This is a genomic window from Comamonas serinivorans (genome assembly GCF_002158865.1).
GTDB classification, from domain to species: Bacteria; Pseudomonadota; Gammaproteobacteria; order Burkholderiales; family Burkholderiaceae_C; genus Comamonas_E; species Comamonas_E serinivorans.
In genome coordinates, this window is record NZ_CP021455.1 from 1,026,948 (window position 1) to 1,140,924 (window position 113,977).

89 protein-coding genes, 3 tRNA genes and 1 riboswitch (1 of these 93 running past the window's edge) are annotated in these 113,977 nt (G+C 67.9%); of the genes, 44 read left to right on the forward strand and 48 right to left on the reverse strand.

The features are described from left to right. Positions 1 to 1,097, forward strand: the end of a protein-coding gene (locus CCO03_RS04320) for a S8 family peptidase (protein WP_058129606.1). Its footprint begins 1,393 nt before the window's first position; only the last 1,097 of its 2,490 coding nucleotides appear in the window; its start codon lies beyond the left edge, outside the window; it ends in the stop codon at positions 1,095 to 1,097. A gap of 41 nt (positions 1,098 to 1,138) precedes the next feature. On the opposite strand, the gene CCO03_RS04325 is transcribed toward CCO03_RS04320, so the two are convergent. From CCO03_RS04325 to CCO03_RS04375, 11 genes are all read right to left on the reverse strand, one after another. Continuing rightward, positions 1,139 to 1,963: an abortive infection family protein gene (locus CCO03_RS04325; RefSeq protein WP_033989007.1), complete on the reverse strand. Its 825-nt coding sequence runs from the start codon at positions 1,961 to 1,963 to the stop codon at positions 1,139 to 1,141. An 8-nt stretch (positions 1,964 to 1,971) separates the two neighbouring features. Beyond that, on the reverse strand, positions 1,972 to 2,799 hold the full coding sequence (locus CCO03_RS04330) for a hypothetical protein (protein ID WP_012077397.1): 828 nt from the start codon (positions 2,797 to 2,799) through the stop codon (positions 1,972 to 1,974). A gap of 34 nt (positions 2,800 to 2,833) precedes the next feature. After that, on the reverse strand, positions 2,834 to 4,003 hold the full coding sequence (locus tag CCO03_RS04335; protein ID WP_087277709.1) for a GIY-YIG nuclease family protein: 1,170 nt from the start codon (positions 4,001 to 4,003) through the stop codon (positions 2,834 to 2,836). Continuing rightward, positions 3,996 to 6,059, reverse strand: a complete 2,064-nt coding sequence (locus CCO03_RS04340; RefSeq protein WP_087277712.1) for a DEAD/DEAH box helicase — start codon at positions 6,057 to 6,059, stop codon at positions 3,996 to 3,998. Before CCO03_RS04340 ends, CCO03_RS04335 begins: the two co-directional genes overlap by 8 nt. After that, entirely contained in the window at positions 6,056 to 6,838 is a 783-nt protein-coding gene (locus CCO03_RS04345) for a BAR domain-containing protein (RefSeq protein ID WP_033989004.1), read from the reverse strand. Before CCO03_RS04345 ends, CCO03_RS04340 begins: the two co-directional genes overlap by 4 nt. Then, positions 6,835 to 9,609 carry a class I SAM-dependent DNA methyltransferase gene (locus CCO03_RS04350; RefSeq protein ID WP_033989003.1) on the reverse strand — a complete coding sequence of 925 codons (2,775 nt, stop codon included), beginning with the start codon at positions 9,607 to 9,609 and terminating at the stop codon, positions 6,835 to 6,837. Before CCO03_RS04350 ends, CCO03_RS04345 begins: the two co-directional genes overlap by 4 nt. Then, on the reverse strand, positions 9,606 to 10,229 hold the full coding sequence (locus CCO03_RS04355) for a recombinase family protein (protein WP_033989002.1): 624 nt from the start codon (positions 10,227 to 10,229) through the stop codon (positions 9,606 to 9,608). Before CCO03_RS04355 ends, CCO03_RS04350 begins: the two co-directional genes overlap by 4 nt. Before the next feature lie 167 nt (positions 10,230 to 10,396). Then, positions 10,397 to 10,723 (reverse strand): hypothetical protein, encoded by a 327-nt coding sequence (locus tag CCO03_RS04360; RefSeq protein WP_157667493.1) that lies wholly within the window; start codon positions 10,721 to 10,723, stop codon positions 10,397 to 10,399. A 142-nt stretch (positions 10,724 to 10,865) separates the two neighbouring features. Beyond that, positions 10,866 to 11,507 (reverse strand): DNA-binding protein, encoded by a 642-nt coding sequence (locus CCO03_RS04365; RefSeq protein WP_012077417.1) that lies wholly within the window; start codon positions 11,505 to 11,507, stop codon positions 10,866 to 10,868. A gap of 1,091 nt (positions 11,508 to 12,598) precedes the next feature. Next, positions 12,599 to 13,498: a plasmid replication initiator TrfA gene (trfA, locus tag CCO03_RS04370; RefSeq protein WP_012077418.1), complete on the reverse strand. Its 900-nt coding sequence runs from the start codon at positions 13,496 to 13,498 to the stop codon at positions 12,599 to 12,601. A gap of 41 nt (positions 13,499 to 13,539) precedes the next feature. Then, positions 13,540 to 13,752: a helix-turn-helix transcriptional regulator gene (locus CCO03_RS04375; protein ID WP_012077419.1), complete on the reverse strand. Its 213-nt coding sequence runs from the start codon at positions 13,750 to 13,752 to the stop codon at positions 13,540 to 13,542. 507 nt (positions 13,753 to 14,259) lie between these two features. On the opposite strand from CCO03_RS04375, the gene CCO03_RS19500 reads away from it, so the two are divergent. Continuing rightward, positions 14,260 to 14,553, forward strand: a complete 294-nt coding sequence (locus tag CCO03_RS19500; RefSeq protein ID WP_157667494.1) for a TonB family protein — start codon at positions 14,260 to 14,262, stop codon at positions 14,551 to 14,553. Between the two features lie 371 nt (positions 14,554 to 14,924). On the opposite strand, the gene dnaJ is transcribed toward CCO03_RS19500, so the two are convergent. The 3 genes from dnaJ to grpE all read right to left on the reverse strand — a co-directional run bounded on the left by dnaJ (position 14,925) and on the right by grpE (position 18,888). Further along, complete coding sequence (dnaJ, locus tag CCO03_RS04385) at positions 14,925 to 16,052, reverse strand: molecular chaperone DnaJ (protein WP_087277721.1); 1,128 nt, start codon at positions 16,050 to 16,052, stop codon at positions 14,925 to 14,927. Positions 16,053 to 16,286: 234 nt separating this feature from the next. Then, complete coding sequence (dnaK, locus tag CCO03_RS04390; RefSeq protein WP_087277725.1) at positions 16,287 to 18,209, reverse strand: molecular chaperone DnaK; 1,923 nt, start codon at positions 18,207 to 18,209, stop codon at positions 16,287 to 16,289. A gap of 121 nt (positions 18,210 to 18,330) precedes the next feature. Then, positions 18,331 to 18,888 carry a nucleotide exchange factor GrpE gene (grpE, locus tag CCO03_RS04395; RefSeq protein WP_087277728.1) on the reverse strand — a complete coding sequence of 186 codons (558 nt, stop codon included), beginning with the start codon at positions 18,886 to 18,888 and terminating at the stop codon, positions 18,331 to 18,333. Between the two features lie 400 nt (positions 18,889 to 19,288). On the opposite strand from grpE, the gene CCO03_RS04400 reads away from it, so the two are divergent. Further along, the gene (locus tag CCO03_RS04400; protein WP_157667495.1) at positions 19,289 to 19,639 is read left to right on the forward strand and encodes a hypothetical protein; all 351 of its coding nucleotides are present in this window, start codon (positions 19,289 to 19,291) and stop codon (positions 19,637 to 19,639) included. Between the two features lie 170 nt (positions 19,640 to 19,809). Here the strand turns inward: CCO03_RS04400 and CCO03_RS04405 are convergent, their stop codons facing one another. The 4 genes from CCO03_RS04405 to CCO03_RS04420 form a co-directional block, all read right to left on the reverse strand. Further along, positions 19,810 to 20,151, reverse strand: a complete 342-nt coding sequence (locus tag CCO03_RS04405) for an FKBP-type peptidyl-prolyl cis-trans isomerase (RefSeq protein WP_087277734.1) — start codon at positions 20,149 to 20,151, stop codon at positions 19,810 to 19,812. A 1-nt stretch (position 20,152) separates the two neighbouring features. Then, positions 20,153 to 20,479, reverse strand: coding sequence for a winged helix-turn-helix transcriptional regulator (locus CCO03_RS04410; protein ID WP_087277737.1), 327 nt, complete (start codon positions 20,477 to 20,479; stop codon positions 20,153 to 20,155). Between the two features lie 579 nt (positions 20,480 to 21,058). Further along, positions 21,059 to 23,101, reverse strand: a complete 2,043-nt coding sequence (locus CCO03_RS04415; RefSeq protein ID WP_087277740.1) for a M3 family metallopeptidase — start codon at positions 23,099 to 23,101, stop codon at positions 21,059 to 21,061. 112 nt (positions 23,102 to 23,213) lie between these two features. After that, the gene (locus tag CCO03_RS04420; RefSeq protein WP_087284163.1) at positions 23,214 to 24,212 is read right to left on the reverse strand and encodes an AraC family transcriptional regulator; all 999 of its coding nucleotides are present in this window, start codon (positions 24,210 to 24,212) and stop codon (positions 23,214 to 23,216) included. 162 nt (positions 24,213 to 24,374) lie between these two features. Here CCO03_RS04420 and CCO03_RS04425 point away from each other — a divergent pair, with 162 nt between their 5' ends. The 7 genes from CCO03_RS04425 to CCO03_RS04455 all read left to right on the forward strand — a co-directional run bounded on the left by CCO03_RS04425 (position 24,375) and on the right by CCO03_RS04455 (position 31,739). Beyond that, a complete protein-coding gene (locus CCO03_RS04425) occupies positions 24,375 to 25,559 on the forward strand; it encodes a lipid-transfer protein (RefSeq protein ID WP_087277743.1) in 1,185 nt (394 codons plus the stop codon). A 13-nt stretch (positions 25,560 to 25,572) separates the two neighbouring features. Continuing rightward, the gene (locus CCO03_RS04430) at positions 25,573 to 26,013 is read left to right on the forward strand and encodes a MaoC family dehydratase N-terminal domain-containing protein (RefSeq protein ID WP_087277746.1); all 441 of its coding nucleotides are present in this window, start codon (positions 25,573 to 25,575) and stop codon (positions 26,011 to 26,013) included. Positions 26,014 to 26,026: 13 nt separating this feature from the next. Then, complete coding sequence (locus CCO03_RS04435; protein WP_087277749.1) at positions 26,027 to 26,440, forward strand: MaoC family dehydratase; 414 nt, start codon at positions 26,027 to 26,029, stop codon at positions 26,438 to 26,440. 81 nt (positions 26,441 to 26,521) lie between these two features. Further along, a complete protein-coding gene (locus CCO03_RS04440) occupies positions 26,522 to 27,352 on the forward strand; it encodes an SDR family NAD(P)-dependent oxidoreductase (RefSeq protein ID WP_087277751.1) in 831 nt (276 codons plus the stop codon). Positions 27,353 to 27,719: 367 nt separating this feature from the next. Beyond that, positions 27,720 to 29,288 (forward strand): class I adenylate-forming enzyme family protein, encoded by a 1,569-nt coding sequence (locus CCO03_RS04445; protein ID WP_087277754.1) that lies wholly within the window; start codon positions 27,720 to 27,722, stop codon positions 29,286 to 29,288. Between the two features lie 86 nt (positions 29,289 to 29,374). After that, positions 29,375 to 30,931 carry an acyl-CoA synthetase gene (locus CCO03_RS04450; RefSeq protein WP_087277757.1) on the forward strand — a complete coding sequence of 519 codons (1,557 nt, stop codon included), beginning with the start codon at positions 29,375 to 29,377 and terminating at the stop codon, positions 30,929 to 30,931. 1 nt (position 30,932) lies between these two features. After that, positions 30,933 to 31,739 (forward strand): enoyl-CoA hydratase/isomerase family protein, encoded by an 807-nt coding sequence (locus CCO03_RS04455; protein ID WP_087277760.1) that lies wholly within the window; start codon positions 30,933 to 30,935, stop codon positions 31,737 to 31,739. A gap of 434 nt (positions 31,740 to 32,173) precedes the next feature. Here the strand turns inward: CCO03_RS04455 and folD are convergent, their stop codons facing one another. The 3 genes from folD to CCO03_RS04470 all read right to left on the reverse strand — a co-directional run bounded on the left by folD (position 32,174) and on the right by CCO03_RS04470 (position 36,352). Then, positions 32,174 to 33,031 carry a bifunctional methylenetetrahydrofolate dehydrogenase/methenyltetrahydrofolate cyclohydrolase FolD gene (folD, locus tag CCO03_RS04460; RefSeq protein WP_087277763.1) on the reverse strand — a complete coding sequence of 286 codons (858 nt, stop codon included), beginning with the start codon at positions 33,029 to 33,031 and terminating at the stop codon, positions 32,174 to 32,176. Positions 33,032 to 33,164: 133 nt separating this feature from the next. After that, positions 33,165 to 33,794, reverse strand: a complete 630-nt coding sequence (locus tag CCO03_RS04465) for a response regulator transcription factor (protein WP_087277765.1) — start codon at positions 33,792 to 33,794, stop codon at positions 33,165 to 33,167. Positions 33,795 to 33,883: 89 nt separating this feature from the next. After that, positions 33,884 to 36,352: a PAS domain-containing sensor histidine kinase gene (locus tag CCO03_RS04470; RefSeq protein WP_087277768.1), complete on the reverse strand. Its 2,469-nt coding sequence runs from the start codon at positions 36,350 to 36,352 to the stop codon at positions 33,884 to 33,886. 143 nt (positions 36,353 to 36,495) lie between these two features. On the opposite strand from CCO03_RS04470, the gene CCO03_RS04475 reads away from it, so the two are divergent. Then, a tRNA-Asn gene (locus CCO03_RS04475) sits at positions 36,496 to 36,571 on the forward strand. A gap of 170 nt (positions 36,572 to 36,741) precedes the next feature. Here the strand turns inward: CCO03_RS04475 and CCO03_RS04480 are convergent. Beyond that, positions 36,742 to 37,050, reverse strand: coding sequence for a hypothetical protein (locus tag CCO03_RS04480; protein ID WP_087277771.1), 309 nt, complete (start codon positions 37,048 to 37,050; stop codon positions 36,742 to 36,744). Positions 37,051 to 37,427: 377 nt separating this feature from the next. Here CCO03_RS04480 and CCO03_RS04485 point away from each other — a divergent pair. After that, a tRNA-Asn gene (locus tag CCO03_RS04485) sits at positions 37,428 to 37,503 on the forward strand. A gap of 497 nt (positions 37,504 to 38,000) precedes the next feature. On the opposite strand, the gene hglS is transcribed toward CCO03_RS04485, so the two are convergent. Further along, on the reverse strand, positions 38,001 to 39,404 hold the full coding sequence (gene hglS, locus CCO03_RS04490) for a 2-oxoadipate dioxygenase/decarboxylase HglS (RefSeq protein WP_087277774.1): 1,404 nt from the start codon (positions 39,402 to 39,404) through the stop codon (positions 38,001 to 38,003). 326 nt (positions 39,405 to 39,730) lie between these two features. On the opposite strand from hglS, the gene CCO03_RS04495 reads away from it, so the two are divergent. Continuing rightward, on the forward strand, positions 39,731 to 40,609 hold the full coding sequence (locus CCO03_RS04495) for a LysR family transcriptional regulator (RefSeq protein ID WP_418236048.1): 879 nt from the start codon (positions 39,731 to 39,733) through the stop codon (positions 40,607 to 40,609). 145 nt (positions 40,610 to 40,754) lie between these two features. On the opposite strand, the gene CCO03_RS04500 is transcribed toward CCO03_RS04495, so the two are convergent. The 4 genes from CCO03_RS04500 to CCO03_RS04515 form a co-directional block, all read right to left on the reverse strand. Continuing rightward, positions 40,755 to 43,421, reverse strand: coding sequence for a [protein-PII] uridylyltransferase (locus tag CCO03_RS04500; RefSeq protein WP_087277781.1), 2,667 nt, complete (start codon positions 43,419 to 43,421; stop codon positions 40,755 to 40,757). Positions 43,422 to 44,115: 694 nt separating this feature from the next. Next, entirely contained in the window at positions 44,116 to 44,937 is an 822-nt protein-coding gene (gene map / locus CCO03_RS04505; protein WP_087277784.1) for a type I methionyl aminopeptidase, read from the reverse strand. Between the two features lie 219 nt (positions 44,938 to 45,156). Continuing rightward, positions 45,157 to 45,666, reverse strand: a complete 510-nt coding sequence (locus CCO03_RS04510) for a hypothetical protein (protein ID WP_087277788.1) — start codon at positions 45,664 to 45,666, stop codon at positions 45,157 to 45,159. A 200-nt stretch (positions 45,667 to 45,866) separates the two neighbouring features. Beyond that, the gene (locus tag CCO03_RS04515) at positions 45,867 to 47,030 is read right to left on the reverse strand and encodes a hypothetical protein (protein WP_205690361.1); all 1,164 of its coding nucleotides are present in this window, start codon (positions 47,028 to 47,030) and stop codon (positions 45,867 to 45,869) included. 264 nt (positions 47,031 to 47,294) lie between these two features. Here CCO03_RS04515 and purL point away from each other — a divergent pair, with 264 nt between their 5' ends. Beyond that, positions 47,295 to 51,353, forward strand: a complete 4,059-nt coding sequence (gene purL / locus CCO03_RS04520) for a phosphoribosylformylglycinamidine synthase (protein ID WP_087284169.1) — start codon at positions 47,295 to 47,297, stop codon at positions 51,351 to 51,353. Positions 51,354 to 51,693: 340 nt separating this feature from the next. On the opposite strand, the gene CCO03_RS04525 is transcribed toward purL, so the two are convergent. The 3 genes from CCO03_RS04525 to mnmC2 all read right to left on the reverse strand — a co-directional run bounded on the left by CCO03_RS04525 (position 51,694) and on the right by mnmC2 (position 56,071). After that, positions 51,694 to 52,167 carry a YybH family protein gene (locus tag CCO03_RS04525; RefSeq protein ID WP_087277791.1) on the reverse strand — a complete coding sequence of 158 codons (474 nt, stop codon included), beginning with the start codon at positions 52,165 to 52,167 and terminating at the stop codon, positions 51,694 to 51,696. A gap of 23 nt (positions 52,168 to 52,190) precedes the next feature. Then, positions 52,191 to 53,297: a mandelate racemase/muconate lactonizing enzyme family protein gene (locus CCO03_RS04530; protein ID WP_087277794.1), complete on the reverse strand. Its 1,107-nt coding sequence runs from the start codon at positions 53,295 to 53,297 to the stop codon at positions 52,191 to 52,193. Positions 53,298 to 53,566: 269 nt separating this feature from the next. Next, the gene (gene mnmC2 / locus CCO03_RS04535; RefSeq protein ID WP_157667496.1) at positions 53,567 to 56,071 is read right to left on the reverse strand and encodes a tRNA (5-methylaminomethyl-2-thiouridine)(34)-methyltransferase MnmC2; all 2,505 of its coding nucleotides are present in this window, start codon (positions 56,069 to 56,071) and stop codon (positions 53,567 to 53,569) included. A gap of 300 nt (positions 56,072 to 56,371) precedes the next feature. Here mnmC2 and CCO03_RS04540 point away from each other — a divergent pair, with 300 nt between their 5' ends. The 3 genes from CCO03_RS04540 to CCO03_RS04550 all read left to right on the forward strand — a co-directional run bounded on the left by CCO03_RS04540 (position 56,372) and on the right by CCO03_RS04550 (position 60,633). Next, on the forward strand, positions 56,372 to 56,731 hold the full coding sequence (locus CCO03_RS04540) for a DUF2946 family protein (protein ID WP_087277800.1): 360 nt from the start codon (positions 56,372 to 56,374) through the stop codon (positions 56,729 to 56,731). Positions 56,732 to 56,836: 105 nt separating this feature from the next. Next, positions 56,837 to 59,032, forward strand: a complete 2,196-nt coding sequence (locus tag CCO03_RS04545; RefSeq protein WP_087277803.1) for a TonB-dependent receptor — start codon at positions 56,837 to 56,839, stop codon at positions 59,030 to 59,032. Positions 59,033 to 59,034: 2 nt separating this feature from the next. Further along, positions 59,035 to 60,633, forward strand: a complete 1,599-nt coding sequence (locus CCO03_RS04550) for a PepSY domain-containing protein (protein ID WP_087277805.1) — start codon at positions 59,035 to 59,037, stop codon at positions 60,631 to 60,633. 278 nt (positions 60,634 to 60,911) lie between these two features. Here CCO03_RS04550 and CCO03_RS04555 read toward each other — a convergent pair whose 3' ends face one another. Continuing rightward, positions 60,912 to 61,619, reverse strand: coding sequence for a DUF4336 domain-containing protein (locus CCO03_RS04555; RefSeq protein WP_087277808.1), 708 nt, complete (start codon positions 61,617 to 61,619; stop codon positions 60,912 to 60,914). A 224-nt stretch (positions 61,620 to 61,843) separates the two neighbouring features. Next, positions 61,844 to 63,568 (reverse strand): acyl-CoA dehydrogenase family protein, encoded by a 1,725-nt coding sequence (locus CCO03_RS04560; protein ID WP_087284173.1) that lies wholly within the window; start codon positions 63,566 to 63,568, stop codon positions 61,844 to 61,846. Positions 63,569 to 63,884: 316 nt separating this feature from the next. Here CCO03_RS04560 and CCO03_RS04565 point away from each other — a divergent pair, with 316 nt between their 5' ends. Together CCO03_RS04565 and CCO03_RS04570 are read left to right on the forward strand one after the other, a co-directional pair. Continuing rightward, complete coding sequence (locus CCO03_RS04565; protein WP_236904028.1) at positions 63,885 to 64,331, forward strand: PACE efflux transporter; 447 nt, start codon at positions 63,885 to 63,887, stop codon at positions 64,329 to 64,331. A 270-nt stretch (positions 64,332 to 64,601) separates the two neighbouring features. Next, positions 64,602 to 65,459: an acid phosphatase gene (locus tag CCO03_RS04570; RefSeq protein ID WP_087277815.1), complete on the forward strand. Its 858-nt coding sequence runs from the start codon at positions 64,602 to 64,604 to the stop codon at positions 65,457 to 65,459. A 100-nt stretch (positions 65,460 to 65,559) separates the two neighbouring features. Here CCO03_RS04570 and thiL read toward each other — a convergent pair whose 3' ends face one another. The 3 genes from thiL to CCO03_RS04585 all read right to left on the reverse strand — a co-directional run bounded on the left by thiL (position 65,560) and on the right by CCO03_RS04585 (position 68,249). Then, positions 65,560 to 66,651 carry a thiamine-phosphate kinase gene (gene thiL, locus CCO03_RS04575; protein WP_087277818.1) on the reverse strand — a complete coding sequence of 364 codons (1,092 nt, stop codon included), beginning with the start codon at positions 66,649 to 66,651 and terminating at the stop codon, positions 65,560 to 65,562. A gap of 410 nt (positions 66,652 to 67,061) precedes the next feature. Continuing rightward, positions 67,062 to 67,571: a DUF2059 domain-containing protein gene (locus CCO03_RS04580; RefSeq protein WP_157667497.1), complete on the reverse strand. Its 510-nt coding sequence runs from the start codon at positions 67,569 to 67,571 to the stop codon at positions 67,062 to 67,064. Positions 67,572 to 67,661: 90 nt separating this feature from the next. After that, positions 67,662 to 68,249: a chalcone isomerase family protein gene (locus CCO03_RS04585; RefSeq protein WP_157667498.1), complete on the reverse strand. Its 588-nt coding sequence runs from the start codon at positions 68,247 to 68,249 to the stop codon at positions 67,662 to 67,664. A gap of 132 nt (positions 68,250 to 68,381) precedes the next feature. Here CCO03_RS04585 and CCO03_RS04590 point away from each other — a divergent pair, with 132 nt between their 5' ends. From CCO03_RS04590 to CCO03_RS04600, 3 genes are read left to right on the forward strand one after another with little or no spacing between them, the layout of a single operon-like run. Then, positions 68,382 to 70,424, forward strand: coding sequence for an ATP-dependent helicase (locus tag CCO03_RS04590; RefSeq protein WP_087277827.1), 2,043 nt, complete (start codon positions 68,382 to 68,384; stop codon positions 70,422 to 70,424). A gap of 57 nt (positions 70,425 to 70,481) precedes the next feature. Beyond that, the gene (locus CCO03_RS04595; protein WP_087277830.1) at positions 70,482 to 70,982 is read left to right on the forward strand and encodes a GIY-YIG nuclease family protein; all 501 of its coding nucleotides are present in this window, start codon (positions 70,482 to 70,484) and stop codon (positions 70,980 to 70,982) included. Positions 70,983 to 70,999: 17 nt separating this feature from the next. Continuing rightward, a complete protein-coding gene (locus tag CCO03_RS04600; protein ID WP_087277833.1) occupies positions 71,000 to 71,647 on the forward strand; it encodes a hypothetical protein in 648 nt (215 codons plus the stop codon). Between the two features lie 69 nt (positions 71,648 to 71,716). On the opposite strand, the gene CCO03_RS04605 is transcribed toward CCO03_RS04600, so the two are convergent. Then, on the reverse strand, positions 71,717 to 72,793 hold the full coding sequence (locus CCO03_RS04605; protein ID WP_087277836.1) for a M48 family metalloprotease: 1,077 nt from the start codon (positions 72,791 to 72,793) through the stop codon (positions 71,717 to 71,719). Between the two features lie 216 nt (positions 72,794 to 73,009). Further along, positions 73,010 to 73,597: a LemA family protein gene (locus CCO03_RS04610; protein ID WP_087277841.1), complete on the reverse strand. Its 588-nt coding sequence runs from the start codon at positions 73,595 to 73,597 to the stop codon at positions 73,010 to 73,012. A gap of 351 nt (positions 73,598 to 73,948) precedes the next feature. On the opposite strand from CCO03_RS04610, the gene CCO03_RS04615 reads away from it, so the two are divergent. Next, positions 73,949 to 74,263, forward strand: a complete 315-nt coding sequence (locus CCO03_RS04615; RefSeq protein WP_087277844.1) for a DUF2322 family protein — start codon at positions 73,949 to 73,951, stop codon at positions 74,261 to 74,263. A 241-nt stretch (positions 74,264 to 74,504) separates the two neighbouring features. Here CCO03_RS04615 and CCO03_RS04620 read toward each other — a convergent pair whose 3' ends face one another. Both CCO03_RS04620 and CCO03_RS04625 read right to left on the reverse strand, forming a co-directional pair. Further along, positions 74,505 to 76,490, reverse strand: coding sequence for an MFS transporter (locus tag CCO03_RS04620; RefSeq protein ID WP_087277848.1), 1,986 nt, complete (start codon positions 76,488 to 76,490; stop codon positions 74,505 to 74,507). 298 nt (positions 76,491 to 76,788) lie between these two features. After that, a complete protein-coding gene (locus CCO03_RS04625; RefSeq protein WP_087277851.1) occupies positions 76,789 to 77,550 on the reverse strand; it encodes a hypothetical protein in 762 nt (253 codons plus the stop codon). A gap of 238 nt (positions 77,551 to 77,788) precedes the next feature. Between CCO03_RS04625 and CCO03_RS04630 the strand changes: the two genes are divergently transcribed. The 4 genes from CCO03_RS04630 (at position 77,789) to CCO03_RS04645 (ending at position 81,324) form a co-directional block, all read left to right on the forward strand. Continuing rightward, on the forward strand, positions 77,789 to 78,520 hold the full coding sequence (locus tag CCO03_RS04630; RefSeq protein ID WP_087277854.1) for a helix-turn-helix domain-containing protein: 732 nt from the start codon (positions 77,789 to 77,791) through the stop codon (positions 78,518 to 78,520). Between the two features lie 630 nt (positions 78,521 to 79,150). Then, positions 79,151 to 79,879, forward strand: coding sequence for an SDR family oxidoreductase (locus tag CCO03_RS04635; RefSeq protein ID WP_087277857.1), 729 nt, complete (start codon positions 79,151 to 79,153; stop codon positions 79,877 to 79,879). A 301-nt stretch (positions 79,880 to 80,180) separates the two neighbouring features. Next, a complete protein-coding gene (locus tag CCO03_RS04640; protein WP_087277861.1) occupies positions 80,181 to 80,783 on the forward strand; it encodes a 2-hydroxychromene-2-carboxylate isomerase in 603 nt (200 codons plus the stop codon). A 127-nt stretch (positions 80,784 to 80,910) separates the two neighbouring features. Then, positions 80,911 to 81,324 carry a RidA family protein gene (locus CCO03_RS04645; protein WP_087277864.1) on the forward strand — a complete coding sequence of 138 codons (414 nt, stop codon included), beginning with the start codon at positions 80,911 to 80,913 and terminating at the stop codon, positions 81,322 to 81,324. A gap of 492 nt (positions 81,325 to 81,816) precedes the next feature. Here the strand turns inward: CCO03_RS04645 and CCO03_RS04650 are convergent, their stop codons facing one another. Next, the gene (locus CCO03_RS04650) at positions 81,817 to 82,878 is read right to left on the reverse strand and encodes a glycosyltransferase family 2 protein (protein ID WP_087277867.1); all 1,062 of its coding nucleotides are present in this window, start codon (positions 82,876 to 82,878) and stop codon (positions 81,817 to 81,819) included. A gap of 168 nt (positions 82,879 to 83,046) precedes the next feature. Here CCO03_RS04650 and CCO03_RS04655 point away from each other — a divergent pair, with 168 nt between their 5' ends. The 4 genes from CCO03_RS04655 to CCO03_RS04670 all read left to right on the forward strand — a co-directional run bounded on the left by CCO03_RS04655 (position 83,047) and on the right by CCO03_RS04670 (position 88,036). Further along, positions 83,047 to 84,639, forward strand: a complete 1,593-nt coding sequence (locus CCO03_RS04655; RefSeq protein WP_236904029.1) for an ArnT family glycosyltransferase — start codon at positions 83,047 to 83,049, stop codon at positions 84,637 to 84,639. Further along, complete coding sequence (locus tag CCO03_RS04660; protein ID WP_087284179.1) at positions 84,636 to 85,655, forward strand: NAD-dependent epimerase; 1,020 nt, start codon at positions 84,636 to 84,638, stop codon at positions 85,653 to 85,655. The genes CCO03_RS04655 and CCO03_RS04660 overlap by 4 nt, the downstream gene beginning before the upstream one ends. Beyond that, positions 85,652 to 87,022 (forward strand): UDP-glucose dehydrogenase family protein, encoded by a 1,371-nt coding sequence (locus tag CCO03_RS04665; RefSeq protein ID WP_087277870.1) that lies wholly within the window; start codon positions 85,652 to 85,654, stop codon positions 87,020 to 87,022. The genes CCO03_RS04660 and CCO03_RS04665 overlap by 4 nt, the downstream gene beginning before the upstream one ends. A gap of 84 nt (positions 87,023 to 87,106) precedes the next feature. Continuing rightward, on the forward strand, positions 87,107 to 88,036 hold the full coding sequence (locus CCO03_RS04670; protein ID WP_087277872.1) for a GIY-YIG nuclease family protein: 930 nt from the start codon (positions 87,107 to 87,109) through the stop codon (positions 88,034 to 88,036). 369 nt (positions 88,037 to 88,405) lie between these two features. Here CCO03_RS04670 and CCO03_RS04675 read toward each other — a convergent pair whose 3' ends face one another. After that, positions 88,406 to 89,293, reverse strand: a complete 888-nt coding sequence (locus tag CCO03_RS04675; protein ID WP_087277875.1) for an SAM-dependent methyltransferase — start codon at positions 89,291 to 89,293, stop codon at positions 88,406 to 88,408. A gap of 20 nt (positions 89,294 to 89,313) precedes the next feature. Next, positions 89,314 to 89,934 carry a Maf family nucleotide pyrophosphatase gene (locus tag CCO03_RS04680; protein WP_087277877.1) on the reverse strand — a complete coding sequence of 207 codons (621 nt, stop codon included), beginning with the start codon at positions 89,932 to 89,934 and terminating at the stop codon, positions 89,314 to 89,316. 182 nt (positions 89,935 to 90,116) lie between these two features. Here CCO03_RS04680 and CCO03_RS04685 point away from each other — a divergent pair, with 182 nt between their 5' ends. Continuing rightward, the gene (locus CCO03_RS04685) at positions 90,117 to 90,749 is read left to right on the forward strand and encodes a LysE family translocator (RefSeq protein WP_087277880.1); all 633 of its coding nucleotides are present in this window, start codon (positions 90,117 to 90,119) and stop codon (positions 90,747 to 90,749) included. Between the two features lie 403 nt (positions 90,750 to 91,152). On the opposite strand, the gene CCO03_RS04690 is transcribed toward CCO03_RS04685, so the two are convergent. Next, a complete protein-coding gene (locus tag CCO03_RS04690) occupies positions 91,153 to 91,785 on the reverse strand; it encodes a pseudouridine synthase (RefSeq protein ID WP_087284182.1) in 633 nt (210 codons plus the stop codon). 337 nt (positions 91,786 to 92,122) lie between these two features. Here CCO03_RS04690 and hisD point away from each other — a divergent pair, with 337 nt between their 5' ends. The 3 genes from hisD (at position 92,123) to CCO03_RS04705 (ending at position 94,769) form a co-directional block, all read left to right on the forward strand. Continuing rightward, the gene (gene hisD, locus CCO03_RS04695; RefSeq protein ID WP_087284184.1) at positions 92,123 to 93,499 is read left to right on the forward strand and encodes a histidinol dehydrogenase; all 1,377 of its coding nucleotides are present in this window, start codon (positions 92,123 to 92,125) and stop codon (positions 93,497 to 93,499) included. Positions 93,500 to 93,851: 352 nt separating this feature from the next. Continuing rightward, positions 93,852 to 94,247 carry a DUF6152 family protein gene (locus CCO03_RS04700; RefSeq protein ID WP_087277883.1) on the forward strand — a complete coding sequence of 132 codons (396 nt, stop codon included), beginning with the start codon at positions 93,852 to 93,854 and terminating at the stop codon, positions 94,245 to 94,247. A gap of 27 nt (positions 94,248 to 94,274) precedes the next feature. Next, positions 94,275 to 94,769, forward strand: a complete 495-nt coding sequence (locus CCO03_RS04705; protein WP_087277886.1) for a hypothetical protein — start codon at positions 94,275 to 94,277, stop codon at positions 94,767 to 94,769. Positions 94,770 to 95,504: 735 nt separating this feature from the next. On the opposite strand, the gene CCO03_RS04710 is transcribed toward CCO03_RS04705, so the two are convergent. Both CCO03_RS04710 and CCO03_RS04715 read right to left on the reverse strand, forming a co-directional pair. Continuing rightward, complete coding sequence (locus tag CCO03_RS04710; protein WP_157667499.1) at positions 95,505 to 96,272, reverse strand: DUF4136 domain-containing protein; 768 nt, start codon at positions 96,270 to 96,272, stop codon at positions 95,505 to 95,507. 161 nt (positions 96,273 to 96,433) lie between these two features. After that, positions 96,434 to 97,399, reverse strand: coding sequence for a tripartite tricarboxylate transporter substrate binding protein (locus CCO03_RS04715; protein ID WP_157667500.1), 966 nt, complete (start codon positions 97,397 to 97,399; stop codon positions 96,434 to 96,436). A 216-nt stretch (positions 97,400 to 97,615) separates the two neighbouring features. Then, positions 97,616 to 97,737: riboswitch (S-adenosyl-L-homocysteine riboswitch) on the forward strand. Positions 97,738 to 97,770: 33 nt separating this feature from the next. On the opposite strand from CCO03_RS04715, the gene metH reads away from it, so the two are divergent. Continuing rightward, positions 97,771 to 100,539, forward strand: coding sequence for a methionine synthase (gene metH, locus CCO03_RS04720; protein WP_087277893.1), 2,769 nt, complete (start codon positions 97,771 to 97,773; stop codon positions 100,537 to 100,539). A 70-nt stretch (positions 100,540 to 100,609) separates the two neighbouring features. Here the strand turns inward: metH and CCO03_RS04725 are convergent, their stop codons facing one another. Further along, positions 100,610 to 101,224 carry a hypothetical protein gene (locus tag CCO03_RS04725; RefSeq protein WP_087277896.1) on the reverse strand — a complete coding sequence of 205 codons (615 nt, stop codon included), beginning with the start codon at positions 101,222 to 101,224 and terminating at the stop codon, positions 100,610 to 100,612. Between the two features lie 83 nt (positions 101,225 to 101,307). After that, a complete protein-coding gene (locus tag CCO03_RS04730) occupies positions 101,308 to 102,468 on the reverse strand; it encodes a slipin family protein (RefSeq protein ID WP_087277899.1) in 1,161 nt (386 codons plus the stop codon). A 731-nt stretch (positions 102,469 to 103,199) separates the two neighbouring features. On the opposite strand from CCO03_RS04730, the gene rtcR reads away from it, so the two are divergent. From rtcR to purU, 8 genes are all read left to right on the forward strand, one after another. Continuing rightward, positions 103,200 to 104,852 (forward strand): RNA repair transcriptional activator RtcR, encoded by a 1,653-nt coding sequence (gene rtcR, locus CCO03_RS04735; RefSeq protein WP_087277902.1) that lies wholly within the window; start codon positions 103,200 to 103,202, stop codon positions 104,850 to 104,852. A gap of 168 nt (positions 104,853 to 105,020) precedes the next feature. Beyond that, positions 105,021 to 105,689 (forward strand): SIMPL domain-containing protein, encoded by a 669-nt coding sequence (locus CCO03_RS04740; protein WP_157667501.1) that lies wholly within the window; start codon positions 105,021 to 105,023, stop codon positions 105,687 to 105,689. Between the two features lie 265 nt (positions 105,690 to 105,954). Beyond that, positions 105,955 to 106,025, forward strand: a tRNA-OTHER gene (locus CCO03_RS04745). A gap of 284 nt (positions 106,026 to 106,309) precedes the next feature. Continuing rightward, positions 106,310 to 109,207 (forward strand): hypothetical protein, encoded by a 2,898-nt coding sequence (locus tag CCO03_RS04750; RefSeq protein ID WP_157667502.1) that lies wholly within the window; start codon positions 106,310 to 106,312, stop codon positions 109,205 to 109,207. 390 nt (positions 109,208 to 109,597) lie between these two features. After that, positions 109,598 to 110,341: a hypothetical protein gene (locus CCO03_RS04755; RefSeq protein WP_087277911.1), complete on the forward strand. Its 744-nt coding sequence runs from the start codon at positions 109,598 to 109,600 to the stop codon at positions 110,339 to 110,341. Positions 110,342 to 110,487: 146 nt separating this feature from the next. Further along, positions 110,488 to 110,736: a hypothetical protein gene (locus CCO03_RS04760; RefSeq protein ID WP_087277914.1), complete on the forward strand. Its 249-nt coding sequence runs from the start codon at positions 110,488 to 110,490 to the stop codon at positions 110,734 to 110,736. A 138-nt stretch (positions 110,737 to 110,874) separates the two neighbouring features. Continuing rightward, positions 110,875 to 112,080 carry an RNA 3'-terminal phosphate cyclase gene (gene rtcA / locus CCO03_RS04765; protein WP_087277917.1) on the forward strand — a complete coding sequence of 402 codons (1,206 nt, stop codon included), beginning with the start codon at positions 110,875 to 110,877 and terminating at the stop codon, positions 112,078 to 112,080. Positions 112,081 to 112,252: 172 nt separating this feature from the next. After that, entirely contained in the window at positions 112,253 to 113,137 is an 885-nt protein-coding gene (purU, locus tag CCO03_RS04770; protein WP_087277920.1) for a formyltetrahydrofolate deformylase, read from the forward strand. A 349-nt stretch (positions 113,138 to 113,486) separates the two neighbouring features. On the opposite strand, the gene CCO03_RS04775 is transcribed toward purU, so the two are convergent. Continuing rightward, positions 113,487 to 113,954, reverse strand: a complete 468-nt coding sequence (locus CCO03_RS04775) for a hypothetical protein (RefSeq protein ID WP_157667503.1) — start codon at positions 113,952 to 113,954, stop codon at positions 113,487 to 113,489. Between the last annotated feature and the right edge of the window lie 23 nt (positions 113,955 to 113,977).

Below are 113,977 nucleotides of genomic sequence, written 5' to 3' on the forward strand. Positions count from 1 at the left end.
ATGATGACCCGAGCTTTGATGGGTGGTCGCCCTTTGCCCGAGCTGGAGATGCAGCTCCTGCCTCTAGGTCGTCTGTCAATTGGAGTTGGAAGAAGCAGGCACCCTATAAACCTGATGTTGTAGCGGAGGGCGGCAATCGTTTGTTGTCTCCCGATGGGACGACTGTATCCGATGCTGACTCAGTTTCTCTTCTGACAACATCCGGAAAGACGGCCGGTCAACTCTTTGAGGTATCCGCCGATACAAGCGCCGCCTGTGCATTGGTTTCACGCCAAGCGGCTATTCTCATGGATGAATACCCGGACTATTGGCCGGAGACAGTTCGTGGCCTCCTGGCACACTCGGCAGAGTGGACTGAGCGCATGTGGGAACGTTTCGGAGTTCTCAGTGGCCACCACAGCCCCAAGGTCGCCAAAGAGACGATGCTTAGGAGCGTTGGATACGGCGTTACCAACCTTGAGCGTGCGCGCTATAGCGCCGGTCATGAATTGACGCTGGTCGCACAAGATCATCTTCAGCCATTCACCAAGAACGCAGATGCCTCTGGCTCTACCGATCCCAAGCTTAACGAGATGCAGCTGTATGAGCTGCCGTGGCCGGCGGATATTTTGCGCCAGCTCGCCCCAGAGCTAGAGGTGAAGCTGAGGGTAACGCTCTCGTACTTCATTGAGCCCAATCCTGGCCGGAGAGGCTATAGGCAACGATATAGTTACCAGTCTCATGGCCTGCGTTTCGAGGTCATCCGGCCGGGCCAGTCGCTTGAGAATTTCCGAGCGTTTATCAATGCGCTTGCAGATGCAGAAGACTACATCGGTCCGGAAGGTGATGCAGATGGTTGGCAATTTGGCCCTCAGCTTCGGACGCGAGGCTCGCTGCACTCCGATGTCTGGACTGGTTCTGCCGCCGCCTTGGCGGACATGCAAACAATCGCCGTTTACCCTGTGGGAGGCTGGTGGAAATACCGCGCAGCACAAGATCGCTGGCAGAACAGTGTTCGCTATAGCCTGATCGTCAGCATCGAGGTGCCAGATGAGACGGTCGATATCTATTCCGTGGTTGAGAATATCGTTCAGGCTCAAGTTGAAATCGCTGTCTGATATGCCCCGCTGGGCGTCCGTCGTGCTGGGGGGGGCAATGCCTAGAACGGGATGTCGTCAGCCCACGGAAGTCGTGATGCGTGTTGCTCTGCCGCCTTGGCCTTTGTCTTGATCTTTGTCTCCAGCGCCTTGATGAAGCGGATCGACGCCGCGACGTGATTGAAGATCAGCAGGCTTTCTTCGTAGTTGAGGATAGGGTTGTCGTGCGCGAGGCTCTTGTTGTTGCGCACGTCATTGAAGGCTTCGAGCACCGAGATACTGGACTTCAAGATGCGCTCGGTCATGGCCGACTCAAGATGTCCGCCATCTCGTAGCGCCTTGACGTACTCGCCGAAGACACTGTGCAGCGGCTTGTCACGAGTGATCGTGATGCCGTGTGGCTCGCACGTCACGCGGATGAACTTGTTGACGAAAGTATGCAGTCGATCCAGCCCGCCCTCGGGCTGGTTCTTCTCGATGACTTCGCGAACATGCTCTGCCACCACCTCGAAATCCCGTTCATCAGCGATGGCGGTCAGCGCATCCAATTCGGCCACTGGCTGGTCACTGAGAAGCCGCTGGGCGATCTTCCGACAGTCGTCGATGAGTAGAGGGTTGCTGTCGCCAAAGCACTGCTCATCGGTCGCATAGTCGATCAACCCGCCAATGACACGCCCCACGACATGATTGCCATCCGCATCCCAGAACGTGCGCATCCTGTTGGCCTTGGAAGTGCCCCGTGCCTTGTACCTCTCGGCATCGATCTCGACTCGGTACTCATCGAAGAAATCGCCAAAGGTGCGGTCGGAAAAGTTCAGGACGTACCCGCCGCCCATGCCAAGCAGCTTTTCCAGCTTTCGACGCTCGCTCCCAGTCAGATCGGACATGCGCTCCCTTACGCCTTCATCTTGACCCACACTATGCCGACCGCGATGGTCAGGACGAGCCCGGCGAACACCGTGTTGGCATAGCGGTAGTACAGTTGTCTCAACGCCCAGCGCAAGGGCCGGGCCTCTGCCTTCTTCTGTTCAGCGATCAACTGGGTACACGCTCGTTCGCGCGCCTGTAACTCCGATGTGGCACGCTCCTCGGCATAGAGGACAGCCGCCAGATAATCGAGCATCCGGTGCTCGACGATGTTCTGCTTCCACGTTTCGACTGTGGCCAATGCCCCGGCCTGCATGGGGCGGGATCGCCCTTCGCGATGTTCGGGGTCGGTGTAGTCGAAGACCAGCCCGAACTGCTCATAAAACCAGTTGCGGCGCGCCTTGTTGTCACCGTGAGCCTGCCCGGCCAGCAGCTCGATGCTGTTGACGGTCGCCTCGGGCCACTGTTGCACCCACTGGACAATCTCATTCATCAGGTAGGTGCCGATCCGCTGGCCATCCAGCCCTGGCAGATCAAGAAACACCGCCCCCTTCGACATCGAGGGCGATGTCAGCGAGACAGAGTTGAAGTTGCACGAGTAGCTGCCATCAAACCGCCCTTTTCCGCCGTCCCGGTGCGAAAACTTGGCGGTGATGCGCTGATACGAGAGGCGGATCGACGCCTCGTAGATCGTCCCGTCACGAGGATCGCGCCGATAGGTTTCCTCCCGCTCGACCAACACCCAGCCCAGTGCCTCGGCCTCCGGGCGCTCCTTGTCCTTGACCTCCAACACCAGAATGCGCGGTTTCACGCTCTGGCTGTCTCGCCACGAGTTATCGAAGGATGGGAGTGCCATGTCCACCTCTTTGGTTAGCAGGGCGTTGCACGAGCTAACCTACCAACCGGGCAGTCTTCGGGTCATAGACCACATCGCTGATTGAGCCATCCAGAATGCGCCGCACCGCTTCGTCGATCACATGGAGCGGTGCAAGGAACCATTCCCTCGGCCTGACGGGGTGGCCGAAACGGTCTTGAATGGTGAGGTCGAGCTGCGCCGGCGCGAAGATGCGGTGGAAGATGCCTTCCAGCTTTGTGCGGTTGACACCCGCCAGCTTGTAGCTGGCGACAACCTCCACCTCCGCCAGCAGGTAGGTAGCATCGTGCGCCGCGTTGGCTATGCGGCTTTCGACCTTGCCGCCCGTGACTCCAATCTTATGAATCAGCTCCCGGTGTTCCGCAACGAAGGGATGACTGGACAAGCTGCGCAGCACGTAGATGGTGCCGCTCGCAATGTCATCCTCTTCCCAGGTCTCGCTGAACAGTGGCCCAGCGTTCGGGTCTGTCAATCTGCGCCCGGCCTGATCTTTGTATAAGGCGCGTTGCAGAGACCTGAGCAGGAGATTGCTTTCAGTGCCATTCGAGTAGATGACCCTGAGCCGCGCGTCCGGCTCACCATTCGGTGTTCGGAACACATCCCCCATTTCAGCGACGTAGACAAGCTGTCCACCGAGAATGAAGAAGTTACCTGTCGTGACGCTTGCATCTCTGCCGAAGGGGCGCGTCTGCCTGATGCCCGACTTGAGTTCGCTCTCCGCCTGCTGAAACAGAGGCTGGAAGCGGTCGAAATCCTCGCATCTCTCGCGGTTTGCGATTTCCTCTGCCGCCCGTATCTCGGCCCTGGAGCGAACATGGCGCAGTTCGGTGATATCGGATGGGCCTGCCGCGCCTTCGAGTTCGGCGAGCAGCTCTTCATCATCCATCGATTCCACTGAATCTGCCTGAGCGATTTCAGCCCCGCTTAGGAGCCCTTGATGATCGAGTGGAGCAAGGAGGGCTCGGCACTCATCCATCGCACGCAGACGATCCAAGCGAACAGCGTACAACCGTTCGAATATGTCCTTGTCTTCGCCGTGCTGCGGAGTGCGCCCGTGCCCCTCAACAAACCGCTGAATTTCCTCGAATCCCGCGATGATGCGCTCCTCGCGCACCGAGCGCCCGCCTTCCCTTTTGGGTACTGCGTACTCGGCCAGTTCTTCTCGCAGCTCGTTCAGATCAATCATAGCGCCCCTCGTCTTTGAATCGAACGAAGGCGGCGGCCCCTTCAGCCATTCGCTTCTCCCAGGCGTCAGTTGAACTGATCGACGGCAAACGGCCACGCTCTTTTTTGAACTTGACTGCCCGGACAGCGAGTTCCTTTGCCTCGTCGGGCGTCAATCCGGTGCGTTTGGCCGCAATCGCTGCTGCGACCTGTTTCAGGCTCTCCTCGCTCATCGTTTTGGCGAGAATCGCGTAGGCTTCGCTGAACGGATTAATGCGGTCGATAAGGTCGATGTCCAACTCCCGCACGTCCATCGCAAACTTGCGCACCCCATCAATGAGGGCTGTGTTGACGGCAGGCTCGCCATTGCCTTGGCCACCAAGTGCAAGTTGCTTGGCCTGCTGCGTCAGGTTGAGGGCGGCGATAGCATGTTGACGCACTGCTTCCTGATCCTCTTCATCAAGGTCCGGATACCTCTCCTTGATGATCTTGCCCATCCGAACCTGAGTCAGCTCCTCCGGGACCAGCTCTTCATCAAACAGGCCGCGCTCAATGGTGGTCTTGTCTTGAACGAAGGTTGCAATAACTTCGTTCAGGTCTTCCCGACAGATGCGGGCAGCTTCGTCGCTCTTGGGCTCGGACAGTCCCTTGATCTCGATCTGGAACTGCCCGGTGTCGTGATTGAAGCCCACATTACACTTGTCCGGGTCATATCCCCCGTCGCCATAGTCGAACCCCGGTGCGGGCTCGTTGGTCGGATGTTTCGGCTTGAACTCGAAGCGAGGCGCAAGCACCTGCTCCATGAGTAAGCTAGCGGCGATGGCCTTAAGCGTATCGTTCACCGCTTCGGTTACGGCCTGCTCCGAAGCGTCGGGCTCGGCGATCAGATTGGTAAAGCGGGCGCGAGTCTTACCCGGCGCATCGCGGGTCGCGCGACCGATGATCTGCACGATTTCAGTGAGGCTGGACCGATAGCCAACTGTCAGCGCGTGTTCGCACCAAATCCAGTCGAAGCCTTCTTTCGCCATGCCGAGGGCGACGATGATGTCTACGTGATCGCGGTTGTTCTTCTGTGCCGGGTCTTTCAACGCAGCGGCCACCACGTCGCGCTTGGCTGAGTCGTCATCCACCAGGTCAGCGATCCGAAGAAGCCGCCCATTAGGGGTCATGACCAATTGGAAGCCAGTCGCTGGATCGGTCCCTTGCCATTCACCCAGTTCCTCGATGATGTGCTCGACCTCCCTGATCTTGTCCTTCGTGCTTTCGCGAGAGTTGACGTTCGGGATGTGGATGATGGTTTTCTCGGCTGGGTCGAGCACCTTGAGGATGTCATCGGCGTAGGAGCCCGAGTAGAAGAAGTAGCCGATGTCGAGCTGCTTCAGGTACTCGTAGCCATTGAGTTGCTCATAGTAGGTATAGGTGACGGTATCGAACTTCGACTCGTCCTGTGGTGCCAGCACGGCCTCGGCGTCACCCCGAAAGTACGAACCGGTCATCGCGATGATGTGCACCCGGTCGCGAGCGATAAATTGCCCAAGATGCAAGCCAAGCTTGTTGTCCGGGTTGGCCGAAACATGATGGAACTCATCCACCGCAATTAGCCGCCCGTCGAACGCCTCCACCCCAAAGTGATCGACCGCGAAGCGGAATGTGGCATGGGTGCAGACCAATACTTGGTCATTGCTCTCAAGGAATGCGCCAAGTGACTTGACCTTGCCGCCGTTGTCCGAGCCGGGCGCATTGCACAGGTTCCATTTCGGCTCCACGCACCAATCGGTCCAGAAGCCGAACTTACTCAGAGGTTCATCGCAAAAACTGGAACCAATGGACTTTTCCGGCACAACGATGATCGCCTGCCTCAACCCTTGGTTGTGGAGCTTATCGAGAGCAATGAACATCAACGCCCGGCTCTTGCCAGAGGCTGGCGGCGACTTGATGAGCAAATACTGCTCACCGCGTCGCTCATATGCGCGCTCCTGCATCGGGCGCATACCGAGCGCGTTTGCTTTTGATGAACTTCCGTTGCGGGCATAAGAAACCGAGACGGATGGAACGGCATTCTTGAAAATTTCAGTCATTTCTGGCTCGCCTGTTTTCGTTTGGCGTTGTCATTCAAAATGGCTTTCTCAAGCCAGCCGGGCACGTCGGTGGTTTGGGAAGCAAATACGTTTTCTGGAACGTCCTGCCAGAACGCCACAATAGCGTCCGAGAATGCCTGAAATTGCGCATCACTCACCTTCAGGTGTGTGTGATCACGATATTCAACGCCAGATATGACGCCACCAGCACCTTGGAATGGGTCATCAAGATATTCGGGGTAATCTTGTTTCAAATCGACGAGAGACTTCCCCTCGCCATGCTTGTAGACATTCACCACCAGACGGCACGCATCAAGCGTGGGGAAATAGCGAGCGCCGCGAATTTTCCAGCCGAGGCAGTCCAACAAGTCGACGATCTGGCCGAAATCCGCAGACCAGACCTTCAAGGTCGTATTGTCTCCACGATGCCAGTGCCCTATTTCCCGCACGAGCCAGTCGCGCAACTGCTTATCCCATTCATGGAACATCCCGGCCACAACGCTTAGACGAGTTTGATCCCGCATGTCGCTCAGGAGACTATAGAACTCAATTCCCACGTCATTGGCAGCCTCATAGAAGGACGCGGGGTCATGTCGGTCAGGATCAAAGTTGTGGCGGCTTCTTTCCAGCCACTCTTCGGCTGCCTTGTCAGCCTCCGATTCAATGTCGTCAAACTGGGAGAGCAGGCGCTTGCGCGCCTGTTCAACGTAGAAGAGGTGGCCATCGATCAGAGACTGCCGAAACGGCCCCCACATTTGGAACAACACATAATCACTCATGCCGTTGCCGCCTTCTTCGCCTTCGGAGTTTTGCCAGAAACGGCGATCATCTTTGTGTAAAGCTCAAACAGCTTTTCTAGCCTCTCGGTGTCATTCTTGAAGCGACGGCCAATGTAGATGCGCTCCAGAACCTCATCGTTGCGCTCGTGAGCCGCACGCAGGTTGTCCGGCATTTTTTCCGGATCGTAGAGTTCGGCAATAGTGGCTGGAAAATGCGCCTCTCGGGCAAGAAGAATTTCTTCAGCGCAACGAGTTAGGTCGCCTTTGTTTTTTTCGGTGAGGGTAGGAATGGGAAATGTATTCCAACCCAAGGTATTGGAATAACGAAAATCAGTCTTCAGCTTGCCGCAAACAGTTGCAATCCAGACAAGGTGCAAGCGGGAGGCAATCAGCGCCAGATTCCAGAGCGGGGCATCGTAGAGAGCAAAAGCGAGGTTGGAAACGATAGTTCCGGCAGGCTCATAACTACAGGGCAGATATTTGCGGGATTCGGAGGAAACGCTGGGTACAATAATCGTTGAATGCTTGCCAAAAAACATTCTTTGGAATTGGTGTGATTTTTCAGCGATGTCTCTTGCCGTTTTTCCGCCATTGAGCCGCAAACTGCGCACATTATGAATGCGTTGAGCTATAGGACGGATAGCCAGTGCTTCAGCCAAATTTTTGTCTTCGATCCACAGGCAGTAACGCTCTAGGCCGCGGATAAGTTCGGCCGAACCATAAATTCTACGAACGAAGAGGTTATTCTGCGCAGGCGTGAGTTGCAAAGCGTCACGCTCGTCTCGTGAGAGCAGCAGATGACCGCCATCTATTGGCGTGTTTCCAAAGGTCATTACGCTCTGCACGCCTAGAGGTTGGCTAGCCTTGTCTACAATGGCGCTCTCGCCTGCTGCCAGATAAGCGTTGATATGCGAGCATTGGCGCTCGATGGTTTGCCCCGAATCATCCAGAGAGAACAAGCGCCTCGGGTTGCGCGGCTGCCTTGTGATGCCAATGATGACTACGGTCACACCTGCGTTGTTACTGGCAAGGTTGGCCCATCGAAAGGATGTGTGAGCAAACTCAATCTGGCAACCGCTGGCAAAGATTTCTGGCCACAGAATCGGGACTTGCAAGCCTTGGCAGATAGAGTTGGTGGACACGAAAGCGGCGGTAGACTGGGTGTTAATGCCGTAGTCAGCCGCCTTCATGAACCAGGCGGCAACATAATCGAGAGATTTCCAGTTCTGAACTCGTTTCTCGAAAATAGCCTGTAATTCAGCCTTATGCTCGTCCTTCTGATCACGTGAGCCAAGATACGGCGGGTTGCCGCAGATATAGGTTTCACCGCCCTCATTCTCAAAATCAATTTGAGCCTGATTCAGCGGGGTTTCAAACAAGTCATCGGCATGCAGTTTTACACCAGTGCCGGTGGGGGGACAGACACTAAGCCAATCCAACTGCAGAGCGTTGCCGCAGGTGATCCAGTTCTGATTGCTGAGAGGCAAAAATTCCAGCAAGGCTTCCTTCTGCCCCCGATACAGCACATCACACTGGTACTCAGCAATGATGAGCGCGAGACGTGCAATCTCAGCCGAGAAATCCCGTAGCTCAATGCCCCTGAAGTTGGTCAGCGGAATGTCACTCTTGCGCCCACGTTCGCCACGCCGTTCGTTGATCGTGTTTTCGATCTCCCGCATCTGCTTGTAGGCGATGACCAAAAAATTACCTGACCCGCATGCCGGGTCGAAAACTCTGATCCGCGCGAGACGTTTGCGGAGGTTAAGTAACGTGCGAGGGTTGTCACCGGCCTCTTCAAGCTTCATCCGTAGGTCGTCAAGGAACAGCGGATTGAGTACCTTCAAGATGTTCGGCACGCTGGTGTAGTGCATGCCGAGCTCCCCACGCTCTTCGTCATCCGCAACCGCTTGGATCATCGAGCCGAAGATATCTGGATTGATCTTTGTCCAGTCCAGACTGCCGATATGGAGAAGGTAGGAGCGCGCGATCTTGCTGAATCTCGGCACATCCACGCTGCCCGAGAACAGTCCGCCGTTCACATAGGGAAACCCATCGGCCCAGCGGGGCAGCTTCGCGTTCGCCCGGTCCGCGATCTTCGTGTTCATGGCGCGGAAGATTTCGCTGATCACCTCGTGCGTGTTCGAGGAGTCCCGCGCGCTCATCTGCTCGATGGTCGCAGTGAACAGACCTTCACCATTGAAGATGTCGGTGTCCTCCGCGAAGAAGCAGAAGATCAACCGCGCCATGAAGTGGTTCATCTCATGGCGCTGTGCAGCGGCTCCCCAGTCCGGATTGTCTTTCAGCAACTCGACGTACAGTCGGTTCAAGCGACTTGTTGCCCGGATGTCGAAAGAGCTATCGCGGACCTGCTTGACTGTCGTGATTCCGGCGAGCGGCAGGAAAAAGCCGAAGTGATCCGGAAATTGCTGGTAGGTACATGCGACCGTCTCCCCGGTCTCCATGTCCTCGGCTTCGAACCCCTCGCCATCGGTAGCTAGAATGAAGCGTGCTTTCGCCCTGGTCGTTGCCGAGCTGGCCTTCAGTGCAGCCAGCGTCTTCGTCACCTCTCCCGGCTGTGCAACCGCGATGTGAATGTTGTTCGTTTGAAGCACGCCGCCCAAGTCGGACTTGTTCGATGCGCCCGAACGCAGGCGCTTGATCGTCGTCTCCTTGTTTCCGAAGGCTTGTAGGAATGCAAACGGGAACTCCGTCCCATCGAAGGGCTGGAGCGCCAAGTCCGAGACGGCTGATTCAATTTCTACTGCGTTCATGAGGCATCTCGCCGGTGTGGCTCGGCTCCGCTTCCATCCGCCTGCGTGTCAGCAGCGAATGCGGGGCTGCGGGGGGCCACCTTGTATATGGTTGTGCGTGAGACCTTGTAGCGTTCCGCGATCTGACTGACCGGGATGGTCGGGTCAGACATCAGCCGCTTAATCTCCCGAATTTGTCGTGTATCCAGCTTCGGCTTGCGGCCACCGGCCCGGCCTCGTGCACGAGCGGCAGCCAAGCCTGCCCGAGTGCGTTCCCGGATCAGGTTGCGCTCGAACTCCGCCAACGCAGCGAAGACATGAAAGACCAACTTCCCGGCTGCGCTCGTTGTCTCGATCTTCTCGGCGATGCTCTCGAAGCCGATTCCCTTTTCTTCCAACTCGGCGACGATGTGCACGAGGTCGGGCAAACTGCGGCCAAGCCGATCCAGCCGCCACACCACCAGAGTGTCACCCGCTCGCAATGCCTTCAGGCAATGGTCCAGCTCTGGGCGGCCAGCAGTCTTACCGCTCGCGGTCTCTTCGTAGATGGACTGAACTCCCGCGAGGTGCAGCGCGTCGCGTTGCAAGTCCAGGTTTTGGTCATCTGTCGAAACTCGGGCGTAGCCAATCCGTTGATTCATGGACAATTGCCGGACGATGAAAAAATGACGGGAATTTTAACAGGTCGGCGACCTTTCCGACAGCTATTCGGCATGTGCGCTGCCGATGTTCAGAAAATCACCGTTTTCTGAACAGTCGGCAGGGCTACGATGAAACACAAACAAATGCCCGCAGACGGGCGACAGGATCACGCCTTGCCCTCGGAGTCGCCCAGCTTCCCCGCCCAGCCTGCCGCCGCTATCTCGTTCATGTCCTCGATGGACAGCGGTGTTTTTGTAACCCAGATCGGTAGCTCCAGCGGCAGGCTGACTTCGCTACGGTCTCGGGCCTGCAACTGCGCCCGCGCCCACTGCCCGTCTTGTTCCATCTCTGCCCGCAAAGGCAGGGTATGCACATCCTCGAACTGCTCCCGATCGAATGGCACCCCAGCCACGGTCAGCCGCTCAGGGCTTTCACGATGGCGGCGGCTGCAATAGCCGCCGCTTCGTTGTCTGCGGCTTCTCGTGCCCACCATGCAGGCCGGGCAGCGGCACTCGACAGTGCTCCGACAGCCCATAGGGCAAGTTCCTGATCGCCCAAGTTCGCGGCTTGGGTGAATACAGCGCCAATCTGCCGCAGCTCGTCGGCAAGCGCCTGATACTCCGCTGCGTTCGGCATCACTCACCCTTGCCTTTCGCTTTAGTGCCCTTCGGAGCTACCCCAGCCGCCGCTAGACGCTCTTCGAGGCTGGCAAGCTGCTGCTGGACATCGCCAGCCTTGGCTAGCTGGGCTTGCAGGTCGATCACCTGCTGCTCGGCCTTAGCCAGGGCGGCACGGGCCTCGCGAAGCTCGACCTCCATACGCGTCGCATGCTCGGCACGCTCTTCCAGACGGCCAACCTTCAACTCCAGCGCCCGGTTCGCCTCTCGCAATGCGGCCAGCTCATCGGCACAAGCGGCATCCTGCGCTTCCAGCCGGGCGATTTCCTCGGTCGCCTCGCTCAGTTCGCCTTTCATCGCACCCACACGGACCTCGGCATCCTTGCGCACCGCCTCAGATTCCACTCGCGCTTGCTGGGCCACCTCGGCGTATATGGTACGCACGAGGTCAGCGCCGCGAGCGAGCAGGGCGTCCGGCACCTCCACGGCGGCCTCTTCGCCTTTCTCGCGCCGAGCCTCCCAGTAGGCCAGCATCGGCTTGAGCGTGGTGAACGATCCGCCGACGCGCTGCTGGATCAGCCGGAAGGTGGGCTTGCCGCCAGCGGCGACGATGGCATCAGCGGCGGCATCGACCGCCTGCTGCGTGACGACCTGCTGCATGGCTTCTTCCTTTCATCGTAACTTGTTACGTTATGATAACGTAACGACACAGTCAATCAAGGGCGCGACCGGGAGGAGAGGGGGCACCCCGCGAAGGTTTCTCCGCGCCGTTCCGGCGCTGCGCGTCCGCCCGTGGACAACCTGCCCGCCCACAGCACAAGGCTATGGACGGCCCGCCGTTGGCGGGTACGCAGGTCTGCCCACCGGCTACCTTGCCGGGCTACTCGTCATTTCAAAAATGACGGGGCTACTTGAAAAGCGGCTTTCCGGCTCCTCTCTGGGAGTGGATGGCGGGTCAAGAAAAATCACGGAGGGTCACGCGAAGCGGGAAACCGTTATTTTTCTTGATGCGACAGAAGCGACCCTAGCCTATCGGCAAGGGGGCAGGGACGAAGGGCGCAGCCCGCCCCCCTGCCCCCTGAGCCTCACGGCGGCGAGTGGCCCCCGGCAGGGCCGCCGGAGGCATCTGAAAACAGCGACAACCAAGTAGCCCCTGCATTTTTCAAAATGCGAGTAGCCAGCAAGGAAGGCGGTGGGTAACGGCTTGCCGTTACCCACGGTCTGACGCGCAGCGCCGAAGGCGCGAAGGCCTCTTTGGTTAAAGAAAGGTTAAAAAGATGGTTAGCGTCTTGTAGCTCATGACAAATAAACAATATAAATCAATTGGTTGAGCGAGTTTATGACCCGTGAGTTGCGGGTCATCTGTCACGAAAACCCGGATCATCTGTCACGGTTTTCTGGGTCATCAGTCACCAGATTTGCCCCAAAACCCGGTTCCTCTGTCACCGATACGGGGTCATCTGTCACGGAAATGGCCGGTTTTACAGACCTCTCGATGTCGGCAGGTCAGGTTATCCACAAGCGGGCCTGCGAGGCAGGCAAAATCTCTTAGGATTCAGCCCCAAACCGTGACACTTGACCCATGAAATGCAAAACTGCCATGGGCCATCTGTCACGCCTCCCGGGTCATCTGTCACGCGAAAACAACCCTATCTGTGGATAAGTCGCGCATCGAGCGTGGACGGTGTTGCCAAAAAGCACAAAAGGGCGCGTGCGCGCCCTTTTGTACTATCGCTCGACAGGCTATCGACCTAGTCGTTTGCGCAGCGGATATGGTCATCGTTGGAGAGAAAGGCCAGCTTGGCGATCTTCACGGCCTGCACCTCCGCGCACGCCTTCTTGACCGTCCGCCGCCAGTCGGCAACGTCCTTGTTGTGCGAGCCGCACATGGCGCGGAACTTCGCCAATGCCAAGGGATAGGGATGCCTGTGGCTCTCGATGTAATCAGCCAAGCGACGGGCCACTGGCGACAGGCTGCGGTAGGTTTCCCATGAATGACTGGTGAAGGTGTTACCCGCGAACAGCACAATCAGGTTGGGGTCGATCCACGCACGGTAATGTGTCGGCTTGCCATCCGCGCCGTTGATCGCAGTGTAGTTCTGAATGAGCGAGATAGCGCCGCTCTTTCCGTAAGCCTTGGTGTTGAGAGCCAGCACTTCATTTGCTTTCAAGCGGCTGATGCATTCACGGGCCTTGTCGTAGTAGCGACCGTTCTTGTGCCATCCCACGTCGGCCACCAAGTCCTTGACCGAAAACTCGAACGGCTCGCCGAGCGTCACGCGCTGGGCGTAATTGAGGATTTGCAGCCACACGATTTCGTCATCTTCGGCGCGAAGCTCGATGCCGGTATAGAGGATTGAAACGTGATCGTTATAGTGGAACAGCTTTTCGTGCATGAGCGTCCGGCGCGGCATACTCTTGTTGCCCACCGTGAAGAGGGACGACCTTGCGTAGTCATTTGGAATGTGCCGCAGGTCTTCTCGGTCACCGATGGTGTCTGGAAAAAGTAGATCAAGCTGGAACTGCTCGGTCGGTTTAATTCCCTTGGTCTTGAGATAGGCTGATCGCTGCAACTTGTCGATGCGGCCAGTCCCAGCCATGTTGACGAGTTCGTTCCCGTCCAGGGCTGCGGCTTTGTCCAAGCTGCGCATTGGCTGCAATTCCCGAGCCGTAGTCTGCAAGGGAGCAGGGTTTAGGGGTAGACAGCCGTCGTGCTGGCAGCACGGGCAGCAGCGGCCTTCTGTCCGAGCCACGCATCAATCTCGTGCTCCAGCCATCCGACAACCCGCTTGTTGATCTGGATGGACGCAGGAAATGTCGGATCGTCGCGAGTGATCCGCCAGAGCGTTACGTCGTTGATGCCGCCGAGCTTTTCGCAGACGGCCTTGCGGCGTAAAATTTGCATTGTCCTTACCTCCTGCATATTTAAAGTCAATGCAGGAAGTTTCAGACGGCGACCCGGTAGCGGTCACGGATTCCCAAAAGGGAATTTTTGCAGCCAAAAATCCGTGCGAATCCGGGCGGTGCAGGTAGGCCAAAAGCCTGTCTGCGGTCAGGCAGCGTTTCGGAAAGTGTATATAGAAGTGACTACAAGATGACTAACCATACCAATGAATCCGCTTATGTAGCCACTTTTCGACACCACTTCCCGTTTAACGTCTGAGGGTATGCGGCCACTCCCGTTCAATGCTGAACGGGAGTGCGCGCATACTGCTGTTTTCTGAATGCCACCCGCCTGACGATGCACACACGGAACCCGCCACTGAGCCGCCGATTCAACCCGTTGCCAGGGCTCGCCCCGTGTGCGTGGGGTGGCGGGTGGGGGCTGGGGATCGTGGCCCTGCTGTCGGCCTGCACCACGCTGGAGCCGGCCAAGCCGCGGCCATTGCAGAGTGAGGCGCGCAAGTGCCCCATGCCCAGCTACCCCGCGCAGGCGCAACGGCTTGAGGTGGAGGGCCGGGTGATGGTGCGTGCTACGGTGGCGCTGGACGGCAGCGTGACACAGGCTGAGGTGGTGGCCTCGGCGGCCAATGCCGCAGCGCGCGCCGCGGTGGGCGAGCTGCCCTTGCACGGGGCCGAGGCGCGAGCGGCCCAAGCGCTCGATGCCGAAGCCCTGCGCATGGTGCGGGCCTGCCGGTTTGGCGCGGTGACGGGCAACTACACGCCCGCGCAGGTGCAGATTCCCGTGCGCTTTCGCATGGAGTGATGATGGCCGGTGTCGCCCGTGGCGACGTGGGCGGGCGGGCCCTGCCCGCTGAGGCTGGGCTCGCGAAGTGCGATGCATCACAAGAGATCACTTGAAAGGCAGTATGGGTTCATGCCCGTTCGAAATGGAACGGGCATGAGCCCATACTGCTGTCAGTCAAGTGCCTGCAGTTGAATGGCCGAGTAGCAAACGACGCGGCAGTGGTGTTCACGCCGCTTGCGCCATGGCTGGCTCGCCGGCCACACGCCTCATCGCCGGACCGCCACTGTGGACCACTGGCCTGGACAGCGCCGATGGTCGTTCGGCGCGCCGGACCAGCGGGTGGCATGCGACCGGGCCTCGCGCCAGGCGCGCGGGCCCGGCCGGAGGCCTCACGCGCCGAAGAAGGCCTTCAGCTTGTCGCGCCAGGTGTCGCCGCTCGGGGTGTGCTTGCCGCCGCCTTTTTTCAGCGACTCGTCCAGCTCCTTGAGCAGCTTGCGCTGGTGCTCGGTCAGCTTGACCGGGGTTTCCACCGCCACGTGGCAATAGAGGTCGCCGGGGTAGCTGCCGCGCAGGCCTTTGATGCCTTTGCCGCGCAGGCGGAACTGCTTGCCGGTCTGGGTTCCGTCGGGGATGTCGATCACGGCCTTGCCACCCAGGGTGGGGACTTCGATCTCGCCGCCCAGCGCCGCGGCGGTGAAGCTGATCGGCACCTCGCAGTGCAGGTCGTCGCCGTCGCGCTCGAAGATGTCGTGCTTCTTGACGCGCACCTCGATGTAGAGGTCGCCCGGGGGCCCGCCGTTGGGGCTGGGCTCGCCGTTGCCGGTGCTGCGGATGCGCATGCCGTCGTCGATGCCGGCAGGGATCTTCACCTCCAGCGTCTTGTGGCTCTTGATCTTGCCCTGGCCACGGCAGTCGGTGCAGGGGTCGGGGATGATCTTGCCGGTGCCGCGGCAGTGCGGGCAGGTCTGCTGCACGCTGAAGAAGCCCTGGCGCATTTGCACCACGCCCTGGCCATGGCAGGTGTCGCAGGTCTTGGCGCTGGTGCCGGCCTTGGCGCCCGAACCATGGCAGGTCGCGCACTCATCCCAGCTCGGGATGCGGATTTCGGCGTTCTTGCCGGCGGCCGCTTCTTCCAGCGTGATCTCCATGCCGTAGTTCAGGTCGGCGCCGGCATAGACCTGGCGGCCGCCGCCACCGCGGCGGGACTGGCCGAAGATGTCGCCGAAGATGTCGCCGAAGGCGTCGGCAAAGCCGCCGAAGCCGTCGGCGCCCGCGCCGCCGCGCATGTTGGGGTCGACGCCGGCATGGCCGTACTGGTCGTAGGCTGCGCGTTTGTTGCTGTCCGACAGGATCTCGTAGGCTTCCTTGATTTCCTTGAACTTGACCTCGGCCTGCGGGTTGTCCTGGTTGCGGTCGGGGTGGTATTTCATGGCCGCCTTGCGGTAGGCCTTCTTGATGTCCTCATCGCTGGCGTTCTTGGGCACGCCGAGGACTTCGTAAAAATCAGCTTTGGACATGGGTGGGCGTCATGGGGTGTGTGGGCAGGTGAGGGGCAGAGCCCCCAACCGCAGGGCGTGACCGGCACGGGCAGTCGGTCGGGATGTGGCAAAGCCGAGACACCTTGTCAGGCGCCCCGGCTTTGCGGCTGCGTGTCCGGCACCGGTCACGGTGCCCGGTCCGGCGCTGGTCTGCTGTGAGCGCGGACCTGCAGCAGGCGACCGGCGGTCCACGCCGGTCACGGGCCGAGCCACTCAGTCTTTCTTGACTTCCTTGACCTCGGCGTCCACCACATCGTCGGCGGCGGCGCCACCGTTGGGGGCGGCCTGCGCGCCAGCCTGACCGGCGGCAGCCTGCTGGTCGGCGTACATCTTTTCGCCCAGCTTCTGGCTCGAGGCCATCAGCGCTTCGGTCTTGGCCTCGATGGCGGCCTTGTCGTCGCCCTTGATGGCTTCTTCCAGCGCCTTGATCGCGGCTTCGATGGCGTCCTTCTCGCCGGCGTCCAGCTTGTCGCCGTACTCGGTCAAGGATTTGCGCACCGAGTGCACCAGCGCATCGCCCTGGTTGCGGGCCTGCACCAGTTCGACCTTCTTGTGGTCTTCTGCGGCGTTCAGCTCGGCATCTTTCACCATCTGGTCGATTTCAGCGTCGGACAGACCCGAGTTCGCCTTGATGGTGATCTTGTTTTCCTTGCCCGTGCCCTTGTCCTTGGCGCCCACGTGCAGGATGCCGTTGGCATCGATGTCGAAGGACACCTCGATCTGCGGCATGCCCTTGGGGGCCGGTGCAATGCCCTCCAGGTTGAACTCGCCCAGCAGCTTGTTGCCCGAGGCGATTTCGCGCTCGCCCTGGAACACCTTGATGGTCACCGCAGGCTGGTTGTCCTCGGCCGTCGAGAAGGTCTGTGCGAACTTCGTCGGGATGGTCGTGTTCTTGGTGATCATCTTGGTCATGACGCCACCCATGGTCTCGATGCCCAGCGACAGCGGCGTCACGTCCAGCAGCAGCACGTCCTTGCGGTCGCCCGACAGCACCTGGCCCTGAATGGCGGCACCCACGGCCACGGCTTCATCGGGGTTCACGTCCTTGCGCGGCTCTTTGCCGAAGAACTCCTTGACCTTCTCCTGCACCTTGGGCATGCGGGTCATGCCGCCGACCAGGATCACGTCGTGGATGTCCGACACCGAGATGCCCGCGTCCTTGATGGCGGTGCGGCAGGGCTCGATGGAGCGCTCGATCAGCTCTTCGACCAGGCTTTCGAACTTGGCGCGCGTGAGCTTGATGTTCAGGTGCTTGGGACCCGAGGCATCGGCCGTGATGTAGGGCAGGTTGACGTCGGTGGCGCTCGCGCTCGACAGCTCGATCTTGGCCTTTTCAGCGGCTTCCTTCAGGCGCTGCAGGGCCAACACGTCCTTGGACAGGTCCACGCCTTGTTCCTTTTTGAACTCGGCGATGATGTAGTCGATGATGCGCTGGTCGAAGTCTTCACCGCCCAGGAAGGTGTCGCCGTTGGTGGCCAGCACCTCGAACTGCTTCTCGCCGTCGACGTCGGCGATCTCGATGATGGACACGTCGAAGGTGCCGCCGCCCAGGTCATAGACGGCGATCTTGCGGTCGCCCTTTTCCTGCTTGTCCAGGCCGAAGGCCAGGGCCGCTGCGGTGGGCTCGTTGATGATGCGCTTGACTTCCAGGCCGGCGATGCGGCCGGCGTCCTTGGTGGCCTGGCGCTGGCTGTCGTTGAAGTAGGCCGGCACCGTGATCACGGCTTCGGTCACGGGCTCGCCCAGGTAGTCCTCGGCGGTCTTCTTCATCTTGCGCAGCACTTCGGCGCTGATCTGGGGCGGCGCCAGCTGCTTGTCGCGGGCCTGCACCCAGGCGTCGCCGTTTTCAGCCTTGACGATGGTGAAGGGCATCAGGTCGATGTCCTTTTGAACTTCTTTTTCGTCGAATTTGCGGCCAATGAGGCGCTTTGCCGCGTAAATGGTGTTTTTGGGGTTGGTGACGGCCTGGCGCTTGGCCGAGGCGCCGACCAGGACCTCGCCATCGTCCTGATACGCGACGATGGACGGCGTGGTGCGTGCACCCTCGGCGTTTTCGATCACGCGCGTGGTGTTGCCTTCCATGACGGCCACGCACGAGTTCGTGGTGCCCAGGTCAATGCCGATGATTTTTCCCATGTTGTGAAACTCCGAAAGATGTTTGATTGAGGCCCATGTCCGGCTGTGCCCGGGGTTTTTCAAGGGCAAAACAGCGGGATTGGCGCAAAAAACTGCTGATTTTGACGCGTTCGGGGCGTGTTCAGCCCTGTGCGACCGTCACCAGGGCCGGGCGCAGTACGCGATCGGCGATCTGGTAGCCGCGCTGCAGCACGCTGACCACGGTGTTGGCAGGCTGGCCGGTGCCCGGCACCATGCTGATGGCCTGGTGCAGGGCGGGGTCGAACTTGTCGCCGGCGGCGGGGTTGACCTCGGCCACCTGGTGCTTGTTCAAGGCGCTGATGACCTGGCGCAGCGTGGCTTCGCTGCCTTCGCGCAGCTGCTCGGCCGTGGCGTTTTCCACGGCCAGGGCCGAGTGCAGGCTGTCCAGCACGGGCAGCAGGCTTTCGGCAAAACCCTCCACGGCGAACTTGCGGATCTTGGCGATGTCGTCGTCGGCACGGCGGCGCGCGTTCTGCGCATCGGCCAAGGCGCGCAGCGCCTGGTCCTGCGACTCGGTCAATGCTGCCTGGGCGGCCTTCAGTTCGCTGCCCAGCTGTTCCAGCTGCGCCGTGAGATCGGCCTCATTGGCCGCGGCGGCAGCCTCGATCTCTTCCGGACTCATGGGGGGGGTGGACAAGGGTTGATTGGGCTCAGACATGCGGACGTGGATGAAATGCGTTGATTGAAAAGGGTTGTTGTGCCATCTGGATGCCATTGCCACGCTTTCAAGGGTGGCGGATCTGGGGCCCTGCGGCGCCCGGCAGCGGCGATGGATGAGGGCGGAATCATAGGGGCATGGGCAGGGGCTTCTGCGCGGGCTGCCGGGCGGCTGGTCCCGCACGTGAACCGGCGGCCTGCCCCAACGTGGGGCTGGGAGCGTTCTGGGATGGAAGCCGGCCCCGTTGTGGCCCGCACCGGGCGCGGCCAGACGGCCTTGCTGCACCGGCAGACCTGGCACGTCGGCCAGCTCAAAAGCCGCTGCCAGGGTGAGGGTGGTTGTTCGGACTCTGAGCAGGCGCGGAACCACGCCGTTGAGTTGGGAGATGTTCTGCGGTTTGATGACGCTCATTTTCAGAGCAGTCAGCTGGGACCCGAGCGCCATGCACCGCGCCGAATCGGCCAAGCCGGCGGGGGCGCGCTACCCGGCCAATCAGGACGCCATCGGCATCGAGATCGTGGGACTGGTCCATGGGGTGACGCGTCCGGCCGGGCCGGATCTGGCCGAGCCGGGTCTGGCCGAGCTGGGTCTGGCCGAGCTGGTCTGCGAAGCCGTGACGCCGGAGCAGAGCGCCGCTGGCGTACGGGTGCGGCAGTTGAAGGCCAAGTTTCAGGTGTCCGACACCGGGGCCGTCCGCCATCCCGTCGTGTCGTGGAGGAACCTCACCTACGCGAGCATGGCGCAGGGGTGAGAGGCCGATGCGAGTGACCGATGGAGGCGGCAGATCGGTGAAGATCAAATCGATCAAAGTAGTATGGGCTAGTTACCGTTGAATGATCAACGATAACCAGCCCATACTCCAGGAGAAACTCGCCCGCCTCAACAGGCAGGGCGGCACGGCCGCGGCGTTGCCGCGAGCGCTCAGCGCACGCCCAGCAGTTCGACGTCGAACACCAGCGTGGCGTTGGGCGGAATCACGCCGCCTGCGCCCTGGGCGCCATAGCCCAGTTCGGGCGGGATGGTCAGCGTGCGCTGGCCACCCACCTTCATGCCGGCGACGCCTTGGTCCCAGCCCCGGATGACCATGCCCTGGCCCAGGCCGAATGCGAACGGCTGGTTGCGGTCACGGCTGGAGTCGAACTTGCGGCCCTTGGCGCCGTTTTCCAGCAGCCAGCCGGTGTAGTGCACGCTGACCTGCTGGCCAGCCTCGGCGGTGGCGCCGGTGCCCACCACGGTGTCTTCGATCTTCAATGCGTCTGTCATGTCATTCCTGGGGAGGGGGGGATTTCTTCTTGCCCTGGGCCGACGCCCATTTGGTGGCAAAGGCCTGCAGATCAGCCAGGCGTTTGAGCAGGTCCATGCCGCTGGGCGTCAGGCAATAGCCTTCGCCGCCATGGCCGACGAGGTTGGCGGCGCGCAATTCCTTCAGGCGCGTGTTCAGGGTGTTGGGCGTGATGTTGCCCACGCTGTCCTGCAGCAGCCGGAAGGTCTGGGGATGGCCATCGCGCAGCGCCCACAGCACACGCATGGCATACCGCGCCTCCAACAAGCCAAGCAGCTCGTTGGTGGCGGCGCTTTCCTTGGTGCTCATGGGCTCTCCTGCATACGTTCTGACTCCGGCACCCTGGGCACTCCAGCATCATGCGCTTGGCAGCAAGGGTGCAACAAGGTGTCTAGCTCGCCAAACTATAGCGGAATTTTCTCTCTGCTACGAGTTTCATAGCTTCCCGGCAATCTGGGCGCCGATTTTCGATGCGTATTTACAACGGCTTACAGGCGGCCGCGGAGGGGCGTCGTCCCCCTTGGGTTGTGGGAAACCGGGCCGATCCGGCCAGTCCGGTGGGCAGCCGATGAGGCGGCGTTGCAGCTCGCTGCCGCTCATCGCGTGGACTGGTTGGTGCCCCAGGCCATGGGCGGATGGCGTTGCCGTTGATCATGCCCAACAGCACGAGGGCTCAGGCGGCCAGCATCAGCCGGTATCTGCATCCGGGGGGGGCGTGGGGCGCATCAGGCTCAGGTGCGGTTCGGCTTCACCCAATCAGTGCCATCCCGCCTCCTCGGCAACAGGGTTCGAGGTTGCCCAGGCCATCTTTTCGTGCCGCAAGACCCCGGCCGCTGACGCCTGATGCGGGGCGCGCCCAAGCGGGGCGCGCCACCACCCCTGGCGCGTTCAGACCGTCTCGGCCATGCCCTGGTGGCGCAACAGGGCGTCCAGGCTGGGTTCGCGCCCCCGGAAGGCCTTGAACGACTCGATGGCCGGGCGGCTGCCACCCGCTTCCAGGATGGACTGGCGGTAGCGGCGGCCGGTCTCCACGCTGTGGCGGCCCTCGGCGTCCATGGTCTCTTCAAAGGCGGCGTAGGCATCGGCAGACAGCACCTCGGCCCACTTGTAGCTGTAGTAGCCGGCGGAATAGCCGCCCGCGAAGATGTGGCTGAAGGTGTGGGCCGAGCGGTTGTAGGGCGCCGTGGGCAGCACGGCGGCTTCGGCGCGCACGCGCGCCAGCACCTCGGCCACGTCGGGCTGGGCGGTGGCCGCATGCAGTTCCATGTCGAACAGCGCGAACTCGATCTGGCGCACCGTCTGCATGCCGGCCTGGTAGTTCTTGGCCGCGGTCATCTTGTCGAACAGCGCGCGGGGCAGCGGCTCGCCGGTCTCCACATGGGCCGTCATGTGCGAGAGCACGTTCCACTCCCAGCAGAAGTTCTCCATGAACTGGCTGGGCAGCTCCACCGCATCCCACTCGACGCCGCTGATGCCCGACACGTCGTGGTCGTTCACCTGCGTGAGCATGTGGTGGATGCCGTGTCCGAACTCGTGGAACAGCGTGGTGACGTCGTCGTGGGTGAGCAGCGGTGGCTTGCCGCCCACGCCGGCGGCGAAGTTGCACACCAGCTGTGCAATCGGCGTCTGCAGCGTGCCCGTGTCGGGGCGCAGCCAGCGCGAGCGCACGTCGTCCATCCAGGCACCACCGCGCTTGCCGGCGCGTGCGTCGGGGTCGAGGTAGAACTGGCCCAGCAGCTGGCCATCGCGTTCGATGCGGTAGAACTCCACCGTGGGGGCCCACACCGGGGCCAGGTCGCGGCGAATGGCGACCTCGAACAGCGTCTCGACGATCTTGAACAGGCCTTGCAGCACCTTGGGCGCCTGGAAGTACTGCTTCACCTCCTGTTCGCTGAAGGCGTAGCGCGCTTCCTTGAGCTGCTCGCCGATGTAGCTCCAATCCCAGGGCTGGGGGTCGGCGATGCCGAGCTGGTCGCGGGCGAAGGCGCGCAGGTCGGCCACATCGCGCTCGGCGTAGGGCTTGGCCTTGGCGGCCAACTCGCGCAAGAACGCCATCACTTGCTCGGGGGTGTCGGCCATCTTGGGCACCAGCGAAACCTGGGCGAAGTTGTCGTAGCCCAGCAGCTGGGCTTCTTCGCGGCGCTTGGCCAGCAGGGCGTCGATGATGGCGGTGTTGTCGTAGGCGCGCGCATCGCCCTCGGCCTGGTCCGAGGCCCGGGTGACGTAGGCGCGGTACAGGCGCTCGCGCAGGGCGCTGGAGCGCGCGAACTGCATCACGGGCAGGTAGCTCGGCAGCTTCAGCGTCAGCTTGTAGCCGTCGCGGCCGTCGGCCTGGGCGGCCTCGCGCGCCGCCTGCTTCACGTCGTCGGGCACTCCGGCCAGCTCGTCTTCGCTGGCGTAGTCGGCAAAGGCGTCGGTCGCATCCAGCACGTTCTCGCTGAACTTCTGCGCCAGGGCGGCCTGTTCTTCCTGCAGCTCGGCAAAGCGGGCCTTGGCCTCGCCCTGCAGCTCGGCGCCGCCCAGCACAAAGCCGCGCAGCGCGTTTTTCAGGGCCTGCTGCTGGGCCGCATCCAGCGTGGCCGGGTCGATCTGCTTGTACTTGGCGTACAGGCGCTCGTCCGCACCCAGGCGGGTCCAGAACTCGGTGACCTGGGGCAGGGCGGCGTTGTAGGCCGCGCGCAGCTCGGGCGTGTCGGCCACGGCGTTCAGGTGGCCCACCATGCCCCAGGCCCGTCCCAGCCGCTCCGTGGCGACGTCCAGCACCCGCGCCATGGCCGTCCACTCGGCCGGAAAGTCGGCTTGCACCACGGTGTCCAGCGCCGCGCCGGCGTCGGCGATGAGGCGCGCGATGGCCGGGGCCACATCGGTGGGCTGCACGGCGTCGAAACGGGGCAGGCCGGAGAAATCGAGCAAGGGGTTGGGCGTTGTCATGTCAGGCGAGGTGGGGGCGGTTGGGCGGGGATCAAGCCAGGCGGCTTGGCATGGATCAGCGGTGCAGGCAGTATGGCAGAGCTGGCGTTAGTGGTTGAATGGGGAGGGCGCATTACCCCTGCTCGCTGAGCAGGCGGGCCCGATAGGCGCCCGGCGGGCTGCCGGTCCAGGTCTTGAAGGCGCGCTGAAACGCCGCCGCGCTGGAAAAGCCCAGTTCGTCGGCCAGCGTGGCGAAATGGGTGAGGCCGGTGGCCAGGCGCGCGATGGCCATGTCGCGCCGCAGCTCGTCTTTCAGGGCCTGCCAGGACGTGCCCGAGGCCGCCAGCTGGCGCTGCAGCGTGGCGGCGGACACGTGCAGGCTCTGCGCGATGTCGGCCAGGCCGGGCCAGCGTTCGTCGGCCTGCAGGTGGTGTTGCAACTGTGCCCGCACGCGCGCGTCCATGCCCTCGCGCTCGCGCTTGGGCGCGATGACCGAGGCCGGCCAGCTGGCGATGAAGCTGCGCACCGCGGCCTCGTCGCGGCTGAAGGCACGCGGCAGCCGCTTGGCGTCGAACCAGAAGGCGGTGTGGGCCTGGCCGAACCGCAGGCTGGCCGGAAACACCAGGCCGTAGTCGTTGACGTGAGCGGGCTGCTCGAAGGCGAACTCGAAGCGCTGCACCTTCAGCGAACCGCCGGCCAGCCAGGCGGCCAGGCGCCACATCACGCGCAGCAGGAATTCGTGCAGGAAGCGGGCGGGCCGCGTCCCTGGGTGCGCGGTGATCACCAGCCCGGCCAGTGCGCCCTCGCGCACCAGCTCGGTGTGCACGTCGTCTTGCAGCACGGTGAAGCCCAGGCAGACGCGGCGCAAGGCCGCCTCCAGGTCGCGTGAGCCCAGCGCCGAGCGCGTGAGCAGCTCCAGGCCGCCGCGCTTGATGGGCCGGCTCAGCAGCCCCAGGGCCTCGTCGTTCAGCGCCATCATCAGGGCGCGGAACAGCGCGATGTACTGCGCCGAGGTCACGCGGGCGCTGTCAACGGCCAGCAGTTCCGGCGCGATGCCGGCGGCGCGCAGCAGGGGCTCGGGCGCGCGGCCCTGGGCCCGCGCGCCTTCCAGCATGCCGCGGACCAGGTGCATGGACGCCGTGTGGGGAGCGAGTGCCTTGGCCAGCACAGGTTGAGGTGTTTTGCGAGGGGAATGAGGTGATTTGGCATGGGCCAAAACGCGCGTCGATTCTACGATTTGGGCCACATGCAGCGCGAAGGTGCGCTGCCTTCCGCACAGCGTCCAGGAGCAGCCATGAGTCGTGATGTCGTCGTCGCCGGTGTCGGCATGATCCCGTTTGCCAAGCCGGGCAAGCACGATCCCTACTTCCAGATGGCCGCCACGGCCACGCGGGCCGCGCTGGGCGACGCCGGCGTGGCCTACGGTCAGATCCAGCAGGCCTACGTGGGCTATGTGTACGGCGACTCGACCTCGGGCCAGCGTGCACTGTACGAAGTCGGCATGACGGGGATTCCCGTCGTCAACGTCAACAACAACTGCTCGACCGGCTCGACCGCGCTGTTCCTGGCGCGCCAGGCCATCGCCTCGGGCGCCGCCGACTGTGTGCTGGCGCTGGGGTTCGAGCAGATGAACCCCGGCGCGCTGGGCTCGGTGTTCGCCGATCGACCCAGCCCGTTCGACCGTTTCGATCAGGCCACCGACGAGCTGGTGGGCCATGGCGAGATCCCGCTTGCGCTGCGCTACTTTGGCGGCGCCGGCAAGGCGCACATGGACGAATTCGGCACCCAGCTGTCCACCTTTGCCAAGATCCGTGCCAAGGCCAGCCGCCATGCCGCCCGCAACCCCCTGGCGCTGTTCCGCACCGAGGTGACCGAGGACGAGGTGATGGCCGCCCCCGTGATGTGGGAGGGCGTGATGACGCGGCTCATGGCCTGTCCGCCCACCTGCGGCGCGGCGGCGGCCGTGCTGTGCTCCGACGCCTTTGCGCAAAAGCATGGCCTGAGCCGCGGCGTGCGCATCAAGGCCCAGGCCATGACGACGGACACGCCCGCTGCCTTCGAGGCGCGCGACATGCGCGAGGTGGTCGGGTTCAGCATGGCGCGCGCCGCCGCCCAGCAGGTGTACGAGGCCGCTGGCGTCGGGCCGGCCGACCTCGACGTGGTGGAACTGCACGACTGCTTCGCCCACAACGAGCTGCTGAGCTACGAGGCCCTGGGCCTGTGCCCCGTGGGCGGGGCCGAGCAATTCGTGCTGGATGGCGACAACACCTATGGCGGCCGCGTCGTCACCAACCCCTCGGGTGGGCTGCTGTCCAAAGGGCACCCGCTGGGCGCCACGGGGCTGGCGCAGTGCACCGAGCTGGTCCAGCAGCTGCGCGGCACGGCCGAGGCGCGACAGGTCGAGGGCGCGCGCCTGGCGCTGCAGCACAACCTCGGGCTGGGCGGCGCCTGCGTGGTGACCCTGTACGAACGCGTCTGACCCCGGAGCCCCCATGATCGACAAACGCTGGATCGGGCACGAGCTGCCCGCCTCCGAACTCTGCATCGACCGCACCCGCCTGCAGTTCTTCGCCAAAGCCATCGGTGAAACCGGGCCGCTGTTCACCGATGCGGCCGCCGCGCGCGCCGCCGGCCATGCCGATGTGCTGGCGCCGCCCACCTTCCTGTTTGCGGCCGAGATGGATTCGGGCGCCATGGACCGGCTGCTGGCCGACCTGCAGGTGCCCATCGCCAAGATCCTGCATGGCGAGCAGGGCTTTGCGTACCACCGGCCCGTGGTGGCCGGCGACACCATCACCGTGCGCTCGCGCATCGCCGACATCTACGACAAGAAGCAGGGCGCGCTGGAGTTCGTGGTGAAAACCTCGCGCGCCACCAACCAGCGGGGCGAGCACGTGGCCGACCTGCGCTCGGTGATCGTGGTGCGCCACTGATGGAGGCCCTGACATGACGCATCCCACCTTCGACCGCGTGCAGGTCGGCGACGAGCTGCCCCCGCTGCAGCTGGCGCCCATCAACCGGACCACGCTGGCGCTGTTTGCGGGCGCTTCGGGCGACCACAACCCCATCCACATCGACACCGACTTCGCGCGCGCCGCCGGCATGCCCGACGTCTTTGCGCACGGCATGCTGGGCATGGCCTGGGTTGGCCGGCTGGTGACGGGCTGGGCGCCGCAGGGCGAGTTGCGCGCGTTCAACGTGCGGTTTGCCGGCATCACCCACCTGGGCAATGCCGTGCGCTGCACCGGCCGCGTGGCCGAAAAGCTGGACGACCGCTGCGTGCGCCTGACGCTGCAGAGCGAGAACCAGTTCGGCCAGATCAAGATCGCGGGCGACGCCCTGGTGACGCTACCTGCTTGAATTTAAGGCAGTATTGCCCGATTGCCGTTGATCAAGAAACGGCAGTCTGTGCATACCTATTCAATCGATCAAAGGAACATCATGACAAGCAAACTCGACGGCAAAGTGGCCCTGGTGTCGGGCTCGGGCCGCGGCATCGGCCGCGCCATCGCCCTGAAGCTGGCCAGCGAAGGCGCGCGCGTGGTCGTCAACGACCTGGACGCGGCGCCGGCCGAAGACACCGTGGCGGCCATCCGCGCCGCCGGGGGCGAGGCCACGGCCTGCGTGGGCAGCGTCACCGCCACGGATTTCGCCGAGCGCTTCGTCGGCACGGCTGTCGAGACCTACCAGGGCCTGGACATCATCGTCAACAACGCCGGCTACACCTGGGACACGGTGATCCAGAAGATGACCGACGAGCAGTGGTACGCCATCATCGACTGCCACCTGACGGCGCCGTTCCGCATCCTGCGCGCGGCCCAGCCCGTCATCAAGGGCCTGCACAAGGCCGACCTGGAAGCCGGCCGGGTCACGACGCGCAAGGTGGTCAACATCTCGTCGGTTGCGGGCCTGTTCGGCAACGCGGGGCAGACCAACTACGCGGCGGCCAAGGCCGGCATCGTCGGCATGACCCAGACGCTGGCCAAGGAGTGGGGCCGCATGAACACCACCGTGAACTGCGTGGCCTTCGGCCTCATCCAGACGCGGCTGACGGCGGCCACCTCCGACAACTCGACGGCCAACATCGAAGGCCGCGAGATCAAGCTGGGTGTGAACCCCGGCCTGATGGCCGCCATGGAGCAGACCATTCCGCTGGGCCGTGCCGGCACCCCCGAAGACGCGGCCGGTGCGGTCTACCTGTTCTGCCAGCCCGAATCCGACTACGTCAGCGGCCAGACGCTGATGTGCACGGGCGGTCTGACGGGCATCTGAGCCCGGAACCGCTGCGTGCCCGCGTTCGGGGCGCGGCCTGGGGTTTGGCCGCCACGGGCGCCGCTGGTGTGGCATGGTGACCAGGCTGGGGCCGAAAACCGTGCCGTGGGCCAGCGGGCAGTTCCGCGGGCATCGACCCGAGGCACGCGCAGCGACCCATGCCTTCACCGGCCGGGTGACCAGGCCCGCCGCAGGCCGCAGCGCCTGTTGCCGCGCTGCCCAGCGGACGGGATCGCGCGATGCCGATGGCGCCCCATCGCTGAGACGCTGATTGCCGAGAACGAGAACGAGAACGAGACCGAGACCGAGCGCGGGCCTGGCCGCCGATGCCGCATGCCCTTGCCCCTACACCAACCGGAGACCCCCCATGGCCAACGACACGCAACGCACGCACAGCGCCCTGGGCGAACACGTGGTGGGCAACCTGCTGACCACGGCCGCGCGGCGGTTTGGCGACGCCGAGGCCTTCTTCTGCTCGGCCACCGGCCGGCGCATAGGCTTTCGCGACCTGAACACGCGCTGCAACCGCCTGGTGCATGCGCTGCAGGCCCAGGGCCTGCGCCAGGGCGATTGCGTGGCCTTCCTGAGCAGCAACCGCACCGAGATCGTCGAGATCTACTTTGCGCTGGCCAAGGGCGGTTACGTGGGCATGCCGCTGAACTACCGCCTGGCGCCGGCCGAGATGCGGGCGCTGATGCAGGACGTGGACGCGGCGGCCCTGCTGTTCGAAGACCGCTTTGCCGAGGCCGCGCACGCCGCGTGCACCGACCTGTCCAGCCTGCGGGTGCGCGTGGCCTTTGGCGAGGCCGGTCAGCCTTTGGAAGGGGTACTGCGCTACGAAGACCTGCTGAACAACGGCGAAGTCCATGAACCCCAGGTGGTGGTGCATGAGCACGACCCGTATTACTACAACCTGACCTCGGGCACCACGGGCCTGCCCAAGTGCTACGTCATCAGCCACTACAACAACGCCACCATCGGCAACGTGTGCATGGCGCTGGACATGTCCAACCGCGACGTGGTGCTGACCCTCATCCCCATGTACGGGCGCATCGGCTTTTTGTGGCTGGCCACCTCGGTGATGTACGGCATCCGCAACGTGCTGATGAACTTTGCGCCCGACGAGGCGCTGGCGCTGATCGCGCAGGAGCGCGTGACCATCAGCAACCTCGTGCCCACCATGGGGGCCATGCTGCTGGCGTCGCCCCGGCTGGCGCAGACCGACCTGTCCTCGCTGCGGGGGCTGATCTTCGCCGGCTCGCTGCTGCCCGCGCCCGTGCGCGAAGGCGTGATGGCCAGGCTCTGCCCCCACCTCTACGAGTACTACGGCATGCAGGAGTCGAGTGCCCTGGTGGTCAGCACGCCGGCCGATCGCCGCCTGCGGGCCGATTCGGTGGGGCGGCCCATCCTGTTCTGCGAGGTGCGCGTGGTGGACGAGCAGGGCCGCGATGTGCCTGCCGGCGAGACTGGCGCCATCATCGGCCGGGCGGCGGGCTCGGTCACGGCCTACCACCGCAACCCGGCCAAGACGGCCGAAACCTTTGTGGATGGCTGGCTGCACACCGGGGACCTCGGCCGCCTGGACGAGGACGGTTTCCTCTTCATCAACGGGCGGCTCAAGGATTTGATCGTCACCGGCGGGCAGAACGTGCACGCGGGCGAGGTCGAGGAAGCCATCCTGCGCGTGCCCGGCGTGGCCGACTGCGCCGTGATCGGCCTGCCTGACCCGCTGTGGGGCGAGGCCGTGACGGCCGTGGTGGTGCCAGCGCCCGGTGCGCAGGTGGACGAGGCCGCCGTCATCGCCCAATGCCGCCAGAGCCTGGCGGGCTTCAAGGCGCCCAAGCGCGTGATCGCGCAGGGCGAGGCCTTGCCCCGCACGCCCACCGGCAAGGTGCAGAAGTTCCTGCTCGTCGAACGCTACCAGGCGTCTGCCTGAGCCCACGCAGGCCGCAGCCCGGCGCCGCCGCATGCGGTGCCGGGCCGGCCATTCCCTCGTCTCCGTTGCTCTGCCAAGGCCCCGCCATGTACCTGACCCAGTCTCTGCACCGCGCGATCCAGCAAACGCCCGACCGGCCCATCACCGTGTTCCAGGGGCGCCGCCGCACCTTTGCCGAATTTGGCGCGCGCATCGCGCGCTATGCCGGCGCGCTGCACCGGCTGGGCTTGGCTCAGGGGGATCGCGTGGGCATCCTGAGCCTCAACTCCGACTGGTACCTCGAGTACTACCTGGGCACCTACTGGGCCGGGGGCGCGGTCAACCCCATCAACATCCGCTGGAGCGCGGCCGAGATCGCCTACTCGCTGGACGACTGCCAGACGCGCATCCTGCTCGTGGACGACAGCTTTCTGCCGCTGCTGGGCGAGATCCGCCAGCTCAGTCGCGAACTCCAGACCGTCATCCACGTGGGCGACGGCCCGGCGCCTGCGGGCTTGCTGTCGTACGAGCAGCTGGTAGCCGACACGGCCCCGGTGGCCGATGCCCGGCGCGGCGGTGACGAGCTCGCGGGCGTGTTCTACACGGGCGGCACCACCGGCTCGCCCAAAGGCGTGATGCTGTCGCACCGCAACCTGTACGTGAATGCCATGGCCATGGTGGCCGAGGGCGCCGTGCCGCACGGCTGCGTCGGGCTGCACGCCGCGCCCATGTTCCACCTGGCCGATGGCGCCTTCATGAACGCCATGCTGCATGGCGGCGGCACGCACGTCATGGTGCCGCGCTTCGAGCCCGTGGCGGTCATGCAGGCCATCGCCACCGAGCGCGTGACCGATGCGCTGCTGGTGCCCACCATGGTGCAGATGCTGGTGGACCACCCGGCGCTGACGCAGCACGACGTGAGCAGCGTCACCGGCATCCTCTACGGCGCCTCGCCGATCGGCGAAGGGCTGCTGGACCGCGCGATGCAGGCCTTCCCGTCGGTCGGCTTCACGCAGCTGTACGGCATGACCGAGCTGTCGCCCGTGGCCACCATCCTGACGCGCGAGATGCACGGCGAGGCCGGCCGCAGCCGCGGGCGGCACCGCGGTGCAGGCCGCGCGGCCCTGGGCAGCGAGGTGCGCATCGTCGACCTCGATGACCGCGAAGTGCCGCGGGGGGAGGTGGGCGAAGTCGCCGTTCGCGGGCCGGGCGTGATGATGGGGTACTGGAACAAGCCGGCGGAAACCGCGGCCGCTGTGCGCGAAGGCTGGATGCACACCGGCGACGGTGGCCGCATGGACGAGGACGGCTACATCTACATCGTGGACCGCATGAAAGACATGATCGTCACCGGGGGCGAGAACGTCTACAGCGTGGAATCCGAAAGCGCGCTGGCCACGCACCCGGCCGTGGCCGTGTGCGCCATCATCGGCGTGCCGAGCGAGCAGTGGGGCGAGGCCGTGCACGCCTTCGTCGTGCTCAAGCCCGGCCAGCAGGCCACGCCCGACGAGCTGATCGCGCACTGCCGCACGCGCATTGCTGCCTACAAGTGCCCGCGCAGCGTCGACTTCATCGAGGCCATGCCGCTGTCGGGCGCCGGCAAGGTGCTCAAGACCACGCTGCGGGCCCCGTTCTGGGCCGGCCGCGACCGCCAGGTGGCCTGACATGGGCGACCGCACTTCAGGCACCGTGCACTGGGACGTGCGGGCCGGCGTCGGCCACATCGTGCTGGACCACCCGGCCGGGGCCAACGCCCTGTCCACGCCGCTGGCGCGCCAGTTTGCCGCGGCCATCACCCAGGCCAGCCAGGCCGACATCGGTGCCGTGCTGTTGTCGGCCACGGGCCCGCAGTTCTGCGCCGGGGGCGACATCCGCGAATTCGTGGCCAACCGGGACCGGCTCGACCAGCTGGTGGCCGGCATCCTCGACGTCGTTCACCCGGCCATCCACCAGCTGGCCACCTTGCCGCTGCCCGTGATCAGCGCGGTGCAGGGGCCCATCGGCGGGGCCGGCATCGCGGTGGCCCTGTGTGCCGACCTGGTGCTGGCCTCCAGCGCCATGTTCGTGCGCGGCGGGTACTCGGCCATCGGGCTCAGTCCCGACCTGGGCGCGTCCTACTTCCTGGCGCGGCGCAGCAGCGCGGCGCGCGCCAAGTACGTGCTGATGACCAACCGGCCGATTCCGGCCGAGGCGTGCTTGCGCTGGGGCCTGATCGATGAGCTGCATGCCCCCGAGGCCCTGCTGCCCGCGGCCACCGCGCTCGCCGAGCGCCTGGCGGCCGGCGCCACGGGCTCGCTGGGCGGCATCAAGCAGCTGTGCGACGCCGCAGGCCAGCACGACTTGCGCACCCACCTGGACCACGAGCGGGCCGCCTTGTTGCGTTGCGCCGGTTCGGCCGATGGGCGAGAAGGCGTGTCGGCCTTCATCGACAAGCGCAGCCCGCGCTTTGGCGGGGGGCGCCTGGACCGCTGAGGCCCTGTCGTGGTGAGGGGGACTGGATCGGCGGGGGCATCTGATCTGGCGGGCCTTCGGCATCGCGCAGTGCCGTGGGACGGGGCGATGCGCCAACGCCGGCCGCCAAGCTTGCTGAGAGCCGCTTGTCGACGAGATCAGGGAACGCCGGGTGCTTGGCCGAGGCACCCCATTGACCCGGTGCAGCGCGGCCTGCGCATCTGGCCGCGTCGCAGCGCTGCTGGCGCGCGCAGGTTGCTGGTGTTGACATCCTGGGCACACCAGCAAGGCGCCGGTCACGCTGGAGCTGGACCGATTCACCGCTCGGTACCCGCCCAGGTCGTGCAGGTGGCGCGCAGCTTGCGCGCCCACACGGCTCGTTGAATTCATAGGGCAGTATGAAGTGATTTCCGTTCATGAATAAACGGAAATGGCCTCATACTGCCTAAAATGTGTCAGGCGACCAGCTGGCGCTGGGCAGCTTCCAGCGTGTTCTGCAGCAGCATGGTGATGGTCATGGGGCCGACACCGCCGGGCACGGGGGTGATGTAGCCGGCCACCTGTTTCACGCCCTCGAAGTCCACGTCGCCGCAGAGCTTGCCCTCGTCGTTGCGGTTCATGCCCACGTCGATGACCACGGCACCGGGCTTGACCATGTCGGCCGTCAGCACGTTGCGCTTGCCCACGGCAGCGACCACGATGTCGGCCTGGCGCGTCATCGCGGCCAGGTCGGCTGTGCCGCTGTGGCAGATGGTGACGGTGGCGTTGGCCGCCAGCAGCATCATGGCCATGGGCTTGCCCACGATGTTGGAGCGGCCGATGACGACCGCGTGCTTGCCGCGCAGGTCTTTCAGGCCGATGGACTCGAGCATCTTCATGCAGCCGTAGGGCGTGCAGGCCTTGAAGCCGACTTCGCCGACCATCAGCGCGCCGGCGCTGGCGACGTGGAAACCGTCCACGTCCTTGGCGGGCGAGATGGTCTCGATCACCTGGTGGTCGTCGATGTGCTCGGGCAGCGGCAGCTGCACCAGGATGCCGTGGATGGCGGGGTCGTTGTTCAGCGCCTCGACGCGGGCCAGCAGCTCGGCCTCGGTCATGCTGGCATCGTATTTCTCGAGCACCGAATGGAAGCCCACGGCCTCGCAGGCCTTGACCTTGTTGCGCACGTAGACCTGGCTGGCCGGGTTGTCGCCGACGAGGACCACGGCCAGGCCGGGGGTGATGCCGTGGGCCTTGAGGATCTCGGTTTGGGAGGCGATCTGTTCGCGCGTTGTCTGGGCCAGCGCGTTGCCGTCGATGAGTTGGGCTGTCATGGCGAAGGTGGGTGGTGGTATGAAGCAGTATGCGCCAATTGGCGTTGAGGATTCAACGGCAATCGGCGCATACTGTGGGTATTGTTGACGAGGGTGACGGGCTGGGTGCCGGCGGACCTGTCAACCGAAACGGTCAGGCCTTGGCTGGCGCAGAGGCTCCCAGGGCAATCTTGAGCAGGTCGGCCACGGTGTTCGCGCCCAGCTTTTCCATGATGTTGGCGCGGTGCGCTTCCACGGTCTTGATGCTGATGCCGAGGTCGTCGGCGATCTGCTTGTTGAGGCGGCCGGCCACGATGCGCTCGAGCACTTGCGATTCGCGGCCTGTGAGCTTGGCCATCAAGGCCTCGCGCGTGGCGGCGCTTTGCTGCTGGGCAAACTTGCCCACGGCCTCGGCCTGCATGCGCTCGACCAGGGCCAGCAGCTGGGCTTCGTCGAAGGGCTTCTGGATGAAGTCCATGGCGCCTTTTTTCATGGTGTCCACGGCCATGGGCACGTCGCCGTGGCCGGTGATGAACACGATGGGCAGGGGAGACGAGCGCTCGATCAGCTGGTCCTGCAGCTCCAGGCCGCTCATGCCGTCCATGCGGATGTCGACCAGCAGGCAACCGACGTCGCGCACGTCGAAACGGGCGAGGAAGGATTCGGCCGAGTCGTAGCAGTGCACGCGGTAGCCTTTGCCTTCGAGCAGCCATTGCAGCGAATCGCGCACGGCCTCGTCGTCATCGACCACGTAAACGGTTCCCTTTTTGTCAGGCAAATTCATGCGTCTCCTTGTCGAGGTATTTACAGCAGGGCCTCGGGGATGCGCGTCACAGGTGGCTGTGCGGCACACGCGCTGCGCGTGTGCGTCCTCTAAATGGGAATCCAGAAGGTGAACCGGCAGCCCTCGGGCAACGAATCATTGTAGAGGTTCTGGGCCTGGATCCGGCCATGATGCGATTCGACGATGGAGCGGCACAGGTTCAGGCCGATGCCCATGCCTTCCTGCTTGGTGCTGAAGAAGGCTTCGAACAGGCGCTCGAGGACCTCGGGCGGCAAGCCGCTGCCGGTGTCGGTGATCTGAAAGCGCACGCAGTCCTGGCCTTCGATGCTGGCGCGGGTCACGTTCAGGTCGACCTTGCGCTTGCCCAGGGGGCGTGCCGCGGCATCGACGGACTCGGCGGCGTTCTTCATCAGGTTGATCAGCACCTGCTCGATCAGGATGGGGTCGACGTGGATGGGGGGCAGGTGCGGCTGCACGTAGCGCGTGAGTTGCACGCGGCGGCGGCGTGCTTCGATCTCGACCAGCTCCAGCGCTTCCTCGACCAGCTCGTGCACGTTGCACCAGCTGCGGTTGGGCTCGCTGCGTTTCACGAAGGCGCGGATGCGCTGGATGATCTGGCCCGCGCGTTGGGCCTGTTTGGCCGTTTTCTGCAAGGCGGTCTGCAGGTCTTCGGTGCTGATCTGGCCGGACTCGATGCGGCTGAGCATGCCGCTGCAGTAGTTGGAGATGGCGGTGAGCGGCTGGTTGAGCTCGTGGGCCACGCTGGAGGCCATCTCGCCCATGGTGATGAGGCGGCTGGCGGTCTGCGCCCGCTCGGCCTGCGAGGCCGCCAGGTCTTCGGCGTGCTTGCGCGCCGTGATGTCGGTGGCGATCACCATCTGCGCGATGCGGCCGTCCACCCAGTTGAGGTAGCGCGAGCGGATCTCCAGCCACTTGTCGAGGTTGGGCACGTACAGCTCGGCCTGATCGCCCACGCTGTCGGCCAGGGAGTCGGTGGGCAGGCCGGCAAAGCCGTCCACGGTGTCGAGCGAGTCGTCCGAATACTGCGTCCCCAGGGTCGCACCCCGCTCGACCAGGGTCAGGTGGCCGCGCGTGTCGTCGCCAAACCATTGCCGGTACAGGCGGTTGGCAAACAGCAGCTCGGTGCTGCCCAGTGGCGCCACCGACACCGAGGCGTCCAGCGCCTGCAGCACGGTGGTGAACCGCTCTTGCGCGGCCGAGAGCTGGCGCCGGATGCGGTTGGGTTCGGTGATGTCCGTCATGGCCGCCATCCAGCCCGATTGCTTGCCGGTGGTGTCGACCAGCGGCGTGACGTAGAGGCGGGCGTCGAACAGCGTGCCGTCCTTGCGCTTGACGCGCATCTGGTGGCCCATGTGGGTGGCGTTGCCGCCCAGCTCGTCCTGCAGGTACAGGTTCAGGTCGGCCCGGTCGTCGTCGGGCCAGTAAGGGAAGGGCGCCGTGGTGCCCACCAGCTCGGATTCGCTCCAGCCCGTCATCTGGCAGAAGGCCGGGTTCACGTAAATGATGCGGCCCTGCAGGTCGAGCGCGCGCATGCCGGTGGCCATGGAGTTCTCCATGGCCTGGCGAAAGGTGATCTCGGCCTGCAGCAGGGCCTGGGCCTGCTGGCGCCGCCGCAGGTGACGCCAGTTGGCGATCAGGGTCCAGGCGGCGAGCAGGCTCAGTGCGGCCACCAGCCAGAACAGCATGTTGCCCAACAGGCCGGGCGACACGCGCCAGGCCTGGGCACGCAGCAGCAGCCCGTTGCCGACCGGCGACACGGGCACCTGGTATTCCTCGAGGCCGTTGGTCCAGGGCAGCAACTGCCCGGCGCTGTTGCGCTCCGGGATGCTCTGGCCGGCCAGCACCTGCTGGTTGGCGTCCAGCAGCGCGATGGCGTAGCGCGCGCTCACTTCGTTCGGGATGGCGTGGCGGATCAGGCCGTCGAGCGAGAACTCAGCCAGCAGCACGCCCGCAAAGCCGTTGCTGTCCGACAGCGGCAGGTACAGCTCCAGCATGGCGTCGCGGCCCAAGGCATTGGCGGCCGGCTGCACGTAGACCGGCTGCATCAGGTCCCGCGTCAAGGCAAAGCCGCTTTCGGTGTCGCCGGGCGACAACTGTTCGCCGGGGCGGCGCTGCAGCGAATTGGGCAGCAAGGGCGCGGCGGCGGCCGCCACGATGGCGCGCCCGTCGTCGATCCACGTCAGCGAAGCCAGGTCCGGGCTTTGCGCCAGCACGCTTTCGGCGCGCGGCTGGAACAGGCTGGCGTCGCTGTCGTCGTTGGAGATGGTGCGGGCCAGCCGCATCAGCACCTCCTGGCGCTCAAGCAGGCGCAGGCGAACGCGTTGTTGGGCGTACTCTACGTTGCGCTTGAGCGAATCGCGTTCGCGCGCCAGCTCCTCGCTGTGCAAGTACCACAGGGCGGCCGTGATGGCGAGCAGGAACAAGGCCACCGACAGGATGGGGGCCAGCACCGAAAACCGGTCGTTGAAGCGTGCGAGTCGTTCGCGCCAGTGGTTGGCTTTGGCGAGGAGAAAGGGCGAGTTCGGCACGCTGGACATGGGAGGCGAGTGTAGGGGTGAAGCGCTTGTGCCGGGTTGCCTGACGCGCGGCTTGCGGTCCGTTGTTTGGACGGTTGCTCAGCGAAAAGACACCGCGTCCGCTGCAAAGCAGGCTGAAAACGTGCTACACTGCCAGCTTCTGTTCCCTGATAGCTCAGTCGGTAGAGCGACGGACTGTTAATCCGCAGGTCCCTGGTTCGAGCCCAGGTCGGGGAGCCACATACAAGCCCTTTGGGCCCGAAAAGCCGCATCCATGTTCATGGTTGCGGCTTTTTTCTTGGGACGTGCGGGCGGCTCGGCGTTGGCTCCAGCGCTGTTGCCCATCTCGGCCTGCGGGCGCGAGCACCAAAAAGCCCGCCAGCGCGGGCTCGTCGGTTCAGCGCTCGGCTTCAGCTGAACTGTTCGCGCCAGGTGCGCGTCGCTCGGGGCTGGGCCCGCAGCCAGATGAAGTAGAGCACCGGGCCCCAGCACATCACGCCGATGAAGACCGACAACAGCATCGACCGCCATTCATAGGGTATCGGCTCGGCGCCGACGCCCAAGGCGACAAACATGGAGCCAAGGATGCAGGCCAGGAATGCCGTCACCCATCCGCCGATTCGATACACCCACGACTTCACGCCACGCACGCAAGACGTTGCGGCAACCAGTCCAGCAAGGGCGCCCACTGTCCAGATCGTCACACCGGTTTCGTTCATCGTTCCTCCAATTTGAAGTGGCCTCCCTGGTGGTGAAGGGCCGTGCAGCCCTCGCGGGACAGGATACGGCCGCCGGATGACGGTGGCTGTAGTCGAATGTCCAACATCCGCTGCGGCACCTGCCCGACATCTGCCGTGCGGGTAGGTTGGGCTCCAGAGTTGCCAGGCGGCTGTGGCGGCTGCGCAGGACACGGCTGTGCCTGGGTCATCGGTTGGACCAAACTCTTGCGTCGTAGCCCTGTGGCAGCCGAACGCGGGAGCCGCAACCGGCGTTCTGTCGAACGGGGCTTTTCAACGGTGGACTTTGGCGGGCAGCGCGTTCAGGGCGCCGCACAGACCGTGACCGGGCTGCAAAACCTGCTATACTGCTAGCTTCTTCCCCGATAGCTCAGTCGGTAGAGCGACGGACTGTTAATCCGCAGGTCCCTGGTTCGAGCCCAGGTCGGGGAGCCACATTTGAAAAGCACCGGTTGCGCAAGCAGCCGGTGCTTTTTTTCTGGCCTGAACACCGCGTTTGTGTGGGCCCTGAGCGCGTCGTCAGTCTGGCCACGCGTGGCGCGGTCAGACCCGCGCCTCGGTCGAACGCCACATCGATGACCGCTGCAGGCGTTTCCCCGGATGTTGACCTCACGGCGGGCCGTGGCCAGCTCCTCATGCCATCCGTTATAGATGCCTGGTGCAACCAGCGCGGTGCCGCCGAGGCGCTCAAGAGCTCGTTGAGCAACAGCTCCTGGGTGAATCGTTTCGCCTCGTCCGCCTTCAGCGCTTCCCACCCGCCGTCGGAGTTCGCGGGGTCCAAGCGCTGGCACACCGGCGAATGTGGGTGGGCATCGGGCAGATGCGTTGTACCCTGCAGGAGGCGTGCAGTATCCGGCCCTTGTCGTTTCTCGTGAAACGGGAATCGGCAGATACTGCGCCACCTGAACGCCGGTGCCAGGCGCCCGTCGCCGTCAGGCTGCCACGGTCTTGCCGTGTGCGAACTGCGCCTGCAGTGCCTGCAGCGAGCGCTGCTGCATGCCGGCGTAGATCTCGAATTCGTCCAGCACGGGGCGGCCCAGCGCTTGCTCGAAGGCGAGCTGGGCCGATTGCGCGGCGTAGCTCCGCGCTTCCTGTCCGCCCAGGTTGGACTGGAAGATGCCGGCGGCGCTGACGGGCAAAAAATCCTCGTAGACGATGGGTTGCAGGCCGACGACGTTTGCCCGCAGCAGCGCAGGCAGATCGAGGTCATCTGCCGCATGCGCGTGTCGCGAGAAGGCGGCGGGGTCGAGGACGGTGTAGCGGTAAAAGGCCAGGCCTTGCGCATGCAGGCTGGGGGCGTCGTCGGGGAAGGCCTGGAAGGCGGCCGTCAGCCGTTCGGCGTAGTCGTGGGCCGTGCTGCCGGCCCCGTCGATGTTGCGGACCTGGGCCAGCAGCTGGTCGTACAGCGCGCGGCCCTTGCGGGTCAGGGCGACGCCGCGTTGCTCGATTTCGCCGAAGCGGGCCGTGTGCGTGTCCGCGTGCGTGCCGGTGCCCGATGCCTGGGGAAACGCGATGACTTCTTGCAAGGCCTTGAAGCTGGTCTGGCGCAGCAGGATGGGGCAGCGCCGGCGGGGTGGGCCCTCCACCACCGCCTTGGCCTCGATGCCCCGGCGCGGCATCTCGGCCTGCGCGGCGTCGATGTCCAGCGTGCGCGGGGTCAGGTGGTTGATGTGCGGCCCGCGGAAGCACACCACGTCGGCCACCAGGCGGTGGGCGTTCAGCAGCTGGCGGTAGGTGGCGGCATCCACCGTGGCCGTGGGGTGCCAGCGGAAGGTGGGCAGCAGGGCGGCCACGAACCGGGCCGCGTGGTCGGCGTCCAGGCCGCCGTCGCGCTCGCACTGGTGCAGCAAGGCCAGTACCTCGTCGGTGAAGATCGCGCGCCGGGCCAGGATCTGCCGCGCCTGCTCGCGCAGTGCCGGGTCGTCGATCAGCTCGAGCCGCAGCAGCGAGGTGAAGACGCGGAAGGGGTTGATGCGCAGGGCCTCGTCGTCCACGGGCCGGAAGGCGGTGGCGTGCACCGGCACGCCGGCGACCGACAGGTCGTAGTAGCTCACGGGCTGCATGCCCATGACGCGGAACAGGCGGCTGAGGGTGGCCAGCTCGTGCGCCGTACCCAGCCGGATCGCGCCATGGCGCTCGACGTCGATGCGGTCCATGTCGCCAGCTTGGGCCAGGGCCTCGCGCAGCGCGGGGTTGTGCGCCAGGGTGTGCTGGTTGATGTCCGCCACCAGGTTCAGCAGGGTGCCGTACTGGGGCACTTCGGTCCGGTACATGTCGGACATGGCCTGGGAAAACAGGCTGCGGATGGCGTCGGGGGAAACGAATGCGGCGGTCATGGTGATGGGCAGAGGAGGTTCTTCTCGCACGCAGCCGCAGACGAACGGCGGCGCATGGGGCATGCCGGGGATTGTCGAAGTGGCACGGGTCAGGCGCAAACGACATTTCGGACCCATGTCATGCGCAGTGGGAATGACCCGGGCAATGTGCTGGCGCGTCACCGTGGTGATCGGTAGGTCGACAACGGCGAGCAGCTCGGGGTCTCGTTCTCGCGCTGGCAGCTCATCTCGGCCTCGAACGGGGCGGTTTGTCTTCTTGGTATGGTTCCGAACCCGCATGACCCAGGATTGCCCGCGTGACCAGCTTGAGACCCTATCTGCCGCCCATGAGCTTGCTGTGTGCGTTCGAGGCCTGTGCCCGCCTGGGGCGGTTCACGGCGGCCGCGCACGAGTTGCACCTCACGCAAAGCGCGGTCAGCCGCCAGATCAAGGCCCTGGAGGATTTCCTGGGCGTGGCGCTGTTCATCCGCGAGCGCCAGACCGTTCGCCTGTCGCCCGAAGGCGAGCGCTACGCGCACGAGGTGCGCGAGGCCCTGCGGCTGCTGGCTGGCGCCAGCCTGGGGTTTCGGGCCAACCCGCAGGGCGGCAGCCTCACCCTGGCCATCTTGCCCACCTTTGGCACGCGCTGGCTGGCGCCGCGCCTGCCGCGTTTCCTCGAGGCGCATCCGGGCGTGACCCTGCACCTGGTCACGCGCCTGGCGCCGTTCGACTTTCGCCAGCTGCACCCCGATCACGGCCAGATCGACGCCGCGATCCACTACGGCGAGGCGGACTGGCCAGGGGCCGAGCTCGACTTCCTGCTGACGGAAGAGGTGGTGCCGGCCTGCAGTCCGGCGTTCCTGGCCAAACACGGCGTGCAGCAACCGGCTGATCTGCAGCGCGTGCCGCTGCTGCATCTGGCGTCGCGGCCTGATGCTTGGCGCCAGTGGCTGGCGTTGTACGGTGTGGCGGCCCAGCCTGCGGGCGGCATGGTGATCGATCAGTTTGCCGTGGTGACGCAGGCCGCCATGGCCGGGCTGGGGGTGGCCTTGCTGCCGCGGTTCCTGTTTCAGCCCGAGCTGGACCGCGGCGACCTGGTGGCGGCGGTGCCTGCGATCTGCGAGAGCGTGGGCGCCTACCACCTGGCCTGCGCGGCCCACCGCCTGCGGCATCCGCCCTTGCAGGCGTTCAGGGCCTGGCTGCAGGGCGAGGTTGGGCGCGGGTGAGTGGCTGGGGGCCTGGCGCGGTCTTCATGCGGCCGTTGATGTTGAAGATGGAGTATCTGCCAGTTACCGTTCATGAATGAACGGTAACTGGCAGATACTCCATTCAACATCAAGCTGAGGCGGCCGTGAATCGCCTGCGTTGGCCTCAGGGCTGCCCCAGCACCTTCAGCAGGTCGCGCTCCAGCGCGAGCTGCGTGCGGCTGTCCTGCAGCGCCGCGCCTTCGATGAGGAAGCTGTCTTCGGCGCGCTCGCCCAGCGTCAGGATCTTGGCCAGTTGCACGTTGATGCCATAGCTCGCGAACACGCGCGCAATCGCATACAGCAAGCCCACGCGGTCGCTGGCCGACACGGTGAGCAGCCAGCGCTGGGCCTTCTCGTCGGGGCGCAGGTCCAGCCGCGGCAGGATGGGAAACGAGCGCACGCGGCGCGAAACCCGGCCCGTGCGCGGCTCGGGCAGCGCCGGGGTGGACAAGGCCTTGGCCAGGCCATTTTCCACCAGGTTGATGAGTTCGCGGTAGTGCTCGGGCTGCTCTTCGGTGATGACCTGGAAGGTGTCCAGCGCGTGGCCATCGCGCGTGGTGTAGATGCGCGCATCCACGATGGACAGGCTGGAGCGGTCGAAGTACCCGCAGGCGCGCGCAAACAGGTCAATGCGGTCAGGCGTGTACAGCAGCACCTGCAGGCCCTCGCCGATGGGGGACAGGCGGGCGCGCACCAGCACGCGGGTCGCTGCATCCTGGGGGTCGGGCTGGTGGTTCAGGTAGCGCGAAATCTGCCGCGTGTGCCAGGCGATCTCGCCCGGGTCGTGGCGCATGAAGTAGCTCACGTCCAGCGTGCTCCACAACGCGCGCTCGGCCTGATGGGGCTGTGAGCCGCGCGCCAGCAGCACCAGGGCTTCGCGCTTGGTGGCCTCGACCAGCGCGCTGGCGTCGGGCACGTTGCCGCCCAGCACGCGGGCTGTGGCGCGGTAGAGGTCCTCGAGCAGCTTGCCGCGCCAGGCATTCCAGACCTTGGGGCTGGTGCCGCGGATGTCGGCCACGGTGAGCAGGTACAGCGCCGTCAGGCGCCGCTCGTTGCCCACGCGCTCGGCAAAGGTGGTGATGACCTCGGGGTCGCTCAGGTCCTGCTTCTGCGCGGTCTGGCTCATGGTCAGGTGCTCGCGCACCAGGAACTCCAGCAACTCGGTGTCGGCTTCGGCCACGCCATGCGCGCGGCAGAAGCGCCGCACCTCCATGGCGCCGAGCTCGGAGTGGTCGCCGCCGCGGCCCTTGGCGATGTCGTGGAACAGCGCCGCCGTGTACAGCAGCCAGGGCTTGTCCCAGCCCGCCGCCAGCTGCGAGCAGAACGGGTACTCGTGCGCGTGCTCGGCCATGAAGAAGCGCCGCATGTTGCGCAGCACCATGAGGATGTGCTGGTCCACCGTGTAGACGTGGAACAGGTCGTGCTGCATCTGGCCGACGATGCGGCGGAATACCCACAGGTAGCGGCCCAGCACCGAGGTCTGGTTCATCAGCCGCATGGCGTGCGTGATGCCCTGCGGCTGCTGCAGGATGGCCAGGAAGGTGGCGCGGTTGACCGGGTCGCAGCGGAATGCGCTGTTCATCTGCGTGCGCGCGTTGAACAGCGCCCGCAGCACGCGCGCCGACAGGCCGCTGACGCCCACGGCTTGCTCGAAGGTGAGGAAGGTGTCCAGGATGGCGTGCGGGTCGCGCTGGTACAGCTCGTCGTCGACCAGGTCGAGCAGGCCCGCGCGTTCGACGAAGCGTGCGTTGATCGGGTTGGGCTGAGGCTCGGGCAGGCCCTTGGCCACGCGCAGGCGCTCTTCAATGCCCTGCAGCAGGATCTGGTTGAGCTGCGCCACGGCCTTGGCGCTCCAGTAGTAACGCCGCATCAGCGTTTCGCTGGCGCGCAGGGCCAGGCGGCCCTCGGCATTGAAGCTGTTGGCGTAGCCGAAGGTTTCGGCCAGCGGCGTCTGCATGTCGAATACCAGGCGGTCTTCGCGGCGTTTGGCCAGCAGGTGCAGGCGCGCCCGGATCAGGCCCAGCAGGCGTTCGTGGCGCTGCAGCAGCGTGGACTCGCGCACGGTGGCGACGCCGTTCGCGGCCAGGGCTTCCCAGCTGTCGCCCAGGCCGGCGGCGCCCGCCACCCAGCGGATGACCTGGAGGTCGCGCAGGCCGCCGGGCGACTCCTTCACGTTGGGCTCCAGCGCGTAGGGCGTGTCCTCGTACTTCTGGTGGCGCTGGCGCATCTCCAGCACCTTGGCGACGAAAAAGGCCGCAGGGTCGGTGGCGCCGCGCACCCCGTGCGTGAAGGCCTCGAACAGCGCCGGGTTGCCGACGATCAGGCGCGCTTCCAGCATCGCGGTCTGGATGGTCAGATCCTCGTTCGCCAGGCTCACGCATTGCGCCACCGTGCGCACGCTGGAGCCGATCTCCAGCCCCGTGTCCCAGCAGCCCGAGATGAAGTGCTCGAGCTGGGCCTGCTGCGCCGCATCGGGGTGGTCCACGTCGTCGGGCAGCAGGATCAGCACGTCCACGTCGGAATGCGGGAACAGCTCGCCGCGTCCAAAGCCGCCCACGGCCAGCAAGGTCCAGTTGCCAGGCAGATCGGCCCAGTGCCAGAGCTGGCGCAGCGCATCGTCGGTCAGGCCGCTGAGGGCCTGCAGGCTGGCTTGCAGGCCGCGCGTGCTGGCGCCGGCCTTGAGCACCTGCTCGAACAGGGCTTGCTTGCGGCTCAGGTACTGTTCGCGCGCCTGGGGCGGCGGCGGGGGCGAGACCGCGGGAGGGGCAGCAGGGCCAGAAGAAGAAGCCATGTCCGGTGGGGGTGAGCGCTCAGGTAAGGTGAATTCTAATTGAGTATGCCGTAGCCAGCGTTCGCCATGCCTGAAGCCTTGCAAGATACTTCACCTCTGTCAAGGCTCGATTCGCCCCATGTCGGTGCATGGTGCGCGGTGCCCGGGCAGTTGGGCAGCAGGGCGCGTGAGGGGCGCTGCGGCCCGGCAATGGCGGGGCGTGACCTGGGTGAGCGGGTGTGGCCAGGGGCGTGGGGCGGGCGCCGTGGCCGTGTGTCTGCTTGCCGATGGCGAACGGGTAGGGTGGCGCGCCGGCGCTCGGCCTGTGTCTTGCCGCGCGGGAGGAGCAGTTGCCGCACGCATCTGGCTCGCGGATGCGCTGCAGTTCGAAGCGGACATCTGTCTCGTCGAGGCAGGCCCGCGTGGCCCATGAACCCTCCCAGGCAAGTCAGGTGGGTATGGTGAAACTGCCGTTCAAGCACCAACGGCCATCAAGGCATACCCACTTGATCGGGGTGAATGCCGATCAGATCGGCGGTGAGCGGGGAGCCCTTGGGCGCTGCTGGTCACCCGCGCATGCCGCACGACCTGGGCGGCGAGCACACCGCCACCACGGGCCCGGGCTGCATGGACATGCCCCACGCCACCTCGCTGCGCATGGGCTACGACAGCCCGGAAGGCGCCGCGGCGTGGGAAGTGCCGCGGGCTCTGGCGATCAGGCCTGGGCAGGGCTTGGGCGCTGGCCCACGAAGTCGGGTGTGGCGGGGCTGCCGGCCGACAGGGTCAGCACCTCGTAGCCGGTCTCGGTCACCAGCACCGAATGCTCCCATTGGGCCGAGAGCGACCGGTCGCGGGTGACGATGGTCCAGCCGTCGTTCAGCTCCTTCACCTCGCGCCGGCCCAGGTTCAGCATGGGCTCGATGGTGAAGATCATGCCGGGCTTCATTTCTTCGAGGGTGCCGCGCCGGCCGTAGTGCAGCACCTGCGGCTCTTCGTGGAATTTCTGGCCCACGCCGTGGCCGCAGAACTCGCGCACCACCGACAGGTTGTGTTGCTCCGCAAAGGTCTGGATCGCGTGGCCGATGTCGCCGAAGCGGCCGCCCGGGCGCACCTGCTCGATGCCGATCCACATGGCTTCGAACGTCAGCTGGCACAGGCGCTTGGCCGCGATGGAGCACTCGCCGACGAGGAACATGCGGCTGTTGTCGCCGTACCAGCCGTCCTTGATGACGGTGACGTCCATGTTCAGGATGTCGCCCTTCTTGAGTGGCTTGTCGTTCGGGATGCCGTGGCAGACCACGTGGTTCAGCGAAGTGCACATGTTGCCGGGATAGGGCGGGTAGCCCGGTGGCTGGTAGCCCAGCGTGGCCGACACCGACCCGCGCTTGGCCATTTCCTCGGCGCAGATGCGGTCCAGCTCGGCCGTGGTGATGCCGGGCTGAACGTGGGGGGTGAGGGCATCCAGCACTTCTGACGCAATGCGGCAGGCCTCACGCATGGCGGCGATGCCCGCCGCGTCTTTGATCACGATGCTCATGGTGCAATTATCCGCTGCTGCCAATGACACCGTCGGCCGAGGTGGCCTTGCGCGGGTGCGAGCGCGCCGCGCAAGGCCGGCGCAAACCGTCTGCGGGCGTCCCTGCGTGGCCGCGCCAAGCGCTGCCGTGGCGGGCCTGGCGCCTGATGCAGAGGCAGCTCGAAGACCCACCCGCCTGAAGCCAGGGTGCCGCCAGTGGCGATGAGCCGTGGGGTGGGATCAGGCCGGCTGCGCCGCGCCGGTGTGGCGCAGCCAGTGCCCGTCCACGTAGTCGGCCTGGGTGTCCTGGCCATCGCAGGCCAGCACCTGGTACACGCTGCCTGCATCGGCGGCGTCTCCAGGCAGGTGCGACGGCTCGTGGTCGTACAGCTCGAAAAAGCGCATGAACAGGTCGGCGATCTCCTGCTGGAAATGCGCGTCGTTGTTCAGGTGGTCGACGATGGAGCAGATGTTGACCTGCTGGTGGCGCTGCGCGTCGTGCTCCAGCGTGGGCTGGGTCTGGATGACGTCGCCGATCTTCAGGGCCGCGGCCATCAGACGCGCCTGGTCGGCGCAGGCCGGAAAGCCGGGTTGGCTGTCGCTGGCCGTGGCCGTCAGCAGCTGCCACTCGGGCGCCTTGCCGACGACCTTCAGGTAGGCGACGTTGCCGCGTGCGACCACGTAGCGTTCGTTGCGGGTGGGCTTGCGCGGGGCGCGGGGTTTGGGTTGCGGGGCGGGCTGGTCCGACATGGAATCTGGTGCGCTGGCGCGGCGGGCTGAGCGGGGAGGGGCGAAGGCGGGTATTTTAGGTTTCGTCGGCGCCGGCTTTGGCACCGTCCAAGCGCTGGCCGACCTGTGGGGCGTGCAGCGGGCGGGCCATTCAAGGCCCGCGTCGCTGCTGCGGCTCATGTCCGGGTGTGGATGCATTCACCTGCGGTGACTCAGCCCGGTCAGACCCAACCGCGGGATGCCAGCTGCGCCCAGCGCTCGGGCGTCAGCCTGGCCTTCAAGGCCTTCAGTGGATCGATGTCGCCCGTGTTGTCGGCCATCAGCGTGACAAAGTCCGCCGTCAAAAGCAGGCCGGTCTGCCGGGCCAGGACTTCCAACTCGGGCACCACGGCTTTGAGCACGCGCATGGCCGACGCATCGCTGTGCCGCATGCCCATCAGCTGGCTGTGCAGCAGGCAGGCTTCGCGCAGGGCCTGGTGCTCGGGGCCGTCGAACCACAGTTCGTGGTCCGCCCCATCGCCGCGAATCTCGTCGGGCGCCCACAGGTCATGGGGGACGTCCTCGCCAGCTGCCACGATCCGCTGGCGGTAGGACTCGGTGCCCCAGACCAGGAACGGCGGCCAGGCGGCTGGCACGTCCTCGTGGGTGAAGCAGAGGAACAGCGCATAGAGCGGCACATCGCGCGGGATGCGCCCGAGCGCGGCCGGCAGGGCCTGTAGCAGCAAGGCCTGAACGCGGGCCTCCACGGTCTTCAGGGTGTCGCCCTTGGGCAGGCGCAGGTACATCAGGCGGTCGTGGCCGGGCTTGGGCTGGCCATGCACATCGAGGTATTGCAGGTCGATGCGCGAGAGCCTGCCGTCGGCGTCGTAGCCGTAGGCGTACTGGTTGGACCACGTGGGCTCGCCGTCGCGCCAGTTGCGGCTCACGCTGCGCAACAGCTGCCGCCCCTCGGCATCCCAGACGTGCTCGGTGTCCATGCCGCGTTGGCCCGCGTGGAGGTGGTCGGCCACCAGGCGCCCGCCGGCGTAGCGGTTCAGGCGCACGTTGTCGATGCCGTGGCCGTACCAGCCGATGGTCGTGCAGTGTCCCGCTTCGTGCAGCAGCACCTGTTCGCGCCGCTGACCTTCCAGCTCCAACACGATGCGGCCTTGCGCATCCAGCCCATGGTGCACGTGCTCGGCCGGCCTGGCCTGGTCATCGGCCAGCCAGCGCGGCGCGGGGCCGCCATACAGCTCGCGTGCGAATGGCGCGTCAAAGCTCATCGACGCCGTTGCCCAACGCCAGCTGACGACCTGTTGGTGCGTCTGGGCCAGCAAGGCCTGAAAGCGGGCCCTGTCGGCATAGGCCGCGTAGAGCCGGTTGATCGGATCGTTGTGGCTGCCCACGCGGCCCTCCCTGAAGTCTGTTTCGCGCCCATTGTGCGGGCGCGGGGTCGGGGACGGCCTGCCCCGCTTAAAATACGGGCTTACCCCAATTGGCTGACTTGCCGCGCAGCATGATGTGTGGGCAGTATCCGGTGTGTGTCGTTGAATTTCAGACGGCAGGCGCGGCATAGTCCACATGAATGGCCAGTTGGGAGGCAGCTGACAACCCCAGACCTGTGAACAGCGGTGTGCGCCCGGCCCACGCCGCCCAACCGACGGCCCACCGTGTCCAACACCATTCACCACTTCGCGGGCGGCAACGCCCTGAGCGCGTTCCGCATCCAGCAACTGCTGCCCAAGCTGCAGGCGATTGCGCCGACCATCACGGGGCTGTCGGCCCGTTTTGAGCACCTGGTGCGCTTTGCCGGCGCGCCTTCGGCCGAGCAGCTGCAGCAGGTGCAGGCGCTGCTGACCTACGGCCCGGCCCATGCCGTGCCGGAGGGGCAGAAGGCCAGCGCCGAGCTGGTGGTGGCGCCGCGCTTGGGCACGGTGTCGCCCTGGGCTTCGAAAGCGACCGACATCGCGCGCAACTGCGGGCTGCCGGTGCAGCGCGTGGAGCGCGTGACGCGCTACGTGCTGGGCCTGAAGACCGGCTTGCTGGGCAAGGCCGCGCAACTGGGCGAGGACCAGCTGGCGCAGGTCGCCGCCTTGCTGCACGACCGCATGACGGAAAGCGTGCTGCCCAGCGTGCAGGCGGCCGAGGCGCTGTTCACCGAGTTGGTGGCCGAGCCCATGCAGCAGGTTGATGTGCTGGGCGGCGGCCAGGCCGCGCTGGAGCGCGCCAACACCGAGTGGGGCCTGGCGCTGGCCGCCGACGAGATCGACTACCTGGTGACCAACTTCACCAAGCTGGGTCGCAACCCCACCGACGTGGAGCTCATGATGTTCGCGCAGGCGAACTCGGAGCACTGCCGCCACAAGATCTTCAACGCGCAGTTCACCATCGACGGCGTGGCGCAGGACAAGAGCCTGTTCGGCATGATCCGCCACACCGAGCAGCAAAGCCCGCAGCACACCGTCATCGCCTATGCCGACAACGCCTCGGTGATGGAAGGCCACACGGTGGAGGTGTTCGACGCCAAGACGCCGGTGGCCGCCGGTGCCACGGGCGAGGCCAGCTACCAGAAGGCCAGCGAGCTGCGCCACGTGCTGATGAAGGTCGAGACGCACAACCACCCGACGGCGATCTCGCCGTTCCCGGGGGCCTCGACCGGCGCGGGCGGTGAGATCCGCGACGAAGGCGCGACCGGCCGCGGCTCGCGTCCCAAGGCCGGGCTGACGGGGTTCACCGTGTCCAAGCTGTGGCCCACCGAGGCCGACATCGGCAAGCCCGATCACCTCGCCAGTGCGCTGCAGATCATGACCGAGGGCCCGCTGGGCGGGGCCGCGTTCAACAACGAATTCGGCCGGCCCAACCTGCTGGGCTACTTCCGCGAGTACGAGCTGCCGGTGGGCGCGGGTGACGACGCCGTCGTGCGCGGCTACCACAAGCCCATCATGATCGCGGGCGGCCTGGGCCACATCGACGCGCGCCTGACGAAGAAGATCGAGTTCGGCCCCGGCGCGCTGCTGATCCAGCTGGGCGGCCCCGGCATGCGCATCGGCATGGGCGGCGGTGCGGCCTCGTCGCTGGCCAGCGGTGCCAATGCGGCGCACCTCGATTTCGATTCGGTGCAGCGCGGCAACCCCGAGATCGAGCGCCGTGCGCAAGAGGTCATCACCGCCTGCCAGGCCATGGCCGACGCCAACCCCATCCTGGCCATCCATGACGTGGGCGCGGGCGGCCTGTCCAACGCCTTCCCCGAGCTGACCAACGACGCCGGCCGGGGCGCCACCTTCGACCTGCGCGCCGTGCCGCTCGAGGAATCCGGCCTGGCCCCCAAGGAGATCTGGAGCAACGAAAGCCAGGAACGCTATGTGCTGGCGATCGCGCCCGAATCGCTGCCGCTGTTCGAAGCGATCTGCGCGCGCGAGCGCTGCCCCTTTGCCGTCATCGGTCAGGCCACCGAGGCACGCGAACTCAAGCTGGTCGATTCGGCTGACCAAGCAGCAGTACCGCAGCCTGTCGACGTGCCCATGGACGTGTTGCTGGGTAAACCCCCCAAGATGCACCGCGACGTGGCGACCGTGCAGCGCCGCTTCACGCCGCTCAAGCTCGACGACGTGAAGCTGCAGGACGCGGTGATCGCCGTGCTGTCGCACCCCACGGTGGCCAGCAAGCGCTTCCTCATCACCATTGGCGATCGCGCCGTGGGCGGCCTGACGCACCGCGACCAGATGGTGGGCCCCTGGCAGGTGCCGGTGGCCGATTGCGCCGTGACGCTGGCCGACTTCGCCGGCTTTGCGGGCGAGGCCATGAGCATGGGCGAGCGCACGCCGCTGGCCGCGCTCGATGCGCCGGCGTCGGGCCGCATGGCCGTGGCCGAGGCCATCACCAACCTGCTGGCCGCGCCCATCGAGCTGCCGCGCGTCAAGCTGTCGGCCAACTGGATGGCCGCCTGTGGCGAGCCCGGCGAGGACGCCGCGCTGTACGCCACCGTGCAGGCCGTGGGCATGGAGCTGTGCCCGCAGCTGGGCGTGTCCATCCCCGTGGGCAAGGACAGCCTGTCCATGCGCACGCAATGGACCGGCGCCGACGGCCAGCCCAGGAAGGTGACGTCACCGGTCAGCCTGATCGCGACCGCGTTCGCCAGCGTGGGTGACGTGCGCGGCACGCTGACGCCGCAGCTGGCCCGCGATGGCGAGACCACGCTGGTGCTGATCGACCTGGGCCGTGGCCAGCACCGGCTGGCGGGCTCGGTGTTCGCACAGACGCTGGGCCAGTCCGGCTGTCCCGAGGCCGACGGCGTGCCCGACCTGGACAACGCCCAGGACCTGGTCAAGCTCGTCGCCGCCATCAACGAGCTGCGCGCGCAAGGCCAGATCCTGGCCTACCACGACCGCAGCGACGGTGGCCTGCTGGCCGCCGCCGCCGAAATGGCCTTTGCGGGCCAGGTCGGCGTGGCGCTGAACATCGACATGCTGGTGACCGAGAGCGACGGCATCCACGACAGCCGCGCCGAATATGGCGATGCCAAGAACTGGGCGCAGCAGGTCAGCGCGCGGCGCGAGGAGCTGACGCTCAAGGCGCTGTTCGCCGAAGAGCTGGGCGTGCTGATCCAGGTGCCCACGGCCACGCGCAACCAGGTCATGCAGACGCTGCGCGCGCACGGGTTGTCGGCCTTCAGCCACTTCGTGGGCACCACGCGGCCGGCCAACGCCACCATCGACAAGAACAAGGGCGAGCTGGCCGTCTGGCGCGACACCAAAGAGGTGTTCTCGGCCAAGCTGCACGACCTCATGCAGGTCTGGGACACCGTGAGCTGGCAGATCGCGCGTGAGCGCGACAACCCGGCCTGCGCCGATCAGGAACACGCCAGCGTGGGCGAGCCGGGCGACCCTGGCCTGCAGTTCAAGCCCAGCTTCAACCTGGCCGAGGACGTGGCGGCGCCCTTCATCGCCACCGGCGTGCGGCCCAAGGTGGCCGTGCTGCGCGAGCAGGGCGTGAACTCGCACGTCGAAATGGCCTACGCCTTCCACGAAGCCGGCTTCCAGGCCGTGGACGTGCACATGACCGACCTGCAGACCGGCCGCGTCAACCTGGCGTCGTACCAGGGCCTGGTGGCCTGCGGCGGCTTCAGCTATGGCGACACGCTGGGCGCGGGCATCGGCTGGGCGCGCTCCATCACCTTCAACGCGCAGCTGGCCGACCAGTTCAAGGCCTTCTTCGGCCGCGGTGACACCTTTGGCCTGGGCGTGTGCAACGGCTGCCAGATGTTTGCCGAGCTGGCCGAGATCATTCCCGGTGCCGAGCACTGGCCGCGCTTCACCACCAACCAGAGCGAGCGTTTCGAGGCCCGCCTGTCGCAGGTCGAGGTGCTGGCGTCACCCAGCCTGTTCTTCGCCGGCATGGCCGGCACGCAGCTGCCAATCGCCGTGGCCCACGGCGAGGGCTTTGCCAACTTCTCGCAGCGCGGCAACGCGGCGCAGATCGACGCCGGCGGCCTGGCCGCCATGCGCTACGTGGACCACCAGGGCCAGCCCACCGAGGCCTACCCGCTGAACCCCAACGGCAGCCCCGGCGGCCTGACGGCGGTGACCACGGCCGACGGCCGCTTCACGGCCATGATGCCGCACCCCGAGCGCGTGTTCCGCAACGTGCAGATGAGCTGGACGGCCGGCGACCCGAGCGCCCGCAGCCCCTGGATGCGCATCTGGCAGAACGCCCGCAAGTGGGTGGGTTGAGGCGTTGAATGGGGGTATGCATCGATTGCCGTGTTCAGGGTAACGGCGAGGGGTGCATACTGCCTTGATCGCGAGATGCCGGTTGCCCCTGTGCGTGGCCGACATGCGTGAGCAAGTTGGGCTCCAGCCTATGCCCTGTGGCCGCCAGCCTGGGTCAAGCGTGGCGGCATCACCGACGCGGCCGCGGCATCGCCTGAACCGCGAGGTATGGCATGACATCAGGACCTTTGACGGGCGTTCGCGTCGACGCAACGCAGGCCACAAGCCGGGGACGCTGGGCTGAGGGGCCGTGGAACGGGAAACTGGCCGCCTCAGCCCATGCGCTGCGGTCGATCCGCCGTCACGGGCCGATGGCAGTCGTCGGCAGGGCGCGCATGGACCAGATGACCCAGCTGCCCGCCCGGCGGACCAGCAGGTAGCTGTTAAGGCCCTCCACCAGCGGCAGCACGCCTGCGGCGGTGTGCACCCCCGTCATCGCGAACGAGGCCTCGGCCACCGCCACCTCGTCGGTGACGAAGCGGATGCGCTGCACCACGGTGGCGGTGATGGCGGCCGTGCGGTAGACGCCCTGCCGCTGCGCCAGGTAGAGGCGCAGGATCTCGTCCCGGCCCTGGGCGGTCTTGCCTGTGGCGCTGGTCAGCTCGGCCTCGACCGCGAGCAGCCGGCTGTAGCCGGCCACATCCTGGGCATTCCAGGCCAATCGACGGGCCTCGATCAGGTCACGGATCTGGGCTTCTGCGTGCTGCAAGGCGTCGGGGGGCGATGCCGCCGCGGCAGCAGTGCGGTCGGCATGCTGTGCGTTCGGGCATGTCATGGAGGCCACTCCGGCAGGCTGTGTCACAGGTCGATGCGGTAGGCATCGACCGCGTCCCAGTTGAAGCGAAACCCCACGCCCGGGCCTTGTGGCAGATCGACCAGGCCGTCGCTGCCCAGCGTCATGCGTTCGTGGAACAGGGGCTCGAACCAGGGCATGTGTTCGGCATAGAGGGCATGGGGGGCCGAGGCCACGAGGTGCAGGCTGTGCTCGGTGAAGATGTGGGGCGCGACCGGGATGTCGAGCGTGGCCAGGTACGCCATGGCTTTGCGCATCTCGGTGTAGCCGCCCATGCGCTGCAGGTCCGGCATCATGATGTCGGCCGCGCCCGCTTCCACCATGGCGCGTACGCCGTATCGCGTGTATTCGGTTTCACCGTTGGCGATGGGGGTGTCCAGGGCCTTGGCCAATGCGGCGGTTTCCTGGTGGCACCAGGTGGGCATCGGCTCTTCGAACCAGGCCAGGTCGAAGGGCTCCAGCGCCCGGGCCAGGCGCAAGGCGGCGGTGGCCGACAGGCTTTGGTTGGCGTCGGCCATGAGCGTGAAGTCGGGGCCGATGACGTCGCGCACGGCCTCGACCCGGGCGACATCGTCTTGCCAGCGCGCCGAGCCCAGGCGCATCTTCATCGCTTTGAACCCCTGGGCCACGAATCCCGCGGCTTCGCGGCGCAGCTCATCCACATCGGCCGACAGCCACAGCCCCGCGCTGGCATACACCGGCACCCGGTCCCGGCAGGCACCGAACAGCTTGTACAGCGGCCGCTCGGCCGATTGGCCGATCAGGTCCCAGCACGCGATGTCCAGCGGGTTCATCGCCAGCACCGCCACACCGGCCTGGCCATAGAAGTTGAGCGACCGCAGCATCTCCGCCCACAGGGCTTCCACGTCGTGCGGGTCGCGGCCGATGAGGTGGCCCTTGAGGCTGGCGCACATCTGCGCGATGGCCCGCAGCTTGGCCGGGTCGAAGCAAAAGCCATAGCCCTCGCCGGTCAAGCCCGCGTCGGTGTCGACGCTGACCATCAAGGTTGCCGCGCTGGCGATCTCGTGAATGGCGGTTCGAAGCGGCTTGGGCAGGGGCAGTTCGATGGCGGCGATGCGCACGTCGGTGATGCGCAGGGGTGCAGGGCTCATGGATGTGACGTCCTCAACAGGAATTCCCGCGAGCAAGTGCCATGGGAGGTGCCCGACTTGTACCCCAAGCCCCCAAGCGCGCAGTTCATGCAGGTGACTTGCACGCACGCCGACCGGTCGGGTGCCTGGTGACGAGGTGCACAGGTGATGGATGCCGCAGGCGCCACCGCCACGGGCCATGGCCAGCGGGGCACCTGACCGGTTGTGCTGGGCGTGGCCCTGCCGGTCCACCGCGCCAGCGCGGCGCTGGCGTGGACACACACCGGGCTTCAGTCGCCGGCCATGAAGCGATGCGCCGCCAACTGCTGGGCCAGGCTGCGGGCGATGGGCAGGGGCTCGCCATGCAACCAGGCCGCCAGCAGCTCGCCCGACAGCACCGCCAGCGTGAGGCCGCGCGCGCCCATGGCGGTGCACACCCAGGGGGCTTGCAGGCTGAGCGCTTGCACCTCGTCGCCGGGCGAGTCCGATGCCGCATGTCCGGCCTGGGCGCTGCTCAGCGGCGTCGCTGCCGCTGAGCGTCGCGGGGTGCGCGTGGTGTGTTCAGGCGCTTGCAACGGTCCCACCAGGGGCACACGGTCCGCCACGGTGCAGCGCGCGCCGTGCCAGTGCCAGACCTGACCGGCGCGCCACAGGCGCCGGGCGCGCTGGGCGGTGACGGGCAGCAACTCGTCCAGCCGATCCAAGTTGACCTGGTGCTCGGCGGCGATGGTGGCGGCGTCGAAGCCACGGGGCAGTTCGCGCAGGAACGAGGCCCCCGTGCACCAGAACGCGCCCTGGTCGCCGGGAATGGCGCGCAGCAGGCTGCCGTGGCCGTTCACGGGCGGCGTGGGGGCCGCGTTGGCCGCTGCCGGCTGAGGATCGGCGGGGTCGGAGGCCGTGCCGGGCGCGTCGAGCTCGCTGTCCCGTCCCAGGGTGACCAGGCCTTGCACCCGGTGCGTGGGGAACTCGGCCGGGGCGCACCAGGGCTGCACCAGGGCTGCGGTGGCGGGCCCGGCCGCCAGCACCACCAGGTCGGCGGACGCGAGGTGCTGCCCCTGCTCGTTGAACAGCGACCAGGGTGGCCGGCGTGGCGCGGTGGCGGGCGAACCGGCAGGCGCGGCCAGACCTGGCCCCGTGCCTTGTGGGGCGGCAGCGGATGCGGCATGAGCGGCATGCGCGGCGGCCGGCTGCGGTGCAGGGGCCGTGGTGCCCGGCGCTGCAGCAGGGGGCGAGGCGGGGTCGTGCCAGCTGAGGCGCGTGACCTGGCAGCCCCCGCGCCACTGCACGCCCGGCAGTGCGAGCTGGGCGCGCACCAGCTGGGCCGGCCGCACCCAGCCGGCCTGGACATGCCACAGCGGCTCGCTGGCCAGCAGGCGCTGCCGGGCCACGTCGGCCTGCCACTGCGGGGCATCGTCGGGCTGGGCGGGGCGGCTGCTGTCCAGGCCCGGATGGGCCGCGTGTGCCAGGGCGGCTTCGCGCCAGGCGGCGGGCAGGCGGCGTTCGCGGCCCACGGGCAGCTCCAGCACGCCGGTGTCGGCCCAGTCCTGGCCGGGCACCAGCAGGTCGGCGCAACGGCGGCGCATGGCCCGCACCCCCGCGCGGGTGAGCTGGGCCAGGCGGCCGTCGTCGGGCGAGACATGCGGGGCGAAGATGCCGGCCGGCAGGCCGGAGGCGCCCGCTGCCGGCGTGGCGGCGGCGTCGAGCACGGTGACGCGCCAGCCGCGCGCGGCCAGGCTGGCGGCCACGCTGGCGCCGCTGATGCCGGCGCCCACCACCACCGCATGGCGGTCGGCTGCCTGGCATGCGGACAGCGGCTGGCGCAGCTGTGCAAGGTGGCGCGGCACCCAGCTGGGGGCGTAGCGGGCGGCCAGGCAATCGCGCTTGGGCGGCAGGCCGGGGCGGCGTTCCAGCACGAAGCCGCATTGCTGCAGGTGGTCGCGCAGCGCGCGCGCCACGGTCCAGGTGGCGACGCGGGTGCCGGGGCGGGCCAGGCGCGCCACGCCCTTGATGACGGGCAGGTCCCACATCTCGGGGTTGAGCCGGGGCGAAAAACCGTCGAGAAAGACCGAATCGACGGCCACATCGATCTCGCGCAGCAGGGGCCGCACGTCGCCCACGCAGAGCGTGAGCTGCACCGCGCCGCCCTCGAACACCAGCCGGTGCACACCCGGCAGCATGGCCTGCCACTGGGCGGCCAGCTGGGCGGCCAGGTCGTGCAGCTCCGGGAAGGGCTGGGCGCTGCGCAGCAGGTCGGCGGCGCCCACGGGATGGGCTTCGATGCTGGTGAAGAACAGGCGCGCGGGCCGTTGCGGATCGGCGCGCCAGGCGGCCCAGGTGGCGAGGAAGTTCAGCCCCAGGCCGAAGCCGGTTTCCAGCACATGCCAGTGGGGGTGGTCGGACCATGCAGTATGGGTTGATTCTCGTTTTTCAGACAACGAGGTTAGGGGTGTACTGCCTTCCACATTTGACGAATGGGTGGCCTCTCGCGGGTCGGCCGCATCGGGTGTCTGGCTGATCGGGCCGGGCGCGGGTCGACTGGCCGCGAGGGGGCTCGGCTCCGGTGAGGGGGCTGGGGATGGTGCGGCAGGGCTGGGCTGAGCGGGCGTGAACCGGGAGGCAGAGGTGGCGGGCGCAGCCTGGACCGTGTCCGGCGGCCACAGGCCACAGCCCGCGAGGAACACGTGGCGGGCCTGCGCCAGCCCGCCCTGGCCATCGGCACCGACGCTGCGGTAGATGTCGCCAAACAACGGGGAATGCGGCGTGCCATCGGGCCGCCATGCAACGGGGGAGGTCATTCGAGGGAGAAAGGGCGGGGCCAAAGGGGCGCGGCGCACACGCCGCGGCAACATCGGCAAGCCTAACGCGGGATGGCGACGGTGCGGGGCCGGTTGGCTTACCGGTTGCAGGGCGTGGCACGCGTTGGGTCGCACCCACACGCGGCGCCACAGGCTGCCCAACCGCCCAACCGCCCAACCGCCCAACCGCCCAACCGCCCAGGGTGCAGGGCCGTGGGCCGCGTGACGCGCCTGGCGGGGTGGACGCTGCTGCCCATGGGCGTCAGTGCCGCCAAGGGGGCTTGGTCATAATGCGCGGTTATGCATGCCCTGCGCAACGCCCGCTCACTGACCCGCCTCGTGCTGGCGTGGTTCGTGCTGACCTTGGGGTTGGCGGTGGCGTCGCCCGTGGTGCACCCGCAATCCATGCAGGTGTTGTGCACGGGCACGGGCAGCATGCAGGTGGTCATGGTCGATGACGATGGCCAGGTGGTGCCGGGTCACCACCATGTGCTGGACTGCCCGCTGTGCCTGGTGGTCACCACGCCGCCGGTGTACCCCCTGGCCCAGGTCGCGTTGCCGCAGCCGCTGGCGATTGCCCTGCAGCCCGTGGTCGCGGCGCGCATCGCCGCCCGGGTGGGGGCGCCGCTGCCGCCCCGGGGACCGCCCGCGCGCGCGTGAGAGCCTGGCGCCAGCGGCAGCCCTGAGCAGGCGCCGTGGTCGCGCCGTGTCGCCGCCACGCGCCTGCTGGGCGTGGCCGATGTCACCTGCACGCATTCCCTTTCCATGAACCGTCCCTTTGTTGTTGCGACGCCCCCTGGCGTTGCCCTTCGTCCCTGGCCGCCGGCCAGGCCTTTGTGGTGCTTTGCGGCGCACGTCGCCCGGCTGTCCTGGCTCGTGCCCCTGGTGGGCGTGGCCGGCCCGGCCTGGGCGCAGGCTGAGGCGGCCACGGCCACCCTGGAGGCCGTGACCGTGGAGGCCCAGACCGAGGGCCGTTTGACACGCACCCCCCAAACCGGCAGCAAGCTGGCGTTGAGCGCGCTGGAGACGCCCGCCAGCGTCGAAACCCTCACGCGCGAGCAATTGGAAGCGCGCGGCGATGCCTCGCTGGTCGACGCCATCACCCGGGCCACGGGGTTCACCAGCCTGGCCCACCCCGGCAACAGCGGCAGCTCGCTGGCGGTGCGCGGCTTCACCGACACCACCTCGGTCATGCGCCTGTACGACGGCACGCGCCAGTACGGCGGTGTGGGCGTGAGTTACCCCTTCGACACCTGGGGGGTGGACCGCATCGAGGTGCTGCGGGGGCCGGCCTCCGTCATCCATGGCGACGGCGCCATCGGCGGCGTGGTCAACGTGATCCCCAAGAAGCCGCAGCGCGGGGCCCTCAGCCACGAGCTGCAGACCCGGCTGGGCAGCCATGGCCGACAGGCCCTGGCGTTTGGCAGCGGCGGGGCGCTGAGCGAGCAGCTCTCGTACCGCCTGGATGTGGGCGGCGACCGCGACAACGGCTGGGTGGCACGCGGCCAGTCGCGCAAGCTCAGCGTCTCGGGCGCTTTGCAGCTCAACGCCACACCCGATCTGCAAATCAAGCTCAGCCATGCCCAAGGCCGGCAGCACCCCATGCGCTACTTCGGCATGCCCCTGGTGAATGGCGCGCCCTGGCCCGCCCTGGCCGGGCAGAACTACAACGTGGCCGACAGCCACATCCGCTACCGCGATGCCTGGACCGAGCTGTCGGCGCTGTGGACGCCCAGCGCCCAGGTGGTGGTGCGCAGCAAGCTCTACCGCATCACCAGCCAGCGCGACTGGCGCAATGCCGAGGGCTATGCCTACAACGCGGGCACGGGACTCATCGACCGTTCGGACAACACCCAGATCGCCCACGATCAGGCGCAGCTTGGCGCCAGCGTCGATGCGAGCTTCACGGGCCGGCTGCTGGGGCTGGACAACACGGCGTCCATCGGCGTTGACCTGAGCCGCAGCCGCTTTCAGCACAGCAACAACACCTACGCGGGCAGTTCGGGCTCGGTCGATCCGTTCGACCCCGAGCCCGGTCTGTTTGCCAGCGCGGCGCCCTTCATCCCGCGCTACCGCAACCGGGCCAGCCAGTACGCGGTGTTTGCCGAGGACCGGCTGGCCCTGACCGACCGGCTGTCGGTCGTGGGTGGGCTGCGCTACGACCACACGCGCCTGCAGCGGCAAGACCTGGTTGCCGCCACCCAGGCCTTTGACAAGGCCTACGCGAGCTGGAGCGGCCGGCTGGGTGTGGTGCTGCAGCTGCGGCCGGACCTGTCGCTGTACGCCCAGCACGCCCGGGCGGCCGATCCGATTGCCGGCCTGCTGATGCTGTCGCCGGCCAACAGCGCGTTTGGCCTGGCCAAGGGCCGGCAGTGGGAGGTCGGGATCAAGCAGGTCTTTCAAGAGGGCACCGGCGAATGGACCCTGGCGGCCTACCGCATCCAGAAGAACAACCTGCTGACGCGTGACCCCACCGATCCGGCCCGAAGCGTGCAGGTGGGCCAGCGGTCGTCACGCGGTCTGGAGGGCACGCTGGCCCTGGCGCTGACGCCGACGCTGCGGCTGGACGCGAACGCGGCGCTGCTGCGCGCCCGCTACGACGACTTCACCGAGGTGGTGGGCGGCGTGCCGGTCTCGCGCAACGGCCAGGTCCCCACCGACGTGCCCCAGCGCGTGGCCAACCTGTGGCTGAGCTGGCAGGTGGCGCCGGCCTGGACGCTGGCGGGCGGCGCGCGCCACGTGGGCAAGCGCTACGCCAACAGCGCCAACACGCTGGTGCTGCCCAGCTACACCACGACCGACCTGAGCCTGCAGTGGCGCGTGCAGCCCGGCACCACGCTGACCCTGCGCGGCACCAACGTCTTCAACAAGCGCTACTACACCACGGCCTACTACACGGCCACCCAGTGGTTCGTGGGCGAGCCGCGCCGCGTCGAGCTGGCATTCCACCACCGGTTCTGACCATGCGGGGGTCTGTCAAACGCTGGCTGTTCCTGACGCACCGCTGGCTGGGCATCGTGCTGTGCCTGTTGTTCGTGATGTGGTTCGTCTCGGGCATGGTGATGATGTACGTGGGCTACCCCAAGCTCACGCCCGACGAGCGTCGGCTGCACCTGCCCGTGCTGGCCGCCGATGCCGAGCTGCTGTCGCCGGCTCAGGCGTTGCGGCAGGCCGGGGTGTCGGGCCCGCTGGCCGACCTGCGGCTGGCGGCCGCCAGCGGCGGCCAGGCGGTCTACCTGGTGCGACCGCTGCGGGCCGAGCCGACCGGCAGCGGCCACGGCATGGGCAGCCATGGCGCCAGCGCGGGTGGCACGCTGGTCATCGACGCCCGCCGCGGCGAGCGCCTAATGGACGTGGCCCCCGAGCGGGCCCTGGCCAGTGCGGCGGCCTACATGGCGCCTGACGGGGCGGCGCGTGGCGCTGCGGCTCCCTCAGCGGGGTCGGACCACGGACTGCGTTACCTGGGCCAGGTCGACGGCGAAGACGCCTTCACGCACGCACGCAGCCTGGATGCGCACCGCCCGCTGCACCGCGTGCAGCTGCCCGATGCGGCCGACACTTGGCTCTACGTGTCGGGCCGCACGGGCGAGGTGGTGCTGGATGCCGCGCGCACCGAGCGGCTGTGGAGCTATGTGGGCACCTGGATCCACTGGCTGTACCCGTTTCGCGGCACGGCGCTGGACCGCTACTGGAGCGACATCGTGATCTGGCTGTCCATCGCCGGCGTGGTGGTCACCCTGGTGGGCAGCTACGTCGGGATCCAGCGCTGGCGCTTCCGGCAGGCCTACCGCAGCGGCTCGCACTCGCCCTACCAGCCCGGCATGATGCGCTGGCACCACATCGTCGGGCTGCTGTTCGCGCTCACCACCTTCACCTGGATCTTCAGCGGGCTGATGTCCATGAACCCCTGGCGCATCTTCGATGCCGGCGCCGCGCCGCTGCAGACACGGGCCCTGCAGGGCGAACCGCTGGCCGTGCCCCGCGACGGACCCGCGGGCGCCCTGGATCAACCTCCCCAGGCGCTGTTGCGCGCGGCCGGCGCGCCCGTGCGCGAGCTGCGCTGGGTGCCGGTGCTCGGGCGCGTCACGGCCCTGGCCCACGGCGCATCGCCCCGTCCGCAGGTGCTCGATGGCCAGACGGCGCAAGCCCTGAGCCTGGACGCCGACGCATTGCGCACGGCTGCCCAAGGATTGATGCAGTATCCCATTGCTCGCGTCGATGTGATGAACGAGTACGACCTGTACTACTACGCCAGGGCGGCGCACACCATGACCGGTGGCAACGAACGGCCGCTGCCCGTCTGGCGCGTGGTGTTCGACGATCCGCAGGCCACCTGGGTGCACCTGGACCCGCACACCGGGGCCATCCTCGGTCAGCTGGACACGCGCCGCCGGGTCAGCCGCTGGCTGTTCACCCTGCTGCACAGCTGGGACTGGCTGCCGCTGCTGACGCGGCGGCCGCTGTGGGATGGCCTCATGCTGGCCCTCAGCCTGGGCGGGGTGCTGCTGAGCGCGACTGGCGTGGTCATCGGCTGGCGGCGCTTGCGGCTCAAGCTGCGTTGAGCGGCGTGCGTCAGGGTGCACAGCTGGACGGCGGGGTCAGCGCCAGGGGCCGGCTGGGCGGCGGTTTCTGTCGCTGTGTCGGGATGGTCGGCGGTCGGTGGCCGAGCTGTTTGTTTGGGCTGAACGACGCACGAGGCCGCTTCGTCGAGACAGGCCAAGCCGGGTTGGCCGCATTCACGCCCTTCAGGCGGGTGTGCGCCGGCCTGCCAGCCTTCAAACCGGGTCGTCACCGCGCGCCAGGCTTGCGGCCACGGGGCCGTGCAGCAGGGCATGGCGGGTCAGTCCCAGACCGAGAACGCTTGCGCCAGCGCGGCGCGAGGCGTGTGGGTGATGACGCTGTTGTGCAGCAACACGATGCGCTGCAGGGGCCAGGCCAGCACGGCCTGGGCGCTGGCGCGCGCGGCCGCCTTGTCGCGGGTCATGAGGCGGGCGCTGCGCGGCACGGTGAGGTGGTCGCGCCCGCCCATCAGGCCCAGGTACAGGCGCACGGGCGCCGCCAGCGGCCCCGTCCAGCACTGGCAGATGTCGCTGATGAACAGTGTGCCGCTGGGGTGGTGAAACCACTCCGCTTCGTCGAAGGCCGGCAGGCCGGCCATCACCTGGTGCGACACGGCCGGGCCCCAGGGCGCCGCTGCCGCGTCGGGCCAGTCCTGCAGTGTGGTCAGGTCGGGCCGCTTGGCGCGCAGGCTGGGCGGGCCGTACACCGCGGCCTGCGGATAGTGCTGCAGCAGGTCGCCGATGAACAGGTGGTGCACGGCGTTGGGCGCGACGATGACGCGCAGCGGGCCGAAGCGGTCCAGTTGCTGGCGCTGGTGCCCCGTCAGCGGCACGGCCGAGTGCGCGAGCAGGCTGCCGTCGGCCAGGCGCATCACGCTCATGCGGGTGGTGACGGGCATGCCCAGGTTGCGGAAGTGGTGCGTCAGGCTCCACACGCCCTCGGCGATGGGCTCCCAGTGGGCGTGTTCTGAAGGGGTGTGTTGGGGCATGGCGGAGGACCGATTGCGGGCGCTGGATCAATATAGCCGGGCCCGGTGGGCGTCAGCGAAAGCAGGTCATCGGCTGATGAACTGTGGGGTGGTATGGATCGGTTGCCGATGAACGGGAAACGACCAGGTCTTCATACTGCATCGATGGACACATGGAGGCAGCCCGGAACCGGATTTTTTGCGCCGGCCCTGCGCGGGCTGCACGGCGTGGGGGCAGCATCCGGTCAGGCCTCGATCAGGGCGCGCGTCAACACGGCTTGCTGGGCCGCCGCATCGACCCGGTCGTTGGCCCATTGGCCGAACACGCTGCCGCTGTGCGGGGTGCACAGGCGTGTGGCGATGAAGGCGTCGGCCACGGCTGCGGGGCTGTGGCGGCGCAGCAAACCGGCCTGCGCCAGCAGCACGAGCTGGGTGGTGACCCAGCGGGCTTCGCGCTCGCCGGCTTGCGGGTCGTCGGCCAGGGCGCGCCAGTGGCGCTCGACGCGGCCGGCCACCTCGAGCAAGGCGGCATCGCCCGCGGCGGCATCCTGCAGGTCCTGCAGCAGCAGGAAGGCGGCTTCGGGGTCGCGGCCCACGGCGCGCAGCACGTCCAGGCACATGACGTTGCCCGAGCCTTCCCAGATCGAGTTGACCGGCGCTTCGCGGAACAGGCGCGCGACGATGCCGGTGTCGACGTAGCCGTTGCCGCCCAGCACCTCCATGCATTCGCCGGTGAAGGCCACGCTGCGCTTGCACAGCCAGAACTTCGCCGCCGGCGTCAGCACGCGCTGCCAGGACCGGGCCAGCGGGTCGCTGCCGACGTGCTCGTAAGCCTGCGCCAGGTGCATGGCCAGCACGGTGGCGGCCTCGCTCTCCAGCGCCAGGTCGGTCAGCACGCTGCGCATCAGGGGCTGCTCGATCAGGGTCTTGCCAAACGCCTGGCGACGCCGCGCGAAGTAGAGCGCCTGCACCAGCGCCTGGCGCATGATGGCGGTGGCGCCCAGCACGCAGTTCAGGCGCGTGTGGGTGGCCATCTCGATGATGGTCGGGATGCCGCGGCCCGGCTCGCCCAGCAGCAGGCCCCACGCCCCGTCGAAGCGCACCTCGGCGCTGGCATTGCTCTGGTTGCCGACCTTGTCCTTCAGGCGCTCGATGTGCACGGCATTGCGCGTGCCGTCAAAGCGCCAGCGCGGCACGAAGAAGCAGGCCCAGCCACCGGCTTCGTGCGTGCGCGCGACGACCAGGTGGGCATCGCACATGGGGGCCGAGTAGAACCACTTGTGCCCGGTGAGGGCGTAGGGCTGGCCCCGGCCTTCGGCGCCCAGCGGGGTGGCCAGCGTGGTGTTGGCGCGCACGTCCGAGCCGCCTTGCTTTTCGGTCATGCCCATGCCGATCCAGATCGAGCGCTTGTGGGCGATGGGCGCGTCCTGCGGGTCGTAGACCGGGCTCATCAGCTTGGGCTGCAGGCTCTGCCACAGCTCGGGCTCGTGCTGCAGCACCGGGATGGCCGCCGTGGTCATGGTGGCCGGGCACAGCGTGCCCTGTTCGATCTGGCCATGCAGCATGAAGCCCGCGGCCCAGGCCGACCAGCGCCCCGGGCGGCTGCCGTCGAAGGGCAGGCCGATGAGGCCTTGCGCCCGGTACTGCGCCATGAGCGCGTGCCAGGCGGGGTGGAACTCCACCCGGTCGATGGCGCGGCCTCGGGCATCAAAGCGCTGCAGCTCGGGCGTGTGGCGGTTGGCCAGCTCGGCCAGCGCCCAGATCTCGGGCTGGCCCAGGCCTTCGCCCTGGGTGTGCAGCTGTGCCTGGGCCCAGTCGGCGTCCTGGCGCTGGACGGCCTCGCGCAAGGCGGCATCGCCCGCGAAGGGGTTGAGCCGGGTGGCTTCGTCCACCACGTTGGCAAAGGGGTCGTTGGCGTTCGCAGCCGGCAGGTCGGCCTGCGGGGGCGAGGCGATGGGGGTGGGTGTCATGGCGGCGCGGTCGTGGGGCATGCAGGTGGCAGCGGCCTTGGGCGTGCTGCTGCCTTGTGCAGCCATTGTTGGCCCAACGCAGCCGCGCCGCAAAAGGACTGACCCCAAGGTGGGCTTTCGCATGGCCCGCTTGCCAGCGGCGCGGGCCGCGTTCCAGGCGGGGTGTCGGGGTGCATCGACATGCTGAACTTCCGCCGCCGTCGCTGCGCCAGCGAGGCAGGCGGCAGGCGGCAGGCGGCAGGCGGTGTACAGTCCGGCCATTTTTTGACGCGCCAGGCCCGGCTCGCGGGCGGCGCGGTGTGCGATGGATGTGAACGTGTCTTCTCAGGCCCTGGTGGCCGATTTGCAGGGCCCCTGGCGGCGGGTGTTGTTCGTGGCGGTGTACGAGGCCCTGGCGATTGCCGTGACGACGCTGGGCCTGGATGCGGCCACCGGCCAGGGGGCGGCGCATGCGGGTGCCATGGCGGTGACCACGTCGGCCATCGCGATCGCTTGGAACCTGCTGTTCAACGGGCTGTTTGAGCGCTGGGAGGCGCGGCAGACGGTCAAGGGGCGGTCGCTGGCGCGCCGTGTGGCCCACGCCATCGGGTTCGAGGGCGGCCTGGTGCTGGTCTTCGTGCCGCTGTTCGCCTGGTGGTTCCAGGTCGGCTGGGCCAAGGCGGCGGCCATGCAGGCCGGTCTGCTGGTGTTCTTCATGGCCTACACCTTTGTCTACAACTGGTGCTTCGACCGCCTGTTTGGCTTGCCCGCTTCGGCGCGTTGAGAAAGAGCATCGCCAAGCAGTATGACCTTGTTCTCGTTGTTCAATGATCGAGCATCGATGGATACTGCATGTACTGGCCCGATGATGGTTCAGTCGCGTTGACTGAACCGACTGCTGCACCGTTGACCAGGGGCAGCACCGGCGGCGACCCGCCGCTGCTGGTGAGTCCGGCGGCCGCCTCAGGGCAAACCACGGTGCGTGCCGGGGGCTGCAGGCGGCCTGTGCGCCGTATGCTGGCCGGTGCTTGCAACCGCACCTTCGGAGACCCCCATGCGCTCAGCTGTTCAGACCCTCACCTGGCTCGCGACCTGCGGCCTGCTCGGTGCCTGTGCCACCTCGCCGCTGCGCACGCCGCCGCCCACCACACTGGCCGAGGTGGGCGAGATCCGCGCCGGATCGGGCTACGCCAACGGCTACCTGCCGCGCGGCCAGGCCCCCGACAGCCTGGCGCTGTTGCCGCCACCGCCCGCCCCGGGTTCGGCCGAGCAGGCCGCCGATGAGGCGGCCTACCAGGCGTTGAAGGCCTGGCGCCAGGGCCCGCGTGGCGCGCTGGCCGTGCACGACGCCAACCTCAAGTTCCCGGCGGCCGCGTCGGTCTTCTCGTGTGCGCTGGGCGTGCAGATCACCGAGCAGACCACGCCGCACCTGCACATGCTGCTGCGCCGCACCCTGGTGGACGCGGGCGGTGCCACCTACAAGGCCAAGGACCATTACAACCGGGTGCGCCCGTTCGTGGCCTTCAACGAGCCGAGCTGCACGCCGGCCGAGGAGCCGCAGCTGCGCAAGGACGGCTCGTACCCCTCGGGCCATTCGGCCCTGGGCTGGGCCTGGGCGCTGGTGCTGACCGAGCTGGCGCCCGAGCGGGCAGATGCCTTGCTGCAGCGCGGGCGCGCCTTCGCGCAAAGCCGCGGCATCTGTGGCGTGCACTGGAAGAGCGACATCGAAGCGGGTCGCCTGGTGGGCGCCGCGGCCGTGGCCCGGGTGCACAGCAACCCCGTGTTTCAGGCCCAGCTGGCGGCCGCCCAAGGCGAGATCGCGCGGGCCCGTGCGGCGGGGCAGGTGCCCTCGGCCCAGGCGTGTGCCGATGAGGCGGCAGCGGTGTCGTCGTCTGCCGCGCTGGCACCGTGAGCCGTTGATGGTGCCCAGGTGCAGTATGCGGTGCTTACCGTTTCAGAGAAAACGGAGTTGGCACCATACCCCTGTAGGTTAACGTTCTGACGGCCAAGACTCACGCGAAGTGGTCAAAGCCCGCAAAGCCGTGCGTCAGCACCTGGCCCTGGGCGTCGCGCACGCGCAGACCGACCTCGGCGGTGATGCGGCCGATGCGCGTCAGCGGCAGGCCCAGGCGGTGCGAGAGGGTCTGCAGCACGCCGGCCTGTGCGGGGGCGGCGGTGAAGACCAGCTCGTAATCGTCTCCCCCGGCCAGCACGCCCTGGTGGGCCTGCTCGGCCGTGACCAGCCCCTGCGCCAGCAGCACGCCCCAGGTGGCCGACGGCTGCAGCACCGCGTCCGCGTGCACCTCGGCCCCCACGCCGCTGGCGGCCAGGATGTGGCCGAGGTCGGCCAGCAGCCCGTCGCTGACGTCGGCCGCGCTGTGCGCCAGGCCTTGGGCCATGGGTGGCCGTGACGGGCTGGGGACGGCTGGGTCGACGTCGGCATCGGCGCCCGAGCTGGCGCGGGACGCCGGCAGCGTTCCGCTCAGCGCCAGGCCCAGCGCCAGGCGTGGCGTCGGGCGGTCCATGCGCGCACAGGCCAGGTCGGCCAGGGCCTGGTGGCCAGGCGGCAGGCGCAGCTCATCGCGGCGCAAGGCCAGGCCAAGTCGGGCATCGCCGGGGCTGCCGCTGACCCAGATGTCATCGCCCACGCGCGCGCCGTCGCGCCGCAGCGCCTGGTGCGCGGGCACCTCGCCCAGCGCCGTGATGGCGATGGTCAGCGGGCCCGCCGTCGTGTCGCCGCCCACCAGCGGGCAGGCGCTGGCATCCGCCAGGGCCAGCATGCCGCGCGAGAACGCCTGCAGCCAGTCCGCCTCGACGCGGGGCAGGGCCAGCGCGAGCGTGAACCCCAGTGGCCGCGCGCCCATGGCGGCCAGGTCGCTGAGGTTGACGGCCAGGCATTTGTGGCCCAGCGCTTCGGGCTCGGCGTCTGCGAAGAAATGCCGGCCGGCGACCAGCATGTCGCTGGTCACGGCCAGCTGCAGACCAGGTCGGGGCGCCAGCAGCGCGCAGTCGTCGCCAATGCCCAGGGTGACCTGGGCGTGGCCGGCCAGGCGCGCGGCGGCCGGCTGGCGGAAAAATCGGTCGATGAGGTCGAATTCACCCATGGGGGGCGATTGTGCGTTGCGCTGGGCGCCTCTCCGCCGGTGAGCGCCGCGACCCACGAGGTCAAGGGCTTGGGCCCAGGCCGCGCAGGTCGTGCAGGCGGGCCCGGCGCGCCACGCCTCGGCCGCTGCTTCGGTTGCTGCCAGGTGGCCCGCAGAGAACACGGCGAGCTTGGGTGCGGTGATCGCGGCGGTGCGGTGCCGTGGGCTCCCGCACAGCGATGGTGGCCACGCTGCTGACGATCGGCGGCGATCGATGGGCCTGGGGCACAAGCCAGGCCTCTTGCGAGACCATGCTGGGGGGACGCGTCGGGTGACGCTGCGAAGGATGACCGGCGGGCTCATGCTGCAGCCGCGGGTTGCTGGTGCAGGGCCTGTGGCGATCCTGCGGTCAGGCGGTCAGGCGGCCGGGCTCAATCGGCAGGCGGTTTGGCCTGGCGGGCTTCGTCCAGCGTGTCCTGCACCAGGGCGTTCAGCTTGGGCATGATCGAGCGCATCTGCACCTGCATGAAGGCCATGGACTTGGCCATCACCGTGGGCATCTTCTGCACCATGGCCTGGCCGGCGGGCGAGGCGTAGAAGGCGATGAGGCCATCGATCTCGGCCTGGTCGAAGCTCTCCTGGTAGATGCGCACGTAATGGGGCTTGACCTTGTCCCAGGCCATTTCCTCGCGCAGCAGCGCCGCGAGCTTGGCGGGCATGCGGTCCATCACCGCTTGCTGCTCGGCCGTCAGCGCTTGGCCCTGGCTGGCGTCCTGCATGCTGGTGCGCAGCACCTGGTCGGTGATGCCGCCCAAGTCGTTGAGCAGGCGTTCGGCGCCCGTGAGCGCCAGCAGCTGTTCGATCGATGCCGAGCTGGGCGGCGCGGCCTGCGCGATGCCCGCGCAGCAAGCCAGCGCCAGGCTGACGATCCAGGTTTTCATGGCGGTCTCCCTCCGGTGCGGTGAATGACTTGACATCCTATGTCATTCATGCGGCCTGTCATTCGGCCGCCGGATGCCCCTGGTGCCGCATCAGTTGGCCAGCGCGGGCTGGTTGTTCAGGCCCAGCAGCCGGTCCTTGAGCCGGTGATCGGCGGGCGCCTGGCCGATCCAGATGCTGAGGAAGGGCTCGATGAATTCGGCGTCGCTGATCTGGCCGATGAGCTTGCCGTCGAGGTAGAAGTCGGCGCCCTTGCCGGGCACCCAGTCCAGCCCGAACTGTGTGCCGGTCGCGATGCGCGAATCGGCCGAGAAAATCTCGATGATCTTGCTGGTGTAGCGCGCCAGGCGGTAGGCCTGCTCGGGGTCGGTGTTGTCGCGCATGCCCACCACCATGGCGCGGCCAATGTCCCCGGCGTCGATGTCGCGCAGGGCCACCAGGCGCACGCGGAACGGCCCCTTTTGCGCCAGGATGGCCTCGCGCGAGGTGGCCTTCTGCGGCACGTACAGTGCCAGGTCGTAGACTTTCACCACCGTCCGGTAGCGCGTGCCCGCACCGTTGAGCACCAGGGTCTTGCCGGCCAGCGTGGTCGTCGGGGCAAACTTGGTTTGCTGGGCCACCGCGGGGGTGCACAGCAGGGCCGCGACGAGGGCGGCAGGCATCATCCAATTCGAGCGCATGGTTTCGGTGGGTCTCTTGACGTGCGACACGGCAGTGTCTGCAGGTCGCGTGCGTTCTGTCCATGCAATAGTTCGCGTTTCGGCGTCATTGCAAGCGTTTGTGTTTCATTCCATGTCTTTGTTCTCTCTGCCATGCCGCCATCCATGAACCCTGCCCAGCAGGAAGCCGTCAACCACCTGCACGGGCCTTGCCTGGTGCTGGCCGGGGCGGGGTCGGGCAAAACCCGGGTCATCACGCACAAGATCGCGCGGCTGATCGAGGCCGGCTTGCGCCCCGGGGCGGTGCTGGCCATCACCTTCACCAACAAGGCGGCGGCCGAAATGCGCGAGCGTGCCCGGGGGCTGATCGGCCGGGCGGCCAACGAGGTCATCATCTGCACCTTCCACGCCCTGGGCGTGCGGCTGCTGCGCGAGGACGGCCAGGCGCTGGGCCTGTCGCCGCGGTATTCCATCCTCGACGCCAACGACGTCACCAGCATCCTGAAGGACTGCGGCGGCACCACCGATGCGGGCATCGCGCGCGGCTGGCAGTGGACCATCAGCGGCTGGAAGAACGCGGGCCTGAACGCGGCCCAGGCCCTGGCGCAGGCGCAGACCGAGAGCGATCGCGTGACGGCGATCATCATGCAGCGCTACGAAGAGCGCCTCACGGCCTGGCAGAGCGTGGACTTCGACGACCTCATCAGCCTGCCGCTCAGGCTGCTGCGCGACCACGCCGAGGTGCGCGAGAAGTGGCAACGCAAGATCGGTCACCTGTTGGTGGACGAGTACCAGGACACCAACGCCGTGCAGTACGAGCTGCTGAAGCTGCTGCTCAACGCGCGCGCGCCCCTGACGGCCGTGGGCGACGACGACCAGAGCATCTACGGCTGGCGTGGCGCCACGCTTGAAAACCTCAAGCGGCTGCCGCAGGACTTTCCGGCGTTGCAGGTCATCAAGCTGGAGCAGAACTACCGCTCCACCTCGGCCATCCTGCGGGCGGCCAACAACGTCATCGCGCCCAATCCCAAGCTCTACCCCAAGACGCTGTTTTCCGAGCTGGGCGAGGGCGAGCCCGTGCGCGTGGCCGATTGCGACGGCGAAAACCACGAGGCCGAGCGCGTGCTCGCGCGCATCCTGAGCCTGCGCGAAACCAGCCCGCACAAGGAATGGCGCGACTTCGCCATCCTGTACCGCGCCAACCACCAGGCGCGCGTGTTCGAGACGGCGCTGCGCAAGGCCAACATCCCCTACAAGGTCTCGGGCGGCACCAGCTTCTTCGACCGCGCCGAAATCCGCGACCTCATCGCCTGGCTGCGCCTGTGGTGCAACCCCGACGACGACCCCGCTTTCATGCGCGCCATCACCACGCCCAAGCGCGGCATCGGCAACCAGACCATGGCGCAGCTGGTGCAATTCGCCTCGCAGGCCAAACTCAGCCTGTTCGAGGCGCTGTTCGCCCACAGCCTGGGCACGGCCTTGCCGGGACGGGCCGTGGCGGGCCTGCATGAATTCGGCCGGCTGATGAACGACCTGCAGTTCCGCGCCCGGCATGCCGAGGGGGCTGAGGCGGGCCGCGCCTTCCTCAACGACTGGCTGGAGAGCATCGGCTATGAGGAACACCTCAAGCAGCACGAGGAAACCCAGCAGGCCGCCGCTGCGCGCTGGGCCAACGTGCAGGACTTCTGCGACTGGATCGTGGGCCGCTGCGGCGGCGAGATCGAGGACGGCACCAACGTGATGAGCGAGCGCCGCAGCGTGCTCGAGGTGGCGCAGACCATCGCCCTCATCACCTCGCTGAAGGAGAAGGAGCAGGACGCCAACCAGATCACGCTGTCCACCCTGCATGCCAGCAAGGGGCTCGAGTGGCCGCACGTGATGCTGGTGGGCGTGGTCGAAGGCCTGCTGCCGTTCCAGAGCGATGCCGAGGGCGCCCCCCCCATGACCGCCCAGCGCGTGGAGGAGGAGCGTCGGCTGATGTACGTGGGCATCACGCGCGCGCAGCGCAGCCTGCAGGTGAGCTGGAGCCGTCAGCGCAAGAAAGGGCGCAGCCACGTGCCGGCCTTGCCCAGCCGCTTCATCGGCGAGATGGCGCTGAACCACGCCACCACCCGCGAAGACCCGCGCGAAAAGCTCAAGGCCTTGCGTGCGGAGTTCGCCAAGCGCGCCGCCAGCGCGCCGCGCGGCAATGCCTGATCAAGGGTATGACTGTGCTTCCGTTGTTTCTACATCGGCAATGAGGCGATACTGCGCATGATGCATCCCGACGCCACGACCCACACCAATCCCGCTTCGTCGGATGCTCGGGCCACCTTGCGCCTGCACGGCCTGGTGCCTTGCGGGGCCTGGGCGCCCGGCCGCTACGCCAGCGTGAGCCATTTGCGCGACCAATGCGCGTTTGGCCTCGCCTACGAGGTGCAGGCCGATTGGCGCACGCGGCCGCATGTGGTGTACGCCTTCGTCGCCGGCGAGGCGGTGCTCTATGTCGGCGAAACCTCGGCCGGCATGGCGGCGCGCTTTGCCGGTTACCGCTACGGCAACCCCCTGGTCAGCGACACGGACAACCGTGTCAAGCTCGCCCTCACGCGCACCCTGCAGGCGGGCGGCAGCGTGGCCATCTGGGCCACGCAACCGCAGGCCAGCCTCAGCCTGCCGGACGGCACGGTGTTGACCGTGCCCGCCAGCAAGCCGCTGGAGGAGGTCCTGATCGCGCGGATTCGGCCCGAGCTGAATGTGAAAATGCTCGCTGTCTGATTTGCTGGATCGCCCCCATGCCTCAACCCCACGACACCGCCACGTCCCTGTCTTCGCCCGTCACGTTCACGCGCCTGGTGCGGGCGCGCCTGTGGCGCTGGGCCGGTTTGATGGGGGTGCTGGGGCTCACGGCCTGCGCCTCGGACGATTTCATGCGGCAGTACCAGGACATCGGCCGCACGACCTTGCCCGCGCTGCCCACGCCGCGGGCCACGGCCGAACCAGGCACCTGCCGGGACGTGACGCGCATGACCGCCCGCGACCTCTACGGCGAGTGGCGGCTCAGCCTGCTCAAGCCCAACGTGGGCGGCCACATGCGGCTGTCGCAGCACCCCGAGTTCTCGGAAAGCCTGCGCGGCCACATCGCCTACGGCGACGTGCAGGCCATTGCCTCGGGCGACGTCACGGCCGGCCAGTTCGACCTCGACGAGTCTGCGGACGGCAAGCGCATGACCGCCACCTGGTCCGGCAAACTGACGCCCGCCGCCTGTGGCAACGAAATCCGCGGCACCTGGACCGACCTGGAGCGCGACCAGAGCAGCGCTTTCGTGCTTCGGCGCGTGGGCGGCGCAGCGGCTGCGGCCGACGCCGCCAGCACGCCCGTGCGCGACGAACTGCCCGATGGCGTGCAGGTGTTGCCGGTGCCCGAACCGTCGCTGAACTGAGGCCTCAGCCGGGGCTGCGCGTGGCGCGGCTCCGGGCCGCGTCGGGCAAACAAACGCGTGGGATGCGGATCAGGCGGCGTGGCCCGTGGCCAGGCTGCTCCGCGTCCTGACCTCGCCCGTTCGCTCGTCGATGGGCAGCAAGGGCAGGCGATCGCGGTGGTCGCCATACAGGCGCGCCACGCGTTCGTCCAGGCTGGGGTGGCTGGCCAGGCGTTCGCGCCAGCCACTGGCATTCTGTTCCCACTCGACCAGCAGCAGGTGGGCCATGGGCGCCCACAGCACGTCGCCCAGCGGCAGGCGGTTGGCGCGGCTGACGCTGTGCGTGACCTGCTGCGTCATCACCTTGCGCAGCACGCCGCCCAGGCCGTCCACGTCGCGCGTCCACTGCACAGCGTGCGCGTCGGCCAGAAACTCGCGCTCGCGCGAGGCTGCGGCCTGCAGCAGGCGCGCGCCCAGCCAGCCCACGAAGCCCAGCGCCATGAACAGCCAGCCGATGGCGATCAGCTTGGGCAGCGGCAGGTCTTCGCGGCTGGTGTCGCTCATCCACTGGCCGTAGGTGTGCACCATGGCCAGGCCGCCCACCATGCCCATGAGCTGCAGGTTGAAGGCGGTGTCGCCCTCGCGCAGGTGGCTGCACTCGTGCGCCACCAGGCCTTGCAGCTCGCGGCGCGACAGGTGGGTGAGCGCGCCCTGCGTGACCACGATCAGCCAGTCCTTGGGCGTGAGCCCCAGCGCGAAGGCGTTGATCTCGTCGGCGCGGGGCAGCAGCATGACGCGCGGGCGGCGCATCTGGGCCGACAGCGCCATTTCGCTGACGATGTTGGCCAGCCGCTGCTCGGCAAAGCTGTGGGCCGTGCGCAGCTCGCGCGCACCCAGCCGCTGCGCCAGGCGCTCGCTGCCCTGGCGGATGACGCCGGCTTCCAGCCACCAGCCGCCCAGCGTCAGGAACAGCGCAATGCCCACGAAGGGCCAGGCCACCTTGGCGGGCAGGTGAAACGGCTGGCCGCTGACCAGGCTGATGACCCAGGCGCCACCCGCCAGCACGCCCAGCGGCGCCAGCACCGTGGCGGCGCTGACCAGGGCGAACGCCAGCATCAGCCGGCGCGAGCGTCGGCGGGCGGTGGCCTGGTGATCGAAGAAGCGCATGGCGGCATCAGCAGGTTGTGATGGGGGTATGGGCGAGTTGTCGATTTTGTGTCATCGGAAATATGGCCATACCCTGTAAAAAATGGGGTGAAGGCGTGCCTGGCCGCCGTCACCGGTGCAGGGCCTGGGTGTGTGCCGGGTCCGGCGGAGTCAACGCGTCACCGGCCAGGCGGCCCTGCAGCGTGTGGACCCGCGCTGCGCAACGGCGCCGCGCCCTCAAAACTGCACCTTGACGGGCTGCCGCTCGGCCTCGCTTTGCGTGGCCTGCAGCGCGCTGGCGGGCGTGAAGCCGGCCAGGCGCGCGACGAGCACCGTGGGCACGACCTGGCTGGCCGTGTTGAAGTCCAGCACGGCATCGTTGAACGCCTGGCGCGCAAAGCCGATGCGGTTTTCCGTGCTCGTCAGCTCTTCGCTGAGCTCGCGCATGGTCTGGTCCGCTTTCAGGTCGGGGTAGGCCTCGGACACCACCATCAGGCGCCCCAGGGCGCCCCCCAGCAGGCCATCGGCGGCGGCCAGGCCGGCCATGGCCTGGGCGTTGCCGGGTTCGCGCCGGGCCACCGCGGCGGCCGACTGCGCCTGGCCGCGGGCCGCGATGACGGCCTGCAGCGTGTCGTGCTCGTGGCTCAGGTACTTCTTCGCCACCTCGACCAGGTTGGGCACCAGGTCGTGGCGGCGCTTGAGCTGCACGTCGATCTGGGCGAACGCATTGGCGATGCGGTTGCGCAGCTCGACCAAGCGGTTGTAGGCCATGACGGCCCAGACGATCACGCAAGCCAGCACGGCCGCTGCAATCCACCATCCCATGTCGCACCTCCTCGATGTCGCCGCACCGTGCGGCGGTTGTGTGTCGGCCTGATGAGTCAGGGTTAGACATAACATGACGCATATTATGTCCAGCGAGCCACGCCTGGACAAGCGATTTTCGGGGCAGCCGTCGCGGCAGCGCAGAGCGATCTGTGCGTCACCGCGCGCTCCGTTCATGGCGTCTGGGCATCGATGCAGCCGTTTCGCGTTACACGGGTGGTGTCGCGGGCTGTGTGCGCTGCATCGCGGTGCGGCCGCATAGACGCCGTTGGCGGGGTCTGCAGCCGCTCGGGTTGACCGGAGCCGCCGCCAGGGCCGGTTAGGATGCTGCGCTTTGCACGGACCCGAACCATGAGCTTTGCCGACAACCTGCGTGACCTGCCCGCCATCGACCACCTGGCCGCCCTCGAGCTGCTGGACGAGGCGGGCCAGGTGGTGGCCTCGATCCCGAACCAGCCCGGCAAGGCGGGTTCGCTCAAGCTGTATGCGGCCCTGGCCGCCCGCCACGGCGCCATCAACCTGGCCGCCGCCGAAGAAGGCCTGGCCTTGTTCGCCGAACACACCGAGGATGCGCGCCAGCACCCGGGCAGCCACCCCAACATCGACCGCCTGTTCGAGGTCATCGCCACGGGCAAGCCCCTGTCGGTGCGCCTGTTGCCGGCTTGAGGGGAGCCTCCTCGCGGTGTTTTGATTCAAGGGGGTATGCGCCCATTTCCGTTTAAAGAAAAACGCAAGTGGATGCATACCCCATGCATTGCGTGCGGATAAAGGGTGGCGCCATGCCGTCATGGCCAGCCATCCCGTCCCGGTGCCTCGGCCCCGCGCATGGGCTCAGGCACTTGGCCAGACGCCGACCCTACGGGCCGCCCGCCAACCGCAGACCCCCCATCGAGGTGGGTGCCGCCGGTCACTCGGGTGAGGGCGTCGGATCAGGGTGCCGCCTGCAGCCGTCAGTCGCCGGCTGCAACAGGTCTTGCACGCGTGCGCGCATGGTCTCCAGCGTCTGCGCTTCGGGGGGCATGGCCTCGCCCACGCTCAGGCCCACCGGGCTGAAGGTCCCACGCCGGAATGGCTTGGTCATGGCGCCCGTGGGTTCGATGCGCGAGAAGTAGCTGCCCCAGAGGTTGGTCAGCGCCATGGGCACCACGGGCACGCTCAGGCCGTCGGCGCGCGCCTGCTCCAGGATCTTCAGCACCCCGCTCTTGAACGCACCCAGCTCGCCGTCGCGCGTGATGGCGCCTTCGGGGAAGATGGCCAGCAGCTCGCCTTCGCGCAGCACCTGGGCGGCTTCGACGAAGGCGCGCTCGTAGGCCGCGGGGTCGTCGCGTGCGGGGGCGATGGGGATGGCCTTGGCGAGCTTGAACAGCCAGCCCAGCACGGGCACCTTGAAGATCTGGTGGTCCATGATGAAGCGGATGGGCCGCGGGCTGGCCGCCATCAGCAGCACGGCGTCGATGAAGCTGACGTGGTTGGCGATGAGCACGGCCGGACCGTCGGCCGGGATGTGGTCACGCCCGGTGATGCGGAAGCGGTACACCAGCTTGGTGAGCACCCAGGCGTGAAAGCGCAGCCAGTACTCGGGCACCAGGAAGAAGATGTAGGCCGCCACCAGCGCATTGGCGATGCCGGTGAACAGGAAGATCTGCGGGATGGAGAAGCCGGCCTGCAGCAGCGCGCCCGCGATCACGGCCGAGGCGATCATGAACAGCGCGTTGAGGATGTTGTTGGCCGCGATGATGCGCGCGCGGTGCGAGGGCCGGGCGCGCAGCTGGATGAGCGCGTACATGGGCACGCTGAACAGGCCGGTGAACATCGACATCAGGCCCAGGTCGGCCATCACGCGCCAGTGCGCGCCCTGTTGCAGAAAGCCGCCCACGTCGAACAGGCCACTGGCGGGCGGCGCGGGCAGGCTGCGCGTGGCGAAGAACAGGTCGATGGCGAACACCGTCATGCCGATGGCGCCCACGGGCACCAGCCCGATCTCGACCTGGTGGCCCGACAGCTTTTCGCACAGCAGCGCCCCCACGCCGATGCCGACCGAGAACACGGCCAGCAGCAGCGAGGCGACGTGGGCGTCGCAGTGCAGCACTTCTTTGGCAAAGGCCGGAAACTGGCTGAGGAACACAGCGCCGAAGAACCACATCCACGAGATGCCCAGCAGCGAGCGGAACACGGCCAGCTGCTCGTGCGCCAGGCGCAGGTTGCGCCAGGTTTCGGTCACAGGGTTCCAGTTCACCTGCAAGCCGGGGTCGGTGGCCGGCGACACAGGGATGAACTGCGCCGCAAGCCGCCCCAGCAGGGCCAGCACCACGCACGAGATGCCCACCCATTCGGGCCCCACCTGCGGCACCACCACCAGCACCCCGCCCACCAGCTGGCCCAGCAAGATGGCGACGAAGGTGCCCATTTCGACCATGCCGTTGCCGCCCGTCAGTTCGCGCTCGGACAGGTGCTGCGGCAGGTAGGCGAACTTCACCGGGCCGAACAGGGTGGAGTGCAGGCCCATGAGGAAGGTGCACAGCAGCAGCACCGGCACGTTGGCGCTGAAGAAGCCCCAGGCCGCCAGGGCCATGATGGCCACCTCCAGCCATTTGACGAAGCGGATCAGCGCGCGCTTTTCCAGCTTGTCGGCCAGCTGGCCGCTGGTGGCCGAGAACACCAGATAGGGCAGGATGAACAGCGCGCCGATCACCAGGCCCGCCATGTCGGCCGGCAGCCAGCTCACCTGCAGCATGTAGGTCACCATCACGGTGAACGCGAACTTGAAGAGGTTGTCGTTCGCGGCGCCGGCAAACTGGGTCCAAAAAAACGGCGCAAAGCGGCGCTGGCCCAGCAAGGCGAACTGCCCGGAGGGCGCTTGGCCGGCCTGGGCCTGGCGGGTCGATTCGGTCATGGGGGCTTGGGTCCTGTGACGGCCTGGGGAAATGCGAGTGTGCGGCGCAGATTGTGAAGCCATGGCCGGCCGCACGGCCAGCGCCTGGACAGGCGGCGACGCCGCCAGGCTTGGTCGGATGCGTCGTCGTCCCCATCGACGCGGCGAACAGCTACGGTGAGTGGAGAGGACCAAGAGGGCAGGCCTGGGGCATTCGCCTGAGGACAGGGCGGCCACGCCGCCTCGCAGCGTCGCCCGAGGTGCCGGACGCGCGGCGGCCGGTGGACTCGGTGGGCGGCAGCGCGAACGCGACCCGGCATCAGCGCCGCCGCATGGCCCAGCCGATGGGCACCACCGCCAGCGCCGCCACCGCGTGCTTGAGGCTGTGGCCGGCCACCCAGCCCTGGGTCAGCTCGAACACGGCGTGGTCGCCCAGCTCCAGCACCTTGGCGGCGATGTAGGCCAGCACCACCCAAAGCCAGCGCACCCCCAGGCCGTCCGGCCGGTTGGGACTCAGGCCCAGACCCACCAGCAGCGCCAAGCCGGCGCCTTGCACCAGCGCCCAGGGCGTCATGTTGCCCACCTGCCAAGCCCACAGGGCCGCGCTGGCCGAGGCCAGCAGCAGCGGCAGCGGCAGCGCGCGACCCAGGCGGGGGCTCACGCGGTCGGCCACAGCCAGGCCGATCACGCCGGCAAAGGCCAGCGACATGCCGAGCCGGTCCACGGCCAGGCCCGCATCGCCGGGCGCCCAGTGGTAGACGCTGGAGCCCGCGGCCGTGGCGATCAGGCCCAGCACCACCCATCGCACGAGCACCATGCAAGTATGGTCGGCCATTCGATCATGGATGAAGGTAGATGAACCGATACCCGATGAAAAGATGGCGGCTCGCCGCCACAGCCACAGCGCCGCCAGGACGAACGGTGCGTTGCTGAGCACGTCCAGGGCGTGCGGCAGTGCGCCCCAGGCGCGCTGGTCGGCGAAGTCGTGGTAGCCGGCGGGCAAGGGTGCGGCGGGCAGGCCGGCGGCCAGCACCACGGCGGCCAGCAAGGCCAGCAGCACGAGCCACTCGGCGCGGCGCAAGGGACCGAGGGCAGGGTGGGCGGGTTGGACGACGCCGGCCACGCCGGTAGACGGGGACGGGCGAGCGGCGGGCGGGCGAGCGTGTGGCATTAGGCGCGACAAGGGGTGGACGCAGAAGTGGCCTGCACTGTGCGCAAGGCGCCGCCAACCGTCGCGTACATTGCGCCTCGGTGGCGCGGCTTCACGCTCAGGGTATCGTCGCACGCGCCCGAACCATCGACACGGAGGGAGGATTTCGATGAGCACCACGCAGGACCTGGTCACCGCACTCAAACACGAACTGAAGGCCGCGCAGATGACCTATGCGGACCTGGCCAAGGAGCTCGGCATGGCCGAGTCCAGCGTCAAACGCATGCTGGCCAAAGGCGACATGCCGCTGACCCGCATCGACGCCATCTGCCGTGCGCTCAAGCTCGACTTTGCCGACCTGGCGCGCCGCGTGGCCGACGCCCAGCCCCTGCTCAGCCAGCTCACGCAGGCCCAGGAGGTGGCCGTGGTGGCGGACAAAAAGCTGCTGCTGTGCGCCATCTGCGTGCTGAGCCACTGGACGCTGGAGCAGATCTGCGAGGCCTACCGCATCGACGAGCCCGAGTGCATCCGCCACCTGGTGATGCTCGACCGCATCGGCATCATCGAGCTGCGGCCGCTGAACCGCTACCGCCTGAAGCTGGCCAAGACCTTCCGCTGGCGGCCCAACGGCCCGGTGATGGATTTCTTCCGCGAGAACGTGCTGCTGGATTACTACGGCGGCAGCTTCGACCGCGACGACGAGGTGCTGCAGCTGGTGCACGGCACCATCGGCCACAGCATGGGGCCGGTGTTCGTCGAACGCATCCAGCGCATTGCGCAGGACTTTGCCAAGCAGCACCTGGCCGATCAGAAGCTGCCTGACGACATGCGCGAGGGCTACACCCTGCTGCTGTCCATGCGGCGCTGGGAATTCGCGGCCTTCACCGCCTTGCGGCGCTGATCGGGGCGCGGCCCTGGACCCGGGTGTGGACCATCCCGCCGGCGGGGGAAGTCGGGCGCCGGGCTGACGACCTGCGGGTGCCGCACATCCCGGCAAGGGTGTGAGGTCGCTGCACGGGCCTAGGGTGGAGATGTCGTGCAGTATGGGGCGGTCTCCGGTGCAAAGAAAACGACAGTTGGCGAATACGGGGCGAGTGCCGATGAAGCAATCGTGACGGTGGTGGCCCGCAGCTGAGCTGCATTGCAGTCTTGTGGGTCTTGCCCAGTCGCCCCAGACCAGCGCGGCCGCCAGCGGCCTCGCAGGGCGCTGGCCAGGCCTGCGCGCGGCGTTGAGCATGACGCACCGAGCCGCCAGCGTGTGGTCGCTGGGGTGTGCCAGAACTGCATTGCAGTCTCATACACAACCTCCAGCCACCGCAAACCGGGTGCGGCCACCTAGACTGGCGCGAGCGGTCAACGGCATGGTGGGCCCCAGGCCACGTTGAGGTGATACCGGGCCGGCACGAGGGGCTGCATGGCAGTCCCATGAATCGACCCCCAGCACCTGAGCGTGGGCCAGCCCATCGCCAGACCCAGGTTGCCCGGGCTGCATGCCGGGCGCCCCTCTTTCACCTGTTCCAGCGGAGTTTCCATGAACCCACAGAAAGCTGTGCTCGTCATCGGTGCGGGCGATGCCACGGGAGGCGCGATTGCCCGCCGCTTTGCGCGCGAGGGCTACATCGCCTGCGTCACGCGCCGCAGCGCCGACAAGCTGCAGCCCCTGGTCGAGCAGATTCGCGCCGACGGCGGCCAGGCGCATGGCTTTGGCAGCGATGCCCGCCAGGAAGAGGCCATGGCCTCGTTGGTGGCGCACATCGAGCGTGACATCGCCCCCATCGAGGTGGCGGTGTTCAACATCGGCGCCAACGTGCGCTTTCCCATCACCGAGACCACCGCGCGCGTCTACTTCAAGGTGTGGGAGATGGCCTGTTTCGCCGGCTTTCTGATGGGACGCGAGGCGGCCAAGGTGATGGTGCCGCGGGGCCGCGGCACCATTCTGTTCACCGGGGCCACGGCCAGCCTGCGGGGGCGCGACGGGTTCGCGGCCTTTGCCGGCGCCAAGCACGGCTTGCGGGCGCTGGCACAGAGCATGGCGCGCGAGCTGTGGCCGAAGGGCATCCACGTCGCCCACCCCATCATCGACGGCGCCATCGACACCGACTTCATCCAGAGCAATTTCCCCGAACGCTATGCGACCAAGGCGCAGGACGGCATCGTCAACCCCGAGCGCATCGCCGAGCTGTACTGGCAGATCCACCAGCAGCCGCGCGACGCCTGGACGCACGAAACCGAGCTGCGGCCCTGGATGGAGCCGTGGTGAGGCCGCGTGAGCCTGGGTGACGCGCCGATGTGCGCGGGCCGGCGATGATGGCGAACACGGTGGCGTGGCGATCCGCCCATGAGCCTGGACCAGCCCGGCTACGCGGGCGATGGCCGCGACCGCGTGGCTGTCACCCAGCTGGGCGCGCCGTCTTGGCCGTGGGTGAGGTGGCGTGGTCCACAGGCGCCATCGGCGCGACACCCGTTGTGATGCAAAGATGAATTAAACGCAGTATGCATGGCTTGCCGTTTGAAGATGAACGGCAATGGCTGCATACTGCACACTGAATGCAGGAGACACCATGAGCAAGACCGCGGATTTTCTGTTTGACTTCGGCAGCCCCAATGCCTACCTGAGCCACAAGGTGATCCCGCAGATCGAGGCGCGCACGGGCGCGCGGTTCACCTACGTGCCCATTTTGCTGGGCGGCTTGTTCAAGGCGGCCAACAACCGCTCGCCCATGGAGGCCTTCGCCGACATCCCGAACAAGCTCGCCTACGAGCGCGTGGAGCGCGAGCGCTTCGTCAAGCGGCATGCGCTCACCGCCTTCCGCCACAACCCGCACTTTCCGGTCAACACGCTGCAGATCATGCGTGGCGCGGTGGCGGCGCAGCAGCTCGGCTGCTTCGAGCGCTACGTCGACGTGGTCTACGCCAGCATGTGGGAGCGCGGCGCCAACATGGCCGACGCTGCCGTCATCGCGGCCGAACTCACGGCGGGCGGGCTGGACGCGGCGGCCATCCAGGCCGCCTCGCAGGCGCCCGAGGTCAAGGCCGGGCTGCTGGCCAACACGCAGCAGGCCTTCGAGCGCGGGGCCTTCGGCTCGCCCACCTTCTTCGTCGGCCCGGAGATCTACTTTGGCAAGGACAAGCTGCGCGAGGTCGAAGAGGCGCTGGCGGCTTGACGCCGAGCCTTGTTCACGGCCAACGCCGCGGCGTTGGGGCATGGCGCGGCCTGCTGAGGCAGCTCAGCGCCTGCAGCCCCATCACCACGTGCGTGCGACATTCCATGAACCCCAAGGAGACACGGACATGAGCGACATCCATTACCAGGCCGTGCTGCCCGAGGGCTGGCAGCGCCCGCGCGGTTTTTCGCATGGCGTGGTGGCCCAGGGCAGCAAGCTGCTGCGCATCGCGGGGCAGATCGGCAGCAAGCCGGACGCGCACGGCGTGGAAGCGGGGCTGGATTTCGGCCAGCAGTGGGAGCGCGCGCTGGGGAATGTGGTGGCCGTGGTGCGCGCCGCTGGCGGCAGCGCGAGCCACCTGGTGGCGCTGCGCGTCTACGTCACCCGCATGGACGACTTTCGCGAGCACGGCGCCGCGATCGGCGCGGCCTGGTCCACGCACCTGGGCAAGCACTTTCCGGCCATGACGCTGGTGCAGGTGGCGGGCTTGCTCGATGCCCACGCCACGGTGGAGATCGAAGCCGAGGCCGTGCTGGCCTGAACGCTCGCCACGACCGGCGAGGCGCCGACGTGGCGGTTCGTCGCCATCGCGGGAAGCCCCATGCGCAGCACCAGGTGCCTGGCTGGGCTTGCAGCACTCGGCACCACCGGGTCATTGGCGTCAACGCCAGAGGTGACCGCCACCAGCTGCCTGTGGTTCAGGCCCTGGCCGTTCACCAGGCCCATACCGGCTTTGCCGGGGCGGTCTGGGCGATGGTGGATGCTGCGGTGGAGCGCCAGCCGGGAAGCGGAACATCACCTTGTCCCGACTGCTTCGGCGCAGAGCCATGACGACACAGCTGACGTGCGGGGCGGTGATGCGTGACGCGTGACGATGGCCTGTTGGATCAACAGGCAGCCGAACTGCAAATCACCACGGCCACCTCCGCCGCTGAGCAACGGAAGTGTTCGTCATGCGGTGAGCGCGTCTGCGTCTGAGATGTCCACGACCTCCCATGCAATCCGGGGCCGTCGGCCTGGCCCGGGCGACGTGTCAGACAGGGGTGCCTGGCGGCCGCTCGCCCTGGCCGTGTGCAGCCTGGGTTGGCGGGATGTGCTGGGCATCGGCGGGGGAGTTTGCGCCAGTTTCCGATGATGTTTCGGGTTCATTGACGTAATACTGCTGGCCGCCACCCGACTCGTAGTAAATGCGTGTGAGCAGCTCGCCAATCAGGCCGGCGGCGACGAAGGTGATGCCCATCAGCACCAGCATCACGCCGACGATGAGCAGCGGGCGCCCGCCGATGTCGTGACCGAACAGCTTGAGGAGGAACAGCCAGGCCAGGATGAGGAAACCCGGCGTGGCCAGCCACAGGCCCACGCCCCCGAAGGCGTGCAGCGGGCGCTGGCGGTAGCGCATCAGGAAGACCATGAGGATCAGGTCCAGGATGACGCGGAAGGTGCGGTCGATGCCGTACTTGGACACGCCGCGTGTGCGGGCGTGGTGGCGCACGGGCACCTCGGTGATGCGGGCGCCGGCATCGCGCGCCAGCGATGGGATGAAGCGGTGCAGTTCGCCATAAAGGTGGATGCGGTCGATGATGTGCCGCCGGTAGGCCTTGAGCGCGCAGCCATAGTCGTGCAGCTGCACGCCGGTGGCCTGGGAGATCAGGCGGTTGGCGATTTTGGACGGCAGCTTGCGCGAGAGCGCCGCGTCCTGCCGGTCCTTGCGCCAGCCCGAGACCATGTCCACGTCGGGATCGGTCTCGAGCCGGTTCAGCAGCAGCGGGATGTCGTCGGGCTCGTTCTGCAGGTCGGCATCCAGCGTGACCACGTAGCGGCCGCGCACGCGGTCGAAGCCCGCCTGCAGGCCGCTGGACTGGCCGTAGTTGCGGGCCAGCAGCACGGGGCGCAGCCAGGGCCGCGTGCGGGCCAGCTCGAGCAGCAGCTTGCCGCTGCCGTCGCGGGAGCCGTCGTCCACGGCAATCAGCTCGAACGACAGCGGCTGGCTGCGCATGGCGGCCTCGATGCGCGTGACCAGGTCGGGCAGGTTGTCCACCTCGTTGTAGATGGGGACGACGATGGAGACCTCAGGGGGTGTGGAAATGGGCTGCATGGCGGGTGGATGAGGCGGGCGATGACGCATGGGCACGCTGGCGAACCGGCGTCCGGTGTCCTGGCGACAGGCCTGGCGCTGCGGGGCAGGTGGATAATCACCGCAAACGCCGATTGTGCCCATTCCGAGTTCCGTCGCGCGCTGCGCCACCGCCTGCCGCCCACCTCCATGCCCCGTTCGCCCGCTGCTTCCTCAGACGCCGCCCGTCCGTCCCCTGCGCAGCGGCCCTGGCTGCAAGCCCTGTACGACAACCCCTGGCCCTGGCTGCTGGCCTTTTTGCTGGCCCACGTGGTGTCGCGCGGCGTGATCTCAACCGGCATGAAATGGGACGAGTCCGAGCAGATTCTCTGGTCGCAGCAGCTGGCCCTGGGCTATGGCGCGCAGCCGCCGCTCTACACCTGGCTGCAGTGGGCCGTGATCCAGGTGCTGGGGCCGTCGGTGCTGGCGCTGGCGCTGGTCAAGCACGCGGCCATTGGCCTGACCTATGTGCTGGCCTGGCTGGCCGCGCGGCAGCTGCTCACGGCGCGCGGTGCCTTCTGGGTCGCCAGCGGGCTGCTGCTGATGCCGCCTTTCGGCTGGAACGCGGTGCGCGACCTGACCCACACCGTGCTCGTCACGGCGATGGCGCTGGGCCTGTGCGGGGCCGTGCTGCGCCTGGTGCAGGCGCCCAGACCGGGCCACTACGCGCTGGTGGGCCTGTTCTGCGGCCTGGGCATGATGGCCAAGTACAGCTTTGCCCTGAGCATCGGCGCGTTCTTCGTCGCCTGCCTCACGGTGCCGCAGGCGCGGCGCGCCCTGTTTCAGCGCGGCTGGTGGCTGGCGCCGCTGGTGGGCCTGCTGATCTTCGCGCCCAACGGCTGGTGGGTGCTGAACCATTGGCACGAGGCCACGGCGGCCACCCTGGACAAGATGGAGATCTCGCAGCAGGTGTCGGTCTTCACCGGCGCCGCGAACCTGCTGCAGATCACGGCGTCCACGTTGCTGCTGTGGGCCCTGGTGGTGGTGCTGGCCTTTCGCGGCCAGCTGCGCGCGCCCTTGCCCGCCGACGCCGATGCCCGCTGGCCCTGGCGCAGCTGGGCCTGGCCGCTGCTGGGGCGCTACCTGCTGTTCGTCGGCCTGGCCATGGTGGCCATGGTCGTGCTGGGCGATGTGAGCAACTTCAAGGAGCGCTGGCTGCTGCCCCTGGTGGCCGTGGTGCCGTTGGCGTTCTTCGTCTGGCGCCCGTCGCTGCAGGCCGACGACAACCCGCGCGGCGGCCTGTACACCGGGGCGGTGCTGGTGTTCGCGCTGATCTTCTTCGCCATGGCGACGGCGCGGCCCTGGGTGGCCGGTGCACGCAACCAGGACAAGCCCGGCGAGGCCGACGAGCTGACTTTTCCGGTGCCCGAGCTGGCGGCCCGGCTGCGCCAGGCGGGCTACGACGGGCGTGGCGACATCGTGGGCGCCGACCACATGCTGGCGGCCATGATGCGGTCCGAGTTTCCCCAGGTGCAGGCGCGCGGCTGCGCGCCTTTGCCAGGTCGCACGCCGGCGGCCTGCGTGGCCCAGGCCCTGCAGCAGGCGCGTGCCACAGGGCGGGGCCTGCTGCTGGTGTCGCGTGCCCGTGACGCGGGCTGGTGGGCCGCAGTATTGCCCCAGACTGGTTACAAAGAGTACGAGAGCATGGCCATACCTTCTTCCAAAATGCCTGTTGACGCGGCACCGATGCCGTTCCATTTCGTGTGGGTGCCCCCGCAGACCGTGCCGGGGGCGCAGCCATGAGCACGGTGCTGGTCACCGGCGTGGCGGGCTTCATCGGCATGCATTGCGCGCGCGAGCTGCTGGGCCAGGGCCACCAGGTCGTGGGCATCGACAACCTCAACGCCTACTACGAGGTCTCGCTCAAGCAAGCGCGGCTGGCCCAGCTGCAGGCGCACCCGCATGCCGCGAACTTCCGCTTCGAGCGGCTGGACGTGGCCGACCGCGACGGCATGGCCCGGTTGTTCGACGCCACGCGCCCCACGCGCGTGCTGCACCTGGCCGCCCAGGCCGGCGTGCGCTACTCCATCGACCAGCCCGACGACTACACCGACGCCAACCTGCTGGGCTTTGGCAACGTGCTGCAGAACGGCCGCCGCCACGCCGTGCAGCACCTGGTGTATGCCAGCAGCTCCAGCGTCTACGGCGGCAACGCCAAGATGCCCTATGCCGAGCGCGATGCCGTCGACCACCCCATCAGCTACTACGCGGCCACCAAGAAGGCCAACGAGCTGATGGCGCACACCTACGCCCACCTTTACGGCATGCCGACGACGGGCTTGCGCTTCTTCACCGTCTATGGGCCCTGGGGCCGGCCCGACATGGCCTTGTTCAAGTTCACGCGCGCCATGCTGGCGGGCGAGGCCATCGACGTCTACGGCCAGGGCCAGCTGGTGCGCGACTTCACCTTCATCGACGACATCGTCCAGGGGGTGCTGCGCGTGCTGGACAAACCCGCCACGCCCGATGCCCAGTACGACGCCATGGTGCCCAATCCGGGAACGAGCACGGCCCCATACCGCATCTTCAACATCGGCAACAGCCAGCCCACGGTGCTGATGGACTACATCGCCGCCATCGAGCGCGCCCTGGGCGTCACCGCCAACAAACGCATGCTGCCCATTCAGCCGGGCGACATGCAGGCCACTTCGGCCGACACGCGTGCCCTGCGCGACTGGGTCGGCTTCGAGCCCGGCACGCCCGTGACCGTCGGCGTGCAGCGCTTCGTGGATTGGTACAGGGAGTTTTTCCGCACATGAAAGTCACCGTATTTGGCACCGGCTACGTGGGCCTGGTGCAGGGGGCCGTGCTGGCCGATGCCGGCCACCACGTGCTCTGCGTGGACGTGGACGCCGACAAGGTGGCGGGCCTCCAGGCCGGCCGCATGCCCATCCACGAGCCTGGCCTGGAGGCGCTGGTGCACCGCACCCAGCAGCTCGGCCGGCTGGACTTCACCACCGATGCCGCCGAGGGCGTGCGCCGCAGTCCCGTCATCTTCCTGGCCGTGGGCACGCCGCCCGACGAGGACGGCAGCGCCGACCTGCAGTACGTGCTGGCCGTCGCGCGCACCATCGCCACGCACATGGATGGCCCCCGCACCGTCATCAACAAATCGACGGTGCCCGTGGGCACGGCCGACAAGGTGGCGCAGGTGTTGCGCCAGGTGCTGGCCGAGCGCGGTGCCGACCACGTGTTCGACGTCGTCTCCAACCCCGAATTCCTCAAGGAGGGCGCCGCCGTGGCCGATTGCCAGCGGCCGGACCGCATCATCGTCGGCACCGACAGCCCGCGGGCCGAAGCCCAGCTGCGCGAGCTGTACGCGCCCTTCAACCGCAACCACGACAAGATCGTGGTGATGGACGTGAAGAGCGCCGAGCTGACCAAGTACGCCGCCAACGCCATGCTGGCGACCAAGATCAGCTTCATGAACGAGATCGCCAACATCGCCGAGCGCATGGGGGCCGACATCGAGGCCGTGCGCCGCGGCATCGGCAGCGATCCGCGCATCGGCTACCACTTCATCTACCCCGGGGTGGGCTATGGCGGCAGCTGCTTTCCCAAGGACGTGAAGGCCCTCATCCACACCGCACAAGAGGCCGGCTTCGAGCCCACGCTGCTCGACGCCGTGGAGGCACGCAACCGCGCCCAGCGCGAGGTGCTGTTCTCGAAGATCAGTGCGCATTACGCGGCCCGGGGCGGGTCGCTGGCCGGCAAGACCGTCGCCGTCTGGGGCCTGGCCTTCAAGCCCAACACCGACGACATGCGCGAAGCGCCCAGCCGCAACCTGCTGCAGGCCCTGTGGCAGGCCGGCGCCACCGTGCAGGCGCATGACCCCGTGGCCATGGCCGAGGCCCGCCGCATCTTCGGCGAGCGCCCCGACCTGCGCCTGGTGGACAGCCCCATGGCCGCGCTGCAGGGGGCCGACTGCCTGGCCATCGTGACCGAGTGGCAGAGCTTTCGCGTGCCCGATTTCGACGAGCTGGCCCAGGCCCTGACAGACCGCATCGTGTTCGACGGCCGCAACCTGTACGACCCCGCCGTGGTCGCCCGCCACGGGCTGACCTACGTGTCGATCGGTCGGCCGGTGCGCGGTGAGCCCGCCGGAGACTGGCTGAATCCGGTTTGAACATCAGCCAGTATGGGTTGGTTGCCGTTGATGAAAAAACGGCAATGAGCTTATACCCCCATTCAAGATGACACAAGGCAAGCCATGAGCATCGGCCGCAGCATTCGCCTGTTCCTGGTGGACGGGTCTTCCAATGGCCTGCTGACCGCAGAAATCATGAACTGGACCGGCCACGTGCTGACCGGTCCGCGCAGCAAGCTGGCCGAGGTGGTGCGGCGGCCCGAGTGCGCGCGCACCGGCATCTACTTCCTGATCGGCCCCGATCCCGACAACGCCTTGCTGACGCGCGTCTACATCGGTGAATCCGACGATGTGGCGGAGCGCCTCAAGCAGCACAACCGGCCCGAAACCCCGGACGGCAGGGGCGGCAAGGACTTCTGGGAGCGCGTGTGCCTGGTCACCAGCAAGGACATGAACCTGACCAAGGCGCACGCCAAGTACCTGGAGAGCAAGCTCATCGGCATCGCCACGGCTGCGGGGCGCTGCGTGGTGTCCAACGGCACGGCGCACGACTACGGGGCGCTGCCCGAGTCCGACCGCGCCGACATGGCGTACTTCCTCGACCAGATCCGCACCGTGCTGCCCGTGCTGGGCTTCGACTTTCTGCACGAGGCGCGACGGGCGCCGTCCACCTTGCCCGTCCCGCCGGTGGCCGACGCGCAAGGCTTCGAGATGAGCGTGCCGCGCCATGGCATCCAGGCCTTCGCCAAAGAGGTGGATGGCGAGTTCGTGGTGCAGCAGGGCTCGCGCGCACGCGGCAGCTGGATCGGCGGCATCAGCGGCTACCAGGGGCTGTTTGAACAGCTGGTGGCCAGCGGCATCCTGCAGGCCGACGGGGCCGACCACTGCCGGTTTGCCGAGGACCACGCCTTCAGCAGCCCCAGTGCCGCCGCGTCGGTGGTGTGCGGCCGCATCGCCAACGGCCGCACCAGCTGGCTGGTGCAAGGCAGCTTGCAAACCTATGCCGATTGGCAGGACGCCCAGCTCAAGGCCGACGGGGCGCCAGCCGAGTGACGCGCGACTGGCTGTGAGGACGCGCTGACGCGCTGGGCAAACGCAGCCATTGGTGCGCCCCTCACCGCCGGCCGTTCAGGGGGTGCACCGTGTTGCCAACTTGGCGCCTCGCCTTTTTGCCGCGACCGCGCGGAGCAGCTTCCTTCACGGTCACTTTGCTTCGGCGTCCCGTGACAAGTATGCGCAGGCGAATGGCGCACGCGAGGACACGCGTAGGCGGTACACAGGCCGTGTCAACACAAACCGCGTGGTCACCTGCGACCACCCCGAGCCGCCGGTGAGGGCTGCGCATCGGCTGCGTGGCCCGCGGGGGCCACGCCGGTTCGCGCCCCGCGGCGGGTGCCAGGCTGGCGCAGACCCTGGGCCGACTCAGCGCCCGAAGGCGAACACGGCCGGGTCGTGCTTGCTGGGCAGGGCCACGGCATTCGCCTCGGCGTTCGCCCCGCTGGCGCGCAGCCAGCTGCGCCACTGGCTCACGCTGCCGCTGCGCGTGTGGCCGCCCGGCAGGGTCAGGCCCCAGCTCAGCGACAGCCGCGTGTTGGGCTGCAAGCCTTGCACCAGCGCCTGCAGCAGCGCGGCGTTGCGGAACGGGGTTTCGATGGCGATCTGCGTTTGCCCGGTTTTGAGCGCGTGCGCCTCCAGCTGCTTGATGCGCGTGCTGCGTTGGCTGGCGTCCTGCGGCAGGTAGCCGATGAAGGCAAAGCTCTGCCCGTTCAGGCCGCTGGCGGCCAGCGCCAGCAGCAGCGACACCGGGCCGGGCAGGACGACCACGGGCACGCCCAGGGCATGTGCGGCCCGCACCACGGCGCTGCCGGGGTCGGCAATCGCGGGCATGCCGGCCTCGCTGATCAGGCCCACGTCCAGGCCTTGCTGGGTGGGGGCCAGCCAGGCGCGGGCCGCGGCCTCGGTCTGGCGGCCGGCCTCGTGGGTGCCGTCGTGGTCGCCCTGCTTGTGCGCGGCGCGCGGCAGTTCGCTGATCTGCATCTGCTGCAGCGGCACGGCCAGCGGGCAGACCTCGCCGATGCGTTTGAGCACGGCCCGGGCCGTCTTGGCGTTTTCGCACACCCAGTGCGTGATCTGCGAGGCGGTGTGCAGCACGCCGTGGGGCAGCACCTCGGTGATGGGCACACCCGCTTCGCAGCCGAAGTCCAGCGGCGCCGGCACCAGCACCAGGCGCCCCGGCGCACGCGGGCTTGGTTGCTCGCTGGGGGATGAAGAAACTTCGGCAGTATCGGGATTTTCCGTTGAGTGCGTCATCGGTAATGCTAGATACTGGGTCAGATGGGCATGCCGACGGCACGCAGCAAGCGGCAGGTGCGGATCAGCGGCAGGCCGATGAGGGCCGTGGGGTCGTCGTTGTCGATGGCGTCGAGCAGGCTGATGCCCAGGCCTTCGCTCTTGGCGCTGCCGGCGCAGTCGTAGGGCTGCTCGGCGTGCAGGTAGTGCTCGATCTCGGCCTCCGTCAGCGTGCGAAAGCGCACGGCCACCTCCGCCACCTCGTGCTGCACAAAGCCGATGTCCTGGCAGACCACGGCCACGGCGGTGTGAAACCGCACGGTCTGCCCGCTCATGCGCGTGAGCTGCGCCACCGCACGCTCGTGCGTGCCAGGCTTGCCCAGCGGCTCGCCATGCAGGTCGGCCACCTGGTCCGACCCGATGACCGCGGCGTCGGGCCGCTGGCGCGCGACCGCCTGGGCCTTGGCCACCGCCAGGCGCAGCGCCAGGGCGCCGGGCAGCTCGCCCGCCAGCGGCGTCTCGTCCACCTCGGGCCCGATCACCTCGAAGGGCAAGCGCAGCCGGTGCATCAGCTCGGCCCGGTAGCGCGAGGTGGAGCCCAGCACCAGCGGACGCGGCAGGTTGAGGGACGAATTGAGGGAGATTTCGTGGACGTGCGACATGTGGCGATTGTGCCGCTGAGCGGTGCCGCCGCGCGGTAACGCCACGCGGTAACGCCGTGTCGTGCTGTCGAGCCAGCCTGGGGGCGGTTTGCACCCACGCGTGTGGCCCGCGACCGTTCGGCGCCAGGCCCGGCCGCCACGTCCAGCCGGGACTACACTGCGGGCCGCGCCCTGGAGGCCCCATGCCCGACACCCACCACCTGATTGCCTTCGCCCTGCTGTCGCTGGGCATGGCCCTGACCCCGGGGCCCAACATGATCTACCTGATCTCGCGCTCGATCAGCCAGGGCCACCGCGCCGGCTTGATCTCGCTGCTGGGCGTGGCCGTGGGTTTCCTGTTCTACCTGCTGTGCGCGGCGCTGGGCATCACGGCCTTGCTGATGGCCGTGCCCTTTGCCTATGACGCGCTGCGCCTGGGCGGCGCGGCCTACCTGCTGGTGCTGGCCTGGCAGTCGCTGCGGCCCGGCGGCAGCTCGCCGTTTCAGGTGCGCCGGCTGCCTGCCGACAGCCCGCGCAAGCTGTTCCTCATGGGGTTGGTGACGAACTTGCTCAACCCCAAGATCGCCATCATGTACCTGTCGCTGTTGCCGCAGTTCATCGCGCCAGGCCAGGGCCACGTGCTGGCGCAGTCGCTGGTGCTGGGGGCCGTGCAGATCGTGTTCAGCATCGCCATCAATGGCCTGGTCGTGTTCACGGCCGGCGGCATTGCCGTGTTCCTGGCCACGCGGCCGCGCTGGCAGCTGGTGCAGCGCTGGGTCATGGGCACGGCGCTGGCCACGCTCGCGGTGCGCATCGCGCTCGATGGCAAGCGCTGACTGGCAAGCCAGTATGGGGTGTTGACCGATCTGAAATTGATCGACGACGGCTGATACCTCGGTCCATGGCGGTGCTTGCGAGGGCCATTTGCGCGGACCTCGGTGCTGCTGTCGCTGTGTCGATCAGGCCCCAGCTTCTGCAGCAGGGCGCGCCAGCTGACGCGGCCGCGGCGCTCGGACCCGCTGTCGGCTTGGCACCAGACCCTGGCCGGATGCGACCTCGAAGCACGGGCGCAGGGTGCATGAACGGTTGGCCGCCTGGGCGAGCGACACCCCGATGTGCCTCCACCCCTTCGCACTTTGCGCCTGCCATGGCGTGCCCGTCGTGTGGCAAACCGGCGCCCGGCGTTTGCGGCATGGCGGGCCTGCGGTCGCATCCGGGGCGCCGCCGGAGTGAGGCACTTCAGCCGGCCGGATCGGCCTCGCGCCAGGCGCCGGGGGCCAGGCCGGCCAGCGTGTGCGGCCCGATGGCCGCGCGCACCAGGCGCAGCGTGGGGTGGCCCACGGCGGCCGTCATGCGGCGCACCTGGCGGTTGCGGCCCTCGCGGATGACCAGCTCCAGCCAGCAGTCGGGGATGTGCTGGCGCACGCGGATGGGCGGGTTGCGGGGCCACAGCGCCGGCGCCTCGGGCAGCAGGCGCGCCTGCGCGGGCAGGGTGGGGCCGTCGTTCAGCAGCACGCCGTTGCGCAGCGCCTGCAGCGCGGCCTCGCTGGGCACGCCCTCCACCTGCGCCCAGTAGGTCTTGGCCATCTTGTGGCGCGGGTCGGCGATGCGCGCCTGCAGTGCGCCGTCGTTGGTCAGCAGCAGCAGGCCTTCGCTGTCGGCGTCGAGCCGGCCGGCCACGTAGACGCCGGGCATGGCGATGAAATCCTGCAGCCCCTGCCAGCGGCCTTCGGGCGTGAACTGGCTCAGCACGCCATAGGGCTTGTTGAAGCACAGCAGCCGCGTGGGCTCGCGCGAGGCCGGGCTGGCGCGGCGGGGTGTGCGCGGGCTGCGGGGGGCGTGGCGCGAGGGTGAGGGAGGACGAGCGGGCATGGTGGGCTCGGTAGCAAGCAAAGGCGGGCCGCGTGCGAGGGCGAAGGCCGTGGCCACGGCCCATGCGGCAGGGGGCCGATCATAGGCGGGGAGGACCTGGCGGTGTGGCGGCGAGCCGAGCAGGTGTTCGAGCACTGAGCGGACAACGGCAGCGCCCCCGACTTGGCCAGCGGGTCCGTAGGCCGCGCCGGCCTTGGGCTGCTGGGGTGACCGCACCCAGCGCCTGATGAGCGGTGCGGTGCGACAATCGCAGATTGCCTTGCCCACTGCACCGCGGCAGGCGGCGCCGGCGCTGCATGCGCTGTCCTGCGCTCGCCCACGCCCGCACCGCCAGACCATGACCCTGACCGCCTTGCCCCTGCGTTTGTCCACCACCCAGGCTGATTTCGAGCAGCGTTTTGCCGAACGCCTGCACTGGAGCGCCGACCAGGACGCCGCCATCGAGCAGCGCGTGGCCGACATCCTGGCCGACGTGCAACAGCGCGGCGACGCCGCCGTGCTGGACTACACGGCGCGCTTCGACGGCCTGCAGGCCCAGGCCATGGCCGATCTGGAGCTGACCCAGGCCGACTTCAAGCAAGCGTTCGACAGCCTGCCGGTGGAGCAGCAGCGCGCGCTGCAGGCCGCGGCCGACCGCGTGCGCCGCTACCACGAGGCGCAGAAAAAAGCCAACGGCGAGAGCTGGAGCTACCGCGACGAAGACGGCACGCTGCTGGGCCAGAAGGTGACGCCGCTGGACCGCGTGGGCATCTACGTGCCGGGCGGCAAGGCCGCCTACCCCAGCAGCCTCATCATGAACGCCGTGCCGGCCCACGTGGCCGGCGTGGCCGAAATCATCATGGTGGTGCCCACGCCGGCCAAGGGCAGCGTGGCCACCGGCGGCAGCGGCGAGACCGGCTCGGCCGCCCCGCAGCGCGGCGAGCGCAACCCGCTGGTGCTGGCCGCGGCCCACGTGGCGGGCGTCACGCGCGCCTTCACCATCGGCGGCGCCCAGGCCGTGGCCGCGCTGGCCTATGGCACGGCCACCATCCCCAAGGTGGACAAGATCACCGGGCCGGGCAACGCCTACGTGGCCAGCGCCAAGAAGCGCGTGTTTGGCCAGGTGGGCATCGACATGATCGCCGGCCCGAGCGAAATCCTGGTGCTGGCCGACGGCAGCACGCCGCCCGACTGGGTGGCCATGGACCTGTTCTCGCAGGCCGAGCACGACGAGCTGGCGCAGTCCATCCTGCTGTGCCCCGATGCGGCCTACATCGACGCCGTGCAGCGCGAAATCGACCGCCTGCTGCCCGAGATGCCGCGCCGCGACATCATCGCCAAGAGCCTCAATGGGCGCGGCGCGCTCATCCTGACGCGTGACATGGACGAAGCCTGCGCCATCAGCAACCGCATCGCCCCCGAGCACCTGGAGGTCAGCAGCCGTGACCCGCACCGCTGGGAGCCGCTGCTGCGGCACGCGGGCGCGATCTTCCTCGGCGCCTACACCAGCGAAAGCCTGGGCGACTACTGCGCCGGCCCCAACCACGTGCTGCCCACCAGCGGCACGGCGCGCTTTTCGTCGCCGCTGGGCGTGTACGACTTCCAGAAACGCTCCAGCCTGATCGAGGTCAGCGAAGCCGGCGCGCAGGTGCTGGGCCAGACGGCCGCCGTGCTGGCCTATGGCGAGGGCCTGCAGGGCCACGCGCGCGCCGCGGAGATGCGCCTGAAGCGTTGAGGGTAGTACGGGTCAATTCCCGTTGAAAATATAACGATAATGGATGCATACCCCTTGATGATTTGCCTCTGAATGCCGTTTTGGCGTCACAAGCCCGGATGTTCACAGGAGCGGCCTGTCGAAGCCGACGCCTGCTGGCGGGGTGTTCACGCCAACGTTGGGTGGGCCAGGCGCGCTGTCGGTCCTGGTGCCCGTGGCTGGGCGCGGGTTGCATGGCGCGGGTTGTCGTCGCCAGCCAGCTTGGGCCAGCGGCCCATTCACCCGCAGGGCGCGGGAGATGCGGGGCCGGGCCATCCGGCCCGGGCGCATCCGTTTTAGGCTTGTGCTTTCCCTGCTGCGACAAGGACTGGCCATGCCCACTCTGCCACGACGCCGTTTCCACACCCAACTGCTGGGGGCCGCGGGGCTGGCTGCCCTGCTGACCAGCGCCGCCGCCTGGGCGCATCACGGCTGGTCCTGGGCCGACGGTGACCAGACCACGCTGACCGGCACCCTCGAAGCCATTGCCATGGCGCCGCCGCACCCCATGCTCCTGGTCAAGGCCGACGGCGTCACCTGGCAAGTCGACCTGGGCAACCCGTCGCAGACCGAGCGGTCCGGCTTCACCGGACAGTCGGCCAAGGTCGGCGATGCCATCACCGTGCTGGGCAACCGCTCCAAGGACCACAGCCAGCGCCACATGAAGGCTGTGCGCATCACGCTGGACGGCAAGCACTACGACATGTACCCCGAACGCCTGGGCCGGTGAGCCGCGCACCCGCGCACGAGCCTGTCCATGGACGACCTGCTGAACCTGCTGGCAGCGTGGCCCGGTGCGCGCTGGCTGCAGGGCTCGGGCACCGCCTACCTGGTCGTGAACGCGGCGCACATCCTGGGTCTGGGGCTGCTGATCGGCGCCATCGTGCCGCTGGACGTGGCCGTGCTGCGCCACAAGCCGCCGGCTGCTGCCGGCACGGCTGCCGAGCGCCTGCGCGTGCTGCTGGACGTGTTGCCGCGCGCCGCGGCGCAGGGGCTGGTGCTGGCGCTGCTCACCGGCGTCTGGCTGTTCAGCGTGCGGCCGCACGACTACCTGGGCAATGCGGCCTTCCTGGCCAAGCTGGCGCTGCTGACCCTGGCCCTGCTCAACGTGGCCTGGCAACACCGCGGTCCCGCCTGGGCGGCGCTGCGGCGTGGGGCGCCGTCCACGGCCGGCCAGCGCCTGCGTGCGGCCCTGTCGCTGCTGCTGTGGGGAGCGGTGCTGCTGGCGGGGCGGTGGATCGGGTTCGTGTGAGCGACCGGACCCGCCGCGCGTGATCTGCGGCAGTGGGGACCGGGGTGCCGCCGCGTGAACCGCAGCCGTTCCCGCGGCAAGGCGGGCAACACCCGGCAGCAGGGGAACTCGCCGATTCACGAAGGTGCTGCCTGAGCGGCGCCAATGGCTTGCCTGGCGCGGCGGGCGCAGAAGGCACCCGGGGCGCATCCACCGACAACCCCGCGAATCCCTCGCGCGGCGGCTTGGGAGACGAGCCTGTGCCGACAGGACTGGCACTGCCCAGTCCGGTGGACGACAACGCGACGGCCACCCATCCCCCGAGCCCTTTGCTGGCGCGAGGTGGCGTCGGCGACGGCGTGCGCCTGGACGCACAGGCCGTCAAGCCGGGGCCTCCTCAGTGCGCCCGATACCGCCCCCTTACGGGCGCGCTGGCATCACCTCGACCCCTCGCCAACGGTGGCACGCTGCAGGCCGAGCCCGGCGCAGGGTGGAGACCCGCCACGCGGCCTGTGCCTCGGCGGGAGGGGCAACAGTCCTGAGGGTTTGATTCACTCTGAACCTGCTGGAGCAGACGCAGACAGAGGTATGAGGCTGTGTCCGTTTCAAGGTAAACGGACAGATGGTCATACTCGGAATCCGAACGTATGGTGGCCAGCATCTGATGACCGGGTTGGCGCGCGGGCAGGGCTGCAGCGACCGGGCCTCATGCGGTGGATGTACCCCCGCTACCCCGTCAACCCGCGGGGCAGTGGGTCAACGCGGGTTGGTGGCGGCGGACGCAGCGGGCAGCGCAGGCGTGGCTGGCGCCGAAGGCGTCGGCGCGGTGCCGGTTGGCCTGGCGCTGGGCGCGGGCTCGGTGGGCACGTCGGTCACCACGGTCTGCACGCCGGCGGCGGCGTTCGGAAAGTCCTTCAACGCCGCGTTCAGCATGGCCGCGAAGATGGCGTCGTTGAGCCCGCTGGGGCTTTCGTTGCGGGCGCGGGTTTCGTACACCGTCTGGCCGGTGCTCAGGTTCTGGATCGCCACGCGCAGCTCGCGCAGGTAGGTGCTGGGCGGCATGTAGGCGCCGCCCCAACCCCATCCCGGGTAGCCGTAGCCCAGGCCAAACCGCCAGCCGGGACGCCACGGTCCCCAGGGGCCCCAGCCACCCGGGCCCCAGTCGTCGACCCAGGCGGTGCGCAGGCTGGCCGACACCTGCACCGCGAGGCTGGCCGACGCGTCGTCGCGCACGAGGCCGTGGCGGTCCAGCGCGGCCTGGGTCATGGCCTGCAGCGGCGCGAGGTCCAGCCGCGATTGCGACGGCAGCACGTCGAAACGGTAGCGAGCCCCTTGCCACTGCATCGGGGCCGCGGTGCCCGCAGGGGCGCTGAAGGCCTGTACCTCGGTGTTCACACGCAGGGGGCCGCTGGCGCAGCCGGCCAGAACCAGCGCCGCCACGAGGGCGCCGGCGCGGACACAGGTGCGCGCGCCCGCGCCCAGGGCGCGCAGCGGAAGCGGGGGGGAAATCGTCAGGGTGACCATGGGATGAAGGCGTGAAGCGGGGCGCAAGGCTGTGTTGGATGGCGCAGTGTGGCCGCAGTTCCACCGTCGTGTCGACAACAGGGTGAACGAGACCGCCGGGCGCGCGAGCCGGCCCACCGGAAGTGGGCGTGGTCGCGCAGCGGGTTGGGACAGGCCGTGGCTCAGCTTTTCTGTGTCAGCGCGGCCATCTTCTGGTAGCGGGCCAGCTCGCGGCGCTGGAACTGCAGCATGTCGGCCGGGCCGTAGTCCAGCGTGGTGCCGGGCTTGCCCTGCATCTGCCGCTGCACCGTGGGCGACTTCAGGGCCTGCGCCGTGGCGCGCGAGAGGGCGTCGACGATGGGGGCCGGCGTGCCAGCCTTGGCCGACAGCGAGCTCCAGACGTAGGACTCGAGCTCGGCGTAGCCCAGCTCCTTCATGGTGGGCACATCGGGCGCTTGCGCATCGCGCGTGGCGCCGGTCTGTACCAGGGCTTTGACCTTGCCGGCCTTGATCAGCTCCACGGCGCTGGTGGCGTCGCACAGGCCCAGGTCCAGCCGGCCGCCAACGAGGTCGATCATCATGTTGGCCGGGCCTTTGTAGGTGATGTGGGTGGCGGGCGCGCCCTCCAGCGAGGTCACCCAGGTGGCGAGCAGCTTGTAGCCCTCGGTGTAGTTGCCGATGTTGAGCGGCCGGCCTGCGGCCTTGGCCTGTTGCAGCGCCTGCTTGAGGCCGGCAAACGCCGTGTTGGCCGGGGCGACGATGAACGGGGCCGAGATGTTCAGACCATGGACGGGCGTCAGGTCCCTGAAGGGGTCGTAGCTCAGGTCCTTGACGGTCACGAGGTTGACGACCAGCACCGAGGTCGGCGCCACCAGCAGCGTGTAGCCGTCGGCGGGCTGAGCGATGACGTGGCTGGCGGCGATGGCACCCACCGCGCCGGGCCGGTTTTCGACCACCACGGGCACCTTGAGGATGCGCTGCAGTTCATCGGCCACGGCGCGGGCGTTTTCGTCGGCGCCGCCACCGGGGGTGTAGGGCATGACGACCTTGATGGATTTGCTGGGCCAGCCCGATTCGGCGGCCTGCAGGGCGGGGTGGAGCAGGCCGGCACCCAGGGCGGTGCAGGCTTGGCGGCGAGTGAGGCTCATGGCGAGGTCCTTGGCAAAAACCGACGGCTGACGAGGGACGGGCACGGCGGGCATGCCGTGCGCGGGTTCACTGCCCGGCCAGCTTTGCAAGCCTGGGCGGCCGAGGCTGTGCTTTAGGCGTCAGCGCAGGCCGCAGATGCCGTGCCTGGCCGGTGGCGAACGCCCGCCTGCGGCCGCGGAGCGCGCGGCGGCCAGGCGGACTAAAATCACCGGCTTCGCACCAAGGAGCGCTGCAGTTGGCCCAGGCCTTGCCTGGCCGGGCCTGTCAGGCTTGGTGCGGAACGTGTCGCGCCGGCCACGCCTGCGCTGGCGCGTGGTGTCAACGGCGCTCACCTGTTGTGTTGCTTGTCGGTTTTTTGCAGGTGAGTGTGATGTCTGCTTCCCCCGTTTCCCCCACGTCTTCCGCGCCGGCCGTGCCGCCCATGCGCTTGTCGGGCCTGGAGCCCCTGCTCATCGACGAGGACACGCTGTTCGTCAACGTGGGCGAACGCACCAACGTCACCGGCTCCAAGGCGTTCGCGCGGCTGATCCTGAACGAGCAGTACGAAGAGGCGCTGTCCGTCGCACGCCAGCAGGTCGAGAACGGCGCCCAGATCATCGACGTGAACATGGACGAGGCCATGCTGGACAGCCAGGCCGCCATGGTGCGTTTTTTGAACCTCATCGCCTCTGAGCCCGACATCGCCCGGGTGCCGGTGATGGTGGACTCGTCCAAGTGGGAGGTCATCGAGGCCGGCCTGCGCTGCCTGCAGGGCAAGGGCATCGTCAACTCCATCAGCATGAAAGAGGGCGTCGAGCCCTTCAAGCACCAGGCCACGCTGATCAAGCGCTATGGCGCGGCTGCCGTGGTGATGGCTTTCGATGAAAAAGGCCAGGCCGACACCTACCAGCGCAAGATCGAGATCTGCGAGCGGGCCTACCGCGTGCTGGTCGACGAGGTGGGGTTTGCGCCCGAGGACATCATCTTCGACCCCAACGTGTTCGCCATCGCCACCGGCATCGAGGAGCACAACAACTACGGCGTCGATTTCATCGAGGCCACGCGCTGGATCAAGCAGAACCTGCCCGGCGCCAAGGTGAGCGGCGGGGTCTCCAACGTGAGCTTCAGCTTCCGAGGCAACGACCCCGTGCGCGAGGCCATCCACACCGTGTTCCTCTACCACGCCATCCAGGCGGGCATGGACATGGGCATCGTCAACGCCGGCATGATCGGCGTCTACGACGACCTCGAGCCCGAGCTGCGCGAGCGCGTCGAGGACGTGGTGCTGAACCGCCGCCCCGACGCGGCCGAGCGCCTGCTCGAGATTGCCGACAGCGCCAAGGGCGCCGCCAAGGACGACAGCAAGAAGCTGGAGTGGCGCGGCACGCCCGAGCACCCCAAGACCGTGGGCGAGCGCCTGTCGCACGCGCTGGTGCACGGCATCACCGACTTCATCACCGACGACACGGAAGAGGCCTACCAGCAGATCCTCGCCCAGGGCGGCCGGCCGCTGCACGTGATCGAAGGCCCGCTCATGGACGGCATGAACATCGTCGGCGACCTGTTTGGCGCCGGCAAGATGTTCCTGCCCCAGGTGGTCAAGTCGGCCCGCGTGATGAAGCAGGCCGTGGCCCACCTCATCCCCTACATCGAGGAAGAGAAGAAGCAGCAGGAAGCGGCCGGCCTGGACGTGTCGAGCAAGGGCAAGATCGTCATCGCCACCGTCAAGGGCGACGTGCACGACATCGGCAAGAACATCGTCACCGTGGTCCTGCAGTGCAACAACTTCGAGGTCATCAACATGGGCGTGATGGTGCCCTGCCACGAGATCCTGGCACGCGCCAAGGCCGAGGGCGCGGACATCATCGGCCTGTCGGGCCTGATCACGCCCAGCCTCGAAGAGATGCAGTACGTCGCCGGCGAGATGGACAAGGACGACTACTTCCGCATCAAGAAGATTCCGCTCTTGATCGGCGGCGCCACCTGCTCGCGCGTGCACACGGCCGTGAAGATCGCGCCCAAGTACGACGGCCCCGTGCTGTACGTGCCCGATGCCTCGCGCAGTGTGAGCGTGGCGCAAAGCCTGCTGGGGGACGGCCGCGAGGCCTACCTGCAAGAGGTGCAGGCCGACTACGACAAGGCACGCGCGCAACACGCCAACCGCAAGACCACGCCGCTGTGGCCGCTGGCCAAGGCCCGCGACAACGCCACGCGGGTCAACTTCGAGACCTGGTCGCCGGTGCGCCCGAACGCGCTGGGCCGCCGCGTGTTCCAGAACTTCGACCTGGCCGAGATCGCGCGCTACATCGACTGGGGACCGTACTTCCAGACCTGGGACCTGGCGGGCGGCTACCCGGCCATCCTGCAGGACGAGGTGGTGGGCGAGCAGGCGCGCAAGGTGCTGGCCGACGCGCAGGCCATGCTCAAGCAGATCATCGAAGGCCGCTGGCTGCAGGCCAATGGCGTGATGGGGCTGTTCCCCGCCAACCGCGTGGGCGACGACATCGAGTTCTACACCGACGACACCCGCCAGCAGGTGCTGATGACCTGGTACGGCATGCGCCAGCAGACCGAAAAGCACGCCGCGCCCGATGGCCAGCTGCGCCCCAGCCGTTGCCTGGCCGACTTCGTCGCGCCCAAGTCTTCGGGTGTGGCCGACTATGCGGGGCTGTTTGCCGTCACGGCCGGCATCGGGGCCGAAAAGAAGGAGCAGGAGTTCCTTGCGGCGCTGGACGACTACAGCAGCATCACCTTCAAGGCCCTGGCCGATCGCCTGGCCGAGGCCTTCGCCGAATGCCTGCACCACCGCGTGCGCACCGACCTGTGGGGCTATGCGGCGGACGAGCAGCTGACCAACGAGCAGCTCATCAAGGAGCAGTACCGCGGCATTCGCCCGGCACCGGGCTACCCCGCCTGCCCCGACCACACGGCCAAGATCGACCTGTTCAAGGTGCTGAACGCCGGGGAAATCGGCATGCACCTGACCGACAGCATGGCCATGTTCCCCGCCTCCAGCGTCAGCGGTTTCTACCTGGGCCATCCCGACAGCACCTATTTCAACGTCGGTCAGATCGGCGAAGACCAGCTGCTCGACATGGCCGCGCGCCGCGGCATGCCCGTCGAAGACCTGCGCCGTGCCTTGGCACCCAATCTGGGGTGAGGTGAGGAGTATGGAGTGTTTATCGATGATTCTTCATCGGAAATGGCTGCATACTCCATGTAGATGATGCTCAATCGCTGCGGCCGAATCCGGCGACAGGGTGTCGCAGGCGATCGTGGCGGTAGTCCTCGGCGACCTGTGCCCGCAGCACCTGCCAGTGCGCGCGGGACACATGCTGGCCCAGCGGCTGCCAGGCCGGGTAAGGGTTGTAGACCGCCACGTCGTCGGGGTACAGAAACGGCTGGAACTTGAACGGGATGGGCAGCTGCGGTGCGGGCCCCAGGTTCAGCAGGGCCAGCAGACGCGCACAGCGGCCGCGAATGCGCTGCCAGTGTTCGCCCTCCACAAAGCCGCGGTGCGAGGTGTGCCAGGCCAGCTCGCGCACCACCTCGCGTTTCAAGGCTGGCGGAAAACGGTGCGCGTCGATCAGCCCATGCAGGCGCGGGTCGTCCAGCACGGCATCGGCCAGGTTCATCAGCTCGAAGTCCTGCAGCACCAGGGCGCAGAACAGCTGGTAGGCCGGGTTGCTGATGCGGTAGCCATGCTCCTCATCCAGCGTGATGGCGGCTTGGTGCGCGCCGGGGCTCACTGGCGTCAGCGTGCAGGTGTAGAAGTGCGCGAGCTGGGTGGCTGCTGGCAACTGGCCGAAGTGCAGCAACGCGTGCAGGTGGTTCAGGTCAAGCATCGGCATCCCCAGTCAGCGTCGCGCACAAAGCGTGGCAACTTGAGCGGCACGGTTCACGGTGCCGCTCATCCAGTGCTCGGCGCTCACCCTGGCTGGCGCAGCGTCACCAGGCCGTTCAGCACCTGATCGAGCCCGCCGACGACGGAGATCTTGTCGATGCGCTCGGCCACGCGCTCCAGCGTTTCCAGCTCCTTCATGCGCAGGGCGACGGGGTTGCCCTCCATCACCTTGGCGGTGTTCAACAGCGAACGCGTGGCCGCCGTTTCCTCGCGGCGGCGGATCACGTTGGCCTGGGCCGACTTTTCGGCCTCCACGACCTGGGCGAGGATGGTCTTCATCTCGCCGGGCAGGATGATGTCTTTCACGCCCACGCTGTCCAGCGCCACGCCCGATTCAGCCAGGCGCTCGCGCACCTGGGCCAGCACGGCGCCATCGATGGCGGCCTTGTTTTCCAGCAACGCATCCAGGTTCTGTTCGCCCACGGCGGCGCGCAGGCCGAATTGCAGCTCGCGGTAGACGTGGTCGGCTGGCTTGGGCATGCGCGCCAGCGCGCGCTGCACGTCGGTGAAGTGCCACACGGCCGAGAGGTTCAGTCGCAGGCCCACCTTGTCACGGGTCAGGATTTCCTGGCCATTCACCTCGGCGATCTGCGCTCGCAGGTCCACGGTGCTCACGCTCACCTGACGGTTGAAGCGCCAGAAGCCATGCACGCCTGCCGGCAGCAGCGCTTGCATCTGGCCGTCCAGCGTGAGCACGCCAGCGTGGAACTCGGGCACCTGCACCAGCAGCACGCCGTCCAGGCCGCGCACGGCGCGCGGGCGCAGTGCCACGCTGTGCAGCTTGGCCAGCAACTCGGCGGGCAGGCGCGCGTCGGCGCTCAGGTCGACCACGTCCACGCGCTGTTCGCGCAGGCCGCGCCAGAACAGCTGGCGCGTGGACGGCGGCAGGATCTCGACCAGCACGCCGTCTTCGTGGCGCAGGCCGACCTCGGTTTCGCCCAGCACCACCTGCACGAACTCGCGGGCCAGCAGGGCCGGCTCGTGGGCTACGAAGTAGTCGGCCAGCTCGTGCTCAAAGCGCGCCGGCGCGTCCGGTTTGCCCAGCGAAAAGCGTTCCAGCGTCACATCGTCCAGGCCTGTGAACACGCGGTGCTTGCCCGGGCCAAACAGGCCGGCGAAATCGCCATCGCGCAGCAGCAGCGCGCGTTCGTGCTTTTTGACGGTGAAAATGGTGAATCCCAGCATGTTGCTCTCCCGGTGTGTTGTTGGTCATGGGTATGGCCGTGTCGTCATTGATGATCAGTCGCAAAAATTGCCATACCCAAGTTCTGTTCAAGGTGCCCAGCTCGCACAGGCTGCGGGCGATCGGCGGGGTGCCGGCGCGCGTGGTCGTGCTCCCGGTTGTGTTGCTGGCACTGGCCTGGGCCAGGTGCACGGCCGCACAACCGCGATGGCGGCTGGCGCGCCAGGCACCGAAGCGCGAGGCACAGGCAGCCTGTGCGGGCAAGGTGCGCCGGGCGGCAGGACCAAGCCATTCGCCAAGCGCCGCCTTGCCAGGGCGGGTGGGGCTTTCGCCCCCATCCAAGCGGTGCAAGCACCGCGGCAATGGGCGGGAATCGAACCCGCAGCCGCCACCGAAGTCGCGGTGTTCAACCATGAACAAGTCTTGGACCGAAACCAAGCGTCACCTCAGCCCATCCGCGGCATACCGCCCACCCAAGAACGGGTCTGGCGGGCGGCACCGGGCCGCATGCATGCGGCACCTCGTGCGGATGACTGCGTCCGACAGCAGGTGTCTTGCAGACGCCGTGCCAACTTCCGGCCCAGGCCGTTTCCGCGTGGAGGCCGCTGCGCCAATGCCTTGATTTGCAAGCGGTTCGGTGCCCCTGGCCCGCTGACCTGCGTGTCAGCGGGCGATCGTCGGTGTTTGCTAGACTGAGGACCCTTGATTCATCCGGCGCGTTCTTGATTCAGCCATGAAACCCATTCACGTCATCACCTTCCTGGGCACCCAGCTGGACAGCGGCAACGGTGCCGGCCGCTGGGAGAAGTGGCGGCCCACCGTGGCGCTGACCCAGCACGAGGACATGGAGGTCGCGCGGCTGGACCTGCTGCTGACCGGGCCCAGCCACCGGGCGCTGGCCGAGCGCGTGCGCGCCGACATCGGCACGGTGTCGCCCGCCACCGAGGTCGTGCTGCACGAGTTGGCCGTGGACGATCCCTGGGACTTCGACGTCGTCTACACGCAGCTGTTCGATTGGGCCCGCGCGCAGGCCTTCGATACCGAGGCCGCGCAGTACTGGGCGCACATCACCACCGGCACGCATGTGGCGCAGATCTGCCTGTTCCTGCTGACCGAGTCGCGCGTGCTGCCCGGGGTGCTGTGCCAGACCTCGCCGCCCAAGCGGCAGCGCGAGGGCGCGGCCGGTGCCTACACGCTGATCGACCTCGACCTCTCGCGCTACGACGCCATCGCCCAGCGCCATGCGGCCGACCAGCGCGATGCAGTGGCCTTCCTGAAAAGCGGCATCGCCACGCGCAATGCGCGCTTCAACGCGCTCATCGACGAGGTCGAGCGCGTGGCCGTGCGCTCCACCGCGCCGGTGCTGTTCGTGGGGCCCACGGGCGCGGGCAAGTCCTTCCTGGCCCGGCGCATGCACGAGCTGAAGAAATCGCGCCACCAGATCAACGGCGCCTTCGTCGAAGTCAACTGCGCCACGCTGCGTGGCGACGGCGCGGCCTCGACGCTGTTCGGCCACAAGCGCGGTGCTTTCACCGGCGCCGCCACCGACCGGCCCGGCCTGCTGCGCGCCGCCGATGGTGGGCTGCTGTTCCTCGACGAAATCGGCGAGCTGGGGGCCGACGAGCAGGCCATGCTGCTCATGGCCATCGAAGACAAGCGCTTCTACCCCCTGGGTTCGGACCGCGAGGTGACCAGCGACTTTCAGCTGGTGGCGGGCACCAACCGCGACCTGCGCGCCGAGGTCGCCGCGGGGCGGTTTCGCGAAGACCTGTTCTCGCGCATCAACCTGTGGACCTACGAGCTGCCTGGCCTGGCGGGCCGGCCTGAGGACATCGAACCCAACGTCGACTACCTGCTCACCCGCCATGCGCAAGCCTCGCGCCGCGCGGCCCGCTTCAACGTCGAAGCGCGCCGCGCCTACCTGCGCTTTGCGCAAAGCGGCGAAGCGCTGTGGCGCGGCAATTTCCGCGACCTGTATGCCAGCGTGACGCGCCTGGCGACCCTGGCCGAGGGCGGGCGCATCACCGAGCCGCTGGTGGTGGCTGAGATCAAACGGCTGCGCTGGATGTGGACGCGCGACAGCGCGGTGGCGGCGCCCGGCGCGCGCGCCTCGGGGGGCTCGCCGGGGGCGATGGCGGTCGATGCGGCGAGCGTGGACCTGGCCGACTTCTACGACGAAGCGGCCCTGGAGCAGATCGACCTGTTCGACCGCGTGCAGCTGCAGGGCGTCATCGCGGTGTGCCAGCGCTCGCGCACGCTGTCGGACGCGGGGCGCCAGCTGTACCAGGCCTCGCGGGCGCAACGCGCGGCGTTGAACGATTCGGACCGCCTGCGCAAGTACCTGGCCAAGTTCAACCTGAGCTGGGACCGCGTCAGCACACGATGATGGGGTATGGTGTGAATGCCGTTTTCCATGAAACGGAAATGGCCTGATACTGCCAAGGCTAAGCATTCCACAATGGGATGATCAACAGCGCGCCCGCCGGCTTGCACGGTGGGGCGCATGCAGCGGCTGGCCCAAGGCCGGGTGCACGACATGGAGAGGGAGACGCACATGGCGCAGTACATCGAGGTCATTGGACAGGCCAGCGTGAGCGAAGTGGCCGTGGAGCAGCGCGTGGCGCTGACGGTGTCGCACCGCGGCAAGGGCGGTGGCATGTCGGACAAGGTGGTGGCGCACAAGGCCACGCAGCAGCGTGAGCGGGTGATCGCCACGCTGCTGGCCCACGGCATGCGGGAGCACGAATTGCATGAGGGCGGCATGGACAGCGGCACCTGGCACTTCAAGCGCAAGCGCGAGGTGCACCACAGCCACCGCATCCTGCTGATCTGCGAGGACGACGCGCGCCTGTTTGCGGCCCTCGAGGCCCTGGCGCCGCTGCAGGACGAGGGCGAGCTTGACTTGCAACTGGACATGCTGGACGCCCGCTACGAGGTGCCGGCCGGTGCGCTGAGCGGGGCGCAGCAGGCGGCGGTGGCGCATGCCCGTGAGCATGCGAATGGCCTGGCGCAGGCTGCCGGCGTGGCGCTGGGCGCGGTGGTGCAGGTGCAAGAGCTGGCGCCGGCGCGGGAGCGTTCGGGTGCCTATGGCGAGTCCTGGTATGGCTTGGCCGCCGCAGGCGGCGCGGCTGCGGCACCGGCCATGACCCTCTTGGCGAGTAACCAGCGCACGCGCACCTTGAGCTACCGCGTGCGCTTTGCGCTGCAGCGGGCTGTGCCCTGACGCGCGTCGTTCGCCGCAACGCCTGGGCCGCGGTGGCCTGAATGTCGGTCCGACCGTGCACTGGGCAGGACGTGGGGCCAGTGAATCGCCTGCAACGCCCCTGCAGACGATTCATGGGCGGGCGTAGAGTTCGCATCGAAAGCGATACAGTGGGATCGTGTTCGGCGGTCATGGTGGCGTGCAGCCCTGCTGTCGCCCTGGGGTGAAGCGGGATGGGCCGAACTGGCACGGCCGTTGCGAAGGATGAGGTGAACGTGGGCCCAGGTCTGGGGTGGCGCAAAGCGAGCGCGTCGGACTTGAATCCGAAGGGTGCTGGTGCAAGTCCAGCCCCCAGACCTGGGCCCGCGAAACCCGGGGGCGCGACGGCGCGAGGCAGGCCTTGACGCGGCGGCCGTGTCGGCAAGGGTGCAGCGAGAAGCGGCTACCAGGCCGGTTGCCACGCATCGCAGCCCGTCGGCCAGCCCGACCGGCAGGGGATGAGGTCAGGTGTGCAACGGTCTGGCGCAGTTCAAGGAGAACGCCCGACCATGCATCGGGAAGGTGCTGGACAAGCCAGCCGCCAGACCGTTGCGCATGGGCCAGTCCCCGTCCCGATCCACACGAACACAGGGAGAGCGGCCATGGGCCAGCACGACGAAGAGCACTCACCGGACGCCGGTGAGCACCCGGTGCCGCCGGCGCATGCGGCATCCGGGCTTGCCCAGGCGAACCCGGGCTGGGCAGCCGGCCAGCTTGCACGCGCCCGTGCGGCTTTGGCACAGGCACAGGTACAGCGGGACCCGTCAGGGCCCGACGCGGCCGGCGCTGCGTCATCCGCGGATACCGACGCTGCAGGCCACGCCGTGGCGCGTGCGCTGGCCAAGGTGAATGCCTGGCGCCAGGCCTTGGCCGGCATGGCCAGTGGCGAGCTGCAGGTGGGGTCGCGCACGCCGCTGCGCAACGTGGCGGCCTGGCTCACGCCGAATGTGTTGCACGGCGGATTCGCCTCGGGCCAGCTGATGGCCGGGGGGCGCGCGCAAGCACACGAGACGCACTGGCTGGCGCAACTGGCGGCCGGTCAGCCGCTGGGCAGCACGCCGACCGACTGTGCCCGGATGGCCACGCTGGCGGCACAGCCCGTGGACCGCAGCACGCTGCCCCAGAAGCTGGACCGCACGCCGCTGAACGACTGGTTCCTGACCGAGGCGGGCCTGCAGCAGCTGATGCAGTGGCTGGACGACGGCCGCTGGCGCATCGCCGTGCCCGAGGAGGGCGCCTTGCTGGTGGTGGCCTGGCTGCTGAGGCAGGGGCATGACACCTCGGCGGCCCGCCTGTTGGACACCCTGTCGCCCTACTGGCACCGCGTTCGCTTTTACCCGCAGCCCGCTGCGACGCCCATGCCGGCGCTCGACCGCGTGAGCCTGCGCAGCGCGCAGGACGTGATGGCGCAGTTGAACCAGCTGCAGACGCCGCCCGCGGTGCTGGCCCAGCACCAAGCCATCCACGTGTGGCGCCCCTTGCTCGACGAGCTGGTGCTGCTGTGGCTGCAGGCCGTGCCCGGCGCGCTGCACGGCCCTGACGCTGCCGCGGCCCATGGCGAATCCGGGCGAGGTGCCGACGGCGCCGTGACGGATGCGCTGCCGCGCCTGCGTGCCGGCACGCGCGAGGCCGAAGGCGGCTTGCCCCTGGCCGAGCCCGACGCCGACTGGCGGCAGCAGGCGGCGGCCTGGCGCCTGCGGGCGCGCGAGGCCGAGGCGCAGCACACGCGCAGCCGGGCGCACCGCAAGCCCGGCTCGCACGTGGCGCAGTTGTGGGCCATGCTGGACCAGGTGCTGCAAGGTCAGGCCCTGAGCGAGGCACAGCGCCGCCGGCTGCGCTTTGTGCTGGCGTGCCAGGTCAGCGCCCATGGCGTGCCAGGCGATGCGAGGCACCACACCTGGCGCGCCGCGCAACGGGCGCAGACCGACACCGTGTGGCGCGCCCACTGGGCGTACGCACTGGCCGCGCGCGTGCAGGCGCAGGGCCCCTACGCGCTGGGCGATGGCCTGCCGGATCTGGACACCGCGCTGCAAGCTGCCACGGCGCAAGAGGCACAACAACATGCGCACCTGCCCGAAGGCACCGTGGTCTGGCCCAGCCTGCGCCGCAAGCTGCGCCGCGCCCACTTGGCCACCGTGCCGCAGCTGGTGCAAGCCGGCATCGTGCCGTCGAGCGAGGTGCTGGCCAGCGTGCTGCCCGGCACCACGGGCGCACAGCTGGCGCGCACCATGCCCGATGCGGCCAGCGCGCGGCTGCTGGGCGCGCTGTGGCGTGCGTTTCGCGGGCGACGCTCGGTGCTGCTGCTGAACCACGAGTCGCAGGTGCGCTTTCACGAGCTGCCCTGGGTGCTGCGCTTGCAGCAGCACGCCTGCGTGCCGGCGACGGCCGCCGGGACCGAGGGCGATTCGGCACATCGCTGGGACATGGCCGGCCTGGCGCGCAGCCAGGCGTTGGCGCAGCTGGATGCGGCCGCGCGCCTGGCGCTGACGCAATTCCCGCAATCGGCCTTCCCGAACCCGCTGCTGTGGGAGCTTCGCGCGCTGGCCGAGCAGGGTGGCTGGCAGCCGCCGTGGGTCGAAGACATCGCGGCCGACATCTTCATGGGCAGCTTTGGGCCCAAGTTCGGGCAGGCCGTGCACGACGCGCTGCCCTGGTTGCAGGGCAGCCTGTATGCGCAGCATTTCCAGCTCGACCTGGAGGCGCTGCGCCTGGCCATGGCGCCGGCCGTGGCCTGCCACGCGGCCTTTCAGCGTTACGCCGAAACGCCAGCGGGCTCACCCGGCAACCCCGCGGCCAAGCGCGAACAACAGGCCTTGCTGCAGCGCTATCACGCGGCGCCCGACCTGCTGGTGGCGCACCTGCGTGCGCGCACGGGCTGGTCGGCCGACGCCCGCGGCGTGGGCGCGAATGGCGCCGTCATCGAGCAGATGGGCCTGGTCAGCACGGCCAACTTCGCGCCGCTGGCGCAGCGCTTTGGCTGGGGCGTGGCCGGTGCCGGTTTGCGCGATGCCACGGCCCAGGCGCGCGAGCTCCAGGGGTGGGCGCAGGCCGCACGCACGGGCTTCGAGCGGCTGTGCGCGGGGCTGGACCTGGGCGTGCGCGAAGCCGGCGCCATGCTGGACAAGCCGCCAACCCAGATCCAGGCGACAAACCCGGCGGATGCCCATGCGGCAGCGACAGAAGCCCAGGCCGCCGACCGCCTGCTGGCCGAGCGCGTGCGCCGGGCCGCCACCAGCTGGCGCCAGGTCGTGCTGCTGCTGAGCCTGCTGCCCGCCGAGCAGCAGCGCGCCAACCTGCTGGGCATGCAGCGCCACCTCGCGGCCTGTGACACCCCCGCCAGCCGGGGCGTGACGCGCGCCCTGGCGCCCCAGCTGGCCGACCTGATGGCCTGTGTGCAAGGCCAGGCGCGCGACGCCGGTCGGCCACCGTTCCACGGCTGGACCCAGCCAGGGCAGCGGGGCGTGCTGTTCACCCTGCGCCAGGGCCTGAAGGCCGGGTGAGCAGGTCGGGTGAGGTCAGGTGAAGCCAGCGGGGCCATGGGGCCCCATCTTCCAGGTTGGCCCGAATGGTGACCGTGGGTCTGGGTGCCGGTGCTGCCGCCCCAGGCGTTCGCTGTGGGCGCCTGGCGGACTGGCGCCGAGGAACGGAGGAGCTTGCGCGACAATCCGGCATCCGGTCCGGGCGAGGCTCGCTAGGACATGGCCATGGCGCGCGGCGGTCAGCACGCGGCGGTGTCGGCCCCGCAGCCGCGCGATCCCGGTGGTCGGGTGCAAGTGCCCTGTCGGCTTGCGTTCCACGCCAACAGGCCTGCTGCCGTGCCTCGTGCCATGTCAACCGTTGCTTGACGGTCGGCGGGCCCCGTGCCCACGCCGTGTTGTTCAGAAGTACCCATGCCTTTACGCATCGACGAAGCCATCACCCAGCTGGATCACGGCTGGCTCAGCCATTTGAAATCGCAGGGTTACGGCGGCGATGCCTTGCGCCAGGCGATCGACCTGGTGCTGTACGCCCAACAGCAGGCGGCGGCGCGCAACAGCGCCGAGTTCAAGGCCGCCATCGCGCGCGTCAACCACCTGGTGGGGGCGGGCATCGCGTGTGACAACAACGGCGACTACCTGTACACGGCCGAGTGGCGCGACCCGGCTTGCGCCGGGCTGGGCTTCGCCATCGAATACGCGGCCGACCCGGCCAGCTGGCGGGCCGAGTTCCGCATGCCCGGCTGCTGGCCGCACACCGTGGACAACCTCGACATCACCGACACCCGCGCTGTGGACCACGACTTTGCGCTCTGGCTGGCGCGCGCCAGTGCCCGCCATTTCACGCACCTGATCGAACGCCAGCTGCCCGAAGGCGAAGCACTGCGCGCGCCCTGTACGGCGGCCGTGCGGGCCGGCACCTGGGCCGAATTCGTGTGCCTGCACCCACTGCAACCCGTGGCCCGCCTGGGGCACGAGCGGCTGGAGCAGGCCGCCTGGTCGGCCCAATACCCCAGTGCCGCCCAGCGCGAGTTGCAGGCCCGCTTCGATGTGCAGAGCGCCTTGCTGCTGCGCTTGATCGTGGTTCAGCAGGCAGCATGGGCTTGGCATGAAGAGTATGGCGACAATCGCGATGACGATTCAACGGGAAGGCATTGATACTCCATTTGATGTGGCGCTTGCTGAGGGCTGCTTGCCCGACACCGGAAGGCTGGCGTCGACGCAGGGACATGACGCGTGGCCAGCGGTGCATGGGCTCGCCAGCCGCCCGCACAGCGCCCCCAACCCGCTGACTGGGCGTCCTGATGCAGCAGGCCTGGCTCGACCTGCCCGTGCTCTTTCGCCTGCATGCGCAGGCGCGTGGCCAACAGGTGGCGCAGCCCGAGCGGGCCGATGGGGTGTTCGCCATCCAGGGCACGGCCAGCGCGCAGCCTCACACCGTCCGAGACGGACCGCATCCGGGCCGATTGCCTGTGAAGGCGGGCTTGCAAGGGGCGCTGCATGGATCGCTGGCGCGCTGGATGAATCAAGCCAGTTTGGCTTGCGGTGGCTGAGCCGTGGCGAGGCGCAGGCGCCCTCGACGCCAAGTGCTTGATCCGGCAAGGGTTTGCGCGGCTCGCCTGTTGATTTGGCGGGGCCTGGCACGCCGCGTGCAACGAGGATGGCCACACACAACTCAACTGGGAGCACACATGCCAACCGACGACCAGGTGGAGGCGAAGCCGCGTCACCGTGACCCAGCTCGCACGGCCACCGCCGCAGACACCAAAAGCGTGACCGGCGCAGCGCAGACGGGCCGTGGCGCAGCCATCGAGATCGATGGCTCGCAGGGCGAGGGCGGCGGGCAGATCCTGCGCACGGCGCTGGCCTTGTCCATGATCACCGGCCAGCCGCTGCACCTGCGCGCCATCCGCGCCAAGCGGCCCAAGCCCGGGCTCATGCGCCAGCACCTGATGTGCGTGCAGGCGGCCGCGCAGGTCAGCGGGGCCCACATCAGCGGGGCCGAGCTGGGGGCCACCGAGTTGCGCTTCGCGCCGGGCCCGGTGCGGGCGAGCGCCTACGAATTTGCCATGGCCAGCGCAGGCAGCTGCATGCTGGTGCTGCAGACCGTGCTGCCGGCGTTGATGCTGGCCGATGCCCCCAGCACGCTGGTGCTGCGGGGCGGCACGCACAACCCCATGGCGCCCAGCTTCCACTTTGTGCGCGATGCCTTTGCGCCGCTGGTGCAGCGCCTGGGCGCCGGCCTGACGCTGCAGCTGCAGCGGCTGGGCTTTTACCCCGCAGGCGGTGGCGAGGTCACGGCCACCATCACGCCTGCGGCCCGCCTGACCCCGTTCGACCTGACCGAGCGTGGCGAGCTGCAGCAGGGCGATGCTCTGTGCCTGACGCCGGGGCTGTCGGGGTCGATCGCGCGCCGCGAGCTGACGGCGCTGGGCCAGGCCATGGGCTGGGGCGAGGACCGCTTGCGCTTTGGCGAGGCCAGGCAGCACGAGGGGCCGGGCAATGCCTTGATCGCCCGCCTGCGCTACGCCCACGTGACCGAGGTGTTCGTCGAGCTTGGGGCCCGCAACCTGTCGTCGGAGCAGGTGGCCGGCAAGCTGGTGCAGGCCATCCGGGCGTTTCAACGCCGGCCAGGTGCCGCGGTGGGCCCACACTTGGCCGACCAGCTGGTGCTGCTGCAGGCCCTGGCCGTGTGGCAGGCCGGACGGACCGGCAGCCAGGCGGATGCGCCCCACGCCGATGTGCCCCAGGCGGATGTGCCGCAAGCACGCTTCTCGTGCAGCGAGGTGACCGAGCACTTGCGCACCAACTGCGTGGTGATCGAACGCTTTCTGCCCGTGCGCTGCACGCTGACCCAGGGCCCTGTGTCCCGGGTGACGGTGCGCTGGGCGGGGTGAGTCCCGCGCGCCAGTCGGGGCACTGAGGCGGGCTGGCGGGGCCCCTGGCCTCGCCGGCCGGGCCCATGCCATCCCGCGCAAGGCCCGCCGGCGCCGAGGTGCCCGGCGCCGCGCAACGGACGATGCGCGGAGCTAGGGCCGGGGTGAGCGGGATGGGCGACAATCGCGCGCCATGACTGCAGCCAACCCCTCTGCGGATTCGACCGTGAATTCCAACGCCTACATCCTGACCCTGTCTTGCCCCGACCGCACGGGCATCGTCCATGCCGTTTCGGGCTTTCTGCTGGAGCAGGGCGGCAACATCGAAGAAGCCGCGCAATTCAACGACCCGGGCACCGGCCTGTTCTTCATGCGCGTGCGTTTTGCCAGTGCCAGCGCGGACTACGAGGCCCTGCGCGCCAAGCTGACCGACTTCGCCAAGCCGCTGGACATGAAGCTGCGCCTGTATTCGACCAGCGAGCCCATGCGCACGGTGATCTTCGTCAGCAAGGAAGGCCACTGCCTCAACGACCTGCTGTTCCGCTGGAAGTCGGGCCTGCTGCCCATCGACATCCGCGCCATCGTCAGCAACCACCGCGACTTCTACCAGCTGGCCGCGAGCTACAACATCCCGTTCCACCACCTGCCCATGACCCGGGACAACAAGGCCGAGGTCGAGGCCAAGCAGTTCGAGATCATCAAGCAGGAAAGCGCCGACCTGGTGGTGCTGGCGCGCTACATGCAGATCCTGTCGGATGACCTGTGCCGCAAGCTGGCGGGGCGGGCCATCAACATCCACCACAGCTTCCTGCCCAGCTTCAAGGGCGCACGCCCCTACTACCAGGCGCACGAGCGCGGGGTGAAGCTCATCGGCGCCACGGCGCACTACGTGACGGCCGACCTCGACGAGGGGCCCATCATCGAGCAGGACGTGGCGCGCGTGGACCACTCGCGCACCGTGGAAGACCTGACCGCCATCGGCCGCGACACCGAGAGCCAGGTGCTGGCCCGCGCCGTGAAGTGGCACAGCGAGCACCGCGTGCTGCTCAATGGCCACAAGACCGTGGTGTTCCGCTGAGCGCCTGAACGGGCGTCGTTCGCGGGTTTTGGGGAGTGCGCCGGCACGCCGGATGCCGGGTGCTCAACGGGGCCTGCATCGCACGCCGCAGCGCCAGCGGTGCGTGTCGTGTCTGGACGAGGTTGATGGGTGTGTGACGGGGTATTGGGTCAGCCCCGTTCATATATCAACGGCGAGTAAGCCATACCCCTGATTGATTCGGGTGTGGCATTCACGCCATCCAGCGCCGAGGATGAGGCGCTCAAGAGGAGCACCACCACTGACGCCTGGCCACCCGCGCATCCCGCATGGCGGCGCGTGCAATCGGCCACGCGGCCACGCCGTCGACCTGCCGCGTTGGGCACGCGACTCAGCGTGCGCTGGATTCGCCGGCCGCGGGCTGCACCGGCCTGGGGCTTGCGCTGTTGGCCGCCGGCACCACGGCAGGCTGCGCGGGCTTGCGTGCGGGTGCTGGGGCCGTCGCAGCGCGGGCGGCGGGGCGCGTGCCGCCAACCGGCAACTCGGCATACGGGCGCGACAAGCCGTTGGCCAGGCAGTTGCGCATGGCCTCGCGGCGCAGCTGCGTCGTGTGCTTGGTCGACTCCCCCTGCACGGCGTTCGAGCTGCGGCGGCAATCGCGCTCGATCGCGGCTTCGGCCTTGGCGCGTCGTTGCAGGCAGGCCTTGAACTCGCTGGGGCGCTGTTCGGCTGGCAGGGCTTGCAACTCGTGTTGGCACATCTGCATGCGCGTGGGCACGTGCCCGGCGGCGACGCCGTCGGCCTGGGCGGCGGACCAGGGCAGCGTCAGGACCAACAGAAGCGGGGTGAGGGGTTTCATGGTGACCGCATTGTCTCCGAGTC

What these genes read in the sequence shown, in the direction of transcription:
- CCO03_RS04510 (WP_087277788.1), bottom strand. Translation starts at nt 45,666, where the DNA reads ATGTCGGACCAGCCCGCCCCGCAACCCAAACCCCGCGCCCCGCGCAAG.
- CCO03_RS04430 (WP_087277746.1), top strand. Translation starts at nt 25,573, where the DNA reads ATGATCGACAAACGCTGGATCGGGCACGAGCTGCCCGCCTCCGAACTC.
- CCO03_RS04740 (WP_157667501.1), top strand. Translation starts at nt 105,021, where the DNA reads ATGGCGCAGTACATCGAGGTCATTGGACAGGCCAGCGTGAGCGAAGTG.
- CCO03_RS04665 (WP_087277870.1), top strand. Translation starts at nt 85,652, where the DNA reads ATGAAAGTCACCGTATTTGGCACCGGCTACGTGGGCCTGGTGCAGGGG.
- CCO03_RS04330 (WP_012077397.1), bottom strand. Translation starts at nt 2,799, where the DNA reads ATGGCACTCCCATCCTTCGATAACTCGTGGCGAGACAGCCAGAGCGTG.
- CCO03_RS04680 (WP_087277877.1), bottom strand. Translation starts at nt 89,934, where the DNA reads ATGTCGCACGTCCACGAAATCTCCCTCAATTCGTCCCTCAACCTGCCG.
- CCO03_RS04480 (WP_087277771.1), bottom strand. Translation starts at nt 37,050, where the DNA reads ATGAACGAAACCGGTGTGACGATCTGGACAGTGGGCGCCCTTGCTGGA.
- CCO03_RS04610 (WP_087277841.1), bottom strand. Translation starts at nt 73,597, where the DNA reads ATGGGATGGTGGATTGCAGCGGCCGTGCTGGCTTGCGTGATCGTCTGG.
- CCO03_RS04760 (WP_087277914.1), top strand. Translation starts at nt 110,488, where the DNA reads ATGCAGCAGGCCTGGCTCGACCTGCCCGTGCTCTTTCGCCTGCATGCG.
- CCO03_RS04580 (WP_157667497.1), bottom strand. Translation starts at nt 67,571, where the DNA reads ATGAAAACCTGGATCGTCAGCCTGGCGCTGGCTTGCTGCGCGGGCATC.
- CCO03_RS04750 (WP_157667502.1), top strand. Translation starts at nt 106,310, where the DNA reads ATGGGCCAGCACGACGAAGAGCACTCACCGGACGCCGGTGAGCACCCG.
- CCO03_RS04690 (WP_087284182.1), bottom strand. Translation starts at nt 91,785, where the DNA reads ATGCCCGCTCGTCCTCCCTCACCCTCGCGCCACGCCCCCCGCAGCCCG.
- CCO03_RS04425 (WP_087277743.1), top strand. Translation starts at nt 24,375, where the DNA reads ATGAGTCGTGATGTCGTCGTCGCCGGTGTCGGCATGATCCCGTTTGCC.
- hisD (WP_087284184.1), top strand. Translation starts at nt 92,123, where the DNA reads ATGACCCTGACCGCCTTGCCCCTGCGTTTGTCCACCACCCAGGCTGAT.
- CCO03_RS04645 (WP_087277864.1), top strand. Translation starts at nt 80,911, where the DNA reads ATGAGCGACATCCATTACCAGGCCGTGCTGCCCGAGGGCTGGCAGCGC.
- hglS (WP_087277774.1), bottom strand. Translation starts at nt 39,404, where the DNA reads ATGACCGCCGCATTCGTTTCCCCCGACGCCATCCGCAGCCTGTTTTCC.
- CCO03_RS04605 (WP_087277836.1), bottom strand. Translation starts at nt 72,793, where the DNA reads ATGCGCTTCTTCGATCACCAGGCCACCGCCCGCCGACGCTCGCGCCGG.
- dnaK (WP_087277725.1), bottom strand. Translation starts at nt 18,209, where the DNA reads ATGGGAAAAATCATCGGCATTGACCTGGGCACCACGAACTCGTGCGTG.
- CCO03_RS04655 (WP_236904029.1), top strand. Translation starts at nt 83,047, where the DNA reads ATGCCCCGTTCGCCCGCTGCTTCCTCAGACGCCGCCCGTCCGTCCCCT.
- CCO03_RS04345 (WP_033989004.1), bottom strand. Translation starts at nt 6,838, where the DNA reads ATGAGTGATTATGTGTTGTTCCAAATGTGGGGGCCGTTTCGGCAGTCT.
- mnmC2 (WP_157667496.1), bottom strand. Translation starts at nt 56,071, where the DNA reads ATGACCTCCCCCGTTGCATGGCGGCCCGATGGCACGCCGCATTCCCCG.
- CCO03_RS04420 (WP_087284163.1), bottom strand. Translation starts at nt 24,212, where the DNA reads ATGCACCTGGTCCGCGGCATGCTGGAAGGCGCGCGGGCCCAGGGCCGC.
- CCO03_RS04540 (WP_087277800.1), top strand. Translation starts at nt 56,372, where the DNA reads ATGCATGCCCTGCGCAACGCCCGCTCACTGACCCGCCTCGTGCTGGCG.
- CCO03_RS04415 (WP_087277740.1), bottom strand. Translation starts at nt 23,101, where the DNA reads ATGACAACGCCCAACCCCTTGCTCGATTTCTCCGGCCTGCCCCGTTTC.
- CCO03_RS04375 (WP_012077419.1), bottom strand. Translation starts at nt 13,752, where the DNA reads ATGCAAATTTTACGCCGCAAGGCCGTCTGCGAAAAGCTCGGCGGCATC.
- CCO03_RS04685 (WP_087277880.1), top strand. Translation starts at nt 90,117, where the DNA reads ATGCCCGACACCCACCACCTGATTGCCTTCGCCCTGCTGTCGCTGGGC.
- trfA (WP_012077418.1), bottom strand. Translation starts at nt 13,498, where the DNA reads ATGCGCAGCTTGGACAAAGCCGCAGCCCTGGACGGGAACGAACTCGTC.
- CCO03_RS04775 (WP_157667503.1), bottom strand. Translation starts at nt 113,954, where the DNA reads ATGAAACCCCTCACCCCGCTTCTGTTGGTCCTGACGCTGCCCTGGTCC.
- CCO03_RS04590 (WP_087277827.1), top strand. Translation starts at nt 68,382, where the DNA reads ATGCCGCCATCCATGAACCCTGCCCAGCAGGAAGCCGTCAACCACCTG.
- CCO03_RS04660 (WP_087284179.1), top strand. Translation starts at nt 84,636, where the DNA reads ATGAGCACGGTGCTGGTCACCGGCGTGGCGGGCTTCATCGGCATGCAT.
- CCO03_RS04350 (WP_033989003.1), bottom strand. Translation starts at nt 9,609, where the DNA reads ATGAACGCAGTAGAAATTGAATCAGCCGTCTCGGACTTGGCGCTCCAG.
- CCO03_RS04340 (WP_087277712.1), bottom strand. Translation starts at nt 6,059, where the DNA reads ATGACTGAAATTTTCAAGAATGCCGTTCCATCCGTCTCGGTTTCTTAT.
- CCO03_RS04670 (WP_087277872.1), top strand. Translation starts at nt 87,107, where the DNA reads ATGAGCATCGGCCGCAGCATTCGCCTGTTCCTGGTGGACGGGTCTTCC.
- CCO03_RS04710 (WP_157667499.1), bottom strand. Translation starts at nt 96,272, where the DNA reads ATGGTCACCCTGACGATTTCCCCCCCGCTTCCGCTGCGCGCCCTGGGC.
- CCO03_RS04755 (WP_087277911.1), top strand. Translation starts at nt 109,598, where the DNA reads ATGCCTTTACGCATCGACGAAGCCATCACCCAGCTGGATCACGGCTGG.
- CCO03_RS19500 (WP_157667494.1), top strand. Translation starts at nt 14,260, where the DNA reads ATGCCCAGCTACCCCGCGCAGGCGCAACGGCTTGAGGTGGAGGGCCGG.
- CCO03_RS04410 (WP_087277737.1), bottom strand. Translation starts at nt 20,479, where the DNA reads ATGAGCACCAAGGAAAGCGCCGCCACCAACGAGCTGCTTGGCTTGTTG.
- CCO03_RS04640 (WP_087277861.1), top strand. Translation starts at nt 80,181, where the DNA reads ATGAGCAAGACCGCGGATTTTCTGTTTGACTTCGGCAGCCCCAATGCC.
- CCO03_RS04335 (WP_087277709.1), bottom strand. Translation starts at nt 4,003, where the DNA reads ATGATTGATCTGAACGAGCTGCGAGAAGAACTGGCCGAGTACGCAGTA.
- CCO03_RS04620 (WP_087277848.1), bottom strand. Translation starts at nt 76,490, where the DNA reads ATGACCGAATCGACCCGCCAGGCCCAGGCCGGCCAAGCGCCCTCCGGG.
- CCO03_RS04450 (WP_087277757.1), top strand. Translation starts at nt 29,375, where the DNA reads ATGTACCTGACCCAGTCTCTGCACCGCGCGATCCAGCAAACGCCCGAC.
- CCO03_RS04545 (WP_087277803.1), top strand. Translation starts at nt 56,837, where the DNA reads ATGAACCGTCCCTTTGTTGTTGCGACGCCCCCTGGCGTTGCCCTTCGT.
- grpE (WP_087277728.1), bottom strand. Translation starts at nt 18,888, where the DNA reads ATGTCTGAGCCCAATCAACCCTTGTCCACCCCCCCCATGAGTCCGGAA.
- metH (WP_087277893.1), top strand. Translation starts at nt 97,771, where the DNA reads ATGTCTGCTTCCCCCGTTTCCCCCACGTCTTCCGCGCCGGCCGTGCCG.
- CCO03_RS04325 (WP_033989007.1), bottom strand. Translation starts at nt 1,963, where the DNA reads ATGTCCGATCTGACTGGGAGCGAGCGTCGAAAGCTGGAAAAGCTGCTT.
- CCO03_RS04455 (WP_087277760.1), top strand. Translation starts at nt 30,933, where the DNA reads ATGGGCGACCGCACTTCAGGCACCGTGCACTGGGACGTGCGGGCCGGC.
- map (WP_087277784.1), bottom strand. Translation starts at nt 44,937, where the DNA reads ATGAGCATCGTGATCAAAGACGCGGCGGGCATCGCCGCCATGCGTGAG.
- CCO03_RS04560 (WP_087284173.1), bottom strand. Translation starts at nt 63,568, where the DNA reads ATGACACCCACCCCCATCGCCTCGCCCCCGCAGGCCGACCTGCCGGCT.
- CCO03_RS04585 (WP_157667498.1), bottom strand. Translation starts at nt 68,249, where the DNA reads ATGCGCTCGAATTGGATGATGCCTGCCGCCCTCGTCGCGGCCCTGCTG.
- CCO03_RS04435 (WP_087277749.1), top strand. Translation starts at nt 26,027, where the DNA reads ATGACGCATCCCACCTTCGACCGCGTGCAGGTCGGCGACGAGCTGCCC.
- CCO03_RS04360 (WP_157667493.1), bottom strand. Translation starts at nt 10,723, where the DNA reads ATGGTGGGCACGAGAAGCCGCAGACAACGAAGCGGCGGCTATTGCAGC.
- CCO03_RS04525 (WP_087277791.1), bottom strand. Translation starts at nt 52,167, where the DNA reads ATGACATGCCCGAACGCACAGCATGCCGACCGCACTGCTGCCGCGGCG.
- CCO03_RS04400 (WP_157667495.1), top strand. Translation starts at nt 19,289, where the DNA reads ATGACGCTCATTTTCAGAGCAGTCAGCTGGGACCCGAGCGCCATGCAC.
- CCO03_RS04495 (WP_418236048.1), top strand. Translation starts at nt 39,731, where the DNA reads ATGAGCTTGCTGTGTGCGTTCGAGGCCTGTGCCCGCCTGGGGCGGTTC.
- CCO03_RS04705 (WP_087277886.1), top strand. Translation starts at nt 94,275, where the DNA reads ATGGACGACCTGCTGAACCTGCTGGCAGCGTGGCCCGGTGCGCGCTGG.
- purU (WP_087277920.1), top strand. Translation starts at nt 112,253, where the DNA reads ATGACTGCAGCCAACCCCTCTGCGGATTCGACCGTGAATTCCAACGCC.
- CCO03_RS04440 (WP_087277751.1), top strand. Translation starts at nt 26,522, where the DNA reads ATGACAAGCAAACTCGACGGCAAAGTGGCCCTGGTGTCGGGCTCGGGC.
- rtcR (WP_087277902.1), top strand. Translation starts at nt 103,200, where the DNA reads ATGAAACCCATTCACGTCATCACCTTCCTGGGCACCCAGCTGGACAGC.
- CCO03_RS04630 (WP_087277854.1), top strand. Translation starts at nt 77,789, where the DNA reads ATGAGCACCACGCAGGACCTGGTCACCGCACTCAAACACGAACTGAAG.
- CCO03_RS04555 (WP_087277808.1), bottom strand. Translation starts at nt 61,619, where the DNA reads ATGCCCCAACACACCCCTTCAGAACACGCCCACTGGGAGCCCATCGCC.
- CCO03_RS04675 (WP_087277875.1), bottom strand. Translation starts at nt 89,293, where the DNA reads ATGACGCACTCAACGGAAAATCCCGATACTGCCGAAGTTTCTTCATCC.
- CCO03_RS04635 (WP_087277857.1), top strand. Translation starts at nt 79,151, where the DNA reads ATGAACCCACAGAAAGCTGTGCTCGTCATCGGTGCGGGCGATGCCACG.
- CCO03_RS04570 (WP_087277815.1), top strand. Translation starts at nt 64,602, where the DNA reads ATGCGCTCAGCTGTTCAGACCCTCACCTGGCTCGCGACCTGCGGCCTG.
- CCO03_RS04530 (WP_087277794.1), bottom strand. Translation starts at nt 53,297, where the DNA reads ATGAGCCCTGCACCCCTGCGCATCACCGACGTGCGCATCGCCGCCATC.
- folD (WP_087277763.1), bottom strand. Translation starts at nt 33,031, where the DNA reads ATGACAGCCCAACTCATCGACGGCAACGCGCTGGCCCAGACAACGCGC.
- CCO03_RS04355 (WP_033989002.1), bottom strand. Translation starts at nt 10,229, where the DNA reads ATGAATCAACGGATTGGCTACGCCCGAGTTTCGACAGATGACCAAAAC.
- CCO03_RS04595 (WP_087277830.1), top strand. Translation starts at nt 70,482, where the DNA reads ATGATGCATCCCGACGCCACGACCCACACCAATCCCGCTTCGTCGGAT.
- rtcA (WP_087277917.1), top strand. Translation starts at nt 110,875, where the DNA reads ATGCCAACCGACGACCAGGTGGAGGCGAAGCCGCGTCACCGTGACCCA.
- dnaJ (WP_087277721.1), bottom strand. Translation starts at nt 16,052, where the DNA reads ATGTCCAAAGCTGATTTTTACGAAGTCCTCGGCGTGCCCAAGAACGCC.
- CCO03_RS04500 (WP_087277781.1), bottom strand. Translation starts at nt 43,421, where the DNA reads ATGGCTTCTTCTTCTGGCCCTGCTGCCCCTCCCGCGGTCTCGCCCCCG.
- CCO03_RS04615 (WP_087277844.1), top strand. Translation starts at nt 73,949, where the DNA reads ATGAGCTTTGCCGACAACCTGCGTGACCTGCCCGCCATCGACCACCTG.
- CCO03_RS04650 (WP_087277867.1), bottom strand. Translation starts at nt 82,878, where the DNA reads ATGCAGCCCATTTCCACACCCCCTGAGGTCTCCATCGTCGTCCCCATC.
- CCO03_RS04465 (WP_087277765.1), bottom strand. Translation starts at nt 33,794, where the DNA reads ATGAATTTGCCTGACAAAAAGGGAACCGTTTACGTGGTCGATGACGAC.
- CCO03_RS04715 (WP_157667500.1), bottom strand. Translation starts at nt 97,399, where the DNA reads ATGAGCCTCACTCGCCGCCAAGCCTGCACCGCCCTGGGTGCCGGCCTG.
- CCO03_RS04730 (WP_087277899.1), bottom strand. Translation starts at nt 102,468, where the DNA reads ATGCTGGGATTCACCATTTTCACCGTCAAAAAGCACGAACGCGCGCTG.
- CCO03_RS04600 (WP_087277833.1), top strand. Translation starts at nt 71,000, where the DNA reads ATGCCTCAACCCCACGACACCGCCACGTCCCTGTCTTCGCCCGTCACG.
- CCO03_RS04365 (WP_012077417.1), bottom strand. Translation starts at nt 11,507, where the DNA reads ATGCAGCAGGTCGTCACGCAGCAGGCGGTCGATGCCGCCGCTGATGCC.
- CCO03_RS04405 (WP_087277734.1), bottom strand. Translation starts at nt 20,151, where the DNA reads ATGACAGACGCATTGAAGATCGAAGACACCGTGGTGGGCACCGGCGCC.
- CCO03_RS04445 (WP_087277754.1), top strand. Translation starts at nt 27,720, where the DNA reads ATGGCCAACGACACGCAACGCACGCACAGCGCCCTGGGCGAACACGTG.
- CCO03_RS04700 (WP_087277883.1), top strand. Translation starts at nt 93,852, where the DNA reads ATGCCCACTCTGCCACGACGCCGTTTCCACACCCAACTGCTGGGGGCC.
- thiL (WP_087277818.1), bottom strand. Translation starts at nt 66,651, where the DNA reads ATGGGTGAATTCGACCTCATCGACCGATTTTTCCGCCAGCCGGCCGCC.
- CCO03_RS04725 (WP_087277896.1), bottom strand. Translation starts at nt 101,224, where the DNA reads ATGCTTGACCTGAACCACCTGCACGCGTTGCTGCACTTCGGCCAGTTG.
- CCO03_RS04550 (WP_087277805.1), top strand. Translation starts at nt 59,035, where the DNA reads ATGCGGGGGTCTGTCAAACGCTGGCTGTTCCTGACGCACCGCTGGCTG.
- CCO03_RS04470 (WP_087277768.1), bottom strand. Translation starts at nt 36,352, where the DNA reads ATGTCCAGCGTGCCGAACTCGCCCTTTCTCCTCGCCAAAGCCAACCAC.